This is a genomic window from Orenia metallireducens, assembly GCF_003001995.1.
GTDB lineage: Bacteria > Bacillota > Halanaerobiia > Halobacteroidales > Halobacteroidaceae > Orenia > Orenia metallireducens_B.
Map to the genome: position 1 here is coordinate 1 of NZ_PVNB01000009.1, position 115,343 is coordinate 115,343.

88 protein-coding genes and 1 pseudogene (1 of these 89 running past the window's edge) are annotated in these 115,343 nt (G+C 32.9%); 76 read left to right on the forward strand and 13 right to left on the reverse strand.

The window, feature by feature from the left end:
• The first annotated feature begins 233 nt into the window (after nt 1–233).
• The 15 genes and pseudogenes from BX659_RS07890 (at nt 234) to BX659_RS07955 (ending at nt 18,105) form a co-directional block, all read left to right on the forward strand.
• Nucleotides 234–686, forward strand: coding sequence for a type II toxin-antitoxin system RatA family toxin (locus tag BX659_RS07890; protein WP_097017915.1), 453 nt, complete (start codon nt 234–236; stop codon nt 684–686).
• Nucleotides 687–974: 288 nt separating this feature from the next.
• Nucleotides 975–1,286 (forward strand): hypothetical protein, encoded by a 312-nt coding sequence (locus BX659_RS07895; protein ID WP_097017916.1) that lies wholly within the window; start codon nt 975–977, stop codon nt 1,284–1,286.
• Between the two features lie 129 nt (nt 1,287–1,415).
• On the forward strand, nt 1,416–3,773 hold the full coding sequence (locus BX659_RS07900; protein WP_097017917.1) for an ankyrin repeat domain-containing protein: 2,358 nt from the start codon (nt 1,416–1,418) through the stop codon (nt 3,771–3,773).
• A 499-nt stretch (nt 3,774–4,272) separates the two neighbouring features.
• Nucleotides 4,273–5,937 carry a transglutaminase-like domain-containing protein gene (locus tag BX659_RS07905; RefSeq protein WP_097017918.1) on the forward strand — a complete coding sequence of 555 codons (1,665 nt, stop codon included), beginning with the start codon at nt 4,273–4,275 and terminating at the stop codon, nt 5,935–5,937.
• Nucleotides 5,938–6,241: 304 nt separating this feature from the next.
• Nucleotides 6,242–6,409: a hypothetical protein gene (locus tag BX659_RS18985; protein ID WP_181186430.1), complete on the forward strand. Its 168-nt coding sequence runs from the start codon at nt 6,242–6,244 to the stop codon at nt 6,407–6,409.
• Nucleotides 6,410–6,481: 72 nt separating this feature from the next.
• A pseudogene (tnpA, locus tag BX659_RS19670) lies at nt 6,482–6,894 on the forward strand (IS200/IS605 family transposase).
• Nucleotides 6,895–7,101: 207 nt separating this feature from the next.
• Nucleotides 7,102–9,309, forward strand: coding sequence for a peptidase domain-containing ABC transporter (locus BX659_RS07915; RefSeq protein WP_097017919.1), 2,208 nt, complete (start codon nt 7,102–7,104; stop codon nt 9,307–9,309).
• 281 nt (nt 9,310–9,590) lie between these two features.
• Nucleotides 9,591–10,025 (forward strand): hypothetical protein, encoded by a 435-nt coding sequence (locus BX659_RS07920; protein WP_097017920.1) that lies wholly within the window; start codon nt 9,591–9,593, stop codon nt 10,023–10,025.
• Nucleotides 10,026–10,092: 67 nt separating this feature from the next.
• Nucleotides 10,093–11,454 (forward strand): Trk system potassium transporter TrkA, encoded by a 1,362-nt coding sequence (trkA, locus tag BX659_RS07925; protein WP_097017921.1) that lies wholly within the window; start codon nt 10,093–10,095, stop codon nt 11,452–11,454.
• A 106-nt stretch (nt 11,455–11,560) separates the two neighbouring features.
• Nucleotides 11,561–13,000 (forward strand): TrkH family potassium uptake protein, encoded by a 1,440-nt coding sequence (locus BX659_RS07930; protein WP_097017922.1) that lies wholly within the window; start codon nt 11,561–11,563, stop codon nt 12,998–13,000.
• A gap of 140 nt (nt 13,001–13,140) precedes the next feature.
• Nucleotides 13,141–13,620 (forward strand): CBO0543 family protein, encoded by a 480-nt coding sequence (locus BX659_RS07935; RefSeq protein WP_253250728.1) that lies wholly within the window; start codon nt 13,141–13,143, stop codon nt 13,618–13,620.
• Nucleotides 13,621–13,705: 85 nt separating this feature from the next.
• On the forward strand, nt 13,706–14,398 hold the full coding sequence (locus BX659_RS07940; protein WP_097017923.1) for a response regulator transcription factor: 693 nt from the start codon (nt 13,706–13,708) through the stop codon (nt 14,396–14,398).
• Nucleotides 14,376–15,818, forward strand: a complete 1,443-nt coding sequence (locus BX659_RS07945; protein ID WP_097017924.1) for a sensor histidine kinase — start codon at nt 14,376–14,378, stop codon at nt 15,816–15,818. The genes BX659_RS07940 and BX659_RS07945 overlap by 23 nt, the downstream gene beginning before the upstream one ends.
• A 401-nt stretch (nt 15,819–16,219) precedes the next feature.
• Nucleotides 16,220–17,332, forward strand: a complete 1,113-nt coding sequence (locus BX659_RS07950) for a S1C family serine protease (RefSeq protein ID WP_097017925.1) — start codon at nt 16,220–16,222, stop codon at nt 17,330–17,332.
• Nucleotides 17,333–17,433: 101 nt separating this feature from the next.
• Complete coding sequence (locus BX659_RS07955) at nt 17,434–18,105, forward strand: glycosyltransferase family 2 protein (protein WP_097017926.1); 672 nt, start codon at nt 17,434–17,436, stop codon at nt 18,103–18,105.
• A 24-nt stretch (nt 18,106–18,129) separates the two neighbouring features.
• Here BX659_RS07955 and murB read toward each other — a convergent pair whose 3' ends face one another.
• Entirely contained in the window at nt 18,130–19,047 is a 918-nt protein-coding gene (murB, locus tag BX659_RS07960; RefSeq protein WP_097017927.1) for a UDP-N-acetylmuramate dehydrogenase, read from the reverse strand.
• Nucleotides 19,048–19,772: 725 nt separating this feature from the next.
• Here murB and BX659_RS07965 point away from each other — a divergent pair.
• From BX659_RS07965 to pgsA, 8 genes are all read left to right on the forward strand, one after another.
• Entirely contained in the window at nt 19,773–20,672 is a 900-nt protein-coding gene (locus BX659_RS07965; RefSeq protein ID WP_097017928.1) for a cation diffusion facilitator family transporter, read from the forward strand.
• 139 nt (nt 20,673–20,811) lie between these two features.
• Nucleotides 20,812–22,389, forward strand: a complete 1,578-nt coding sequence (locus tag BX659_RS07970; RefSeq protein WP_097017929.1) for a YncE family protein — start codon at nt 20,812–20,814, stop codon at nt 22,387–22,389.
• Nucleotides 22,390–22,708: 319 nt separating this feature from the next.
• Nucleotides 22,709–22,927, forward strand: coding sequence for a hypothetical protein (locus BX659_RS07975; protein ID WP_097017930.1), 219 nt, complete (start codon nt 22,709–22,711; stop codon nt 22,925–22,927).
• Nucleotides 22,928–23,458, forward strand: a complete 531-nt coding sequence (locus BX659_RS07980; RefSeq protein WP_097017931.1) for a Holliday junction resolvase RecU — start codon at nt 22,928–22,930, stop codon at nt 23,456–23,458.
• A 159-nt stretch (nt 23,459–23,617) separates the two neighbouring features.
• Nucleotides 23,618–23,980, forward strand: a complete 363-nt coding sequence (locus tag BX659_RS07985) for a response regulator (protein ID WP_068717113.1) — start codon at nt 23,618–23,620, stop codon at nt 23,978–23,980.
• 973 nt (nt 23,981–24,953) lie between these two features.
• Nucleotides 24,954–25,241, forward strand: coding sequence for an acylphosphatase (locus tag BX659_RS07990; RefSeq protein ID WP_097017932.1), 288 nt, complete (start codon nt 24,954–24,956; stop codon nt 25,239–25,241).
• Between the two features lie 18 nt (nt 25,242–25,259).
• Entirely contained in the window at nt 25,260–25,571 is a 312-nt protein-coding gene (locus BX659_RS07995) for a hypothetical protein (protein WP_097017933.1), read from the forward strand.
• Nucleotides 25,572–26,034: 463 nt separating this feature from the next.
• Nucleotides 26,035–26,562: a CDP-diacylglycerol--glycerol-3-phosphate 3-phosphatidyltransferase gene (pgsA, locus tag BX659_RS08000; protein WP_097017934.1), complete on the forward strand. Its 528-nt coding sequence runs from the start codon at nt 26,035–26,037 to the stop codon at nt 26,560–26,562.
• Nucleotides 26,563–26,672: 110 nt separating this feature from the next.
• On the opposite strand, the gene BX659_RS08005 is transcribed toward pgsA, so the two are convergent.
• On the reverse strand, nt 26,673–27,095 hold the full coding sequence (locus BX659_RS08005; protein ID WP_097017935.1) for a cell wall hydrolase: 423 nt from the start codon (nt 27,093–27,095) through the stop codon (nt 26,673–26,675).
• Between the two features lie 218 nt (nt 27,096–27,313).
• Here BX659_RS08005 and BX659_RS08010 point away from each other — a divergent pair, with 218 nt between their 5' ends.
• The 8 genes from BX659_RS08010 to BX659_RS08045 all read left to right on the forward strand — a co-directional run bounded on the left by BX659_RS08010 (nt 27,314) and on the right by BX659_RS08045 (nt 34,589).
• Nucleotides 27,314–27,697: a CoA-binding protein gene (locus BX659_RS08010; RefSeq protein WP_172431893.1), complete on the forward strand. Its 384-nt coding sequence runs from the start codon at nt 27,314–27,316 to the stop codon at nt 27,695–27,697.
• Nucleotides 27,698–27,801: 104 nt separating this feature from the next.
• Nucleotides 27,802–28,140 (forward strand): hypothetical protein, encoded by a 339-nt coding sequence (locus BX659_RS08015; protein WP_097017937.1) that lies wholly within the window; start codon nt 27,802–27,804, stop codon nt 28,138–28,140.
• A 188-nt stretch (nt 28,141–28,328) separates the two neighbouring features.
• Nucleotides 28,329–29,153, forward strand: coding sequence for a YveK family protein (locus BX659_RS08020; RefSeq protein ID WP_097017938.1), 825 nt, complete (start codon nt 28,329–28,331; stop codon nt 29,151–29,153).
• 79 nt (nt 29,154–29,232) lie between these two features.
• A complete protein-coding gene (locus BX659_RS08025) occupies nt 29,233–31,629 on the forward strand; it encodes an ATP-dependent DNA helicase RecQ (RefSeq protein WP_172431894.1) in 2,397 nt (798 codons plus the stop codon).
• Between the two features lie 210 nt (nt 31,630–31,839).
• Complete coding sequence (locus tag BX659_RS08030; protein ID WP_097017940.1) at nt 31,840–32,112, forward strand: YqhV family protein; 273 nt, start codon at nt 31,840–31,842, stop codon at nt 32,110–32,112.
• A 50-nt stretch (nt 32,113–32,162) separates the two neighbouring features.
• Entirely contained in the window at nt 32,163–33,002 is an 840-nt protein-coding gene (locus tag BX659_RS08035) for a phosphosulfolactate synthase (RefSeq protein ID WP_097017941.1), read from the forward strand.
• 233 nt (nt 33,003–33,235) lie between these two features.
• Nucleotides 33,236–33,943 carry a 2-phosphosulfolactate phosphatase gene (locus BX659_RS08040; protein WP_097017942.1) on the forward strand — a complete coding sequence of 236 codons (708 nt, stop codon included), beginning with the start codon at nt 33,236–33,238 and terminating at the stop codon, nt 33,941–33,943.
• Nucleotides 33,944–34,130: 187 nt separating this feature from the next.
• The gene (locus BX659_RS08045; RefSeq protein ID WP_097017943.1) at nt 34,131–34,589 is read left to right on the forward strand and encodes a DUF441 domain-containing protein; all 459 of its coding nucleotides are present in this window, start codon (nt 34,131–34,133) and stop codon (nt 34,587–34,589) included.
• 178 nt (nt 34,590–34,767) lie between these two features.
• Here BX659_RS08045 and BX659_RS08050 read toward each other — a convergent pair whose 3' ends face one another.
• A complete protein-coding gene (locus tag BX659_RS08050; protein WP_097017944.1) occupies nt 34,768–35,982 on the reverse strand; it encodes an MFS transporter in 1,215 nt (404 codons plus the stop codon).
• A gap of 494 nt (nt 35,983–36,476) precedes the next feature.
• Here BX659_RS08050 and BX659_RS08055 point away from each other — a divergent pair, with 494 nt between their 5' ends.
• From BX659_RS08055 to BX659_RS08080, 6 genes are all read left to right on the forward strand, one after another.
• Nucleotides 36,477–37,007, forward strand: a complete 531-nt coding sequence (locus BX659_RS08055) for a DUF4178 domain-containing protein (protein WP_172431895.1) — start codon at nt 36,477–36,479, stop codon at nt 37,005–37,007.
• A 61-nt stretch (nt 37,008–37,068) separates the two neighbouring features.
• Nucleotides 37,069–37,761 carry a PspA/IM30 family protein gene (locus tag BX659_RS08060; RefSeq protein ID WP_097017946.1) on the forward strand — a complete coding sequence of 231 codons (693 nt, stop codon included), beginning with the start codon at nt 37,069–37,071 and terminating at the stop codon, nt 37,759–37,761.
• Nucleotides 37,762–37,952: 191 nt separating this feature from the next.
• Complete coding sequence (locus tag BX659_RS08065; RefSeq protein WP_097017947.1) at nt 37,953–38,381, forward strand: DUF4247 domain-containing protein; 429 nt, start codon at nt 37,953–37,955, stop codon at nt 38,379–38,381.
• 42 nt (nt 38,382–38,423) lie between these two features.
• Entirely contained in the window at nt 38,424–39,959 is a 1,536-nt protein-coding gene (locus tag BX659_RS08070) for a polyamine aminopropyltransferase (RefSeq protein WP_097017948.1), read from the forward strand.
• Between the two features lie 18 nt (nt 39,960–39,977).
• A complete protein-coding gene (locus tag BX659_RS08075; RefSeq protein WP_097017949.1) occupies nt 39,978–40,994 on the forward strand; it encodes a potassium channel family protein in 1,017 nt (338 codons plus the stop codon).
• A gap of 338 nt (nt 40,995–41,332) precedes the next feature.
• Complete coding sequence (locus BX659_RS08080) at nt 41,333–43,720, forward strand: Lon protease family protein (RefSeq protein WP_097017950.1); 2,388 nt, start codon at nt 41,333–41,335, stop codon at nt 43,718–43,720.
• 336 nt (nt 43,721–44,056) lie between these two features.
• On the opposite strand, the gene BX659_RS08085 is transcribed toward BX659_RS08080, so the two are convergent.
• The 4 genes from BX659_RS08085 to BX659_RS08100 form a co-directional block, all read right to left on the reverse strand.
• Complete coding sequence (locus BX659_RS08085) at nt 44,057–44,503, reverse strand: threonine/serine exporter family protein (protein ID WP_097017951.1); 447 nt, start codon at nt 44,501–44,503, stop codon at nt 44,057–44,059.
• Nucleotides 44,503–45,258: a threonine/serine exporter family protein gene (locus BX659_RS08090; RefSeq protein ID WP_097017952.1), complete on the reverse strand. Its 756-nt coding sequence runs from the start codon at nt 45,256–45,258 to the stop codon at nt 44,503–44,505. The genes BX659_RS08085 and BX659_RS08090 overlap by 1 nt, the downstream gene beginning before the upstream one ends.
• A 279-nt stretch (nt 45,259–45,537) precedes the next feature.
• A complete protein-coding gene (locus BX659_RS08095) occupies nt 45,538–45,780 on the reverse strand; it encodes a YkuS family protein (RefSeq protein ID WP_097017953.1) in 243 nt (80 codons plus the stop codon).
• Between the two features lie 140 nt (nt 45,781–45,920).
• Nucleotides 45,921–46,172 carry a YkuS family protein gene (locus BX659_RS08100; RefSeq protein WP_097017954.1) on the reverse strand — a complete coding sequence of 84 codons (252 nt, stop codon included), beginning with the start codon at nt 46,170–46,172 and terminating at the stop codon, nt 45,921–45,923.
• 250 nt (nt 46,173–46,422) lie between these two features.
• On the opposite strand from BX659_RS08100, the gene BX659_RS08105 reads away from it, so the two are divergent.
• The 4 genes from BX659_RS08105 to BX659_RS08120 all read left to right on the forward strand — a co-directional run bounded on the left by BX659_RS08105 (nt 46,423) and on the right by BX659_RS08120 (nt 52,779).
• On the forward strand, nt 46,423–48,351 hold the full coding sequence (locus BX659_RS08105; protein ID WP_097017955.1) for a PrkA family serine protein kinase: 1,929 nt from the start codon (nt 46,423–46,425) through the stop codon (nt 48,349–48,351).
• 11 nt (nt 48,352–48,362) lie between these two features.
• On the forward strand, nt 48,363–49,523 hold the full coding sequence (yhbH, locus tag BX659_RS08110; protein ID WP_097017956.1) for a sporulation protein YhbH: 1,161 nt from the start codon (nt 48,363–48,365) through the stop codon (nt 49,521–49,523).
• 9 nt (nt 49,524–49,532) lie between these two features.
• Entirely contained in the window at nt 49,533–50,915 is a 1,383-nt protein-coding gene (locus tag BX659_RS08115) for a SpoVR family protein (RefSeq protein ID WP_097017957.1), read from the forward strand.
• 436 nt (nt 50,916–51,351) lie between these two features.
• The gene (locus BX659_RS08120; protein WP_097017958.1) at nt 51,352–52,779 is read left to right on the forward strand and encodes a sensor domain-containing diguanylate cyclase/phosphohydrolase; all 1,428 of its coding nucleotides are present in this window, start codon (nt 51,352–51,354) and stop codon (nt 52,777–52,779) included.
• 77 nt (nt 52,780–52,856) lie between these two features.
• On the opposite strand, the gene BX659_RS08125 is transcribed toward BX659_RS08120, so the two are convergent.
• Nucleotides 52,857–54,158, reverse strand: coding sequence for an ATP-binding protein (locus BX659_RS08125; protein WP_097017959.1), 1,302 nt, complete (start codon nt 54,156–54,158; stop codon nt 52,857–52,859).
• A gap of 390 nt (nt 54,159–54,548) precedes the next feature.
• Between BX659_RS08125 and BX659_RS08130 the strand changes: the two genes are divergently transcribed.
• The 3 genes from BX659_RS08130 to BX659_RS08140 are packed head-to-tail and all read left to right on the forward strand — an operon-like array spanning nt 54,549 to nt 56,662.
• Nucleotides 54,549–54,998, forward strand: coding sequence for a MarR family winged helix-turn-helix transcriptional regulator (locus tag BX659_RS08130; RefSeq protein ID WP_172431896.1), 450 nt, complete (start codon nt 54,549–54,551; stop codon nt 54,996–54,998).
• A 17-nt stretch (nt 54,999–55,015) separates the two neighbouring features.
• Nucleotides 55,016–56,413, forward strand: a complete 1,398-nt coding sequence (locus BX659_RS08135) for an MATE family efflux transporter (RefSeq protein WP_097017961.1) — start codon at nt 55,016–55,018, stop codon at nt 56,411–56,413.
• A 33-nt stretch (nt 56,414–56,446) separates the two neighbouring features.
• Entirely contained in the window at nt 56,447–56,662 is a 216-nt protein-coding gene (locus BX659_RS08140) for a hypothetical protein (protein ID WP_097017962.1), read from the forward strand.
• A 411-nt stretch (nt 56,663–57,073) separates the two neighbouring features.
• Here BX659_RS08140 and BX659_RS08145 read toward each other — a convergent pair whose 3' ends face one another.
• The gene (locus BX659_RS08145; protein WP_097017963.1) at nt 57,074–58,315 is read right to left on the reverse strand and encodes a DUF2225 domain-containing protein; all 1,242 of its coding nucleotides are present in this window, start codon (nt 58,313–58,315) and stop codon (nt 57,074–57,076) included.
• Between the two features lie 674 nt (nt 58,316–58,989).
• Here BX659_RS08145 and BX659_RS08150 point away from each other — a divergent pair.
• The 10 genes from BX659_RS08150 to BX659_RS08195 all read left to right on the forward strand — a co-directional run bounded on the left by BX659_RS08150 (nt 58,990) and on the right by BX659_RS08195 (nt 80,569).
• Nucleotides 58,990–59,286: a DUF503 domain-containing protein gene (locus BX659_RS08150; RefSeq protein ID WP_219884427.1), complete on the forward strand. Its 297-nt coding sequence runs from the start codon at nt 58,990–58,992 to the stop codon at nt 59,284–59,286.
• Between the two features lie 104 nt (nt 59,287–59,390).
• Entirely contained in the window at nt 59,391–60,131 is a 741-nt protein-coding gene (locus BX659_RS08155) for an MBL fold metallo-hydrolase (RefSeq protein WP_097017965.1), read from the forward strand.
• A 260-nt stretch (nt 60,132–60,391) separates the two neighbouring features.
• Nucleotides 60,392–60,937, forward strand: a complete 546-nt coding sequence (locus BX659_RS08160) for a LysM peptidoglycan-binding domain-containing protein (protein WP_172431897.1) — start codon at nt 60,392–60,394, stop codon at nt 60,935–60,937.
• Nucleotides 60,938–61,248: 311 nt separating this feature from the next.
• Entirely contained in the window at nt 61,249–65,751 is a 4,503-nt protein-coding gene (gltB, locus tag BX659_RS08165; RefSeq protein WP_097017966.1) for a glutamate synthase large subunit, read from the forward strand.
• Nucleotides 65,751–67,202, forward strand: coding sequence for a glutamate synthase subunit beta (locus BX659_RS08170; protein ID WP_097017967.1), 1,452 nt, complete (start codon nt 65,751–65,753; stop codon nt 67,200–67,202). Before gltB ends, BX659_RS08170 begins: the two co-directional genes overlap by 1 nt.
• 320 nt (nt 67,203–67,522) lie before the next feature.
• Nucleotides 67,523–68,728, forward strand: a complete 1,206-nt coding sequence (locus BX659_RS08175) for a hypothetical protein (protein WP_097017968.1) — start codon at nt 67,523–67,525, stop codon at nt 68,726–68,728.
• Nucleotides 68,729–69,081: 353 nt separating this feature from the next.
• Complete coding sequence (gene adhE, locus BX659_RS08180; protein WP_097018002.1) at nt 69,082–71,667, forward strand: bifunctional acetaldehyde-CoA/alcohol dehydrogenase; 2,586 nt, start codon at nt 69,082–69,084, stop codon at nt 71,665–71,667.
• Between the two features lie 761 nt (nt 71,668–72,428).
• Complete coding sequence (gene adhE / locus BX659_RS08185; RefSeq protein WP_172431901.1) at nt 72,429–75,086, forward strand: bifunctional acetaldehyde-CoA/alcohol dehydrogenase; 2,658 nt, start codon at nt 72,429–72,431, stop codon at nt 75,084–75,086.
• Between the two features lie 259 nt (nt 75,087–75,345).
• Complete coding sequence (locus tag BX659_RS08190) at nt 75,346–77,913, forward strand: diguanylate cyclase (protein ID WP_097017970.1); 2,568 nt, start codon at nt 75,346–75,348, stop codon at nt 77,911–77,913.
• 220 nt (nt 77,914–78,133) lie between these two features.
• Nucleotides 78,134–80,569 (forward strand): PAS domain-containing sensor histidine kinase, encoded by a 2,436-nt coding sequence (locus tag BX659_RS08195; protein ID WP_097017971.1) that lies wholly within the window; start codon nt 78,134–78,136, stop codon nt 80,567–80,569.
• Nucleotides 80,570–80,661: 92 nt separating this feature from the next.
• On the opposite strand, the gene BX659_RS08200 is transcribed toward BX659_RS08195, so the two are convergent.
• Entirely contained in the window at nt 80,662–81,009 is a 348-nt protein-coding gene (locus BX659_RS08200; RefSeq protein WP_097017972.1) for a class II SORL domain-containing protein, read from the reverse strand.
• 360 nt (nt 81,010–81,369) lie between these two features.
• On the opposite strand from BX659_RS08200, the gene BX659_RS08205 reads away from it, so the two are divergent.
• The 4 genes from BX659_RS08205 to BX659_RS08220 all read left to right on the forward strand — a co-directional run bounded on the left by BX659_RS08205 (nt 81,370) and on the right by BX659_RS08220 (nt 85,350).
• Complete coding sequence (locus BX659_RS08205; RefSeq protein ID WP_097017973.1) at nt 81,370–81,729, forward strand: encapsulin-associated ferritin-like protein; 360 nt, start codon at nt 81,370–81,372, stop codon at nt 81,727–81,729.
• A 21-nt stretch (nt 81,730–81,750) separates the two neighbouring features.
• Nucleotides 81,751–82,545 carry a family 1 encapsulin nanocompartment shell protein gene (locus BX659_RS08210; RefSeq protein ID WP_097017974.1) on the forward strand — a complete coding sequence of 265 codons (795 nt, stop codon included), beginning with the start codon at nt 81,751–81,753 and terminating at the stop codon, nt 82,543–82,545.
• Nucleotides 82,546–82,771: 226 nt separating this feature from the next.
• On the forward strand, nt 82,772–84,493 hold the full coding sequence (locus BX659_RS08215) for a 2-oxoacid:acceptor oxidoreductase subunit alpha (RefSeq protein WP_097017975.1): 1,722 nt from the start codon (nt 82,772–82,774) through the stop codon (nt 84,491–84,493).
• Nucleotides 84,493–85,350, forward strand: a complete 858-nt coding sequence (locus tag BX659_RS08220; RefSeq protein ID WP_097017976.1) for a thiamine pyrophosphate-dependent enzyme — start codon at nt 84,493–84,495, stop codon at nt 85,348–85,350. Before BX659_RS08215 ends, BX659_RS08220 begins: the two co-directional genes overlap by 1 nt.
• Before the next feature lie 45 nt (nt 85,351–85,395).
• Here BX659_RS08220 and BX659_RS08225 read toward each other — a convergent pair whose 3' ends face one another.
• Entirely contained in the window at nt 85,396–85,968 is a 573-nt protein-coding gene (locus BX659_RS08225; protein ID WP_172431902.1) for a biotin transporter BioY, read from the reverse strand.
• A 26-nt stretch (nt 85,969–85,994) separates the two neighbouring features.
• Nucleotides 85,995–86,564 (reverse strand): biotin transporter BioY, encoded by a 570-nt coding sequence (locus tag BX659_RS08230; RefSeq protein ID WP_097017977.1) that lies wholly within the window; start codon nt 86,562–86,564, stop codon nt 85,995–85,997.
• A gap of 586 nt (nt 86,565–87,150) precedes the next feature.
• Here BX659_RS08230 and BX659_RS08235 point away from each other — a divergent pair.
• From BX659_RS08235 to BX659_RS08295, 13 genes are all read left to right on the forward strand, one after another.
• On the forward strand, nt 87,151–87,312 hold the full coding sequence (locus BX659_RS08235; RefSeq protein WP_097017978.1) for a rubredoxin: 162 nt from the start codon (nt 87,151–87,153) through the stop codon (nt 87,310–87,312).
• On the forward strand, nt 87,313–88,473 hold the full coding sequence (locus tag BX659_RS08240) for an FprA family A-type flavoprotein (RefSeq protein ID WP_097017979.1): 1,161 nt from the start codon (nt 87,313–87,315) through the stop codon (nt 88,471–88,473). It abuts the gene before it with no gap.
• A 1-nt stretch (nt 88,474) separates the two neighbouring features.
• Nucleotides 88,475–88,855 (forward strand): desulfoferrodoxin, encoded by a 381-nt coding sequence (locus BX659_RS08245; RefSeq protein WP_097017980.1) that lies wholly within the window; start codon nt 88,475–88,477, stop codon nt 88,853–88,855.
• A gap of 113 nt (nt 88,856–88,968) precedes the next feature.
• A complete protein-coding gene (rbr, locus tag BX659_RS08250; protein WP_097018004.1) occupies nt 88,969–89,547 on the forward strand; it encodes a rubrerythrin in 579 nt (192 codons plus the stop codon).
• 233 nt (nt 89,548–89,780) lie between these two features.
• Nucleotides 89,781–91,340 (forward strand): BglG family transcription antiterminator, encoded by a 1,560-nt coding sequence (locus tag BX659_RS08255; protein ID WP_172431899.1) that lies wholly within the window; start codon nt 89,781–89,783, stop codon nt 91,338–91,340.
• Between the two features lie 211 nt (nt 91,341–91,551).
• Entirely contained in the window at nt 91,552–93,117 is a 1,566-nt protein-coding gene (locus BX659_RS08260; protein WP_143786668.1) for a BglG family transcription antiterminator, read from the forward strand.
• Nucleotides 93,118–93,886: 769 nt separating this feature from the next.
• Nucleotides 93,887–94,093, forward strand: a complete 207-nt coding sequence (locus BX659_RS08265; RefSeq protein WP_097017983.1) for a starch-binding protein — start codon at nt 93,887–93,889, stop codon at nt 94,091–94,093.
• A 411-nt stretch (nt 94,094–94,504) separates the two neighbouring features.
• Entirely contained in the window at nt 94,505–97,558 is a 3,054-nt protein-coding gene (locus BX659_RS08270) for a carbohydrate binding domain-containing protein (protein ID WP_097017984.1), read from the forward strand.
• A gap of 238 nt (nt 97,559–97,796) precedes the next feature.
• A complete protein-coding gene (locus BX659_RS08275; protein ID WP_097017985.1) occupies nt 97,797–100,292 on the forward strand; it encodes a carbohydrate binding domain-containing protein in 2,496 nt (831 codons plus the stop codon).
• Nucleotides 100,293–100,650: 358 nt separating this feature from the next.
• Nucleotides 100,651–102,720 (forward strand): alpha-amylase family glycosyl hydrolase, encoded by a 2,070-nt coding sequence (locus tag BX659_RS08280; protein ID WP_172431900.1) that lies wholly within the window; start codon nt 100,651–100,653, stop codon nt 102,718–102,720.
• Nucleotides 102,721–103,039: 319 nt separating this feature from the next.
• Nucleotides 103,040–103,870, forward strand: a complete 831-nt coding sequence (locus BX659_RS08285; protein WP_097017987.1) for a sigma-70 family RNA polymerase sigma factor — start codon at nt 103,040–103,042, stop codon at nt 103,868–103,870.
• A 593-nt stretch (nt 103,871–104,463) separates the two neighbouring features.
• Nucleotides 104,464–105,138 (forward strand): (d)CMP kinase, encoded by a 675-nt coding sequence (gene cmk, locus BX659_RS08290; protein ID WP_097017988.1) that lies wholly within the window; start codon nt 104,464–104,466, stop codon nt 105,136–105,138.
• 1 nt (nt 105,139) lies between these two features.
• Nucleotides 105,140–105,730, forward strand: coding sequence for a lysophospholipid acyltransferase family protein (locus tag BX659_RS08295; protein WP_097017989.1), 591 nt, complete (start codon nt 105,140–105,142; stop codon nt 105,728–105,730).
• A gap of 90 nt (nt 105,731–105,820) precedes the next feature.
• Here BX659_RS08295 and BX659_RS08300 read toward each other — a convergent pair whose 3' ends face one another.
• The gene (locus tag BX659_RS08300) at nt 105,821–106,171 is read right to left on the reverse strand and encodes a four-helix bundle copper-binding protein (protein ID WP_097017990.1); all 351 of its coding nucleotides are present in this window, start codon (nt 106,169–106,171) and stop codon (nt 105,821–105,823) included.
• A 367-nt stretch (nt 106,172–106,538) separates the two neighbouring features.
• Between BX659_RS08300 and BX659_RS08305 the strand changes: the two genes are divergently transcribed.
• The 5 genes from BX659_RS08305 to BX659_RS08325 form a co-directional block, all read left to right on the forward strand.
• Nucleotides 106,539–108,299, forward strand: a complete 1,761-nt coding sequence (locus tag BX659_RS08305) for an ABC transporter ATP-binding protein (RefSeq protein WP_097017991.1) — start codon at nt 106,539–106,541, stop codon at nt 108,297–108,299.
• Nucleotides 108,299–110,074: an ABC transporter ATP-binding protein gene (locus BX659_RS08310; protein ID WP_097017992.1), complete on the forward strand. Its 1,776-nt coding sequence runs from the start codon at nt 108,299–108,301 to the stop codon at nt 110,072–110,074. Before BX659_RS08305 ends, BX659_RS08310 begins: the two co-directional genes overlap by 1 nt.
• A gap of 1,214 nt (nt 110,075–111,288) precedes the next feature.
• Nucleotides 111,289–112,803 carry an arabinosylfuranosidase ArfA gene (gene arfA, locus BX659_RS08315; RefSeq protein WP_097017993.1) on the forward strand — a complete coding sequence of 505 codons (1,515 nt, stop codon included), beginning with the start codon at nt 111,289–111,291 and terminating at the stop codon, nt 112,801–112,803.
• A 505-nt stretch (nt 112,804–113,308) separates the two neighbouring features.
• A complete protein-coding gene (gene arfA / locus BX659_RS08320; protein ID WP_097017994.1) occupies nt 113,309–114,817 on the forward strand; it encodes an arabinosylfuranosidase ArfA in 1,509 nt (502 codons plus the stop codon).
• A 488-nt stretch (nt 114,818–115,305) separates the two neighbouring features.
• Nucleotides 115,306–115,343, forward strand: the 5' end (the start) of a protein-coding gene (locus BX659_RS08325; protein WP_097017995.1) for an ABC transporter substrate-binding protein. Its footprint extends 1,303 nt past the window's final position; the window shows 38 of its 1,341 coding nt (coding positions 1–38); it begins with the start codon at nt 115,306–115,308; the stop codon falls past the right edge of the window.

The following is a 115,343-nucleotide window of genomic DNA, read 5'->3' on the forward strand; positions in this document are numbered from 1 at the left end:
AAGCAAGTGAAAGACTTTTGTAGAGGCTTATTGCCTAGTAACTCGCTATCCATCTTGCTTGCTTAACTTTATTATAACAAACTTTTAGGTAAGAGTAACTCGGAAAAAAGCTGATAAGCTTTTCCGAAAAAGGTTTTAATAATTTTGCTTACTTTTAAAGTAAAAAAGTGTTGCAATAATTCCATTAAACGATATTTTATCAAAATTTAATAAAAACAGGAGATGAGTTAAAGGTGCCATATGTAGAAGAGAATATTATGATAGAGAGTACAAGGGATAAAATCTATGAATTGGTTAAGGACATGGAGTCCTATCCTAAATTTATGCCCGATGTACTTAAGGTAGAGGTAGTAGAGAGGAATAATCACACAACTGTTACAAGATGGGTAACTGATATTGAAGGAAGAAAGCTATGCTGGACAGAAAGAGATTACTTTAATGATGATGAGTATCAGATTATCTATAAACAGTTAAGTGGAGATTTAAAGAAGTTTGAAGGTGAGTGGAGATTAGAAGCTACTAATCAAGGAACAGAGGTTACCTTAACGGTAGACTTTGAATTTGGGATTCCGATGTTAGCTCCCTTGCTAAATCCAATTCTAAAGAAGAAGGTCAGTCAAAATACTATCAATATGTTGACTGCTATTAAGGAGAAAGTAGAGGATGGAGTGGAGAAAATAAGCTGATATAGAAGTAAATACTATATTATTAAGAGAACTTCCTTGGCTAGTTATATTGCTATGGGGGTTCTTTTTTTATTATTAATTAATGGTCACTTAAAACTATACTATCGTATAACTTTTGAGATAAAACTTCATAAAGTTTATACTATAGTATAGTCATAAGTGAAAATAGAGCAAAAATTTGTACTATCGTACAGTATACAAATAGAAACAATTATGGTAATATATGATTAGTGCTTCTCGAGGAGTAAAATGTTAATTATATAATTTAAAAGAAAAGGGTGAAAAACTGTGAGAAAATTAAAGTATGTGGAATTAGAAAATGATGAGTCTATGATGATTAATGGTGGTAATAATGAACTTCATCTAACTTACGAAAGAGAAGATATGGAAGATATGGGTGGCGAGAAAAACGAGAAGGCTGGTGTTACATTCACACACGAGAATGAGGATGGTAGTAAAGTGGGTATAGGAGTTGAACACAGGAGTGATGAAAATGATAGGATTAAGGCGACATATTCCAAAGGAGGGTTTAAGGCTGAAGCAGCAGCAGATGAAGATGGTAATTGGGCTACAAGAATTATGCATACGATATCTTTTTAGTTTGTATTTAGAGTAAGCGGGAAGATATATTCATATATTTCATACAAATTATCAACAAGTAGGATGAAATCATCCTACTTGTTGGCTTTGAGTATATAATTAAAAATTATAAAAGAGAGGAACTTTAACATGAGAAAAAATTATAAGCAATTAGTAATCATATTATTATTTTTATTATTAACAGGTTGCCAATCAGCCAAGGAGGAAATGCTTGAAACTGCTCATCCTAACTGGAGCAAAAGTGAAATTAAAAGGGCTATCTTGATGTATGAAAATCACCCTGACTGGTCTGAAAAGAAGATAGAGTTGCTGGTTAAGCATCCCAATGCCTTCACTGATTTTGTGAATTTTTGCCAAGAAGCAAGCTTTGAAGAGATAAAGATAGCAGTGAATAATGGAGCAGATGTAAATGCAAAAAGGGATGATGGTGGAACTGCATTAATGATAGCATCTAATGAAGGAAATTTAGAAGTAGCAAAATTTTTAATAAAACAAGGAGCTAAAGTTAATGCTACAACAAATAAAGGTCATACAGCATTGATGTTAGCCGCTCAAGAAGGAAGTCTAGAAATAGCACAATCATTAATAGAAGCAGGAGCGGATGTTAATGCTAGCAATGATGACAGTCTAACAGCATTAATGGCAGCAACTCAGAGAGGAAATTTAGAAGTAGCCAAATTATTAGTAGAAGCAGGAGCAGATGTAAATGCAAAAAGTGCTGCTGATGGTGGAACTGCTTTAATGTTAGCAGCATATAAAGAAAATATAAAAGTAGCAGAATTTTTAGTAAAAGAAGGAGCAGATGTTAATGTTAGCGAGAAGGATGGTCTAACTGCTTTAATGGTAGCAGCACATAAAGGAAATATAGAATTAGCAAAATTTTTAGTAAAAGAAGGAGCTAAGGTTAATGTTAGAAAAAATGATGGTAAAACGGCATTAATAGCAGCAGCTTATAAGGGGAACTTAGAAGTATCTAAATTATTAATAAAAGCAGGAGCAGATGTAAATGCTACAGATAAAGAGGGATGGACAGCATTAATGTCAGCAGCTCAGGGCGGAAGTTTAGAAGTAGCCAAATTATTGATAGAAGCAGCAACAGATGTTAATGTTAGTGAGAAGGATGGTCTAACTGCATTAATGGAAGCAGTTGATAAAGGAAATATAGAAGTAGCTAAATTATTGATAGAAATGGGAGCAAATATTAATGCAAAAAAAGACAGTGGCGATACAGCATTAATGTTAGCCGCTCAAGAAGGGAGTTTAGAAATAGCAGAATTATTAATAGAAGCAGGAGCAGATGTAAATGCTAGAACAAATGATGGTATAACGGCATTAATGCTAGCATCTAATAAGGGAAATTTAAAAATAGTAAAATTATTAATAGAAGCAGGAGCAGATATAAATGCTACAGATGGAGAGGGCTGGACAGCATTAATGTCAGCAGTTGATCAAGAAAATATAGAAGTAGCTAAATTATTGATAGAAATGGGAGCAGATGTTAATGTAAAAAGAGCTGATGGTGGAACTGCTTTAATGTTAGCAGCTAAAGAGGGGAACTTAGAAGTAGTCAAATTAATGGTAAAAGCAGGAGTAGATGTTAATGCTAGAACAAATGATGGTATAACGGCATTAATGCAAGCATCTAATAAGGGAAATTTAAAAATAGTAAAATTATTAGTAGAAGCAGGAGCAGATATAAATGCTACAATGAAAGATGGATGGACAGCATTAATGGAAGCAAGCAAAGAGGGGAACTTAGAAGTAGCCAAATTTTTGGTAAAAGCAGGAGCAGATATAAATGCTATAATGAAAAATGGACGGACAGCACTAATAGAAGTAGCTGATAAGGGGAATTTAGAAATAGTAAAGTTTTTAGTGGCAGAGGGAGCAGATGTTAATGCTATAATGAAAAATGGATGGACAGCATTAATGGAAGCATCTCATGGAGGTAATTTAGAAATAGCTAAGTTACTAGTAAAATCAGGAGCAGATGTTAATGCCAAAAGAGATGATGGTGTAACTGCATTAATGTTAGCAGCTTATAGCCGAAATATAGAAGTATCCAAATTATTAGTAAACAAAGGAGCAGATGTTAATGTTGCAGATAAAGATGGCTGGACAGCATTAATGTCGGCAACACAGGGAGGAAGCTTAGAAATAGTAAAGCTTATGATAGAAGCAGGAGCAGATGTTAATGGTAGTGAAAAGGATGGTATAACTGCTTTAATGGGGGCAGCATATGATGGAAATTTAGAAGTAGCTAAATTTTTAGTGGAAAAAGGAGCAGATGTCAATGCTAAAAATAATGAAGGTGGAACAGCTATAATGGCAGCAGCATATAATGGGAAGCCAGAGTTGCTAGAATTTTTAATAAAAGCAGGGGCAGATGTAAATGCCACTAAAGATGATGGCACTACTGCTCTAGATTTAGCAGAGAAGATGAAAAACTCTGAGGCTATCAAAATATTAAAGCAATATATTGAGTGATTGAGCTAGATAATGTAAAAATTATCACAATAGATAGATATTGTGATAATTTTTACATTAGTATACAGTTAACAGTTGACGGTAGTTTACATGAATTTAGACACGTAGGGACAGTTAAGGTCTGTAAAACCTAAGAAAATTTTTATTTGAACAAAGCAAAAATTGAGCTGAAACTTAGAGCTTTATTAAATTTCAAATAAAGAATCTTATTAATGACAATAGTTAGTACTCCGATTGCTAGGTGAGTGGGCTCTGCCACGAAGAGTCTGTTCTTTAGACTCCTAGGTATATTTTCTTTTTGATTAGATTTATCACGAAGGGTTCCCTACAGGTTTTTTAATAAAAAACCTTCCGTAATAAATTTAAGAATGAACCCTTAGGTTTGGTTACTTTTTCATCAAGGACGCCCCATGGGAAGTAGTCTTGGGCTGAAAATGTAACTCGCCATTTAGGCTAAACTATATTTTTCCATTATTTTTTATAATGAGGAGAATTGATTATGTATAAAAACACAAAGATAGTTCTATTAATATTAGTGATTCTAATTTTTTTATCTATACATATCGAAGCTAAGAAAAATAATGAATTTAAATTAAACTATCTACTTAAAATAGGTAAACAAACATATGGATTTCAGAGATTCGAGATGAATTGTATAATTAATAAGGATGATGAAATAGAATGGATTGTTAGCGGGGAAGAGATATATTTTCTAAGACAGAAAATGTCAGGGGGAGATTATGTTATAACAGAATACAAAACTAAAATTAAAGCAAGGTTAGCTTCTGATTTTACTCTGCTTGACTATCGGTCAAATACCTTAGAAAATGATAAGTTATCTGAGTGCATTCATATGTATTTTAATCAAAATAGTTATATGATCAATATTGTAAATAGAAAAAAAGATAAGAAAAAAGAGCAGGTAATTAAGGTAGATAAACCATGTTACTTATATAAGACTTGGATCATTGATAGTTTAGTTCAAAATAACTTGTTAAAAGAAGATAAAGAACTTAAATTTATCAGAGAAAATTCTATAAATAAATATCTACTTAATTCATTTTATTTAAAAAGATTAACAGTTAAAGATAAGACTAATTTAATATTTCTGGTTAGTGGACAAGGAGATAAGATTTTTATTGATAATATTCATAACAGATTAGCAAAAATGTTCTTTAAAGAAAGCAAAGTAACTGTAACTTCAGGAAATATCCATAAAGACAAGATTAAAGCATTAGATGTAACTAAATTTTCTATAATTCCAAGTAATGTTTTATTTTTGTATAAGAATAAGTTATCTAGATTAAATTTAAAAGTTAAAATGCCCTTTGAGGTTGATGATAATAATTACCTTAATTCAACAAGACAATCTTTTAAGGGAAGAGCAGATGAAAAAGGATTTTATGGAGAATTAATTATAAATGCTAAAGAGTATATTTCAAGCAAAAATATACCTTTTCCATTAAATAAAGTTTGGCAAGGGAATCTTAAACAATATCTTAATTCTACTCCTAATATCGAAGTTAATTCTTTAGAAATTAGAAATAAGGCTAAAGAAATAACTGAAGAAATTACAACTACTTGGAATGCATCTAAAGCAATTGCTAAATGGGTATATAAAAATATTAAATACAAAGATACTCAAGAATTAACAGCTTTAGAAACCTTAAGGAAAGGGTATGGTTTATGTGCTGAAAAAGCATTATTAGTAGTTGCTTTATGTCGTGCAGTTAATATACCAGCTCGTGTTATACGTGGATTTTCGTATGATCTAAAATATAATGCATTTGTATCCCATGCTTGGATTGAAGTTTATCTTGGTAAAGATGGTTGGATACCTTTAGACCCTACTCAAGGGCAGTTCGAGTTTGTAGATGCATCTCATATCGCTTATTTGTTCAATACTGGTAATGGATATATATATAATTTTGATAAAGTTCCCGAAATAAAGGTGTTAAATTACTCTCCTGCAAGTGCAGTAGTAGTAAATAGAAAGATAAATTTTTCTGTAGTAGGTGATTTTAATAAAACTAGAAGTTATATTGTAAAGCAAGATAGTCAAGAAATTGGCAGTTATAAGTCAAAGTTAATTAGAAAGAATAATAAGCCTATATTATTAGAAGAATTTAATAATAATGAAAAAAATCCTATAAAACTAAATTAGTTTTTAACCAGGCTGGTTATGCTGAGGGTTATACTAAAATTTATCAATTTAAAAGGAAAGATTATCTTTTTAATATTAATTATGGAAAAGAAATTAAACTTAAATATAGTGTAGGAAATAATCATGGAAGTAAAGAATTTACTTCAATTGGTGAAGGTATTATTCAGATTGATAAAGATTGGTACTCTCAATTGAGTTTGTTATTAGCAAGTATTATAAAAAAATTATCAAATGAAAGTACAAAAGTAAGTACAGTTTTTTTGTTGAGCTAAATAATGTTGGTGGTAACTTTAATTTTACAAATATGAAATTTGAATTAGTTCCTTCTAAAATAGAATTTGAGAATAAATTTGTAGCAGGGTGGATTTGTTATTTTGATAATAGAAATGTAAAAGTATATATTACAGACAATGGTTTAATGACTAAGTTTCAAATTGTTAGCAGTAATTTAGTAGTAGAACTACAAAAATAGAATGATTTATATATTTTAAAATTTTAAAATATTGTAATAAATCACATGCTATTTATCAAAGAGATGATTAGTATGGTTGACTATAAGAAAAAAAGTCATGCGATATATGATATAAAGTATAATTTAGCATGGTAACAAAATATAGATACAAGGTTCTTAGTAAAAATATATCAATGAGATTAAGACAATTAATAAGACAAAGTTGTGAAGGTAGAAATATTAAAGTAGTTCGAGAAAGCATAGGAAGAGACCATACATTAATATCATGTCTTCCAAGTAAAATAGTTTAATATTTAAAGGGAAGGTCATCAAGATTGATACAGGAAGAATTTCCATATTTAAAAAAGAAATATTAGGGACAGCATTTTTGAGCAAGAGAATATTTTTGTGTAACAGTAGGAAGTGTAACTGAAGAAACTATAAAGAATTATATTGAAAATCAAGGATTAGAGAATATAGATGATATATTCAAAATAGAAGAATGAGTATAGTCATTAGTTTATAGATAGCTTTATTTATAGTCCATTAGCGAGATTTGGGCTAAATGCGATTTTTAGGCGGTAGCCGTTAAATTTATCCATGGATTAATACCAATAAAAGCTTAAAAATGAACTAAATAATAACTTTAAAATTTATAATCACCAAATATGCTGTCGGACTAAATTAATTATTAAATTAATGGGTGATGAACAATGAGATTATATAAAAATATTGTTAGAAAATTTAAAAAGTACATATGCATCAAACAACATGATACAACTGATTGTGGAGCAGCTTGTTTAGCCATGATTGCAAAATATTATGGCTTAAAGATTCCTATTACTAAAATCAGAGAAGCAGCTTGTACAGACAAACAAGGAACTAATATTTTAGGAATGATTAAGGCTGCAGATGAACTAGGTTTTAAGGCTAAAGGAGTTAGGGTTGAGCCTAAAGCATTGAAAAATGAATTTACTCTTCCTGCAGTAGCTCATGTAATAATAGATAGCCTACTGCATTATGTAGTAATTTATGAAATAACTGAAGAGGATGTAGTAATAGCCGATCCAGCTAAAGGAATAGAAGTTTATAGTTTAGAAGATTTTTATGAAATTTGGTCAGGAGTATTAATTTTAATAACACCGGATCAACGCTTTAAAAAAGGTGATGAAACTATAGGATTATTTGAACGTTTTTCACCTATTTTATTCGCCCATAAAAAGTTAATAATAGAGATATTTTTAGCTTGTATGCTCTATACAGGATTAAGTTTAGCAGGGACTTTTTACTTTAAATTTTTAATTGACGACATTTTAGGGAATGGTTTAAAGAATACATTAAATATTTTTACATTAGGAGTATTATCATTAAAAATATTTAATATTTTCCTCAATGCATTTCGAAGTCATTTGTTACTTTATTTAAGTAATAAAATGAATATCTCTTTGATTATGAATTATTATAAGCATGTGCTAAATTTACCACTTTCTTTTTTTGATTCCAGAAAGGTAGGAGAGATACTATCAAGATTGACTGATGCTGGAATGATTCGTTCAGCCATTTCTAATGCTACTTTTACAGTTTTGATTGATAGTCTTTTAGTTATCTTTGGAGGTATTATTTTATACCTTCAAAATGGAAAACTTTTTCTATTAACTCTGCTCCATCTGCCTATTTATGTTACTCTTATCTTTATTTTTAGTAAATACTTCCGTAAGATTCATAGAAGAAGAATGGAAGAGAGTGCAGAATTAAATTCTTATTTAGTGGAATCGATCTCTGGTGCTGCTACCATTAAAGCATTTAATGCGGAGTTTAATGCTAATTTAGAAACAGAAAAAAGATTTATTAAGAGGGTTAAGACTGGGTTTAAGGCTAGTATAGCTAGCAATATACAAGGTGTTTTACATGGTATTTTAGGTACTTGTAGTAGTTTATTAATTTTATGGGTTGGGTCTTCAGAAGTGATAAAAGGAAATTTGAGTATTGGGCAGTTAATGACGTTTAATGCTTTAGTGGGCAATTTTTTAGGACCACTTAAAAGTTTAATCGGCTTACAACCAATGTTACAAAAAGCTATTGTAGCTGGAGATAGACTTGGAGAAATTTTAGATTTAGAGAGTGAGATAGATGATGAAAATAGGAAATTGATTAAAGATAAATTTCAAGGAAATATTAAAATAAAAAAACTTGATTTTAAGTATGGAACTAGGGAAAAAGTATTAAAGAATATCAATTTAGATATAAAATCTGGAGAAAAAATAGCTTTAGTAGGAGAGAGCGGTTCTGGGAAGACAACCCTTGCCAAATTATTATTAAAATACTATTTACCAGAAAAAGGGGATATATTTATTGACGATTACAATATAAAGGATATAAGTTTAGATAGTTTAAGAGGAAGGATTGGTTATATACCTCAAGATGTATTCTTATTTAGTGGTACAGTAAGGGAGAATATAGCTTTTGGATTAAAAGATGTCAGTATGGAAGATATAGTAGATGCTGCCCAAAAAGCACAAGCTCATCAGTTTATAAATAAGTTGCCTTTAAGATATGAAACTAAGATAGGAGAAAGAGGATCAGATTTATCAGGAGGACAAAGGCAGAGGATTGCTATTGCTAGAGCTATTTTAAGAAATCCTGATATTTTAATTCTTGATGAAGCAACGAGTAATTTGGACACTACAACTGAAAGGGCAATACATAAGACTATTAATGAAGTAAGTAGAGGAATTACTACAATAATTATAGCACATCGTTTAAGTACTATAAAAAGTTGTGATAAGATTGTTGTTTTAGAAGATGGTAAGGTGCTAGAACAAGGTAATCATTATGATTTAATCAAAGAAAGAGGTAAATATTATAAATTATGGGAAGGGCAAACTCTAGAAGGAACTGAATCAGTTGAGGCTGTATCATGAGTTTAAAGATGATTAATTCTTAGGGAATGTAAATATTAGAGATAGAAGCTGATTTTTAAAGCAATTTATAAAAAGCAGACAATTGGATAAAAAATAATGTACATTTAATAGATGGTTTCTGAATTCTATAGAGCCATCTTTTTTTATTTTTACTAATACAATTTGTTATTATGATTATCTACATATCAGAATGAACAAATCAATAAATGTAAAAAATATCAATATAATTATCTTTAGCCAATCATAACTATAAATATAACAGGATATTAGGGAGTGGTATTGTGAATTTAGAAGAGAAAATTAGATTTCTTGAATTTGCTTATGCAGGTGCTCTAGTTGACTCTCTACTTCGTTTTAGTAGGGAAGGAATTTTAGAAGAGGTAACTGATAAGAGAAGAAAGGAGCAGATTTTATTTGGAGCTCAGAAGGCAAAAAATTTTGGAGCAAAGAGTCCTAAAGAGGTCTTTACTAAAATTTCAGAGCTATTTAATTATACTCTCTGGGAAATCAAAGAAGATGAGAAAGGATTTTTGGCAGAGGCTAACAGTTGTAAGTTAGCTGCTATGGCTAAGAAGGTAGGAGCACAGCCGCCCTGTAATATTTATTGCTTAGACCCAATAGAAGGGATGTTAATTGCTTTAAATCATGAACATCAAATAGAGGTAGAAGAGACTTTGTGGGAAGGTAAGAGTTGTAGAGTAAAGGTCAGCGAGTAATTGGTTATTTTCTCTCTTTATCTAGCATAAATTGATAGTAGTAATAACTTAGAAGGGATAGATTATTATGAAAGAGGTAGTAACTAAGCTTAAGAGAGCAACTACTGGCCTTGCTAATTCTAATAAACAGATAATTATTATTGGAGGAAATGAAGTTAGTGTACAGCTTGCCGAACCCTTGATTAAAACAGGGGGGGATATAGTGGTGATTGAAGAGGATGACCATTATTTAAAGCAGATTCAAGAGAGGGTGGATGTCTTAGCTTTGAAGGGAAAAGGGACAGATGTATCACTGTTAAAGGAGGTTATTACAGATAAGACTAACCTCTTGATTGCGATTACTGATAATGATTATGAGAATTTATTGGCAGGAATTTATGCTAAGAGTTTGGGGATTGCCAAGGTAGTTGTGCAAGTTAAAGAACTAAGAAACTTAGATTATAAGATACAGCATCAAGATTTTAAATTAGATTTGGTGGTCAATCCTTTTGCAAAAGTGATTAAAAGAATTAAAGGTTTAATCAGACCAGGAATGGAGCTAGAGATTGATAACTTTATGGATAAGCGAGTACAGATATCGAAATTCAATATCTCCCACCAAAGTAGCTTTGCTTATAATAATCTAGAGAATCTGAAACTACCTGAGGACTCATTGATATTGGCTATTTTGAGAAAAGGAAGGGTGATTATCCCTAAGGGAAGGGATAAGATTTATCCTGGAGATACAGTCTTTATTATCTGTCAGAAGGGTTTTAAGGGTAAACTAGCACAACTTGTTAGCTATCATTCTAATGATAAAGAGAAGATAGTATTAGTTGGAGGTGGAGAGATAAATTATCAGTTGGCAGAGCACTTTTCAAAAAATTCTGTAGTGACTATCGTTGAAGAGGATAGAAGAAGATGTGAAGAGCTGGCTGAAAACTTGGTTGATACATTGATATTGGAGGGGAGAGGGACTGATATAGATTTATTAAAGGAGGAGGGTGTAGCTAAATCAGATGCTTTTATAGCAGCAGGAGAGAGTGACGAGGCCAATATGTTAATGGCTAATCTGGCTAAGAAGTTAGGAGTGAAGAATTCGATTGCAGTGGTAAAGGATATTAACTATACATATTTAACAGATCTCTCAGATATAGATCATATTATCAGCCCTTCAGCCAGTGTAGTAGATACCATTCTAGATTATTTCTATCAGGGACAAGTTGGAAATAATACAATCTTTGAAGGGCAAGTGAATATATCAGAGATCACAGTTAAGAAATCTACCAAGCTTGCTAATTTAGAGTTACCCTCTGACTTAATTGTAGCTTTAATCAAAAGGGATAAGAGTGCAATTATCCCTAGAGGAGAGAGTAGACTAGAGCGTGGTGATAAGCTGGTGGTATTGTCTTTGGCTGCTAAAGGTGATATTAAGGAGTATTTTAAATAATGTTTTATTGCTTAGTAACAATTTACAGGTAATGAATAACTAGTAGAATTTTTTCTTGTTACTGGTCACTCGTTACTTGTTACTTTTTTTATTGGGGGGTGATTAAATGAGATTAAAGATTGTTTTTAATATGCTAGGAACTCTGTTAATATTTATTGGAGTTAGTATGTTGGTACCTATCTTAGTGGCTTTATATTATAAAGAGGTCGATGGAGTAGCCTTTATTGTGACTATGGGCTTTACAATCAGTGTTGGGCGAATTTTAAGCAGAGCAACAGAGAGTGATGAAGAGATTAGGCATCGAGAGGGATTTGCAGTTGTTACTTTAGGCTGGATAGCTATCTCTATCTTTGGCGCAATCCCATTTATGTTAGCAGGAGTCTTTGATAACTTTGTCGATGCTTTTTTTGAGAGTGTTAGTGGTTTTACTACTACAGGGGCAACGGTGATTATGTCCTTAGAGAGTTTATCCCATACAATTCTATTTTGGAGAAGCTGGATGCATTGGTTAGGTGGGATGGGGATAATTGTGATGTCTATTGCTATCTTACCAGAGTTGGCTGGTTCGATGCAATTATTTAAAGCAGAGGCTCCTGGACCAGTGCATGATAGGCTAAAACCTAGAATCAGAGAGACAGCCAAGACCTTATGGGTAGTATATCTAGTGATTACTACTGTACAGACTATCTTATTGGTAATGAATGACATGCCCTTTTTTGATGCGATAATTCACTCCTTTGGGACTATTTCCAGTGGTGGCTTCTCTTCTAGAACTTTGAGTGTTAAGGCTTATAATAGTACAGTAATAGAATGGATTATGGCTGTATTCATGTTCTTAGCAGGGGTCAATCTGACCTTGCATTATCAATTCTTAACTGGTAACTTTAAGTCCATATTTAAAGATAAGGAGTTGAGGTTTTATACCTGTATAGTAGTATCTGCTATTATCTTAATTACTATCAATTTGAGGTTTCAGGTCTATCGTTCATTGGCTGAATCCTTAAATTATGCTGCTTTTCAGGTTACTTCAATTATCAGTACTGCAGGATTTGCTACAGTAGATTATGATATTTGGCCACCCTTCTCTAGGGGGATATTGCTTATCCTGATGTTTATCGGTGGTTGTGCTGGCTCAACGGCTGGTGGGATTAAGGTAATTAGAATCTATGCTCTGATGAAGAAAGGCTTTCAAGAGTTATATAAGCTAATTCATCCTCGAGCAGTTACTTCCTTGAAGATAGGAAATCGGGCTGTATCTGAAGAGGTATCTACCAGTATTTTAGGTTTCTTTTTTTTATATGTGATTGTATTTGTTATTTCAACGGTGATTTTGACCTCCTTTGGAATAGATTTAATCAGTTCAATTTCAGCAGTGGCGGCAACCTTGGGCAATATTGGGCCAGGTTTAGGATTGATTGGACCCTTGAATACCTATGTTCCTCTACCGATAGTCTGTAAATTATTATTAAGCTTTTGTATGATTTTAGGAAGATTAGAGATATATACTGTTTTGGTATTCTTACTATCAGGATTTTGGAGAAAATAACCTTATTTTTATTAGATGCTAAGTATAATTTGTGTACTTATAGGGAACGTTCTGTAGTTCCCTTTTTAACATCTCATAATAAAATTAAGTAATTGGTATAGAATAAATCTTAGAACCTTATTATAAAAGGATGATAAACTATGACTATTGTAGAAGGATTAATTCAATATGGTTCAATCTCATTGGCAATTATAGCTTTAATCTGGAAGAGAGATGGGATGAAGAAGTATGTCCCTGTTGGCTTGTTTGCTAGTTTTTATGCTGATATTTGGTGTTATATTGCTATTTACTTTAATTTATGGGGATATCATCATAAGATCTTACCTTTAATAAGGGATATCTCTGTACCTGTAAATGTGATTGTGGTACCAATAATGGCGATGTTTTGGGTTAGATATTGTCCACTAAAGTTTAAAGAGAAGTTGCTATGGGCATTTACTTGGACAAGCGTGCTAACTGTAGTAGAGGTTTTGATAGAGAGAAGGACAAGTATATTAGCTTATCATGGTTCATACCACTGGTATCACTCCTATATATTATGGTTTTTTACTTGGTTTATCTGGTTAGGTTTTCATTTATGGCTAAATGATTGGAAGAGGGAGTTTGATAGTATCTTTTAAAAAGTCCTTTTGCCAAAAAGCTATGCCTTGTATATAATAAACTTAAATATAATAAATGGAAACCATGTAGTATAGGGGGATACATATGCAAAATAAGATTTTAGTAGTTGATGATGATAAAAATTTATGTAGATTGATGGAGATTTATTTAAAGAAAGAAGAGTACAAGGTGATTATAGCCAATGATGGGCAAGAGGCTATTAATAAATTTTATGAGGAGAATCCTCAGTTACTCATTCTAGATATAATGTTACCTAAGATGAATGGCTGGGAGGTATGTAATGAGATTAGAAAGGAATCTAATGTTCCTATTTTAATGTTAACGGCAAAAGGGGAGAAGGATGATAAGTTAAAGGGGCTAGAGATAGGTGCTGATGATTATGTAACTAAGCCCTTTGATCCTGATGAGTTGGTAGCAAGGGTAAAAGCAATCTTAAGAAGGGTTGGAGATATAAGTAAAGGTAAAGAGCTAATAGCCTATCCTAACTTAAAGATTGATAATAAGAGGCATTTAGTTACCCTGAAGGGAGAAGTGTTAGAGCTGGCTCCAAAGGAGTATGATCTACTCTATTTTTTAGCCAAGCATGAGAAGCAGGTCTTTAGTAGAGAGCAGTTGCTAGATAGAGTATGGGGATTTGACTTTATCGGTGATATTAGGACTGTAGATACCCACATCAAAAGATTAAGAAAGAAGGTTGATGAACAGCTAGAAGATTATAAGTATTTTCATACAGTATGGGGGGTAGGCTACAAATTTGAAACTGTTAAGGAGCATTGATACCATATCTGGAAAGTTAATGATTAGATTTACTATAATTATTTTGGTAACACTATTTATTTTAGCGATATCACTATCCTATCTCTTTCAAAACTATTATTATGGGAGTACTGAAAAGAAGTTTATAGATCAAGGTAATAAGATAGCTGCGTTATTACAGCGCTCCCTTTATGAAGGAAATTATGATGAGACTCTCTTTTTTTTGAGGGATTCACAGCGTTTTTTTGAAGGAAATGTCTGGATAGTTGACTCTAAAGGGCTTATTTTAGTAACCACACAACAGAAGGAATTACAGGGTGTTAGATTAAATAAGAATGAGGTTAAACAGGTATTTCAAGGGAAGATAGTTAAGAAGAGAGGCTTTTCTTATTATTTTGGAGAGCCTGTATTATTTGTGGCAGTACCTATTAATTTTGCCAATAAGGTGGTCGGGGCGGTCTTTGTCTACTCCCCCTTAGCAGGAATCGGTTCCACTTTAAATGATTTGAGAAGGCTAGTATTATATGCTGCTTTGATAGCTATTATTTTGACTTTGATTTTGAGTTTTACCTTATCTAAGAGCTTTTCACGACCATTAAAAAGGATGCAAAAGATTTCTCTTAATATGGCTCATGGTGATTTTGATGAGAGGGTAGTAATTGAGTCTGAGGATGAAGTTGGTCAATTGGCCCAATCTTTTAATTATCTAGCCGATAAATTACAGGAGACTATAGCTTCACTTCAGGAAAAAGAAGAGCAGCAGCGGAGGTTTGTAGCTGATGTTTCTCATGAATTAAGGACCCCTTTAACCTCGATACAGGGGTTTGTCAAGGCATTAAGAGATGGAGTATATGAAAGTGAGCAGGACAAGGAGGAGTATTACCAGATTATTCTATCAGAGGTAAAGCGGTTGATTAGACTAGTAAATGATCTATTGGATTTATCCCAAATAGAGTTAGGGCAGATTAAGATGGAGATGGAGATTTTAGATTTAAAGGGGATAATCAAGAACTCAATTAGAAATTTAATGCCTAAGATTAAAGATAAGGAGTTAAGAATAGTGATTGAGCTAGCAGATGATCTGCCTTTGGTTTTTGCAGATAGGGATAGAATTGAGCAGGTCTTGATTAATCTGATCAGTAATGCTATCGATTTTACTCCACAGGGTGAGACGATAAAGGTAATCTCTAAAAGAGAAGATGATGAGGTTCTTGTGATGATTAAGGATACGGGACCAGGAATTCCAGTAGAAGAGCTAAATAATATTTGGAATAGATTTCACAAGGTTGATAAGGCTAGGACTAGAGATAGAGGTGGGACTGGTTTAGGATTATCTATTGTTAGAGAGATTATTCGCCATCATCAAGGTGAGGTCTGGGTAGAAAGTGAGCTTGGCAAAGGATCTACTTTTATCTTTAGCTTACTAGTAGCAGATAAATAAAGTTTCATTTTTTTGAGAAACTTTATTATCACGGAGAGTTTCTTGAAACTCGAAGGGGGAAATTTTCGAAATTTAGCCTATTAATTTTTGTTATATTCTTAATTTAGGTATGTTAGGAATAAATAAAGTTTCATTTTTTGAGAAACTTTATTATCACGGAGAGTTTCTTGAAACTCGAAGGGGGAAATTTTCGAAATTTAGCCTATTAATTTTTGTTATATTCTTAATTTAGGTATGTTAGGAATAAATAAAGTTTCATTTTTTGAGAAACTTTATTATCACGGAGAGTTTCTTGAAACTCGAAGGGGGAAATTTTCGAAATTTAACTTTTTTTACCTTATGTCATAATTTCGTAAAAACTTGCCTTTATAATATAATCAAAAGGTAAGGAGGGAATTAAGATGAAACAGACTAAAAAGAGTATATTGTTTTATACTGGGTTATTTTTAATTGGTATTTTAATAGGAAGTGTAGTACTTAATGATTCTACAGCAAGTGCTTTTTGGAATGATAACAAGCAGGAAGATAATTCTCAAAAAGCTACTATAAATAAGATTGTTGTTCCTCAAGAAGAGGCTGTTAAGAGGGCAGTTAAGCAGGTAGGTCCTGCTGTAGTCAGTATTGTGACCAGAGATGTTGAAATTGTACGGGACTTCTTTTACAATCCAGTTCCTCAAGAGAAGGAGGGACTTGGTTCTGGTGTAATTATCGATAAAGAAGGGTATATCCTAACAAATAATCATGTGATTGATGGTGCTGATAAGATTAAGGTCTTACTCTCTGATGGTCGTAAATTCTCAGCAGAGGTGGTAGGTGCAGACCCTAGAAATGACTTAGCTGTAGTTAAGATTGAGGGTGAAGATTTACCAGTAGCCCATTTGGGAGATTCTGATAAGCTAGTAGCAGGGCAGTTGACTATTGCTATTGGTAGCCCTTATGGTATAGAGTTTAGTAATACAGTCACAACTGGTGTAGTCAGTGCTTTAGGTAGAGAGATTAGAGCAGGAAAGCATGGGATTTTAGAGAATTTAATCCAGACAGATGCTTCAATCAATCCTGGCAATAGTGGAGGGCCTTTATTGGATAGTCAAGGTAAGGTAGTAGGAATCAATACAGCAATCATTGGTGATGCCCAAGGTATTGGTTTTGCTATTCCTATCAATCAAGCCAAAGAGATTATCGATGATTTAATCAAATATGGTAAGGTTAAAAGACCATGGCTTGGTATCTATGGTACTAAATTGACTGATGAGATTATCAATTATTATAGTTTACCAGTAGCGCAAGGGGTCTTAATTGCTAGGGTAATTATGGATAGTCCTGCTGATAAAGCTGGTTTATCCCATAATGATATCATTGTTGAAGCAGATCACCAGAAGATTGGTGATATGAGTGACTTAAAAGAGATAATCAATAAAAAGGGAATAGGTGCTAAATTGGAGTTATTGATTATGGATAATGATAAGAACTTAAAACCTGTTACCGTTACTTTAGAAGAGTTGAAGACGGAATAATAATTTTATTGGAGATAAGTTTAAACTTAATTGAAGAGGTTCCTTCTACTTAAGAAGGGGCTTCTTTTATTTTTATAAAGCTTTATAAGGGGTGAGTTATTTTGGATGAAGATATAGCATTAATTATACCAGCTTATAATGAGGTAGAGACGATTGGAGAAGTGATAGAAGTAGCACAGAAGAGTAATTTATTTAATGAGATAGTTGTAGTCAGTGATGGTTCAGAGGATGGTACTGCTAAAAAGGCATTAGAGTATGATGTTAAGACTATCGCTTTACCAAAAAACTTAGGAAAGGGAGCAGCTATGACTATTGGGATGAAGAATACACTTTCAGAAATAATACTATTTTTAGATGCTGATCTTGTTAGCTTAAGAGAAGAGCATATTAAAAATTTACTTACACCGCTTATAGAAGGAAGGGCTGATATGAGCTGTGGTCTATTCTCAGGAGGGAGAGAGAATACCGATTTTGCTCAAAGATTGACTCCATATCTGACAGGACAGAGAGCTTTGAGAAGAGGTTTGGTCAATTCTTATGAAGAATTAAGGGACTCTAAATTTGGGGCTGAACTGTATTTAACCAAATTGGCTATAGAACAAGAGCTAAAGGTAGAAAAGGTCTTTTTAGAAGGGTTAACCCATAGAATGAAGGAGGAGAAGAGAGGCTTTATTAAGGGGATAATCTCCCGTTTAAAGATGTATTGGGAGGTCTTTGAATATTTTAAGAGAAATAATTTAAGTTATCATAGTCTGAGCTCTACTATAAAATAAATGGGGAGGCTAAAGCCTCCCCATTTATTTTATAAACTCTCCAATAAATCTTGGTTCTACCTCTAATTTGACACCATTTTTCTGATAGATTTCATCTTGAACTAATTTGATTAAATTCTTAACATCTTCTGCACTAGCATTACCAAGATTTACAATAAAGCCTGCATGCTTTTTAGAGACTTCGGCTTCACCAACTCTAGTTCCTTTGAGTCCAGCCTCATCAATTAATGCACTAGCATAGTAGTTTTCTGGTCTTTTAAAGATACTACCTGCACTGGGCATCTCCATGGGCTGTTTGGTCCAGCGCTTATCGGTCAAATCATCTATTTTGGCTTTAATCTCTTTTTTATTTCCGTAGTCTAGAGAGATTCTTGCTTCAACAGCAATCAATGGTTCATCCTGTAAGATACTATGGCGATAAGATAGTTTTAGCTCTTCTTTAGATAGGGTGAGCTCTTCTCCCTGATAACTTAAACATCTTACCTCTGTGATCACATCTTCAATCATGCCACCATAAGCACCAGCATTCATATAAATTGCTCCACCTAAGCTACCTGGGATACCACTAGCAAACTCTAAACCTGTTAGACCTACTTCTAAAGCCTTATCAGATACATCTGCTAGAAGTATCCCTGTTTCTGAAATTATCTCTTTTCCTTCTACTTTAATATGGTTTAGCTTTTCAGTATTAATAACTATCCCTCTAAATCCTCTATCACCAACTATGACATTACTACCCTTTCCTAGGATAAAGAAAGGGATATCTATATCCTGGATAGTGATAAGTACCTCTTTTAACTCTTTAATACTATTAGGTATTACCAGTATATCGGCAGGTCCACCTATTTTAAAGGTAGTATACTCTTTTAGTGGTTCATCAAATTTCACATTAAAGCCACAAATATCTTTAAGTTTATCCTTAAGCTTTTCATTTATAAACATAGGAATAAAAACCTCCTTCAAAAGTTAATCAAGAGATAGTCATCCAACTTTAAAAAGAAATTTAGATTAATGTTAGGTTGGATGACAGTAACGAGTAACGAGTAACAAGTCAAAAGATTAAAATATTATAAGTTTCAATTGGACATTTATAATCAACTAAATTGAGAATCAATTGAGCTTTAAAACAATACATCTATTTTATCATATTTCTTTTCTATAACCAAATATTCCAAAAAGAATAGTATTATTAATAGAGATGCTCTAGGATATCTGTTTATGTTTAAAATGATAGATTATGTGAGTTGAATTTTAATTAAGATTAAGTTTAAGTAAACCAGAAAGTATAGCTCTGATGTTATACTTAGGCTTAATCTTAAAGCGTTGGAATTTATTTGGGTTTATATATATTATCTCGCTAAGGTAGTGTAGGTATTCTAGTACTTTTAGTTTAAAATCTGGTTTATTGATAATCTTGAATTTATTCTTATAAAATCAGTTAATACAAATAATGTTCGATAAAAGTTATTAAGATATTGATAAAAAAATTTAAATATGATATCTTAAAGGTTAAACAGGAGATTTATAGCCACTCTTCTAATTTTTTAGATATCTTCTGTTAAATATTCTTTTAGTATAAAATCTCAGATGAATGAACAAGATATATTTGATTTTGCAAATATGATTTCATAAATTTTAACTGTAATTTCATTCAATGGGGTGAGAAGATGAAAGCTGAAAATAGATATAACTTAAGTAAAAGGGTCAGTGTTGTTGGACTGATAGTAAATATTGCCTTAGCAATTGCTAAAATTATAGTGGGATTTCTATTTAGAAGTAAGGCTTTAGTTGCTGATGGTTTTCATTCAGTATCTGACATTGCTTCTACACTGGTAGTGATGTTTAGCATGAAGATTTCTGAGCTTCCTCCAGATAAAGAGCATCCCTATGGTCATGGGAAGGCTGAGTCTATTGGGACAAAAATATTGGGTATTATTTTAATCTTAACAGGTTTTGGCTTAGCCAAGGGGGCACTAGAAAACATTTTTTCAGCAGAGATTGCTATACCAGGTAAGTTGGTTCTATGGGTAGCTATACTTTCAATAATATCCAAGGAATTGCTGTATAGATATACTATAAAGGTAGGAAGGATGATTGATAGTAAAGCTATCATGGCTGATGCCCACCACCACAGATCAGATGCTTTCTCTTCTATAGCTGCTTTAATTGGGGCAGGTGGGGCTCTTTTGGGTTATCCAGTTCTAGATCCTTTAGCTGGATTGGTAGTAGCATTATTTATTATCAAGTTAGGCTTTGAAGTATTGCTTGATGCTATTGATGAATTGATGGATGCTGTTCCTAGTCAGGATAAGATGGAAGAGATAAAGGATCAAATTGAGAGCTTGGACAATATTATTGATATTGGTGATATTAAATTAAGGTCTTATGGTCCGCGTTTTTTTGTAGATTTAGAGGTGGTAGTAGCAGATGATTTGACCGTTGTAGAAGGACATAAGGTGGCTGTTAAAGTCAGGGATAAGATTAAAGAGTTGCATCCTAGTGTTGAAGAGGTACTTGTACATATTGACCCTGAAAGTGTTTATAAAGGTAGCAATAACTCTGGATAATAATAGATATAAGATTTAAAATAACTTATTATCTTAGCATTAAAACTGATATAATATACTCATTAACCGAATACCATCCACATTAAGCAAAGTAAGTTATTAAAAGAACTAAAATTATTGATAGGAGTAGGTAAAATTAATGGAATTGATAAGTAGAGATAAACTTATACTTTTATTAATTACAATTATGCTAGTTTTAGCTGGATGTAAGGATTCTTTAGTTATAGAAGATTTTCTAATTGGCTCTGAATTCTATAATAAGGCTGGCTATTTTATAGGAAATACCAAAGTAGATTTTACTGTCAAGTTGGCTGAAGATCTGTTGGTTGAAGGTTTTGAACAGGATGTGGTCTATCAATGGTCTTGTAATGGGGGAGAGATAATATCTAAAGATAAAAATACGATTACTTATCTGACCCCACAGATACCAGGTGATTATTATATTAATGTCAGGGTAATTAATAATAGGGATAAGGACGAAGAAATTAACTATAAATTTCCCTTTGCTGTTAGAGGAAATTATCCTGATAAGGTCTTTTTAAAAGAGGTGGAAAATAAGTCTGTAGAATCAGGTGTTCAAATTAGCTGGTCGCCTTATCCTAAGGATGACTTTTATGCTTATAAAATTCTGCGAAGTAATAATCTTTATATAGATAATAAGTTAGAGGTTATTGCAGAAATAGAGAACCCCAGGTCAACCTCCTATGTTGATTATGAAGTTGCAAGTGATCAACATTATACCTATCAAATTATGGTAATCAATCGATTGGGTTATTTCTCTTTAAGTAATGAAAGAATAATTAAAACTTGGTCAACAGGGACTAAAGAGATTTCAATTGAAGAGAATTTGGTAGATATCATCAAGGATCCTATTAGATCTAGATTTTATATCAGCAATAAGAGTCAAGAGCAGTTATTGGTTTTAGATAGTCAAAGAGAAGAGATAATCAAAAGAGTACAATTGGATATTATCCCTAATAAGTTGCTGTTGAGTAGAGATAATAATTCTATCTTCTCTTTCTCTCCAGAGAGTAAAGAGCTAGTAGAGATTGACCTACTTACTTGGCAGATTCATAAATATAATTTTGATGAGAAGATAATGGACATAGCTATAAATGAAGACTACCTTTATTTAAGCCTTAAGGGAGAGTATAATCTCTTAAAGTTTAATATCAAAGAGAAGAAGATTGAAAATAAAATTAAGTTAAGTAGGAAAGGGAGATTGCTCTCTGGAGAGAGGATAGCCTTTATCAGGGATAAATATCTATTAATAGATGATAGTTTTGGTGATGTTTTAATTTATTCTTTAGACAATTTATCTCAGCCTATTAGTAATTTGGGTATTTTGTCTATTAAGAAATTTATTTTAGCTAAGCTATCAGAAGAAGAGTTGCTTTATATAATCGGTGAATATCCCGATTATGTCAAGGTTATTGGGATAGATGAGGATTTTAATCAAAATTTCAAAGAAGTCCTTAGTACAGCTTCATATCCTAGAGATTTTGTATTAGATAATCAGAATGGTTTGTTATTTATAGTCTGTGATGATAAGAGTATCTGTACCTTCTCTACTAAAGATAATACCCTTGTAGATAAAATATCATTAAAGAATTATATATATCGGATAGATTTAGATATTGAGAATAAGCAGATTTACTTACTTACATCATCAAGTGAATTAACAAAAAATAACATAGTTGTCATTGATTATGAATAACATAAGACTAGGATAATTAACTATTGCTTACCCCTTACCCAATTGTCAATGTTGTTCAATTTTAGAGTGAAATTTAAATGTGTCGTTATATAGAGTGCGATAATTTGAGTCTAAGTATAAGACTAAGTTTGAGTAAAACATATAGCCTTAATGCTTTTCTTAGACTTATACTTAATCTTAAAATGTCACAATATCTCATTGGGTTTCATTTTAGAGTTATTTATCTTATTAGCTGTTAGTTATAATTTATTAAATACATGTATACTTTGTAGCAAGGAAATAACTATTATTTATAGAATTAAGGTTAAGAGGTGAAATAATGGACGAAGAATTAGTTAAACTATTAATTGGAATAGCTGTTATAATTATCAGTATAATTGTCTTGTATATTCGCAGTGGTAGTAAAAAATCTTTATATGAGTTTGTACTGTCTTCTTTAATGAAGTTTTGGGATAGGCTAGTTAAGTTATTAGTGGTAGTAGCAGTTATTTGGTTTGGTGTTAGAGTAGTAGCTCATTTATTAAGGAGGATATTATAGGTGTATTATGGTAGTCGTGGACAATTATTAGAGGAGATGATTGAAGAATCTAATCAACAATATTCACTACAACAGATGGGAGTAATTCAGAAGATACCTACTCCAGTTAAAGTCTTAAATATTGATTCAAGGACGGGAAAGATTAAGAATGGTTTTTACGAGAAGAAATCTACAGTTGATTATATTGGTGTATTTAAAGGAGTTCCAATCGCTTTTGATGCTAAAGAGACAAATGTTGATACTAGGTTAGATTTAAGTAATGTTAAAGAACATCAATATTATTTTTTGAAGAATTGGGTTGAGAATGGCGGTGTAGGATTTTTGATTATCCATTTTGCAAATTTAAATGAGAGTTATTATCTTCCTTTTGAGTTATTAGATGAATACTGGACTAAGATGTTAGCTGGAGGGCGTAAGAGTATTCCTTATAAGAAAATTGTGCAAGAAAGTTATCAGATAGGGAGTAGAGGATTGATTTTTTTAGATTATTTAAGGGCTGTAGAAGAGTATCTAACTGCTAAAGAGGGTTAGAATAGAAGGATTATTGATTAAATCTATTTATAATCTTGATTTTTTCAATTAGGTGTAATAAAATATATATGGTTGTCCAAAAATAATTAAGTAAAATAACTTGTACAATTTAGAATATAATAACTATATTATGTGTAGAGGATTTTAGGAGGGATAAAGATGGGAAAGAAAATATTAATTACTGATGATGCGAACTTTATGAGAACGATGCTTGCTAAGATAGTTGAGGAGAATGGTTATGAAGTAGTAGGAACTGCAGAGAATGGAGAGGTGGCAATTCAAAAATATAAAGAATTAAAGCCTGATTTGGTAACTATGGATATCACTATGCCTGGCATGGATGGTATTGAAGCTACTAAGGGTATTATGGCAGTAGATCCAAATGCTAAGATTGTAGTATGTAGTGCTATGGGGCAAAAACCTATGGTGTTAGAAGCTATTGAAGCTGGAGCAAAGGACTTTATAGTAAAGCCTATTAAGCCAGAAAAAGTTAAAGAGACTTTGGCTAAATTAATAGGTTAATCAATCTCATTTTCTTCGATTTTTCCAATTAATAAAGGATTTATTCTAAAGTTATATTCTTAAAAAGATATAAATTTATTTAATTGAGAACATGGGTTACTAAACCCTATTTGTGTAAAATATTCAGGTTATCGTAATACCAATGTATTCCCAGAATAGCATACCTACAGGTCTATCAACCTTTCGTGCAAGACCAGATGCTATGAGGGATAATGGGTTTGTGGACAGCCCCTAGTGAATAAGGTAATCTACACTTGTAGAGGAAACTTAAACTACAAACTTCACTAAAAAGCTACTAGTAATATACTTTTTTTGAGTATATAAAGTATAGCGAAGCTCCATCTAAATTTTTAATTTAGGTGGTGAGGTTCACGAGATATCTCTAGATATAATCTTATTAGAAAAACCAGTTAATCTTTAAAGGTTAACTGGTTTTTATGTCTGTATTGTAAATTTTAAAGATAGTAAGTAACAGACTTAATATATTCAGATTAATCGTGTTCTATAATTAAATAAGTGGAATATAGTTGTTAAATTTTAATTTAAATGCATAAATTAACCGAGATAACTTAATCATAATAATGAACTTTCTTTGATAAGCACTTTGAAAATAATACTCTAAAGACTGAGTTAATTCTCTTATTATATATTTGCAATTAATAGTATTAGTAGCATTAGTTTTCACTTTACCTTTAATATATTTAGTATAAAGATTAAATTAAGTGGATAATGTATAGTTAGATTAATTAATTTTTAAAGATGATATGTAATTTGTTTTCATTAATGTCTTTATTAAAGTTACTATTTTATATCTTTTAATTATATGTGATATAAAATTTTTTGATGATAAAAAGGGATATATACTTATTTATCGAAAGTCATAATTAAGGAGGGGAATCTTTAGCTTTATCTAATATAAGTTACGACTTTGTCAAAAATAATTAATTTTTAATAGTAGGGGGAATTTTAATTTATGCCTAATAGTGATTTAAAAGCAATCAAGGTAGTTGTTAAGGGAAGGATTCAAGGGGTAGGTTATAGAGCTAACACTCATAAGAAAGCTACTCAGTTAGGTATTACTGGATACATACGCAGCGTTCAGGGTAGAGAAATAGAACTTGTTGCAGAAGGAAAGGAAGAGGCTTTAGAAGAATTGATAGAATTCTTAGAGGAAGGACCTTCTGGTGCGGAGATTGAAGCATGTGAAGTTGAATGGATAGAAGCAACCGATGAATTTATCAGGTTCTCTATTAAGTATTAAGAGATAGAGGTGATAATAATGGGGCTTTTTTCAAAGATAAAGAAGCTTTTTTTATTTAATGATACTGGAACTAGTAAAGATTTAATTGATATACATGTAAGGTGTAACAAATGTGGAGAGCAGATTGATTCTTATTTCAGAAAAAATTATGATTTGCAGAGTAATTATGGAGCAGGAGACTGGGCTTACTTAATTGATAAAAATTTGGTCTGTCCAGGGTGCTATCAGAGTATTACTATGAGAGTAGAGTTTGATAAGCGGCTTAATAGTATTAATAGTGAATTAGCTGGTGGAGAATTTATTATTGATGAGGATAGTTCTCAAAATTAATATTGCTAAGCTTTAAATTTTCAATTATATCGCAGAACAAGCCCTTATATCAGGGAGTTAGTGATTGGCTATTGCTGATAGGTAGTAGTTGATGAAGCTCTCTGATATAATGAATTTTTTGTACATAATTTACTTAAAAATGGTTTATTCATAGTTGCTTTTGCTTTAAAAATTAGTATATGGGACTTACTAAATGAATAATATCTACTAAGCTGTTTTAATTTTAATAACAGTGACAAGTAACAAGTTAAGGTCAAAAGATTAAAATATTATAAGTTTCAATTTAGGATAATTTTATATAAAACTTTGTACAATTTTTATTAATTTAATAAAAGCATTAACTATCAAGAGGTTATATCTAGTTTAATAAGACTATCATAATAATGTATTATATCTTAAAAAATTATAAGGTTATCGAAATAAATTTTAATCTTGTTGGAAAATGATTTTGGGAGGATACAATATGAATGTGGCTAATCTTTTAACACTCAGTCGAATTATACTACTGCCTTTTTTTATCATCTTCTTTTTCAGCAGCTATGAAAATAATTTTATGATTGCGGGAGTAATCTTTACAATCTCTGGATTGACAGATTTATTTGATGGCTATGTGGCTAGAAAGTATAATCAAGTCTCCCATTTAGGAAGGTTATTAGATCCTTTAGCAGATAAATTAACTATGATCTCTGTATTTATTGTTCTGGCGATTAATAATTCTATTCATATATGGGTTATATTAGTTATTTTAATTAGAGAAATTATTATATTAATTGGCTCATTTATAGTATATTTTAATAGTGATGATATCATCAGTCCAAGTAAGTTGGGTAAATCAGCTACTTTCTTATTGTATATAACGGCTGCTGCTTACATCTTAGATTTAGCTTTATTCAAGTTTGCTCTATTTATAGCCCTTCCCTTGACAATTATATCTGGGGTCAGTTATTGTCGTGAAGCCTATAAATTCTTATTTAAAGGTAAGAAGGTCTAATTATTTAGTTTAGTACATAAGTCTTAATTTGAATGTTTTGAATCAAAGGAAATAATTATAATAGTTTTTTTATATTTTTCCCTTGATTCAACTTGTTATGATTTTTTAATTTATTGGGCAAAGATATGATTGCCTATTTGGTTGACCACTGGTCTATTATAGATCCAAGGAGAGGTAGTTTTAAGAGGATTATAATAGAACAGAGCCCCATTGCTAGGATCAATCCCATTGATAGCTGAGAGGGCTGCTTTAGAGGCTTCAGCGTTGGGTTCTAATTGGAACTGACCATCGTTAATAGCAGTAAAAGCCAAAGGTTGATAGATGACTTCTGAAATGGTATTGGGAAAATCCTTACTTTTAACCCTGTTAAGAACTACAGCTCCTACAGCAACCTTTCCAGCAAAGGGTTCTCCTCTAGCTTCAGCATGGATTATTTTGGCTAGTAGATAAATTTCATCTGGGCTTATAGAGTGTCTTATAGAATTTTGAGCTAAAACTGGACTAATAAAGATGACTAAAATTAAGGGGATAATAGATACTGTTTTTCATCTCATTGTTTATCACCTCGAATAGAGTTTTAGCTATATTTTATTATTAATTATTATAATATTTATGAAGGTAAAGTATACTAAGAATAAATTAAATTAATAATTAAATTTACTTGTTATGACAAATTTCAGCTAGAATGAATCTCTATGATTTTAGAAACTTTCAAGTCCATCTACTAAACTCTTTGAAGGGAGAGTCTGATATGAATGAGTTACAATCTGCTTTAGAGCAGGAGGTCTATGCAGTAGTAGGTGCATCCAATAATAAAGACAAATATGGCTATAAGGTATTTAAATTTTTAGAGAATCATAATATTAAAGTTTATCCAATTAACCCTAATGCTTCACAGATAGAAGGGACAAACTGTTATGGTAAGTTATCAGAACTACCAGAAAAGATTGATGTGGTTGTTACAGTTGTACCACCTCAAATTAGCAAAAAGATAGCAGAAGAGGCTGGTGCTTTAGAAATAGAGTACCTTTGGATGCAACCAGGTTCAGAATTTGAAAATGCAGAGCTATATTGTGAAAAATTAGGGTTAAAGTGTATTGTCAATGAATGTATTATGGTAGAGATGAGAGGTTAAAAACTATCTTTCTAGCATCTGTTAGTCTATATTTGTTAAGTTTGCTTACTCATATTAAATTTTAAATACAGAATCAATCAAATATTTAAAGGGAGGTTTTTTTAATGAAAACTAAGACTTGGCAGCCATTTAGTGAGATTAATACTTTACGCAATAAGATTAATTTATTTGCCGATGAAAGTAGAATTGAATATAGTAAAATGGCAGACCCTACAGTAGATATCTATGAAGAAGGAAAGAGTTTAATTGCTAGAATTAGCCTTGGAAATGTTGATATAGATACTGTCGAAATTTCAATAAGTGCAGAAAGTATAATTATTAATTCTACAGATAGAGATACTGTAATTAAAAGCCTTTCTTTGCCAGTTAAAGTTGATAATAATCAGGCTGACATTAGACTAGAGGAGGGAATGGCTAAGATATCCATTCCTATAGTTCAATGATAAGTTTAAAATAGAATATTTAATCAATTTAGTCAAGTATACTCGTATGCTTGACTCTTTTTGTTAAATTTACTATAAATCGGTTCTTGGATAATTTTTTCACTTTCAAGGTATATAAAATGGCAGTAGATATAAAATAATTAAAAAACTGTGCCATCTTTTAAGTCAATGATATAGGAGGCAACTTAATGGAAAATAACAACGACCAAGTAGATTTTGAGGAGATTGATTTAAGAGAATATATCGGAATAATATTAAAAAGAAGGAGTCTGATTATAGGACTGCTTATTTTGGCAATGCTAGTAGGGGTTATATTAAATTTATTGATAGAACTTGTTTATCAATCTGAGACCATAGTTAAATTAAGCAACTCAAGTGGAAAATATTCTAATATGAATTATGCTAAGCAGAAGATTAAGAATGTAAATTATATAAAAGAGATAACTAAGGAGCTTAATTTATCATATAACTTAGACAAGCTTAATAAGCTTAGAGAGAATAATTTGGAAGTTGATAAGTTGGAAGATGATGTATTAGCTATATCCTTTAAGAGTAATGACCCTCAAAAAGCAAAGCAGATACTTAGTGGTATAATAGATTTTTTTAAGCAAGAGAGCCTTAGAAATTTTGAAAGATTAAAAGAAGAGAAACTAGACTATTTAGAAGCTATTAATGAAGAAATTTCCAAGTTAGAAGAAGATTTAAAAGAGAGTAATAAAGCGGTTACAGAACTTAAAAATTTAGAGATGTCTGTAGGAGATAAGGCTATTATCAGTAATAATCTAAAGGATAGATGGAGTAATATGCAGGAGATAAAGATATCTTTAATTAACAAAAAGCAAGAGGTTATTGCTCAAATTAATAATATGGAAGGTTTAGAGGTGATTAATGCACCTATCGTCTCTAAAAATCCAATCAGACCAAATAAATTATTAAATTTAGCAATCAGTATACTATTAGGATTACTTATAGGAACTTTTATGGCTTTCTTTTTAGAATTTTTAGAGAGATAATTTTAATTATAAAATCAATTATTGCTAGAAAATGAGATTAAATATAAACAGTATAGTACTTAATAAAAGGAGAGTAATCATGTCTTTTTTACCTAACATTCTTTATCAGAACTTGAAGAGATATTTTGGATATAATGATTTTAGACCTAGGCAGAAAGAGGTATTGAGATATTTATTTGCTGGTAATGATTTAGTAGCTATCTTACCAACAGGAAGTGGTAAATCTCTCTGTTATCAGCTGCCTGCAACTTGCTTATCAGGTCTAGTGGTAGTCGTTTCTCCTCTGATCTCTTTAATGAAGGATCAGGTAGATAGTTTGAGATCTAGAGGTATTGGAGCAACTTATATTAATAGCTCGCTAAATTGGTCTAAGCAGCAAAAGAGGTTAAAAGGGATTGTACAAGGGGCTTATAATATTATCTATATTGCCCCAGAACGCTTCGAATCTGATTTATTTTTAGAGAAGCTAAGCAAGGTTGAAGTTGCGTTATTTGCTGTTGATGAGGCCCATTGTATCTCGGAGTGGGGGCATGACTTTAGACCAAGTTATCTAAAGTTAGCAGAAGTAAGAAAGAAGTTAGGTAATCCTAGATTGATTGCTTTAACAGCTACTGCTACCCCTGAGGTTAGAGAGGATATCATTAAGGGGTTGGATTTGAAGGATTTTAAGCTATTGATCAAGGGTTTTGAGCGGAGAAACCTCTATTTGGAAGTAAAGATGGTAGAGAATGAACTTAGAAAAAAGGAAGAGCTCTTGCAGATATTGACTTATAATTCACTTCCTGCAATTGTCTATGTGGGAACTAGAAGTAGAGTTGAAGAGATAATAGCTTTTTTAGAAGATAAATTTTCAGTAATAGGGTATCATGGAGGGATGAATCCCTATGAAAGAAGGAAAGCTCAAGATTCTTTTATGGCGGGAAACTATGATATCGTTATAGCCACAAATGCTTTTGGGATGGGAGTTGATAAGTCGGATATCAGGTTAGTAGTCCATTATGAACTGCCTGGTACTTTAGAGGCTTACTATCAAGAGATTGGTAGGGCAGGTAGGGATGGCTTTGCTAGTAAGTGTATCCTTCTTTATCAACGGGAAGATAGTGATTTAAGGGAGTTTTTTATTGATAGTGACTATCCTCCAAAGGATATAGTAGAAGAGGTCTATTCTTTCTTGCTATCTAAAGACCAAGATGAAGTAGAGCTTGACTTGAATCAACTTTATCTTCAATTAAGAAGTTTACCTAGTAGATTAACCCTTGAAGCTTCCTTAAGATTATTAAGAAAAGAAGGTTATTTAAAGAGGATTTCTAGTAAGAGCCAGGAGGCAACTTATCAGATTTTGAAGCGGGTAGAGCCTAGAGAGCTAGAGATAGATTATCTCAAGCTAGAATCTCTTAAAGAGAATAAGTACCAAAAATTAGTTGAGTTAAAGGGATATATAGGTACAAAAGAGTGTCGCCACCAATATGTACTCAATTATTTTGGTGATGAAGAGCTCTTAAACTACTGTCCAGGCTGTGATAATTGTGATGAGCTTAATCAAACTAGAGTTATAACTAAGGAGTTAGGCGTTTTAGTGCAGAAAATCTTAAGTTGTGTGATTAAGCTTGGCGGTAGATTTGGAGTTACTACTGTAGCCAAGGTATTAATAGGCTCTAAATCTAAAAAACTATTAGGACGGGGCTTAGATAAGGTATCTACCTATGGAATCGTTGATAATTTTAGTTATGAAGAGATTATTAAGATAACTGAAGAGCTAGTTGAGGCTAAATACCTTAAGAAGAATAAAGGAAGATACCCTACAGTTCAAATTACTAAAGCAGGTTATAAGATTCTACACCAACCCTATAACTTAGATTGGAACTTAGTTAGAGAGGATCAAGAGATAAATAATCTAACTAATCAAGCTAGAATCAAGTTATTAAAAAGATTGAAGGATTTAAGAGCTACTCTTTCTAAAGAATTTAATCAAGCACCTTTTATTATTGCCCATGATAAGACTTTAGAGGAGTTAGTAAAGAGGATACCTAGCAATCGAGCAGAGATGTTAAAGGTTAAAGGTTTTGGGGAGGTTACTTATAGAAGGTATGGTGAGCCTTTCTTAAGAGTTATTAAAGAATTCTTAGAAGCTGAACCGAAGTTAGAGAGGATAGAGACTCCTATTTATTTAGATGGTACCTATGAGCAGACTTTTAATCTATATCAAGCTGGATTATCCTTAGAAGAGATTGCAGAAGAGAGAGGGTTAGCAGTTGGTACAGTTATAGATCATCTATCAAAATTAATAGAGTCGGGAGCAGAGATTGATATTAAAAGATTTATCTCTGCTATTCAGCTAGAAGAGATAAGAGCAGCTATTGCTAAAGTTGGGTATAGTTCTTTAAAGGTGGTTAAAGAAGCAGTTGATGAAGAGATTGACTATAATAAGATTAGGCTAGTGGTTGCTAGCTACAAGAAGGAGTTTATGAGCAATTAGATTGTAATCCTTATAATTAAATTTAATTAAAGTAATAAGCCAGTTACTCTTTGGAGTAGCTGGCTTTTGTGTATGATTAATAAGATATTTTAACAACCTCTAAAGCTAATCTAACTGGTCTCTCTTAGCAATTACCATTATTTAAGCTCATATTTCTCTTTGACCTAGAGTATACATATACTAATCAAATAAGAGATATGGGTGATTACTATGTTTTTTATAAAGGATAGGATTGTCCTGGGTATGTCGATGATTAGATTTATTTCAGGGATGATTGAGTTTACAGCAGCACTATTGATGTTTAAATTCAATTCAAGGGAGACTGCCTTTCAAATCAACTCTTTTTTAGCGTTGGTAGGTCCTACAGTAATGATTTTAGTTACTAGTTTAGGGCTAATAGGGCTAGCAGGTAAATTTTCCTTGTTACAGATGGGAGTTATTATTGTGGGAGTTACATTGATATTTATAGGAATGAAATTGTAGATTATAGTTAAATAATTAACCAATAAAATAATGTGTAAAGGTGTGATAGAATGGATAAAAATTTTAATAATGGGTGGAATTTAGATATAGAGTTTCCCTTGGTTGGCAGAGAAGAAAAGCCAAGAAGAAATGGCTTGACCATGGTATTAGACAAAGGGTTAGGTCTATATGAGAGCGAGGATTTATTAGAGATTGCATCAGAATATATAGATTTTTTAAAATTGAGTTTTGGTACTTCGGCATTATATCCTAAGGATTTATTGAAGAAAAAGATAGAATTAGTTAAAGATTATGGAGTTGAGATATATCCAGGAGGTACCTTTTTAGAGGTAGCAATTATCCAGAATAAATGGGAAGAGTACTTATATAAAGCTAAAGAGTTAGGTTTTAATGCAATTGAGGTATCTGATGGGACTATTGATTTGCCTTTTGATTTAAGGAGTAGCATTATTAAAAAAGCTAGAAAGCTTGAATTTACGGTCTTTGCTGAAATTGGAAAGAAGGATAAAGATGAAGAGTTTGAGGTCAGTCAGATGATTAAGCAATTAAAGATGGATATAGCTGATGGAGCTGATAAGGTGATCGTTGAAGCTAGAGAATCTGGTAAAGGGGTATCTATCTATAATGAAAGTGGAGAGGCTGATGAGTTTAAATTGCAGAGGTTATTATTAGATAGTCCCCATCCTACTGATATTATTTGGGAAGCACCTTTAAAGAAGCAGCAGGTATACTTTATTAATGTCTTAGGGAATAATGTTAATCTGGGAAATATTGATACTCGTGATATCTTGGCTTTAGAGTCTCTGCGTACAGGTTTACGGGGAGATACCTTTAAGAAGACTTTAAATTTAGATAGCCCTGATAAAACGGTTATAGAGATTGATGTCTGATAACTTTACTAGATTGACTTCTTGTGATAGTATAAAAGTTAATATAATATACAGAGAGATTGCGTAATTTGTTCTTTGGTGGTTTGGTAGTTAGGGGTTAGATCGTTAGGCGTAACCCCACCCACCAGACTACCTACCCAGCTCCTATGAGTTGGAAAAGATAACTCTACGTGTAAACCATACCGGAACTGTCGCATATACTACTTAGTATAGGAAAAATGGAGGGTTAATCGATGAAAATAGATGTGATATTCTCTGCAGATAGGATTAAAGAAGCTGATGTGAGGGGAAAAACAGCAGTAGTCATTGATACCTTACGGGCAACAAGTACTATTGTAACTTCTTTGGCTAATGGTGCTAAGGAGGTTATTCCAGTAGTTAGTATTGAAGAAGCTAAGAGATTGAAAAGAAGTTTAGGAGAAGAAACTCTAGTTGCTGGTGAGCGGGGAGGGGTTAAGATTGAAGAGTTTGATTTAGGTAACTCTCCAAGGGCGTATAGCCAAGAGGTAGTGCTGAATAAAACTGTTATCTTAACCACTACTAATGGGACCAAATGCTTTGCTAGATTAGAAGGTGCTCAAGAGGTATTGGTTCTTTCGTTGCTAAATTTAGAAGCTGTTAATGATTATCTACAGGAGAAAGAAGATATTGTATTCTGCTGTGCAGGAACTCATGGAGAGTTTGCTTTAGATGATTTTGCTACTGCTGGTAAGATCATTGTTAGGTTGTTTGCGAATAAAGAGGTTAAGTTAAGTGATAGAGCCTTGGTAGCTTATCAGTTATATTTGCAGAATAAAGAAAATTTCTTGAGTTTGATTAAAGGCTCTAAAAGTGGACAGAATTTAATTTCTTTGGGTAAAGAGGATGATATTGATTATATAGTAGAAGATCAGGAGTTTGAAGTAGTACCTACTTATTGTGAAGGAAAGATAAGAGTTTAATAGATTACTAAAAAGATGGCTTAAGCCATCTTTTTACAATTTATGAGTAATATATTTTATAGATATTATTATACTTAATCTTAAACTGCTTTGCTCTAATTTAAAATCGTATAAGATTGGATGCTATTCTATTTCTCCTTTAACCTACATAAAATTTTATTAAGTAGGAGTTAAGGGAGTTGATTGGGTGAACACAAGTTATATCTTTCTTCTGATAATCTTTAGTATAGGTCTGCTATCTAAATCTGATCTATTGGTATTAGCAAGTATAGTGTTGTTTATTTTGAAGCTGATTAGATTTGATAATTTTTTAGTTATCTTAGATAATTTCGGGATAAAGATAGGTTTATTGTTCTTATTACTGTCAGTAATGGTTCCTTTAGTCGATGGTAGTATATCTTTAGTGGAGATAATAAAGAGTTATAAATCTATTATAGCAGTATTTGCTTTAGTCAGTGGCTTATTAGCAACCAAAGTTGTTGGAATGGGGATTATTCTCTTAGAACGGGAGCCTGAGTTGATAGTAGGGATGTTATTAGGTTCGATAATTGGGATAGTCTTTTTTAATGGTGTTCCAACAGGACCATTATTAGCAGCAGGCTTAACTGCTATCTTTTATCAGTTATATTCTTTATTATTTAATTAAAGGAGAGGTGAGGATAAATGGGTTGGATATTTCTTATTTTATTGCTTATCTTCTTATGGCTAATAAAGAAACATCCTAGTAGTTCAAATTTTAAGATTTTTGATAACTATAGTTATTATATAAGTAAGTATTTAGATGTGAATAAGAGAGATAATGACAAGAAAAAAGACCAAGATAATTAATTATCTTGGTCTTTTGCTAATAATATCTCTTCTTTAAGAAAGATATAAGTTAGAATTGATACTACTAGGGCTATTGCTGAGGCTGTTAGAAACATCACTGTTTTGCTGATTTCATAGAGCAAGCTAAAAACTGGAGGACCAGCAGCTACACCTAAAAAACGGACACTACCATAAATTGAGGTGACGCCTCCTCTTTGTCCACTTCCAGCAGCACTAGTAACTAGGGTATTTAAAGCAGGTAATACTATTCCGTTTCCTACTCCTAATAAAGCCAGTAAGACCAAGTAAAGGGTTAAACCATCTAAAAAGGGTAAGATGGCCAATGAGATACAATCTATTAATAGTCCCAGTGACATTACCTTCTTAAATCCTTTGCCTTTCTTTTTAAGGTAAGCTCCTGAGAGATAAGAGCTAGTAGACATTAGTAGGATAGGAAGGGAGATTAGAAGTCCTTTCTTTAATCCTTTGATATGGTATTTTGTTTCAAGTACATCAGAGATATGGGATAATACTCCAAAAAGTAGAAAAAGTACTGTTACCCCAGCTAATAAGCTAAAGAATAAAGAAGCCCCTTTTTCACTAAAAATCTTTTTAATATCATTTACATAATCCTTTAATTTCTGTTCTTTAGTATTAGTTTCTGGTTCTTTAATGATAAAGAAGAAGGCAATGGTAATAGGAACAGCTAATAAAGCATAGGAGAAGAAGATAGCATACCAGGAGATTAAGGCTACTGCTGCTCCTAATAAAGGGCTCATAACCTTTCCTAGCCCATTTGCTGCTTCAACGGTTCCTAAAGCCGAACTACGTTCATTTGATTGGAATACATCTCCAACTAATGCTATTACGATAGGATAAGTACCAGCAGCTCCTATTCCTTGTATGATTCTTCCTACCAGAACTAGATAATATCCCTTTTCCTTTAACATGATAGCAGCTACCCCTGAAATTACACCACCAATTCCATAGGTAATTAGAGAGGGAATAATAATTTTTTTACGCCCATATCTATCTGAAAGATATCCTAATAAAGGGATAGCCAGACCAGCTGAGGCTGAAAAGAGAGTAATCATAAGTCCAACTTGAAATTGATTGATATTTAATGCAGACTTTATCTTAGGAAATTCAGGGATAAGCATAGAGTTTCCTAAGACCATTAAGAAGGGGACTGTAGCAAAGACAGCAATCATTATTTTAGAATCTTTCTTCATTTAACTTTATTCCTCCCAATTGTTATTTTTATCTAATGAGAAGATAATTGATTGATACTCTTCTTAGTCTGAACAGTTAGAGAAGTTTTTATGTTAAGATAAAGTAGATAAAATAATTGGAAATATACTTAGAGTTATCCTTAATCTTAAACTGTCATAATATCTCTATTAACTTCTATGCCGAACTCATATATCAATAGCCAGAATAAAATAAATCTATAATATGGGAATATATTAAAAATAAAGAGGATTATTAGATAATAAATAGAAATATAATAAATGATTTAATGGATCTTTAATTTCTAATTTATTTTAAATTACCTTTTATTCACATACTAAATTTAACATAATATATACTAGCAGCACAGTGATTAATAAGAGTAAAAACTATAGAGATTATCTTAAAGCTGAAAATTTATGATTAAATCTATTCAAGCTATCAAGCAAATTGTTTATAAAATAGCGAAGATAGTTTCATGGAAGGGAGGCAGATGATGGGATTTTTTGATTTTTTAAAATCTAAGCCAAAGAATAATAATAAGGTTGTAGCTAGAAATCCATTGAATTTGCAGGTAGGGGATATTGTAGAATATGATTTAGCAGAGTATAAGGTTATAGGTAAGTTGATTTATGAGGAGGGAGGATATTTATGGTATGATTATCACCTCTTTGATGGTCAGAAGCACCTGTGGTTAGGTGCTGAAGATGATGATGAGTTAGAGATAGGACTGTATAAGAAGTTGGATGTAAATCATCAGCTCTATGTTCAGCTACAGAATGAGACTCCTAAAAAGTTGACTTATGAAGGTAAAGAGTATACTTTAATTGAAGGTGGTAAGGCCAATATTAGAGCAGAAGGAAGAGTAGGAGCTAAGACTGGTCAAAGAGTTCAATATTGGGACTATGAAGCCAGTGATGGTAGTGAAATATCTGTGGAGAGATGGGGCAATGAATTAGAGATTAGTATAGGACAAGAGGTTAAAGAGAGTTTATTAGAGTATTATCCAGGGGTAAGTAATGAGTAAAGTATTAGCATAAGTATAAGTCTAATTTAAACTGATACAAAAATACAGGAGGGATTGAATAATGGGTATCTTTGATCGTATTAAAACTGTAATGAGTGGTAAGGCCAATGAAGCTATCGATAAGTGGGAAGATAAGAATATTGAAGTTGTTGTTAAAGAGGAGATTCGCAAGATGAAAGATGAGTATCGTCAAGCCAAAGTAGCTGTTAATAAATCGATCACTTTGGTAAAAGAGGTAGAGGCTAAAAGGGATGAAGCCAAAGAGGAGATGGAGCACTGGAATGAGCGAGCTAAACAGGCCTTAGAAGGCAATAAGGAGGATTTGGCACGTAAGGCTTTAGAGAAGAAGCAAGCAGCTGAAAAGAATTATAATAAGTATAAAGAGCAAGCAGAAGCTAGAAGAAAGACTGCTAATTTACATAAGAGAAAGCTTGACGAATTGAAAAAGAAGGTTGAAGAGGCAGAGGATAAGCAGGATGAATTGATTGCTGAAGCTGAGAATGCAAAGTCTACTACAGAAATCAATGAGACTTTAAGTGGACTTGGCAAGTACTCTGCTGCGGATGATTTAGACAGATTATCATCCAAGGTTGATAAGATGAAAGCTAGGGCAGAGGCAAGTAATGAGTTATATGATGAGCTAGAAAAGGATGATTTAGAAGCAGAGTTTGAAAAATTAAATGATAATGATTCAGTAGATGATGAATTAGCGAAGTTAAAAGCTGAAATGGGTAAGGAAGATAGCAATAAGTAGATTAAAAATATAGATTTATGATAAAATAAGGCCTCTTAAATGGGGCTTTATTTTATCATAGCTTTTTACTTTGGTATTTAGGTAGTTTGGGGGAGAGGTAGTTAGTAAAAAATTCTAACCATCCAACCACCCATCCACCCACTTAACTTCGAAACTGTTGTGAGTACTGATTATTTGAAGGGAGATATAATATGTTTAATGAATCCTTTACTATTGGAATTATTATGTTGATCGTTATGGTTATAATTGGGGTTGCCCTTTTTCCTAGTGCATCAATTGCTAAAAAAATTGATGAGAAGTTTAAATTAAAGGGTAGGGAGAATGATGTGTTAATCTATCAATCACCTCATAATTTAGCAAGTACTTCTAGCAAGATCAGTAACTTGAAAAGACCTCGAGATATTAAGGGTTCTGACAATAATAGATTTCTATTATATGAGAATTATATTGTTGTATTAAAGCCTAGGGGATTGAATAATACCGATATTGAGGTAATGAGACATAGTAGAGCCTATAATCGCTATCGAGGTCCAATAGTAAATTATTGGGGTGGTACTATTCGTAATGGTAGTATTGGACGTTCTTCCTCAAGAGGTGGAGGTTTTGGCTTTGGGAAATAAAAAATTAATATAAACTGTAAACTTATTGGCAGGGGTGTAGTTATGGCTAGAGAAAAGAATTTAGAAGAGATTAAGATAATAGCTCCATTAATGTTCTGTGCTTTTTTTGTATCAATTTCTGGAATTACTTATCAATTAATTATTGGGGGTATATCATCCTACTTACTAGGTAATAGTGTCTATCAATTTTCGATAACTATTGGATTGTTTATGACAGCTTTAGGAATCGGTTCATTATTTTCAAAGTATATCGAGAAGGATTTAATGAGTAAATTTATGTTAGTAGAGACCTTATTAGGTTTGGTTGGTGGAATTACTGGTGTGATATTATTCTATAGTTATGCTATTTCGGAGCTGTATATAGTGATAATGTTCTTATTGATTATTGCTATTGGTTCATTAACTGGTTTAGAGCTACCAATATTGACTAGAATTATAGAGGACTATGAGGATTTGAAGATTACTTTGGCTAATGTTTTATCGGCTGATTATATCGGTGGATTGATTGGGTCTTTGTTATTTCCTATTATTCTCTTGCCAAACTTTGGTTTTATTGAGACTAGCTATATTATGGGGATCTTAAATTTAGTCGTGGCTGGGATAGTTTATCTTAAATATAGAAAACGGATGAGGCTTGATAAATTTATTGGAGTATTTTTAGTCTTAATATTGATTCTTTTAACTATTGGAATCAGTACCGTTAAGAGCACTGAAGATTATATAGAACAGAAGTTATATCAAGATAAGGTGGTCTATTCTAAGCAGAGTAAATACCAGAAGATTGTAATAACTAAAGATAAAAATGATGTTAGATTATTTTTAAATGGTAATATACAGTTCTCTTCTAGGGATGAATATCGCTATCATGAGTCCTTAGTTCATCCTGCGATGAGTCTTTTAAAGAAAAGAAGCAGAATTTTGATTTTGGGTGGTGGAGATGGCTTAGCAGTTAGGGAGCTGTTGAAGTATCCAGAGATTAAAGAGATTGATCTAGTAGATTTAGATAAGAGTATGACTGACTTAGGAGAAAATTCTAAATATCTATTGAAGCTCAACCACGGCTCTTTAGCCGATAAGAGGGTTAAAATTTATAATCAAGATGCTTATCAGTACTTAGAGGAGACTAATAAGAGTTATAATCTAGTAATAGTTGATCTACCAGATCCCAATGACGAGAGTTTGAACAAGCTTTATACAGTCAACTTCTATCGGATGATATATGCTCATTTGAACAATCAAGGGATAGTTGTTGTCCAGTCTACCTCACCTTACTTTGCTAGCAGGGCTTTTTGGATGATTCATCATAGTATTAACAAAGCAGGCTTTTACACTAAACCTTATCATGCTTACTTAGCTTCCTTTGGAGAGTGGGGCTTTAATTTAGGGACTAAGGGCTTTGAATTCGAAGTGGAAGACTTAAAAGTAGATGTAGATACAAGGTTTTTAACTACAGAGATGTTAGTAAGTCTATTCTATTTTGGAGAGGATATATTAAAGGTTAAAGAAGAGGTAGGGGCCAATACTTTGACTAGACCATCATTGATTCGAGAGTATAATCGAGCTTGGGAGGATTATTGATAAGGAGGATATTTTAGGATGTTTAATGTTTTGGTTAAGTATTTTGAAAAATTTAAATTTAAATTAGATCGTCATACCTTTCATTGGCTGATATTTATTGCGATACTTATTTTAGTATCAAGTGCTCTGTTGATTATGCTAGTAGAGCCTGATGAACAGTTTAGTAATTTTATAGATGCTTTATGGTGGGCGATTGTAACCGCTACTACTGTAGGCTATGGTGATAAATATGCGGTTACTTTATTGGGGCGGATTATATCTATTATAGTGATGTTGTTAGGGATAGGAATTGTTGGAGGGATTACAGCAAAATTGGCTGATATCTTTATTGAATTTAAGAGAAGAAGGGAGTTAGGTGAAGTGGAGGCTGAATATACTGGACATATAGTAATCTGTGGTTGGAGTAGCAAGGCTAAGGAGATAATCAATCAGATTTTAAATGAAGATCTTGAGAGAAAGCAGATAGTCTTAGTTGCTGATATTGAGCGAGACCCTTTTTTAGATAATGATCTGATACACTTTGTCCGTGGAGATATTACAAGAGAAGAGGTTCTTAAAAGGGCAGGTGTACAAAGGGCTAAAAGTGCAATTGTTTTAAATGCTGATGAAAACGATGCTACTACTGTGCTGACAGTACTGACTATTGAAACGCTCAATCCTGATATTTATACCATAGCAGAGATTAGTAGTAGTGAGAACAAGATTCATTTAAAAAACGCCAATGTTGATGAGATAATAGTCAACAATCAGATTAATAGTCAATTAATGGTACGGTCAGCTTTATATCAAGGAACCTCTCAAGTTATCAGTGAATTATTATCAAATGAGAGTGGTAATGAAATTTATATCTTTACAGCTGATAATAAGGATATAGGAAATAATTTCTTAGATGTATTTACTAAATATAAACGAGAAGATGATATAATCCTATTGGGGATTAAACGAGAAGATCAGATTATCACCAATCCAGCTAATGATGAAAAGATACAAGCAGGTGATAAGTACTTTTATATTGCTAAGACTAAAGCCAAATAGGATTTATCAAAGAAGCCTGAGGGCTTCTTTTTCTTTTGATGGGATATTTTATTATGTTATTTTAGAATAGAGTTTAATGGGGATATTGCGACAGTTTCGGTATTAGGTAGGCAGGTGGTTTGGTGGATAGGTTAAACCTAACTACCTAATTACCCAACTACCAAAACGCAAAGTGTCCCATTATCATTCTTTAACCTCACAATTAACTTTTACTCTAAAGTTGGAGTTTTGTATCGAATTATATCCTTATTTTTATATTTATATTCAATTAATTTCAAATATGATTATCAAAATTGGCATTGCTAAAATATACTATTAGCAGAAAGGAGGGAAAGAGGATGGATGAATATAGATTAGATATTGAAAGTTTGAAGAATAGATGTACTTTAGAGGGGATTGACTTTGAAACAACAGCAGATGTTGAAGCAGCTAAAGAGATTATTGGACAAAAGGAAGCTGTTAAGGCGATAAATTTTGGTCTAGATATCAATCATCCTGGATATAATATCTTTGTTGTTAACTTTTCAGGTTGTAAGGAGTTAGAATATATTAAAGCACTTGTTACTAAGAAGGCTCAACAGGAAGAGGGTTCCGCAGATTGGTGTTATGTCTATAACTTCTCTAATCCAAGTAAACCTAAATATTTAAAGTTATCAGCAGGATTAGGAAGAGAGTTTAAAAGGGATGTGGAAGAGTTTATAGATAATATAGAGGTTGATATTGGAGAGTTATTTGCTGGAGAAGAGTATATTAAGCAGAAAAGAGAGATAAAGAGTAAATATCAAGAGGTAAGTACTGCTTTATTTAATACAGTTAAAGAGAAGGTAAAGGAGGCTGGTTATCTTTTAGAGAGGGAGCAAGAGGGTTTTGCCATTATTCCTATTAAAGATGATGGAGATCCGATGAAAGAAGAAGAGTATAAGAATTTATCAAAAGAAGAGCAGAGTGAAATAGAAGAGGATACAAGAAGGATTCAAGAGTTATTAGATCAAGCCTTTACTAAAATTGATAAATGGAATGAAGAGTTTAGTGAAGAGCTTGAGAAGTTAGATTATCAACTGGCCAAGAAGGTTATAGATATATATTTAGATGAGTTGATCAAAAATTATTCTGACTTTGATAAAGTAGTAGATTATTTAGATAAAGTAAGAGAGGATATACTACATAATTTAGATGATTTTAAAGCAAATGAGGAACCAAGTAATTCATTATTATTTCTTGCAGAGGATAATAGTAAAGACTACACTACCAAGTATGAGGTCAACCTTTTAGTAGATAACAGTGAAATCGAGGGAAGTCCAGTGATTGTAGAGAGTAACCCCACTTATTATAATTTAAATGGTAGAGTTGAGTATAGTAACAAGTCTGGAGAATTGGCTACAGACTTTACCCATATTAGACCAGGTTCTTTGCAGCAAGCTAATGGTGGATATCTGATTTTGGAGGCCAAAGATCTCTTAACTAACTTTAAGTCATGGCAGTTAATTAAGAGGGTTTTAAAGTCTAGAAGGTTGAAGATGGAGAATATAGGTGAAGAGTTTGATAAGATTCCCTTGGCAACTCTAGAGCCTCAGCCAATTCCTATCGATGTTAAAATTGTTATTATTGGAGATATAGAGCTATATTATCTACTTTATCAATATGATGAAGAGTTTAAAGAGCTATTTAAGGTAAAGGCTGACTTTAAAAGGGAGATGGAGCTAAGTAGAGAGAGTACCTATCAGATAGTCCAATTTATTAGTCGTGAGTGCCAAGAGAATGATTTTTTACACCTTAATCGCCAGGCTGTAGCTAAGATAATCGAGTATCTCTCCCGGAGAGTAGATAGTCAGAAGAAGGTCACTACTAAATTTACAATTGTAACTGATCTATTATGTGAGGCAGATGAATGGGCTAAGCTAAAGGGAAAAGATATAATTGATAAAGAGGAAATAGAGCAGAGTATAGTAGAACGAATTAAGCGTTGCTCTAATTATGAAGAGCGGGTACAAGAATTGTATCGTAAGCATAAGTTGTTAATTGAAAGTGAAGGCTGGAAGGTAGGTCAGATCAACGGTTTATCGGTATTGGATTTAGGAGAATACTCCTTTGGCAAGCCTGTTAAGATTACAGCATCGGTCTATAAAGGTAATCGTGGAGTAGTTAATATTGAAAGAGAGACGAAGATGAGTGGTAAGATTCATAATAAAGGATTATTAATTTTAACTGCTTATCTAGGTGAGAAGTTTGCTCAAGAGGTACCTCTATCCCTATCAGCTAGTCTCTGCTTTGAACAGCTTTATTCTGGAATAGATGGTGATAGTGCCTCAAGTACTGAATTATATGTCCTATTATCAGCTCTTGCAGAGGTCCCAATCAATCAGGGAATAGCTGTGACTGGTTCTATTAATCAAAAAGGGGGGATTCAACCAATTGGTGGTGTTAATGAGAAGATAGAAGGGTTCTTTAAGCTATGTGAAAGTAGGGGGTTAACGGGTCAACAAGGTGTAATGATTCCAATCCAGAATGTTGAAGATTTAATGCTTTCTGATGAGGTGATAGCGGCAGTAGAAAAAGAGGAGTTTCATATCTATGCAATCAGTCATGTAGAAGAGGGAATTGAGATTCTAACGGGTAAAGAGTCAGGTTCCCTTCAGGAGAATGGAAGATATCCTAAAGGAAGTATCAATTATTTAGTTCAAGATAAGATCAATAAATGGTCAGAGCAGAATAATCAAGAAGAATAATTTAAAGAAATTATGGTTATTTAAAGATTGTGGATAATTCATAATAACTAAAAATAAAAAAGAAAAGCTTTATTAGCCACGAATTAACACAGATGAAATACGAATTAAAAGATTATAAACAAAATGTTTTTGAATTTATTCGTGTGGATTCAGTCCAAGATTATTTTCTCGTGGAAACTCACTACTTTGGACGTGGGGGATTCGTGGCAAAAAACTCTTTTAAATTATTTTTTAAGACTCTGTTTATAGAAGAGTGGCTGAACTTGTACCAAAGGTTTGGCTATTTAAACCTGTAGACAGGACAACCTATTTTCATTATTCTTTTTAGCCATTAAGTTAAGAGTTTATCTTTTTTTGAAATTCTTTATGATATCTAGCTCCTGCCCCTACAATAGCTATAGCAAAGGCGATAGCACCAGCTATCATCAAGGTATTAATTCCCTTCTCTAAACCTTTGATATATTCACCTTGAAGAATAAAAAGCATGGTATTATAGGCAGGTACTCCAGGTACTAGAGGAATAATTCCAGCGATAACAAAGATAGTAACAGGCATTTTCATAATCCTAGCAAATAGCTCACTACAAATTCCCACAATAACAGATGATATAAAGGAAGCAATAATGACATTATAAGAGGTTAGCTGTTCAAGGATGATAAAGCTACCCCAACAGATAGTGCCAGTTAAGCCTAATAGCCATAAGCTCTTTTTTGGTGCTTGGAAGATAGAGCCAAAGGTTATTACTATGATAAAAGCAGCTAATAATTCTAATAAAATATTCACTAATAAAGCACCCCCAAGGAGATAGCTGCTCCTACAGCTAAGCTGATAGCAATTAAGGTTGCCTCAATCCCTCTACTAGTAGCTGAAATAAGGTCTCCACTGATTGCATCACGGATAGAGTTGGTCAAAGCAACTCCTGGAACAAAAGGCAAGATTGCACTGACTGTGATTATGCCAAGATTATCGCCTAAGCCATGTTTATAACAGAATAATGAGATAAATCCTCCAATAAATCCTGCCACTATTTCTGGAATGAAGTTGATATCCCCTAAAAAGCCCATCTTCTTAATTACAATTTGGGCACCTAAGCTAGCTAGGATTGTAGGAATTATATTGATATAGTTTGCTCTCATTAGGATAACATTCATAGAGACCCCAAAAGAGATAAATAGTAGTCCAAACTTTAATTTTGTTTTAGGCTTTCCTTCATTAATAGCTCTTAATTCAGCCATTGCTGCTTGATAGCTTAGAACTTTTTTCTGTAAATTTCTTGAGAAGTTATTGACTTGACTGATTTTAGTTAAATTTATTCTTCTTTTATGTATTCTTTTAACTATTGTCTCTGAACTACCATCACCATCATCAATTGAGATAAAGATACCAGTTGGTGTTACTAGACTATCTACATATTTTATCCCATAGGCATAACAGATACGATTCATGGTATCTTCAGTCCTATAGATCTCTCCACCATTACTGAGAATGATATCTCCTGCATAAGCAGCGATATTTAATATCTGCTTTGGTGTAATCATTTTAACACCCCTCTTAATTAAAATAAGCCTTCTCTATTGTAACATAAGTTGAGGTGAAATTTAAAGTTAAGTTTTGATTTTGGTTTTTGTATTTGATATGTATGAGTTGGTTTTAGAGAATATTATGTATTGATAGAGAGTATCTTAATTGGGTATATTAAGATACTTAAATTTGAGTTTAAGTAAAGCATTAAAACAATGTTTTTATACTTTACTCAATCTTAAGTATAATCTTAGACTTAAAATGTTATAATAAAAAAATCGCCAAAGGGCGATTTTTTAAACCAATCTATTCTTGAGTTCATTTTTGACTTCTTCTGCTGAAAGTCCTTTAGCGTTGATAATTTGGGCTTTGCTTTGGATATCAGACATATTCATCATATTATTGTCTGCTCCTGTAACTATAATTGCATCAACATTCTTCATAGTATTGTTATTTAAATCAGCTACTTCAAACCCATCTTTCATTAATGATTCTCTGATATTTGATAAAGAACCTTCTACTGCAATTTTACCTTTCATATAAGTTCACCCCTATAATTGATGTTTTTTATTGTTTCTTAAAATTTGTTCCTTTAATATTTTGGCTTTAAGTTATTAATAAAATACCTTGATTTTTATAATAATTATTACTAAAAAACCGCCTGATCAGGCGGTTTTTTCTACATCAATCCAGATAATCCATTTTCAATCATATTCTTTATCTCTTCAGCAGAATGGCCTTGACCATTGATTATTGGAGTAGCAATCTCTCTTGCCTCCATTAAATTAGAATCTTCTCCATTGGTAATCACTGCTGAAACTTCTCCCAGATTATTGGCATTCAAGTCATCAATCTCATAACCATATAGGTGAAGGTGTTTTTTTAGATTGGATAAGCTCCCATCTACTGCAATTCTACGATTGATATCCATTATTTAATTACCGCCTTTCTTGTTAAGAGTTTTGTTATAGATTCTTTTATTATTTTGGCTTTAACTCCAATATAAAATACATGAATTTTTGGTATTTATTTTATTTAGGATATCATGTTAACTTGAAGTGAGGTTTGAGATAAAAATTATAAAGTAGGAATATTTTATCTATATCAACTAATATAATAGTATAAGCATTTATATATTGAGGTATAGGTTTGAACTGAAGTACCCTAAGGAGGGAGTAAAGATGAATCAATCAGTTGATTTTAAGAGTTTGATTCAAAGAAGTAAAGAAGGGAAGAGAAGAGAAAGATTCAAAGGGAGTTTCTTAGATTATTTAGAAGTACTTCATCAGAACCCACAAATTGTCAAATTATCCCATAAAAGAATCTATGATATGGTCATGTCTAAAGGGGTTGAAGTGATTAAGACTGACGAAGATCCTGTACTTCGTAGAATATATGGACATGATACAATAAAAAAATATAAGTTTTTTAAAGATTTTTATGGTATAGAGAAGGTTATTATGAAGATAGTACGTTATTTAAAGTCTGCAGCAATGCAAGGGGAGGAATCTAGACAAGTTTTATATTTTGTTGGGCCAGTAGGGTCAGGGAAATCCTCTATAGTCGAGCTATTAAAGAGAAGATTAGAGGAGTTAGCACCAATCTATGTTCTTGAAGACTGTCCTATGCGTGAAGAACCTCTTCATTTAATTCCTAAAAATCTACGCTCTGAGTTTGAAGAGCTATTAGGGGTAGAGATAGAGGGAGAGTTATGTCCCCATTGTCAGTATAGATTAGAAAATGAGTTTGATGGTGATTTTGAGAAGTTTCCAGTGCTAACAGAAGAGTTTTCTATTCTGTCTAGAAAAGGGGTTGGGGTAGTTCCGCCAGTAGATCCAAATAACCAAGATACTTCAGTTTTGATTGGCTCTGTAGATATTTCTAAATTGGATTTATATGCAGAGGATGATCCAAGGGTATTCTCCTTAAATGGTGCTTTTAATGTAGGAAATAGAGGGTTAGTAGAGTTTATTGAGGTCTTTAAGAATGATGTTGAATATCTACATTCGATGATTACTGCTACTCAAGAAAAGGCTATCCCTTCTCCAGGAAAAGGTGCTATGATCTATTTTGATGGTTTAATCATTGCCCATTCCAATGAAGCAGAATGGAATAAGTTTAAATCTGATCATACCAATGAAGCTATTTTAGATAGGATTGTTAGAGTTAAAATACCCTATTGCTTGAAACTAAGTGAAGAAGAGAAGATCTACCAAAAGCTTTTAAATTCAAGTAAATTCGATGCCCATATGGCACCACATACTATTAAAGTGGCAGCTATGTTTGCTATTTTAAGTAGATTAGGTCCTTCAAATAAGGTTGATCCGATTACTAAGTTAAAGCTTTATAATGGTGAGGAGATAGTAGAGCAAGGAAGTACTAAGAAAGTAGATGTTATGGAGTTAAAAGAGGAAGCTTCAGGAGAGGGTATGGAAGGAATGTCACCTCGTTTTATTAGCAAATGTTTAGATGATTGTTTATCTGAGGCTGAGGATAATTGTATTAGTCCATTATCAGTTTTAGAGGCCTTAATTAAAGCTGTTAAGGAATTAACAATCAGTGAAGATGATAAAAAGAGATATCTAGAGTTTTTACATGATGATATCAAAAAAGAGTACAACAAACTTTTAGAAAAAGAGGTTACCAAAGCCTTTATTGTGGGGTATAAAGAGCAGGCTGAACAGTTATTTAATAATTATCTAGATCATGCTGAGGCCTTTGTGAATAAGACGAAGATCAAGGATCTTAATACTGGAGAAGAGTTGGAAGCAGATGAAGAGTTTTTGAAGTCAATTGAAGAACAGATTGGAATCTCTGGTACTTCTGCTAAAGGATTTAGACAAGATGTGACAGCATATATGTTTGCTTTGATGAGAAAAGGCGCCAAGATAGACTATGATAGTTATGAGCCATTAAAAGAGGCCATAGAGAAGAAATTAATTGCTTCTGTTAAAGAATTATCTAGAATCATAACTCAGGCTAAAGTAAGGGATAAAGAGCAAAGAGAGAAATATGATGCTATGGTAGAAGAGATGAAGAGAAATGGTTATTGTGATCATTGTTGTAATGTGATCTTAAAGTATGCTGCCAATAACCTCTGGAAAGATTAAGGAGGGCTATAATGGCTATATTTAGAGAGTACAGAAATACTGGTAAAGACCGCTCTGCTGAGGATCGTAGGCGACACCGTGAATTAGTAGAAGAGAGCATCAAAAAAAATATTGGTGATATTATTGCCGAAGAGAGTATTATTGGTAAGAGTAAAGATAAGAAGATAAAGATACCCATTAAGGGGTTAAAAGAATACCGGTTTATGCATGGCAAGAATCAATCAGGGGTTGCTACAGGAACAGGTGAGGAAAAAAGAGGGGATAAGATTCCTAAGCCAAAGCAAGGTCAACAGGGTAGAGGAAATGGAGATAAGGCTGGAAATCAAGAAGGAGAAGATATCTATGAGACTGAGATTACCATAGAAGATTTAGTCCAGTATCTTTTTGAAGATTTAGATTTACCTTATATGGAGAGAAAGAAGTTATCTCAGATAGAGACAGAAAGTAGCTTTAAGAAGAAAGGGTATAAAAAGAAAGGTATTCAGCCCAGGTTGGCTAAAAAAAGGACTATGATTGAAAGGATTAAGAGAAAGAAGGCCTATATTAGAGCTAAAGGTGAGATTGATGAAGATGAGAGGTTTCCTTTTCATAATGAAGATATCCGCTATTATCGAATTAAAGAAGAGCCACGTGAAGAGTCTAATGCAGTTGTTATCTGTATCATGGATACTTCTGGTTCGATGAATCAAACTAAAAAATATTTAGCAAGGAGCTTTTATTTCTTACTCTATCAATTTATTCAAATGAAGTATCAAAATGTTGAAGTTGTCTTTGTAGCCCATACTATGACAGCAAAAGAGGTAAGTGAGGATGACTTCTTCCATAAAGGAGAGTCAGGCGGAACTTTTATCAGTAGTGGTTATGAGAAGGCTTTGGAGATTATTGAACAACGTTATGATTCATCTCACTGGAATATCTACTCTTTTCACTGTAGTGATGGAGACAATTGGAGTGAAGATAATCAAAGGGCTTTAGAGTATGCACAACAGCTTTGTGATATATGTAATCTCTTTGGTTATGGCGAGATAAAGCCCAATTCGACTAGAAGTATAATCAAATCTCTTTACTCTAACAATATTGAAAATGAAAATATGGCTTTAGTTACAATTTCTAAAAAGGAAGATATCTGGCCTTCTTTTAAAGAGATGCTAGAAAGTGATAAAGAAGGGTAGGTAATAAGAATGGACTATAGTATTAATGAGCTGATTGAGTGGAATAAAAAGATAGAAGAGGTGGTTAAGAAGGTAGGATTGGATTATTATCCTCAAGAATTTGAAATCTGCTCCTTTGAAGATATGATTGCTTATGAAGCTTATAGTGGTATGCCTGCACATTATCCTCATTGGAGCTATGGTAAGGCTTATGAGAAGACTAGAACCTTTTATAAGTACAATCTAACGGGGTTACCCTATGAGATGGTAATTAATTCTAATCCTTGTTTGGCTTATCTAATGAAAGATAACTCTCTTTTGTTACAGATTTTGACTATGGCTCATGTTTATGGTCATAATGATTTTTTTAAGAATAATCGACTATTTAAAGAGGGGACTAATGCAGATTATACATTGGCGATGTTTAAAAATCATGCCAATCGAATTAGGGAGTATATCTCAAATCCAGGAATTGGTTATAAGAAGGTTGAAAGAATCTTAGATACAGCCCATGCCTTAAAACTACAGACCTCTAGGGTGATTAATGAGAAGAAATTAAGTAGAGCAGAGCAGATTGAGCGTATCAAAGAAGAATATCAGCAGCCAAAATTAAAGGAGTTTCAATTATTAGAAGAAGATAAGTCTAAGCAATTACCTGATTTAACCAAGATTCCTTTAGAGCCTGAGGAGGATCTATTAACTTTCTTCATTGAATATAGTGATTTAGAAGGCTGGGAGAAGGATGTCTTACAGATAGTAGTTGATGAAACAAATTATTTTATTCCTCAAATTGAAACTAAAATTATGAATGAAGGTTGGGCTAGCTTCTGGCATTATCAGATTTTGCAGAGCTTAGATATTCCTCAGGGGTTACATTTAGAATTTATTAAGAGGCATAATCAAGTGATTTCTCCTGCCAAGGGGGGAATTAACCCCTACCATGTTGGTTATAAAATCTTTAATGATATTAAGAAAAAGTATCCTGATCAACCAGAAAAAATCTTTGAAGCTAGAGAGTTAGAAAGGGATGAATCCTTTATTAGAAAGTATCTCAGCTTTGATTTAATTCAAGAGCTTAATCTACTAAAATATGATGAAAAAGGAGATTATTACGTTATTTCAGAAGTAGCTGATGAAGATGGTTGGAAAGAGATTAGAAATAATCTAGCTAGTTCAGTTGGCATGAATAAAATCCCAGTAATCAAAGTAGTTGAAGCATCTAAAAAGGAACATACTTTACATTTAAAGCATGAATATTTGGGAGATGAGCTAGAGATGAATTATGCTAAAGAGACTTTGAAGTATATAGCAAATATCTGGGAAGGTCCAGTTTATTTGGATACTGTGATTAAAGATAAGCCTAAGAGGATAATTTGTAATGAAGACAAAGAGGTAGAGTTAGAAGACATCTAAGATAAGGTTATCTGTTTTGAAAAGAAGAATCCTTGAATAATTCAAGGATTCTTCTTTTTTTATCTTAAAATTCAGAAATTAAAGATTAATACTTTTAAGTTCTATTTAATATAATATAGATAAGGCTTTAACCTTTTGAACATTAAGGATGAGCTTATTATTTTAGTTTCTTTATAATTGATATATTTGCTATGATTTTATTAAAAATTACAATCTAATCAAGATATAGAGGCGTAAATTTAAAATAAAACTTTAGATAGATAATACGACATTTTTCTTACTTTGGTAGTTAGGAAAAACCTAACCATTCAACCACCTAATTCCCAAACTGTCAATGTATCAATTGAGTTTTATTTTAAATAAGTATAATAAAGCACTTATTGTTTAACTCATTTTTTCAATGGCAGTGTCTTAAATGTAGAGGAGGGAATCCCTTGTGAGTATTTCGCATAAAGCATTAAAAACAGAGATAACAAGTGATTTAAATATAAGCACTAATATTTATCAAGTATTGTTTGAAAGGACTGCCACTGCTATGTTAATCAGTGATGAGAATAATCGTATATTCTTAGTAAATAGAGAGTTAGAAAATTTGACGGGTTATACCCAAGCTGAATTAGAAGAAAAGATAGGGCTACAAGACTTTCTTGATAAAGAAGACCTAGAAAGAATTAACTACTACTATAAACAGCGTAGAAAAGGTGATGATATCCCTAATAGCTATGAGGTTAAAATCATTGATAAATTGGGGATAGAAAGAACTGCTTTATTGCAAATTAACTTAATTAGTGGTGGTAAAAGGAGTATAATCTCATTGGTAGATATTACAGAGCGTAAGAAGTTAGAGGAGAGAATGATCTATTTAGGGTATCATGATGATTTAACAGGGCTTTACAATCGCTATTATTATGAAGAGATGATTATAAAGTTAGATAGAAAAGATAAGTTCCCTTTGAGTATAATCATTGCCGATAGTAACTGTTTAAAGATGGTCAATGATACCTTTGGGCATGAGGAGGGAGATAGAGTTATACAGATTATAGCTGATATTTTACAGGATAATACTAGAGAAGGTGATGTTGTAGCCCGTTGGGGTGGTGATGAATTTGGTATCTTATTACCAAACACTTCTTTTAAAAGTGCCAATAAAATTGTTGAGAGAATCAGATTATCATGTAGAGAGTGGAACAAAGGGTTAATAACTCCTAGTATTGCTTTAGGGGTAGCTACCAAGACAGATTCTAATCAATGCCTCAAAAAAATAATTAATATAGCTGAAAATAGAATGTATAATGATAAGTTAAAGAATAAAAGGAGTATAGATAACTCATTGATACTCTCTTTAGAGAGGTCTTTGTTAAGTAGAAATCATGAAATCCGCAGGCATATTAGTAGAGTAAGAGTTTTAGCTTTAAAGTTTGGCAAGGTTTTAAAGCTATCGCTAGAAGAGCAGAAGAGGCTTTCTCTATTGGCTCGTTTACATGATATTGGCAAATTAGGGTTGCCAGAGAGGGTAGTTAAGCTAGGTAATACTTTGGCTGTTGAAGAGCTAAAGGAGCTTAAAAGGCATTGTGAGATTGGTTATCGAGCTGTTAAGAACTTTCAAGAGTTATTACCTATTGCTAACTCTATTTTATTCCACCATGAACGTTGGGATGGGAGAGGATATCCTCAGGGTTTGCAGGGAAAAGAGATACCTCTTTTAGCAAGGATTATCAGTATAATAGATTTCTATGAGATGATGACTAGAGATTATCAGAAGGGATTATCTCAGCAAGAAGCTTTAGAAGAGCTAAAGAAGGAGAGAGGAAAGTGCTTTGATCCAGAGTTGGTAGATGAATTTATTAATAGTGACATATTTTAAGAGAGCAACCTTGCTATTTATAAGTTGCTCTCTCTTAGTTAAGCTATTTATTTGAACTAAATTAAATAACTTAAGCTTTAAAGCTCCCCTAACAGGTAATCAATAAACTGTTGGGCTGTTCTACCTGAGCGTCCATTATTCCACATTTCCCACTGAATTGCTCTTTCTTTTAGCTCTTCTACAGGTAAAGTAATGTTATTCTGCTTAGCTAGTTCCTTAACTATCCTTAGATAACCCTTCTGTTGTGGTGATTCATAGGAGATGGTGATGCCAAAACGACTAGCTAGAGATATCTTCTCTTGAATTGCATCAGAGAGATGAATCTCCCCACTCTCTTGGTCGCGATCACTCCATTTCTCTTTAATTAAGTGTCTGCGGTTTGAAGTTGCATAAAATAAGACATTATTTGGTTTTACTTCTACTCCACCTTCAATGATTGCTTTCATATATTTATAATCTGTTTCAAAATCCTCAAAGGAGAGGTCATCCATAAAGATAATAAAGTATAGCCCTCGATCTTTAAGTACCTCTAATATCTTTGGTAGTTCCTTCATCTGATATTTGGCAAGTTCAATCAAACGTAATCCTTCTGTAGCATATCGATTCAGTAGAGCTTTAATTGATGAAGATTTACCAGTACCACTGTCTCCATAGAGAAGTACATTATTAGCAGGTTTATTCTTTAAAAAGGCTTCGGTATTTTTAATCAGCTTCTCCTTTTGATTCTCATAACCTATTAATTCTGCAAAGGTAATTGGATCACTATTTTTAATACCTATCAAAGAGCTCTCCTCCCATCTAAAAGCTTTATAGTAAGCTAATTTACCAGCCCCAAAGTCACGATAATAGCTGCTAAGCTTCTTTAGTAGATTCTCTACAGAGCTAACATTGTTAAAATCCTGCTTTAACTCTGCTAGTCTCTTCTGATAATGATTTTGATATTCTTCATTAGAGTTTGAAGGGGAGAAGGCAGTAATAAAGCTCTCCTCTTCAACCTTTAGAAGTCGACCAAGATGGTTGAGATTGAAGCTATGTATTTCTGTTAGAATCTGTAGGTCATTAAGAGCCAATTGATAGATACTTCCCTGTAAATTCTTGTCCCGTTCACAAGCAAGGCTAAAAGAATTCTTATCTTTAATGATTAAATTCAAGAGATAGTTCTGCCAAAGACCATTCTGATAGCCTTCTCTCTCTCCAATTTCAATTAATTCAGCTAAGATATCATAGTAATCTCTCTGTAGTGCTTCTATAGTAGCTTCTTTTTTGAGCTTTGAAATTAAATTTCTTACCTTTTGAAGTAGCTTGTCTGCTAAAATTCCTCGATAAATCAGCAGCTTATTTAACTTTGAAAAAGAATCAATTATTGCTAGACTATCCATCTGCTTATCCCTCCATGAATGATTTTCTAGTTGCTAATTATTTCGACATCAAGTTCAATAGACCTTTAAATCTATTCTATCAATTATTATAGTCAGATTTCTGCTAATATAGAAATTAATATAATAGAAAGATATTGTGACACTTTTTAATAGCCACTAGCTACTGGCTACTAGCCTCTAGCTTTATAAGTTCTTAGCTAATAGCAGATTTATCACGGAGGGTTTATGATTTTCAAACCCGTAGGAGAGGCTAGAAGCTAGTAGCTAAAGTGTCGCAATATCCCCCATTAAGGGATAGAATAATATTAATTTGCTAAAAATAAATTTATCAGATATAATATTTAGTAAGTCGAAATATTATAATATAGAAATAAAATGGGGTGTACAGTAATGGAGATATTAGAGCAAACTAAGGATTTGGATCATCTTTTTAAAAATATCAGTAAATTTATTATATTATTTACTAAAAAGGAAGCCATTGAATTAGGGTTGACTGTACCACGCTTTAAGGTATTATGGCTAATTGATAAATTAGCCCCTGTAAATATGACAAGGTTAAAGGAAGATGCTTATATGGCTAATAGTACCTTGACAGTAATAGTTGATGCTTTGGTAGCAGATGACCTAGTGAAAAGACATAGAGATAGTGCTGATAGAAGGGTAGTTTTACTAGAAGTAACTAAGCAAGGTAAAGAGAAATTAAGTCAGATATTGGAGCTTAGACAGAAGTTCTTACAAGAATGCCTAAATAAGCTTAAGCTTGATGAGCAGCATAAATTGATTGCTTTGTTGACTCCAGTTTTAGGTTATATGGAGGATTATTTTGAATCCTATGATTAAATAGAAGGGTGGATATTATGGTTGATTTAGCAGAGAATAAGACGCCAAGGGAGATTAGAAGAAGTATCTTTAATTTAGCTTGGCCAGCAGTATTAAGAATGTTTTTACAGAGTATAGTAGGTGTAATAGATGTTATTATGATAGGTAGCTTAGGTGCTACAGCTATTGCAGCTGTAGATATGAGTAATAGATTGATTATGGTGATTATAGGGGCGATGACAGCCTTGACTATAGGAGCTACTGCCTTAGTAGCACAGTCTATTGGGGCTAAAGATAAGAAAAAAGCCAATAAGATAATGGCCAATTCATTGGTCACTGGGGTATTTTTAGCGATAATTCTAGCTATCTTAGGTGTAGTATTCTCCAGTGACTTCTTAAAAGCAATGATGGTATTGATGGAGGAAGTTGATAATAATGTCTTAACTCAAGGTAGTATCTATTTGAAGATTGTCTTTGCTTCAATGGTCTTTGGCCTACCGATGATGATTATCAATGCTGTTTTACAAGGTATTGGTGATATGAAGACACCCCTTTATATTATGTTGATTACTAATGTTTGCAATACAGTCTTTAACTATCTATTAATCTTTGGAATAGGGGTTTTTCCTGAATTAGGAGTAGCAGGTGCTGCTTTAGGAACGGCATTTTCTAGGGTAGTTGGAACGATTATTGGCTTTAGTATTCTAGTTAAGGGTAAGACAGATATGAAGTTAAGTTTGGATAAAGCTACTTTAAAACTAGAAAGAGATATAATCAAGGATATCTTTGGGATTGGAGTTCCTGCTGCTATAGAGCAATTAGTTAGACAGAGTAGTCAGATTGTCTATACTCTTTTAGTAGCTGGTTTAGGAACTATCACTATTGCAGCTAATGCGATAGTGATGAATGCACAGATGGTTCCAATCATGATTGGTTTTGGTTTCTCTACTGCAGCTACCACTTTAGTTGGTCAGAGCTTAGGGGCAGATAAGAAGGATTTGGCCAAAAAGTATGGAAGAGAAACGGCTTATTTATCAATGTTATTGATGATTGTGATTTCAATTCCAATGTTTATCTGGGTAGATGCAATTATTGGCTTATTTACTAGTAATCCTGAGGTAATTACTCTAGTTAAGCCAGTCTTAAAAATAATGATATTTATCCAACCAATATTCAGTATAATGATGGTGTTGACAGGTGCTTTAAGGGGAGCTGGTGATACTAAATGGACGATGTATATTGCTGTAATAGGTAATTGGATGACAAGGTTAGCTTTAAGTCTAGTATTGGGCTATTCACTAGGTTATGGGTTATTAGGATTTTGGCTGGCAATGGGAATAGATGTCTTAGTAAGAACAGGGTTGATTATCTGGAGATATAGTTCAGATAGATGGCAGGATTTGCAGAGAGTCAAAGCTAATAGGAAGGTAGCTTGATTAAAATATTATTTAAAAGAAGGTGCTAATGAGATGTCTTTAATTCTAGTGATATCAATTATTCTACTCTTAGCTTTATCTAATCATAATCTAAAAGATAGAGAAGAGCCAAAAGATAACCAAGATTATATTATAATGGAAAGCAGTAACTTTGCCTATAAGGCTTATTCTTCTGATGACTATATTGAAGATGATGATTGGGATTTAGTCAATTCAATAGCTATAGAGTATGAAGAGGTCAAAAACTGAGCTAATTATATATTTATCTTCAAATATTTTTCTAGAAAAAGAAGGAAAAAATCGTAATTTGTAGAATTATAAATAAATAATTGCTATACTCAGTTGATAGGTGAAATGTGTATTTAATAAGCAATCAGTATAATTGGTTAGTAATTGATATAACTCTACACTATATACTTTCAACTACAAACTTATATTTTGGGGTGATGAGGGTGAGTGAAGAAGTTAAAGAGGAAGAATATAATTTTGAAGAGGATGTAGAGATGGCTGTTAATGAGATTATGGGGATCTTATTTCCAGAGGATAAGGAAGAGCGTTAGAGTTTATAGTCTAGTTTTGTAATTAGAGAGTTCTTAGCGAACTCTCTTTTTTATGGTTAATGAAAAATATATTCTGTATAAGTTGGAGCGAACTACAATTTTAAACTTGATTTTCTTCCTTCGCTCTTCTTTTCTCCTCTCTAATCTCTATAAACTTATCTCTAGCCATTTCCTTGTAGCTTCGTTTGATTTGATGGTTACGAATTAGGGTATCCAATAAAGGTAAGGCCTCATCTTTTAAGCCATGCTTATAAAATAAGAAGGATAATAAAAGTGTTATTTTATTATTTTTACTATTTGACAGCTTGCTGTGATGTTCTTTAAAATAAAATTCACGTAAATTCTCCATTGCTTTAAACGAGGCCTTTTTAGCCAACTCTTCTTCATCTACATCTTCATAGAGCCAACTTAATTTTAACCATAAATAAGCAAATTTCTCTTTGCTTGAACCCATCAAATTATAGGACTCAATAGCTAGATAATAAGCATCAAAGACTTCATTTAGCTTTCTGGGGTTACTATAAGTAGGTTGATAGTTATCTCCTAAGATGCTCTGTACTTTAGCTTTAAACTCTTCTTTGATCTTTCTCTTTCGACTAGTGGTGAGGTCAAAAAAGTCGTCCTTGCTAGCTGTATAAAAGCATTTAGGGCATATCCAAATTTTATACCAGTCTGGTCTAAAGTGCTTATAAATTGGTCTTAAATCATCTCTTGTCTCCTTAAGGCGCAAACGAGAATTACGTATTTCTTTAACTTCTATCCTTGTAGAGCAGATTGGACAGTTGACGCTCTTATCATAAAGATAATACTCAAAATCCTCTCCAGCAACCTCTAAATATTTACAATGGCCATCAAGATAGAAGTTAGAAAAGCTGTCTATCTCTTCTTTTACTATTTTTTCATCTGTAGTATCTTGACTATTGCTTTCTTCCTTAGAAGAACTAATTAGGTCTGTAAATTCAATTATTGGTCTCTGTAAGAGGTCAATTTTAGAACAAAGAGAAGTAATGATCTTTTCATTTAAAATAGTCTGTTTACTGAGTAATTGCCTAAAGTTTTCTGAAGAAAATTCAATTAAGATACTATCCTCATAGGCAGTTGCTCTAGAAGAATACTCTTTTGCCCCTAACAATGCCAATTCACCTAAAATATCTTCACTACTAAGGCGAGCAACCTCTTTTTCTTTCTTATGTTGATCTTGTATAAAAACTCTAATTAGCCCTTTAATGATTAGATAAACCTTAGCTGCACTGTCACCATAGCTAAAAATATCTTCACCAGCAGTTTTTTGTTGATAATCTCCATATTTAGATAATAAAGTATATAGTGAACAATTATTCATAAAGCCATCTATCCCTTCTAAATTTTAATAATAATTTCATAACTGTATTTTTAATTAATAAATTTTTCTCTTGTTTTAATTTTCTTATCAACTATATTGACAAGGAGAGCTGAGAAATCCAATATAATAATATCATAGAACTTTGTGATATACTAGAGTTGCTAGTTATTAAGTTAAATGACAGTAACAAACGATGAGTGAAGAGCAATGAGAAAAAATAAAAACACAAGATTATTATAGAGTTCGCTTTAGCCTTGGAAAGCTATATTACTTTTCTATTTTAATTAAGGAAATATAAGGTCATTTATTTTGACAATTGATCTTATCTATAGTAATCTAGATAGGTGATTCGAAATTTGCTTAAATTTATAGCTCCTTAATTATAAACTCAAATTTAATGGGATATGTTATACTTTGGTTATTAGACTGGTAATCGGTGGTCTTATATTTAAAATACTAAATAATTTAATGTTATAGAGATTATGCTAAGTTTTAGGAAGGAGATTAAAGTTATAATCAATAACATTACTAAGGAGATAAGATTAGAGATAATTGGTCCCAAGTAGATAGGATTGAGGAAATAAATACATAAAGATATTGGGAATTTAGATGGTAGAATTTCAGATTAAGTAGAGGAACTTAAGGGTGGCGGCTAGAATAATTATGTAGATGAGGTGATAGTTACTATGGTAGTGGGATTATGTACAATAGAGTTAAGAATCCCGATGAGCCATTCTCTCAAGAATAAACGGGGAGTACTGAAGAGTTTGATTAATCGAATTAAAAACCGATTCAATGTATCTATTGCAGAAGTTGCTCATCATGATGATTGGAAATTAGCAACTGTGGGAATAGTAACAATAAGTAATAATACTATCTATGTACAGCAACTATTAAATAAAGTAATAGAATATATAGAGGATAACTATTTAGATGTTCAACTATTTAATTATACTATAGAGTTTCTCTAAGGGATCTATTGGTAAACATTAAGAAGTCTGGGTAGAAGTATATCTCTATCCTAATGCTTTTAATATAGGAGTTATTAATAAGTTTTTATAAGGAGGAAATAATTATGGCTAAAGAAGCTACAATTTATCATCTGTATCATAGTGGGGTGGCAATTAAGACGGCAGATCACTTTCTAATCTTTGATTATTATAATGATACTCCTAATAAGGGGAACAGAAATATCGTAAATGGTGTAATAACTAATGATATTCTTAAACGGGAGGATAATATTATCGTCTTTGTAACTCATAATCACCATGATCACTTTAATCCAATTATTTTTGACTGGGAGAAGTTAAATTCTGATATTACCTATATCCTAAGTGATGATGTTGAAGCTGAAGAAGAGGATAATCGCTATACTATGACTAAGTATCAAGAGATTAACTGGGAGAATGACATTTATATTAAGGCCTATGGTAGTACTGACCAAGGATTATCTTATTATGTAGAGGTAGATGGACTTAAGATCTTTCACGCAGGTGATCTAAGCTGGTGGGACTGGAAGAGATTCACTGAAGAAGAGAGAAAGACAGAAGAGGAAGATTATAAAGAAGAGATTGAAAAGTTAACAGAAAAAGAGGTCGATTTGGCCTTTGTACCTGTTGACCCTCGATTAGAGGAGAGTTATTATTTAGGTGGGAGATACTTTGCTGAAACAATTAAACCACAGATGATAGTACCTATTCATTTTACTCACAAGTATGATATTACTAAGAAGTTTGCCCAAGAGCTTAAAGACTTACAAGTAGATGGGGCGATCATTGAACGGCGTGGTGAGAAGATTAAATTTAGAAAGTATTAAAAAGAAGCTAACATATAATGTTATAATTTTTAAACCAGACAGAATTCTGTCTGGTTTTTTGTTTTAATTAGAAGAAGTTAATTACAGTTTGACGCCAGTATAAAATTAAATATATCTAAAGTTTATTTCAAATTATCTATATTAAAGTTCTGTTTTAATTAATATTATAGTTACCTTGTAATAATTCCCATTGATAAATCACACCTTAACTAACTATAAATATAATATTATATATTATTTTTTAATAAAGAGGTGATATTGTGGGAGAATATGATAAAGATAAGAGTAAGCTGCAGCAGGTTCCACCAAATACAAAGGCTTATCAAATCAGAAAAGGTGATACACTCTATTCATTGGCACAGCGTTTTAATACGACAGTAGCTGCAATTATCTCTGCTAACCCTAAGATAGACTCCGATAATTTACAAGTGGGAGATAAAATATTTATACCATTACAAAGAGATTATCCATCTTGCCCAGAAGGAAACTACTATACTATTAAGGCAGGAGACAGCTTTTATACTATAGCAGATAGATTTAATATAGCAGTAGTTGATTTGCAGGAAGCCAATCCCTATGTTGAAGCTAATAATCTCAAAGTTGGTGAAGTAATCTGCATTCCTCTAGCTACTCCACCGGTAAAATGTCCTCAAGGCTCAATTCTTTATATAGTAAAAAAGGGAGATACTCTTTACTCTATATCTAAAAAGTATAAGATCTCAGTAGCCAAATTAAAAGATGCTAATCCAAAAATTAATCCTGAACAATTATTGATTGGTCAGAAGATATGTATCCCAGCTAATTAAGGTTAGAAAGCTAAATTAAATTTAAGGTGAATTCTTGCCAGTCTAAGGGGCTGGCTTTTTATATGAGAAGTTTATTAAAAACACGTACATTTATACTTGATTTTATTATTTTTATTAGTTTATTTTCTAAGATGATAGTGTTTCTTTTATGATTTACGTATCTTAGTCGAATTTTGTTTGATTTTTCCCTTGATATCAAGTATAATAATAGAACAAGATTTTTTATTATGAAATTATTTTTCATATTGTGAAAACTTAGAGTCGTAAATAATGTAAAATTATTAATAATAGGTAGTAGAGGAGGAGTAGAGATGATTACAAGAAGAAATATGCCTTCACCAGAGGGATTATATTATCCTGAGTTTGAGAGGGATAATTGTGGTGTTGGATTTATTACCAAAATAGATGGTGAAAAGAGCCATAAGGTAGTAGAGAAGGGACTAGAGATTTTAGAGAGATTAGAGCACAGAGGAGCAGTAGGAGCAGACCCAGCGACTGGAGACGGTGCTGGTATTTTAATGCAATTACCTGATGAATTTTTAAGAGCAAAGGCAGCAGAAGAAGGATTTGAACTACCAATAGTAGGTGACTATGGGGTAGGGATGATCTTTTTACCACGTAAATTAGATGAGAGTTTATTGGCTGAAGGAATTATTGAGAGTATTATTCAAGAGGAAGGACAAGAGGTATTAGGGTGGCGTGATGTACCAGTTGTGGCTGATGCAATCGGTGAAACAGCGGCTAGTACTTTACCGGTGATTAAGCAGGTATTTGTTAAAAAGGCTGAAAACTTGGATAATTTTGAATTGAAATTATATATTATTAGAAAGAGAATTGAAAAGGCTATCGAAGAGAGTGAGATTAAGAACGCTGAACTATTCAGTATTCCTAGTTTTTCTAGTAGAGTTTTAGTATATAAGGGACTAATCTTACCAGAACAGATGAAAAAGTTTTACTTAGATTTAGAGGACAAGAGTCTAAAATCGGCTATTGCTTTAGTACATCAACGTTTCAGTACTAATACATTCCCATCTTGGGATTTGGCACAACCTTTTAGATATCTAGCACATAATGGTGAGATCAATACTTTGACAGGAAACCATAACTGGATGATTGCTAGAGAGCCGGATTTAGCTTGTGATGCGATAGGGGATGACATAAGTAAGCTATTCCCAATCACTGATTTAAGAGATAGTGACTCGGCTAACTTAGACCATGCTTTTGAATTATTAGTAGCTTCTGGAATGAGTTTAATTGAGGCTATGACTATGCTAGTTCCTGAGCCATGGGAGAAGAATCAATTTTTAAAAGAAGAGGTTAGAGATTATTATGAATATAATGCTGGCTTAATGGAACCATGGGATGGTCCAGCAGCTATTGCCTTTACTGATGGGGTACAGATGGGTGCTACCTTGGATCGTAATGGTTTAAGACCAGCTAGATATACAGTTACTAAAGATGGGTATGTGATCTTGGCTTCAGAGGTAGGAACATTAGAGATTGACCCTGCTAATATTGCAGAAAGCCGTAGATTACAGCCAGGTAAGATGCTGTTAATTGATACAGAAGAGGGTAAAATCTACTCTGACGAAGAGATTAAAGAGAAGGTTAGTACAGCTAAACCTTATGGAGAGTGGTTAAAGAATAATAAGAAGTTTTTAAAGGACTTAACTGGAAGTGTGGAGTGTCACAGTGAAGATTTTGGTACTTTAATTACTAGGTTAAAGAGCTTTGGTTATAGTCGAGAAGATTTAAGTGTAATCATTGGACCTATGGCTGAGAATAAGAAAGAAGCAATTGGTTCTATGGGTAATGATGAGCCGTTAGCTGTTCTATCTAATCGTGCTAAGTCATTATTTGATTACTTTAAACAGTTATTTGCACAGGTAACAAATCCACCAATTGATCCGATTCGTGAAGAGATAGTTATGTCTTTAAAGACTAATATTGGAGTTAAAGGTAATGTTTTAGAAAAGACTGAAGATAAAGCTAAAACTATTGAATTAGAATCTCCAATCTTAAGTAATGTAGATTTAGATAAGATTACTCATTTAAATGATGAAGACTTTAGATCTAAGGTTATTCCTATGGTCTTTGATCCTCAAGCAGAGAATGGTTTGGAGAAAGGATTAAATCGATTATTTAAGTATGCTAAAGAGAGTATTGAAGCTGGAAATAATATCTTAGTGTTAAGTGATCGTAAGGTTGATGACTTTAATGCCCCAATCCCAGCTTTATTAGCAACTTCTGCTTTACACAATTATCTAATCAAAGAAGGTAAGAGAAATGGTGTAGATATTATTGTAGAGACTGGAGAGGCTAGAGAAGTAATGCATTTTGCCTTATTAATTGGTTATGGTGCTTTAGCAGTTAATCCGTATTTAGCTCTAGAGAGTATCTCTTATATGAATGATAAAGAGCTTTATTTATCTTCTGGAGATGAAGAAATTAAAGCAGAACGTAAGAAGGCTTATGTAAAAGCTATTAATAAAGGTTTATTAAAGATTATGTCTAAGATGGGTATCTCTACAATTCAAAGTTATCGTGGGGCACAGATCTTTGAGGCTGTTGGCTTAAGTCAAGAGTTTATTGATAGATTCTTCCCAGGAACTACTTCTAGAATTGAAGGTATTGGACTTGAGGTTTTAGAGCAAGAGGTTCTTAGTAATCACAAGAAAGCCTTTAAAGATATTAGAAGTAATAATGATGAGTTGTTAGAGAATGAAGGTAAATATAAGTGGCGCCCTAAAGGTGAAAAACATCTATTCAGTCCAGAGGCTATCGCTACGTTACAGCATGCTGCTAAAGTAAATGACTATGATATCTATAAAGAGTATGCTGAAATGATCAATAATCAAGCTAATAACTTATCTACAATTAGAGGTCTCTTTAAGTTCAAAAATCAGAACCCAATTCCAATTGAAGAGGTAGAGAGTGTTGAAGAGATTAGAAAACGTTTTGTAACAGGGGCTATGTCCTATGGTTCTATTTCTAAAGAAGCCCATGAAACTATCGCTAAAGCTATGAATGCTATTGGTGGTATGTCCAACTCTGGAGAGGGTGGAGAAGATCCAGAGAGATTCAAAGATGATAGAAGAAGTGCAATCAAGCAGGTTGCTTCAGGTCGTTTTGGAGTAACTACTGAATATTTAGTAAATGCTGACGAGTTACAGATTAAGATGGCTCAAGGTGCTAAGCCAGGAGAAGGTGGACATTTACCAGGTCGTAAGGTAAGTGAAGAGATTGCAAGAGTTCGTCATACTTCACCAGGTATTGATTTGATTTCGCCACCACCTCACCATGATATCTATTCAATTGAGGATTTAGCACAGTTGATCTTTGATCTTAAAAATGTTAATCCTGAAGCAAGAGTGAGTGTTAAGCTAGTATCTAGAATCGGTATCGGTACAATTGCAGCTGGTGTATCTAAGGCTCATGCTGATATGATCTTGGTATCTGGTTATGATGGTGGAACAGGAGCAGCACCACTTACTTCCATTAAGCATACAGGATTACCTTGGGAGTTAGGATTATCTGAGACTCATCAAGTATTGGTTAAGAATAACTTAAGAGGTAGGGTAAGAGTACAGGCAGATGGTCAGATGAAGACTGGTAGAGATATCGCAATTGCTGCTTTATTAGGGGCAGAAGAGTATGGATTTTCTACAAGCTCACTAGTTGTACTTGGATGTATTATGATGAGAGCTTGCCATAGTAATACTTGTCCTGTAGGTGTAGCTACTCAGAATCCAGAGTTACGTAAGAGATTTAATGGAAAGGTAGAAGACTTAATCAACTTCTTTACTTTCATTGCTCAAGAGATGAGAGAGATTATGGCAGAATTAGGCTTTAGAACAGTTGATGAAATGATTGGTAGAGTAGATAAGCTAGAGATGAATGATGCTATTAAGCATTGGAAATCTCAAGGAATTGATTTAACTAAGATTTTACATCAACCAACATTGCCTAAGAAGATTGCTAATCGATGTGTAGAAGCTCAGGATCATGGTATCGATGATATCCTTGATCGTAAGTTGATTAAACTTGCTCAACCTGCTTTAGAAAATGGCGAGAAAGTAGATTTAAACCTTGATATCTATAATGTTAATCGTACTGCAGGAACTATGTTAAGTGGTGAGATTGCTAAGCGTTATGGTGCTAAAGGATTAGCTGATGATACAATTAATATCAACTTTAAAGGTTATGCAGGACAGAGCTTTGGTACCTTTGGTATGCAAGGGTTGACTTTAAACTTAGAAGGTCAAGCAAATGACTATATTGGTAAAGGTTTATTTGGTGCTAAGATTATCATCAAGAAACCTCAAGACTCTGATTTTAAAGCCCATGAAAATATTATTGGTGGTAACACGATCCTTTATGGAGCAATTCGTGGACAACTATACATGAATGGTATTGCTGGAGAGAGATTTGCTGTAAGAAACTCTGGAGCTTTTGCAGTAGTTGAAGGTGTAGGAGACCATTGCTGTGAGTATATGACTGGTGGTAGAGTAGTGGTTTTAGGAGAGACAGGTCGTAACTTTGGTGCTGGTATGAGTGGTGGTATCGCTTATGTATATGATGTCGATGGTGGGTTTGCAGATAGATTGAATACAGGTATGGTAAATATAGATGAACTAGATGGTCATGATATAGCAGAGCTTAAGGATTTGATTGAAAATCATGCTAACTATACTGGTAGTGAACGTGCTCAAGAGATTTTAGCAGATTGGGATAATAGCTTAGGTAAGTTTGTTAAGGTAGTTTCTCCAGCTTACAAGCAATTGTTAGCTAAGAGTAGGAAGGAGGCAGAATAATGGGGAAATTAGGAGGATTTTTAGAGTATAATCGTGAACCAAGAAAGAAGCGTAGTGTAGAAGAGAGGGTTAAAGATTATAAACAAGTATATGAGCCTATCGAAGAGGATTATATTACTAGACAAAGTGCTAGATGTATGGACTGTGGTGTTCCTTTCTGTAGCTTCTCCTGTCCAGTAAATAACTTATGTCCAGAGTGGAATGACCTTGTTCATAAGGGTGAATGGGAGCAAGCATTAGAGAACTTACACAGTACAAATAACTTCCCAGACTTTACAGGGCGAGTCTGCCCTGCCCCTTGTGAGGGAGGATGTGTTTTAGGAATCAATGATGACCCAGTATCTATTAAGAATATCGAATTCTCTATTTCTGAAAAAGGATGGAAAGAAGGCCTAATTAAGCCTCAACCACCTAAGGTTAGAACTGGAAAGAAGGTTGCGGTAGTTGGATCTGGAGTAGCAGGTTTAGCAGCTGCTCAACAGTTAAATCGTATGGGACATTCAGTAACTGTCTTTGAACGTGATGATAAGGCAGGAGGAATGTTGGTTTATGGAATTCCAGACTTCAAGATTGAGAAATGGGTTGTAGAACGTAGAGTAAATCAGATTAAAGAAGAGGGAGTAGAATTTGTCTTTAATACTGAAATTGGCACAGATTATCCTGCTGAAAGGTTAGAAGCAGAATTTGATGCTGTAGTCCTAACTGGTGGAGCTAGAGAAGCAAGAGACCTACCAGTTCAAGGGCGTAATTTAAGTGGTATCCACTATGCTATGGACTTTTTAACTCAACAAAATAGTATCAATGCTGGTAAAGAAGTATCTTCAGAAGATAGAATAAATGCTAAAGGTAAAAAAGTACTTGTCATTGGTGGTGGAGATACAGGTGCAGACTGTGTAGGAACTTCTACTAGACAAGGTGCGGAAGCTGTTTATCAAATTGAATTATTAGATAAACCTGCAGAAGAGAGAACTACAGACAATCCTTGGCCACAGTATCCTCAAATTCTAAGAACATCTACCTCTCATCAAGAGGCTGAATCCTTTGCTAAGGATGAAAAATTTGGTGTACGAGAATGGTCTATCGCAACTAAAGGCTTTGAAGGTGATGCAGCGGGTAATGTTAATAAATTTAAAGCTGTCAAGGTTGAATGGGTTGAAGATGAGAATGGCAAGAAGACTATGAAGGAGATTGCAGGTAGCGAATTTACTTTAGATGTAGATTTGGTATTATTAGCTATTGGTTTCGTTCATCCTGAGCACAAAGGAATGTTAGAGCAGTTAGATATAGAGTTTGATGGGCGTGGAAATGTACAGACAGATGGTAGTTATCAAACAACTAAAGCTAAAGTATTTGCTGCAGGAGATATGAGAAGAGGTGCTTCTTTGATTGTTTGGGCAATTAGAGAAGGACGTGATGTAGCTGAAGCGGTGGATGGTTATTTAATGAATTAAATAACTATCATGAAGGATTTGGTGTTTAAACCCGCAGGTAGACCCGAAGGGATAAATTAAATAAGTAAGAGATAAAAGAGGGCATTTAGCCCTCTTTTATTATTTTATGATGAATTAGCTAATTTATCTATAATGAAAGGGTTTATCGATTCTCTAAACTCAAGCATAGTTATAAATAATAATTAAACTGCACTCTAAAATTTAGATAAAAATTATATATAAATTTTTAACAAAAATTAATCAAAAAGAATGAAAAATGTTATTGGTTGAAGAATATAAATAATAGTTATTTCTAAAATAGTTAGGGGTGAGGGGAAGCTATGGATCAAGAATTGGCTGAAATGAATATTCAAGATAATTTAGATGATGAGCAGTTTAATCAGGTTTCTACTGTAGAAGAGAAGGAGTATATGGTTATTCAAGGTAAGCTAGCTTATGGTGGTCGTAATGAGACCTATGGGTTACTTAATGCAATTATTAATAGAGATAATGGAGAGTTAATTAATTTAAATGTTGCCTTTAGTAATAAGGATGAAGTAGTTTATCTTGAACCTAATAGCAAGGCTTTTGATAGAATTTTTTCCAAACTATCTGATAAGGAGAGGCTGGATGGAAGAAGGTTAAAGACTTATTTATTAAACAATATAACTAAAGATGATATTCTTCTATTTAATGATCTAGTAGTTCAAAACAATTTGGAGCAGATTAAGGATATTTTAAGGTCAAAATTGGAAGATTTTACAAGGGAAGCAGTAGATTTGAATATATACTCAGAGTTTCAAAGTGAAGAAGAGATAAGATATAGTCATCCTAACTTACTTATTAATGAAGATGATGGGCTAGACAATATTGAAGAAGAGATTATCGAGTTAGATGTAGCCCCTGTTATAGCTCCTATTAATGGTAAGAGGATTAGTCAATTTAAAAAGAATGATGGAATTTTAGTTCAAATTAAAGAAGAGAGTTATAATGAATATCAGGATATAATCGACCACTTTATTGTAGATGCTAACAAGAGATATATTAAAGGGATTATTGATTATATCATCTTTAATGGTCCGATTAAATCTTATGATATTATTATTAAATTTTCCTCTAATATCTATAGTCAACTGCTAATAGAGACAGAGGGTGAGCTGAAATTAGCAATTCCTCCTAAGAAAGAGGTAGATGATGCAATAGAATATGAACTGATAAAAGAAGAGGTTAGAAAAGAGCTTGAAGTTGAGCTTAGAAGTGAAATTGAGCAAAGGTTGCGAGTGGAGCTAGAAGCAGAGATAAGAGAGAAGTTAGAAGAAGAGCTAACTAATAGAATAGAGCAGGAGCTACGGATAGAATTAGAAAGGGAGATAAGAGAGAGGATAGCAAAAGAGGATAAAGGAGATAAGCTTAGAAAAGAGGATAGTTTGTTTAAGAATAGGCCTACAGTGGTTGCAAATAAATTAATAATCAATATATTTATCTTAGTGAGCTTATTTATTTTAATTTTATTAGGGCTTATTTACTATTATAAAAATCCTCTATAGATTTTTAGATAGTCGATGTCTGATTAGAATATTTTAAAGTTAGGGGGGAATTTTGCCTCCTCTTAACTATTTTGTGATGTAATATTTTCTATTATAGAAAGGCTATATAAGATTATAGATATAATGGTATTTGCCTTTGAATTTTATCTTCTTATTTGGGTAGGTAGTTGTCTATTTGAGTAATAACAAAAGGAATAAGTTATAATATTTAAGTAAATGAAAATGATTTTTCATGTATGAATTCTATCTCTTTTGTAAAATATAGAAATGATACTTATTAACGTATTTCAACTAAGCTCATATTAATTAATAGTCTAATCTTTATTTTGACGGGAGGTAGAAGAATGGAAATAATGAAGGTCACTAACCAAGAAGAGTTAGAACAGTTAATACAACGGGTTAAATCTGCTCAAAGAGAGTATGCTACATATCCCCAAGAACAAGTAGATGAGATTTTTAGAAAAGCAGCTATTGCGGCCAATGACAACCGCATTACCTTGGCTAAGTTAGCTGTTGAAGATACTGGAATGGGAATAGTAGAAGACAAGGTGATTAAGAATCATTTTTCAGCAGAGTTTATTTATAATAAATATAAGGATGAGAAGACCTGTGGAATTGTAGAGTATGATGCTTCCTTTGGCTTGAAGAAGATAGCAGAGCCAGTAGGAGTATTGGCAGGAATTGTGCCAGTAACCAACCCAACTTCCACCACTATCTTTAAATCATTAATTGCATTAAAGACAAGAAATGCTATTATCTTCTCACCCCATCCTGGAGCTAAAAGATGTACTATAGAAGCAGCTAAAATTGTTTTGGAGGCAGCTGTAGAAGCAGGAGCTCCAGAAGGGATTATTGGATGGATTGATGAGCCATCAATTGAAATGTCCCAAACTTTAATGCGCCATAAGAATATCAGTATGATTTTAGCTACTGGTGGACCAGGAATGGTTAAAGCAGCTTATTCCTCAGGTAAGCCAGCCATTGGTGTAGGCTCAGGAAACACACCAGTTGTGATCGATGAAACATGCCACCTTAAGATGGCAGTCAGCTCAATTTTGATGAGTAAGACCTTTGATAATGGTGTTATCTGTGCTTCTGAACAGTCTGTAGTCGTTGTTGATGAAGTATATGAGGATGTCAAGAAGGAGTTTGCTGAGAGAGGGGCTTATATTCTCTCACCAGAACAGAAAGCACAGGTAGGAGATGTAGTTATAGTCGATGGTCATGTCAATCCACAGATTGTCGGTAAGCCAGCTTATCAGATAGCAGAGTTGGCAGGTCTAGAAGTTCCTGAAAGTACTAAGGTATTAATTGCAGAAGTTGAAGATATCGGTGAAGCAGAACCCTTCTCATATGAGAAGTTATCACCAACCTTAGCTATGTATAAGGCTCATAAATTCGCTGATGCTGTTGATATTGCTGTTGAGCTAGTACGTTTTGGTGGGATTGGTCATACCTCGGTACTTTATACAGAACTGATTAACCAAGGTAGAATAGATTATTTTGGTTCTAAGATGAAGACTGGAAGGTGCTTAATCAATATGCCTGCTTCTCAAGGAGCGATAGGTGATATCTATAACTTTAAATTAGATCCTTCTCTAACTTTAGGTTGTGGATCTTGGGGAGGAAATTCAGTAAGTGAGAATGTGGGGGTTAGACACTTGCTTAATATTAAGACTATTGCTGAAAGAAAAGAGAATATGTTATGGTTTAGAGTCCCAGAGAAGATTTACTTCAAATATGGTTCCTTACCTACTGCAATGAGTGAGCTAGAGAATAAAAAGAGGGCATTTATCGTTACTGATAAACCATTATATGATATGGGATATGCTGATAAGATTATCAATGAGCTAGATGAAATGGGAATTGACCATAAGGTCTTCTCTGATGTGGAGCCCGACCCTTCAATCTCTACAGTAGAAAAAGCAGTTAAGCAGATGAGAAGCTTTGACCCTGATATTATCATAGCTCTTGGTGGAGGTTCTCCCATGGATGCTGCTAAAATCATGTGGTTAAAGTATGAACATCCAGAAGCAGAGTTTAAAGAATTATCGATGACCTTTATGGATATCAGAAAGAGGATTTATCAATTCCCTGAGTTAGGAAAGAAGGCCTACTTTGTAGCTATTCCTACAACCTCAGGAACTGGTTCAGAGGTAACACCTTTTGCTGTAGTTACCGATGATAAAACAGGAATTAAATATCCAATTGCAGATTATGAGTTGACACCAGATATGGCAATTGTGGATCCTGATTTAGTCTTATCGATGCCACCAAAATTAACAGCATACTCTGGTTTTGATGCCTTAGTTCATGCTATAGAAGCCTATGTGTCAGTACTTTCTAGTGAATATACCAAAGGACTTGCATTAGAGGCAATTAGGTTGGTTTTTAAGTATTTACCAGACTCTTATCGAAATGGTTCAGAGGATAGAAAAGCCAAAGAGAAGATGCATTATGCAGCAACAACTGCAGGCATGGCCTTTGCTAATGCATTTTTAGGAATTGGTCATGCTATGGCCCATAAACTAGGATCTACCTTTGATTTGCCCCATGGTCTAGCTAATGGGTTATTAATCACTCAGGTTATTAAATATAATGCTACTGATGTTCCAATTAAGCAGACAGCATTTCCACAATATAAATATCCACTGTCTAAGCGTAGATATGCCAAAATTGCAGAGCATTTACAGCTTGGTGGAAATACTGATGATGAAAAAGTCGATTTATTAATTGAAGAAATTAATAAACTTAGAAGAGAGATTGATATGCCAATGACTATTGAAGAAGCAGGTGTAACTGAGGTTAACTTCTATAAGAAATTAGATAAGATGGCAGAGCTTGCCTTTGATGATCAATGTACAGGTGCAAATCCGAGATATCCATTAATTGATGAGATTAAAGAGCTATATATCAAAGGGTTTAAGGGTGAGATATAAGAAAAATCCTAGCTAGAAATAAAAGCTACCCCATAGTGTAGAGAGGAAAAAAATCTACTCTATGGGGTTTTTATATATGGTGGTTAGTATATTTAATTCAGAAGAGGTCACTTAATGCAAGTTGATATTGTTATTATAATGACAGATCATTTTTGTAAGAAGTACCTCAATTGCTGCTCGCTTTAGAAGTATTTGTTTATAATAATTCAATCTTTAAAAAGTAAAATGATAATAAAGTCTAGAAGCAGTGTCAACTTTAATATGATATAGATGAGTTGATAGAGATTAAAAATATATTTAGATATTGTGCCAATTAAGAATGATAAAAAAATAACATAATATCTTTTTTTAAAAATAATAATTATCATTTTCAATATTTTTGAAAATTAAAAATAGAGTTATTAAAATAACAAATCTACTATATTTAGTATATATTGTCGAAAATAAATACTATATGTAGAGAGAAAAGTCAAATTTATAGTATATAAAATAGATATGAAGTCAATTGTAGTTAATCATCATAGCTAATGTTAGTTATATAGATAATTGAATAGATAATTAGCTTTAATCGACATTTATAGCCTATTTTAGCTTGAAAGCAAGGTTGAAAAGTAGAGTTAAATTTGATATTCTTTTATCAAGTTGAAGAGAAGGCATAATGCTATAAGATGGTTTGTGTATAAGTTCACAAGGAAGTATTAATGTTTTTACGGGTGTTGTGTTTTCTTTGAAAAAAAAGGGGGACTGTAAAAATGGGAATTATGAAAGTCACTAATGCTAAAGAATTTGAAGCATTGATGCAGAAGGTAAAGGAAGCTCAAGCAGAGTACGCTACATATTCGCAAGAACAAGTTGATGAAATCTTTAGAAGAGCAGCTATTGCAGCTAATGATAAAAGAATTCAATTAGCTAAGATGGCTGTTGCAGATACTGGAATGGGAATAGTTGAAGATAAAGTAATTAAGAATCACTTTTCATCAGAATTTATCTACAATAAATATAGAGATGAAAAGACTTGTGGAGTACTTGAAGATGATCTTGCTTTTGGTATAAAGAAGATAGCAGAACCAGTTGGTATTGTAGCAGGAATTGTACCAACAACAAATCCTACTTCTACTACAATTTTTAAGTCTTTACTTGCTTTAAAGACTAGAAATGCAATTGTCTTTTCACCACATCCAAGAGCTAAGAATTGTACAATTGAAGCAGCTAAAACTGTTTTAGAAGCAGCAGTTGAAGCAGGAGCTCCAGATTATATTGTTGGATGGATTGATGAGCCATCAATTGAATTATCTCAATTATTAATGAAGCATCAAGATATTAGCTTGATTTTAGCTACTGGAGGACCAGGAATGGTTAAAGCAGCTTATTCTTCTGGAACACCTGCTATTGGAGTAGGTGCAGGAAATACTCCAGCAGTTATTGATGAGACTGCACATATTAAGATGGCAGTAAGTTCAATCTTAATGAGTAAGACTTTTGATAATGGTGTTATCTGTGCTTCTGAACAATCAGTAAGTATTGTAGCTGATGTTTATGAGGAAGTAAAACAAGAATTTATCGACCGTGGTGCATATGTATTATCTCCAGCTGAAAGAGAGAAGGTTGCAGAGGTAATCATTGTTGATGGTCATGTTAATGCCCAAATCGTTGGTCAACCAGCTTACAAGATTGCTGAGTTAGCAGGAGTAACTGTTCCAAAAGAGACTAAAGTGTTAATTGCAGAGGTAGAAGAAATTGGCGCAAATGAGCCATTCTCTTATGAAAAGTTATCACCAACTTTAGCTATGTACAAAGTTAAAGACTTTGAAGAAGGTGTTGATAACGCTGTAGAATTGGTTAAATTTGGTGGGTATGGACATACATCTTCTCTTTATACTGACCCAGCTAATGCAGATAGAAAAGATTACTTTGGTGCTAAGATGAAGACAGGAAGAATTATTGTTAATATGCCTGCTTCTCAAGGTGCTATTGGTGATATCTATAACTTCAAATTGAGCCCTTCTTTAACTTTAGGTTGCGGATCTTGGGGAGGTAACTCAGTAAGTGAAAATGTGGAGGTTAAACATCTTATGAATGTAAAAACAATTGCTGAGAGAAAAGAGAATATGTTATGGTTTAGAGTACCAGAAAAGATTTACTTTAAGTATGGTGCACTACCAATTGCATTAAAAGAGTTAGAAGGTAAGAAGAGAGCATTTATCGTAACTGATAAGCCATTATATGATCTTGGTTATACTGAAAGAATTACTAGCGTACTAGATACAGTTGGTGTAGACTACAGAATATTCTCAGATGTAGAACCAGATCCAACTTTAGCTACAGTTGAAAAAGCAGTTAAATTAATGGATTCTTTCCAACCAGATGTAATCATCGCTCTTGGTGGAGGTTCTCCAATGGATGCTGCTAAGATTATGTGGTTAATGTATGAGCACCCAGAAGCAGAATTTAAAGAGTTATCTATGACATTTATGGATATTAGAAAGAGAATTTATAAGTTCCCTGAGCTTGGTGAAAAAGCTTACTTTGTAGCTGTACCAACGACTTCAGGAACTGGTTCAGAAGTAACACCATTTGCTGTTGTTACTGATCAAAATACTGGTATTAAGTATCCAATTGCTGATTATGAATTGACTCCAGATATGGCAATTGTTGATCCAGATCTAGTATTATCTATGCCAGCTAGATTAACAGCTTACTCTGGTATCGATGCTTTAGTACATGCGATTGAAGCTTATGTATCTGTATTGTCAAGTGAATATACTAAGGGACTAGCTTTAGAAGCTATTAGATTGGTATTTAAGTATCTACCTAGATCTTATAGAGGTGGAGCAGAAGATAGAAAAGCTAAAGAGAAGATGCATTATGCAGCTACTACTGCAGGTATGGCCTTTGCCAATGCATTCTTAGGAATTTGCCACTCTATGGCACATAAATTAGGTTCTACTTTCCATATCCCACATGGTTTAGCAAATGCATTATTAATCAATGAAGTAATTGAATATAATGCTAGTGATGTACCAGTTAAGCAGACTGCATTCCCACAATATAAGTATCCATTAGCTAAGAGTAATTATGCTAAGATTGCTGATCATTTAGGATTAGGTGGAAATACTGAAGATGAGAAAGTACAATTATTAATTGATGCTATCAATGAACTTAAAGCAGAGATTGATATTCCAAATACTATTGAAGAAGCAGGAGTTACTGAAAAGAACTTCTATGCGCAATTAGATGAAATGTCAGAGTTAGCTTTTGATGACCAATGTACAGGAGCTAACCCAAGATACCCATTAATTAGTGAAATTAAAGAATTATATATCAATGCTTTTGAGGGAAAGAAAATTGTAGAAGAGACTGTTGAAGAGGTAGCCGATGCTGAAGCTGAAGTTGCAGCTACAGCTGAAGATGCAGAATAAATTATTTGACCTTAAAAGAGACCAGCCATGATGGCTGGTCTTTTTTTTAATTAATTTTAAATCTGAATAATATATATTCTTCCATATACTTTTAAAAAGATAAGAAAATGTTTACAAAGAAATCTATTTATTATAAGCTTTTATTTAAAAGAGAAAGGATAGCCATATGATTATTTTAATTTTTAGAGGAATTAGTCGATAAAAGTTGAAGTTTGTATTATAGATAAGATGAAGTAATAGGAGGTGTAGTAGATTTATTATGAGAATAAAATTTTACAAGAATAGATTTATTTTAATTACTATGTTGATTTTATCAATTTTACTATTTAATCCAGCAAACTCTCAAGCTAATGAAGATGAAGATATGAAGAATATATTGATTATCCATTCCTATTATCCTGAGTTTGGTTGGACAGCAAATATCGATAAAGGTATCAGAAGTATCTTAGGTGCTGATGCTGAAAATATAAATCTACATACTGAATACTTAGATACCAAACGAATAATTGATAAAGAGCATATAAATAATATCTATAGACTCTTTAAACATAAGTTTAAGGATGCTAAATTTGATTTAATAATTTCCTCTGATGATGATGCTTTAAAATTTTTATTAGAATATCAAGATGATTTATTTCCTGATACACCAGTAGTATTTTGTGGAATAAGTGATTTGAACAATTATTCCTTTGAAGATAGGGAGAACTTCAGTGGGATAGAAGAAGAGTTGGACATGGAAAGCACAATTAAAGCTGCTCTGAAGCTACATCCTAAGATCAATAAAATAGTAGCAATTACTGATGGAACTACTACAGGAATAACAAACTTAGAGATGTTAAAGGATGCTATGGCTAATATTCCTGCTTCTATCAGTTTAGTTAGTTATAAATTATCTTATCTTACTCAAGCAAAGGAGATAGCAAGAAAGATAGATAACAATAGTATTATAATCTGGCTTGCCAGTATAAAGTATGAATCAGGAAATCTAATCTCTTTAACAGAGGCTACAGAGCTGATCTCTAAATATACAGCTAGACCCATTTATAGCTTTTGGGATGTGTTTCCTGGACATGGTGTCTTAGGTGGAAAGATTAGTAGTGGTTATCAGCAAGGAAGAATTTCTGCAGATATAGCATTAAGTATACTAAAAGGGGAAGAATCAGCTATTGAAGAGGGAGCTAATAAGTTTATGTTCGATTATTATGAATTAAAGAGGTTTAATATAGATTCTGCTAGATTACCTGAAGGTAGTGTCATTGTGAATAGACCTTACTCATTCTATAATGAAAATAAAAGAAAGGTTCTAGCAACTTTAGCTTTCATCATCTTTTTAACTATGATTATTTGCTTTCTTTTAATAAATATATTTAGACGACAACTAGCAGAAAAAGAGCTTAAGGAGAGTAGAAATAAATATAGAACTTTATTCCAAGCTACTGGTACTGCTAGCTGTATATTAGAGAAGGATACAACCATCTCTTTAGTAAATAATAAGATGGAAGAGATTTTGGGTTATTCTAAAGAAGAGATGGAAGGTAAGATGAAACTATTAGAATTAATTATGGATCATAAATCTTTAACTAGGATTTTAAACTATCATTGCCAACGTAGGCAGGATGAGGATAATACTCCAGAGAGATATGAGCTTGATATTATAGATAACTATGGTATGCAAAGGACTGTGATTATTCAGGCTAAATTGATATCTGGTAGTAAAAAGAGTATAGTTTCACTAATAGATATCACTGAGCGTAAGAAAGCAGAAGAGAAGATTAAGTATATGAGTTATCATGATAGTTTAACAGGACTTTATAATAGAAAGTTCTATGAAGAAGAACTAAAGAGATTAGATGTAGAGCGGAAATTACCTTTAAGTATAATTGTAGGAGATGCCAATGGTTTGAAATTGACTAATGATGTCTTTGGTCATGAAGCTGGAGATGAGTTATTAAAAGAGATAGCTGATATTTTAAGAAATGCCACCCGTGAGGAGGATATTATTGCTCGGTGGGGTGGTGATGAGTTTGGTATTATCTTAGCAGAGACTGGAGAAGAAGTTGCTCAAAGTATAATCAAGCGGATTAAGAAGGGTTGTGAATCCTCCGATTTTGAGCCAATTATTCCTCAGATTGCTTTAGGGTCTGCAACTAAAGTAGTGCAGAAAGAAGCTATAGAAGAGGTATATAGAAAAGCAGAGAATAGAATGTATGATGATAAAGCTGAAAATAAGAGTAGTGGTAACAGCGCACTATTAAAATCCTTGACAGAGAAGTTGGAAAATAACAGTTATGAAACTGTAGGTCATACCTCCAGAATGATAAGTATGAGCAGAAAAATGGGTCAAATGTTAGGCTTTTCAGAGAGGGATATAGAGAAGTTGGTCAAGTTAGCTAAATATCATGATATTGGCAAATTGGCAATTAGAAAAGAAATACTTAATAAAGAGAGACTATTGGATGAAGAAGAATGGGAAGAGTTTAAAAAGCATCCAGAGCATGGTTATAATATAGCTAAGAGCTTTCAGGATTTAAGAAGTATTGCTAATGATATACTTTATCATCATGAAAATTGGGATGGGACAGGTTATCCAGAAGGATTAGAAGAAGAGGATATACCACTTTTATCTAGAGTTGTGCATATAGTTGATGCCTATGATGCATTACTTAATCGACCCTATAATTCAATTAATAATGATGAAGGATATCAAGGACCTATGTCTAAAGTTGAGGCTATTAAGGAGATAAAAGATAAATCTAAAAGCTTATTTGATCCTGAATTAGTTGATGTTTTCTTAAAATTAATAGAAGATAAAGAGGATAATAGTTAGCATTAATGCTAGCTATTATTTTATTAAGGAGAAATTTATAGAAAAGATTGAAATTTTAATTGCAATCGACCACCCACTAGAAAATTATTTATTAAATATTAATTTTTAGCAGGATATTATTGGTTATTATAGAATGTTAATCTTTAAGAGAATATGTATTATAGAGTTGATTTTAATATAATGGTTAGATTTATATTAGGTGTATTGGTGGTGGATTGAGATGAAATTAAAAAGAGCAAGTCTGAGTGAATCCCAAAGATCTAATAGCAAGGAGAAGCTATTAGAAGAGTTTTCAAAAGAGCAAGAGATATTAAAGGCCGTCTTAGACTCTACAGCTGATGGTATCTTGGTTACCGATAATAATGAAAACGTTATCTATTACAATAAGCTTTTTTTAAAAATATGGGATATTTCTAGTTCATTAGTGGAAAGAACAGTTGGTAAGGAGCTTACTAATATAGTCAGTGATAAGTTAGAATCTCCTGATGAGTTTATAGCTGATTTAGAGAAAATAGCAGAAAAAAAGGAAGAAAATTTAGATTTTATCGAATTCAAAGATGGAAAAGTCTTAGAGAGATTCTTTAGACCTCTTATAATAAAGGATGAAATTTGTGGAAGAGTATGGAGTTTTAGAGATATAACAGAAGCTAAAAAGATAAGAGAAGAATTAGAGATTAAAGAGCAGGTAATAGATAACTCATTAAATGGAATTATATACACAGATATTGAAGGCGAGGTGATTTATGCTAATGATAGCTTTTTAAAGATGTGGGGCTATGATGAGTTAAATCAGATTTTTGGTCAGGATATCTTTGAATTAGGAATTTTGAATAATCAGGAAACTATTATAGAAAAGCTTGACTCTATCTATAATAAAGGTTATTGGATGGGTGAAACTACAGCTTGGCGCAGAGACGGTGAAGAGTTTGAGGCATTGTTATTTGCTAACGCAATTAAGGATAATCTAAACAATATAATCGGTTGTTCAGTTTCAGTAATAGATATTTCAGAGATGAAGAATGCCCAAAGGGAATTAAAAAAGAGTCAAGAAAAATATCAAAAGCTAATAGAGTTATTACCAGAGGGTATATCTATTTCTGACAAGAAAAAGTTTCTATTTGTTAATAAGGCTTGGTTGAATTTGTCAGGTTTTGAGAATGTCAAAGATGTGATAGGCAAAGATTTATCTGATTTTTCTAGTATTTTTCCAAAAAATCATGAAATAATAAAAAAGAGACAGAAAGCTGTTATAGAAGAAGGAAAGGTGGTACCTTTTTTAGAGCATAAGATGATTAGAAAATCTGATAATAAGGTATTGAATGTAGAGGTTGCAGGAATTCCTATCCTTTATGACAATAAGATAGCGATGATGTCTGTTCTTAGAGATATATCTGAAAGAAAGAAGTTTGAGAAGGAATTGAAGAAGAGCAAAGAGCTATATCAACTGTTAATGAAATTATTACCAGATGCAGTTTTGGTATATAAAAAGGAGAAATTAATTTTTGTTAATGAAAAGGTTTTAGAGCTAACTGATTATGGTAATGTTGAAGATGTTATAGGAACTAAATTTGGTGATTTAATCAATATTCATCCTGATGACCAAAACTTTGTTCAAAAAAAAGAAAAAAAGTTCCTAGCTAAAGAGAATGGTATAGGTTTTATAGAATATAGGTATGTCCGTAATGATGGAAGTATAATTGATATAGAAGTTGGTGCAGTATCCTTTAGACATGATGGTGAAAGGTATATTATTACTCTTGCTAGAGATATTAGAGAGAGGAAGAAGACCGAAAGGTATAAACAGACTATTATAGAGAAGCAGATGAAATTAAAAAAAATTGAAGAACATAACAAATTAAAGACAAACTTTTTTGCAAATATATCCCATGAGTTAAAGACTCCATTAAATATTATACTCTGTGCATTACAATTATTAGATGGAGTATATGATCAGCAAAATTTAATTGATGCTGACTCAACTCTAAAATATAGAAGAATGATGAAACAGAACTGTTATAGATTGTTGAGGATATTAAATAACTTAATAGATATAACAAAGTTAGATGCAGAGTTTTTAAAGATGAGCTTTGCTAATTATAATATTATAAATGTTGTTGAAGAGATGACTTTATCAGTAGCTCAATATGCTAAGACTAAAGATATTGACTTGATTTTTGATACTGAAGTTGAAGAGAAGATAATTGCTTGTGATTTGGATAAGATGGAAAGGGTTCTGCTAAACCTCCTCTCCAATGCAATCAAATTTACTGATGCTGGTGGATTTATATATGTTAATATCTATGATAGAGTAGACCATATACTTATCTCTATTAAGGATACAGGAATAGGTATTCCTGAAGATAAGCTAGATGAAATTTTCATGCGGTTTAAGCAGGTAGATGAATCTTTGAGTAGAAATCAAGAAGGAAGTGGGATTGGACTATCTTTGGTTAAGGAGTTGGTAGAGAGGCATCAAGGTAGTATATCTGTAAAGAGTGAATATGGAAGAGGGGCAGAATTTATCATAAAGTTACCAGTTAGGTTAATCAAAGAGCATGATAGTTCATTAAAAAAGGATAGTCATAGTTTAAAACCCAGTATCGTTGAGCGGATAAATATTGAGTTTTCTGATATATATTCTATTGATTTGAATTGAAGAGCATTTATTAATTATTATTAGAACTGCATTATAATCTAGTTTGAGATATAATCACATTAAAAAAGCTAGGATATCCTAGCTTTTTTAACTTATTCTACAGTGATCTCTTTATTTCCCTGCCATTGACCATGTAAATTACATAGTTCATAACCTCTAATAGTACAAGACTCCTTTAGTTTTACCTTAAAAGTAACCTCTGGTTTCATTTCAGGTGTAAAGTTTGCTCTCCCTAGATGATAATAGTTAGCATAAAGATCAACATATTGGATAAAATGACCTGGCTCTACTGGATGGTCTATTTCTCCCATCTTGATAGTAATATCGAAGTATTCATCCTTCTTTACCTTATCAGGTGCTTGGATTACTGGTATATGCTTTTTCTCTAACTCAGTTTTGTTATTTGGATCATCGGCTTGTTTGACTTCATAATATTGCATTATTATCTCCTCCTTTAATTAAACTATATTTACCATAATCCCCATCTCCTTTGTGTGATTAATAGATGGTGAATGTATTATTAACAACACTTATCTATTATAATAACCAGAAGAATAGTTTTTATTTAAGTTATTTATGAATTATATATTAACTAAGTTAATATATATATGATGGAGCAGATCAATATTGATCTGCTCCATTAGTTAGGTGGGTAGATGGTTAGGCTTTTTCTAACTACCTACCCTCAAATTATCCAACCACCTATATTTAGGGATATTGTTTTTTCTTGACAAAAAAAGCTTATTCTATTATAATAATAATAAGAATGATTACTATTATTTCTAGAGGAGGCGAAGAATATGGCAAGTGAAGGATTTCATGAAGATAACTTACCTCAGGAAGCAAAAGAGTATCATCGAATGATTCAAAGTGTAATTGAAGAGATGGAGGCTGTAGATTGGTATAATCAGCGTGCAGCTGTTACACAAGATCCACAGTTAAAGGCGATAGTAGAACATAATCGTGATGAAGAGATAGAACATGCATGTATGGGATTAGAATGGCTAAGGCGTAATTATCCTAAGTGGGATGAGTTCTTAAGAGAGTTCTTGTTTACAGAAGGTGATATTACCGCTTTAGAAGAGGGTGAAGAAGAAGAGTCTGATGATGATTTGGATAGCTCTAATGATGAATCTCTTGGTATACATAATTTAAGATAATCTTAAAAAGGAGGAGATACTATGAGTAATTTAAAGCGTTCATTAGCTCCAATTACTGAAGAAGCTTGGAATTTTATAGATCAGGAAGCAAAAGAAAGGTTACAGGTAAAGTTAAAGGGTCGTAAATTTGTTGATTTTGTAGGACCTAAGGGAATTGAATTTGCTGCTGTTAATACAGGAAGAAGGGTGGCTTTAGATAATGATGCCAAAGAAGGTGTATCATATTCTAAACGCCATGTCTTACCTTTAATTGAGTTAGAGGTTCCTTTTACAATGAAGATAGATGAAATAGAATCTCTAGTGAGAGGTGCTGAGGATGTTGACACTGATTCTTTAGCAGAAGCTGTGAAGAAGCTGTCCCAAGCAGAGAACAATGCAATCTTTTATGGGTTGGCAGAAGGAGAAATTGCTGGTATTTTAGATAAATCTCCTTATGATTTGATTAATATTGGAGAAGAAGGTCTGGTTTCAGCAGTAGCTGAGGGAGTCCAAAACTTGATTAAAGAGGATGTAGAGGGTCCTTATGCTTTATTATTAGGTCCAGAGCTATATTCCTTATTATATAAATTAGATGATAAAGGTTATCCTATTAAGAAGAGATTAGAAGAAGTTTTAGGTGGAGAAGTTGTTCCAGTTCCTGAACTTGCTAATAAAGGATTATTGATTTCTAAGCGAGGGGAAGACTTTAAATTAATTGTTGGTCAAGACATCTCTATTGGTTTTAAAGAGCAAAAGGGTGATGAGATAGAGTTTTTCTTGACTGAATCCTTTACTTTTAGAGTCGATGCTCCAGAAGCTGCTATTGTTTTAGAATAAATTTTCTATACTTAGCAATTCACATTTAAATAATGTGGATTGCTTTTTTATTACATTTTAATATCTTGGTATAAAGAATTTAGCCTTTTATAATACTAAGGTATATAATAGACCTATAATTGATGTTATAGCAACGATAATAGTTCCTTATATTATGTTATATTTTTTAGAATAATGAGTAAAATAACAGAGATATTGCTATTATTAACTACAAGGGGGGAAGCAAATGGATTTTAATTTAGTTATTGCTGGAGAAGCAGGGCAAGGATTGAATACATTAAACTTTGTATTAAGTAAGATTTTATTTAAGAGTGGATTCCATGTTTATTCAACTAAGGACTATGAATCCCGTGTCCGTGGTGGGCATAACTTTATGAAAATCAGGTTTGGAGATACTAAGATAACTGCTCCTAAAGATGAACAGGATATACTATTAGCTCTAAATAAAGCTGCTGTAGAGATTCACCAAGACTTTGTTAAAGAGGATGGGATTATGATCTATAATGGTGAATCCTATGAGGGAGAGCTAAGAGAGGAGAATCAGGATAAAGAGATATTCTCTTTAGAAGCAGCTTTAATAGCTGATGATATAGGAAATGGTAGAGTAGCAAACACAGTTTTTGTAGGAGTATTACTTAAATTATTAGGACTAGATTTAAAGGTTGCCGAAGAGGTATTAGGTGAATACTTTAGACGTGCTGAAGATATTAAAGGAATGAATATAGATGCATTGCGTAAAGGATATGAGAAAGCAGAGGTAGCTAAAAGAAGATTTGAAATGCCTGAGGTTACTCCTAGAGATAATCAAATCCTAATCAATGGAAATCAAGCTATTGGGATGGGAGCAGCGGTGGCAGGAGTACAATTTTATTCTGCCTATCCAATGACTCCAGCCACAGGAGTAATGAACTATTTAGCTAAAAGGCAGAATGATTTGGGAATAGTAGTAGAGCAGGCAGAGGATGAGATTGCTGCAATTATGATGGCCTTAGGTGGTTCCTATAGTGGAATTCGTTCAATGACAGGAAGCTCTGGTGGAGGTTTCTCCTTGATGGTAGAGGCTTTAGGCTTTGCAGGGATAGCGGAAATACCTCTGACTATTGTTAATGTACAACGCCCTGGACCAGCTACTGGATTGCCAACTAGAACAGAGCAAGCTGATTTACTATTTGCTATCAATGCCTCACAGGGAGATTTTCCGTTGATGGTGATTGGTGTTAAGGATGCTGAAGATGCTTTTTACCAAACTTATCGGGCAGTAAATTTAGCTGAAAAGTATCAAATGCCAGTTATTATCTTAAGTGATCAGTTTTTAGCAGACACTGAGATTAATTTAGAAGCCTTTGAGCTAGATACCTTACAAAGGTACAATGGGTTTATCAGTGATGAACAAGCAGAAGGTATTAGTGATTACAAGCGCTATGAGTTTACTGAAGATGGTATTTCTCCACTTGCCTATCCAGGGCAGATGACTGAGAGTGTAGTCTTGATAGATAGTGATGAGCATGATGAGCATGGACATATCATTGAAGATGCTGAAACCAGAGTAGCTATGGTAGATAAGAGGCATGATAAGATAGAGAAGCTGATTTTAGAGGATTTAGAAGAACCAGAATATATTGGACCAGAAGAAACAGACTATCTATTGATTGGATGGGGTTCTACTTATGGACCATTACAGGAGGCTAGAGAGTTACTAGAAGAGGATGGATATAATGTAGGGTTATTGACCTTCAGTGATGTCTGGCCACTACCCATTGAAGAATTAGAGGATAGAATCGATAATACAGTATCGATTATGGTTGAGAATAATGCTACTGCTCAATTCTCCCGTTTAATCAGTAGTGAGACTGGAATTATGGTAAATCATGAGATTGTTAAATATGATGGACGACCATATACAGCTGAAGAGATTTATGATGCCATTAAGGAAGAGGTGATTGACTAATGGTAAATCCAGAGATATATGAAGCAAATCGTGAGACAGCCTGGTGTCCAGGTTGTGGTGATATTCCTTTACGCCAATGTTTAGCAGAAGCTTTAGCAGAGATGGATCTTAAACCATCGCAAGTGACTATGTTTACTGGAATTGGTCAGGCAGCAAAGATGCCCCATTATATTAAGGTTAATGGATTTAATGGGTTACATGGTAGAGCTTTACCACCAGCTATAGGAATGAGAATTGCCAATCCTGAGATGAAGGTAATAGTAGAGTCTGGAGAGGGTGATACCTATGGAGAGGGTGGTAACCATATCCTCCATAATATCAGAAGAAACCCAGATATTGCTCATTTTGTTCATGACAATCAAATTTATGGACTAACCAAAGGGCAAGCCTCACCGACTACTGGTGAAGAGATGACTACATCAACTCAACCAAATGGTATTACTGCTAGACCTTTTAATCCAATTAAATTTGCAGTTGCGATGGGAGCGACTTTTGTAGCTAGAAGCTTTGTTGGTAAGAAGGAGCATTTAAAAGCAATGATGAAGGCAGCAATCAAACATAAAGGTTATGCGTTGATAGATATCTTACAGCCTTGTGTCTCTTTTAATAAGGTTAATACCTATCAGTGGTATATGAAGCGAGTTTATGAGTTGGGGGATGATTATGACCCTACTGATTATGACACTGCTATCAAGAAAGCAGATGAATGGGGAGATAATATTCCAATTGGTATTATCTATAAGGCAGAAGGAGTTCCTATCTTTAGAGACAAACATCCTCAAATTGGGGATAGAGCTTTAGTAAAAGAGAAGAAAGAGCCGACAGAATTTCAAGCATTAATCGATGAAATGAAATAGATTTGAATAAAAGTAAAGGGTGAGGATTATCCTCACCCTTTACTTTTATCTATTTTCAATACTCATAACAGGTAATGCTTCTCTTACTTGACTAATAACATTTTTGGATATGAGAGCCGCAATTATACAGAGTAATAAGTCACCAGAGATTGGAAGTAAGAATCCAATCTTAATGGCTTTAGATAGACTAATAGCAGTTGCTGCAATATAGTTTAAATTAAAATAAAGATAAACTACTCCAAATAAATAAACTACAGCTAAGCCACTTAAATTGGCTAATAAGAAATTGATAAAAGTTTTATCTCTTAAATTTTCGATTATTTTACCGATCACATAAGCACCAATTGCAAATCCTATTAAGTAGCCAAAGGTAGGCTGTAAGATATAACTAGGTCCTCCCCCATGAGTAAAGATAGGGATACCAATCAACCCTATCCCTAAATAAACTAGTTGACTAATTAATGCCAATCTACTACCTAATAAGCTTCCTGCAAAAAAGACGAATAAGACCTGTAAAGTAAAAGGTACATAAGGAATAGGGACTCTAATAAAGGCGCCTACTGCTGTTAAAGCAGCAAATAATGCAGCTAAGACAAGGTCTTTAGTTTTAATTTTTATCACCACCTGATTAAGTATAATAAACTTTAATGTTTTAAGCTTGCAATAGGAAGAGCATTCTCTACTCGTTTAATAACCTCTTTAGATATCAGTGCAGAAATGATAGCCTTGATAATATCAAAGGGTAAGAAGATTAAAAATCCACCAATTAAGGCACTGTTAATTGGATATGCTTTACCAAGATAAAAGTTCATGATCAGATAAAGGTGAGTTACACCAAAAAAATAGAAGACAAGCAGTCCTGCCAGATTAGCTAAAATAAAGTTTTTGAAATTCTTCTTCTTATTTTCGATTATTTTACCAATGACATAAGCACCAATTGCAAAACCTACTAAGTAGCCAAAGGTAGGGTTTAATACATAAGCTGGACCTCCACCACTAGTAAAGATAGGGATACCAATTAAGCCGATAAAGATATATATCAATTGACTCATTAATCCTAATCGGGCACCTAAGAGATTAGCGGCAAATATTACAAATAGAGGTTGCATACTAAAAGGTACTCCAAAGGGTGTTGGGATTTTAATAAAAGCACCAATCGCAGTCAAAGCTGCAAAAAGAGCAACCAATATCATCTCTCTAGTCTTAATATTCATCATAAGTCCTCCTTAAAATATAGTTTGAAAGCAAGTTAACCTTATTATTTAAAGGTTAACGATGGATTTATTATAACAAAGTCTTATAATATTTGTCAATAAAATCGCTTCATATTTGAAGTAATTATGTTGAATTTACTAGAGTATGGTTTCTATAGGTATTAGGGCAGTAACAAGTGGATAGGAAAAATCCAATTGGGAATTTTTTCATTACGAAGGGTTCAAAGAACCCGAAGGATGAGTAATTAGTAACGAGAGAGGTTTTTACTCGTTACCTGTCACTTGTCACTGATTACTAAAGTGTCGTACTATCCCCATATTAGATCAATCAATTTAATGACTTAGTATCTTTAATAGCTATAGAAGAATATAAAGAAAATGATATTCATTATCAAAAATTCCAAAAAATTAATATTTTTTTAGAATTAAGCAGGAATTATTATTAATAATCTCTAATAATATTAAAAGGGCAAGAATATCCCCCGAATAAAAGAAACTAATTTACTAATAATATTAATAAGATAGATTATATTAAGAAAGCACAATTCTAAATTCAAATCAGATTCAGAAGCGGGAGGTAATAATTATGAATAAATATAAATGTATAATCTGTGGTTATACCTATGACCCTAAACGAGGTGACAAAACTCAAAAGATAGAAGCAGAAACTCCTTTTGAAGAGTTACCTGAGCGTTGGCGATGTCCAACCTGTAGGGCACAGAAGATGGACTTTAAGGAGGTCAAGTAAATGAAAGCAGTTCAAATTAAAGAGAATATTTATTGGGTAGGGGGTATCGATTGGGATTTAAGGGATTTTCATGGTTATTTAACACAACGGGGATCTACTTATAATGCTTATCTAATTATTGATGAGAAGGTAACTTTGATTGATACTGTCAAGCATTATCTTTATGATGAGATGATAGCTAGAATCTCTGATATCATAGATCCAGCTGAGATTGATTACATAATTTCTAACCATGTAGAGATGGATCATTCTGGTGGTTTACCTAAATTGATGGAAGTAGCGACAAATGCTAAATTGATTACTTCTCCAAAGGGAAAAGCAGGTTTGATGGCTCATTATAAGAAGGATTGGGATTTTCAAATTGCTAAGCCAGGAGAAGCTCTTAACATAGGGGAGAGAACCTTGAATTTTGTCTTAACACCAATGGTTCATTGGCCAGATAATATGGTTACATACTTGCCAGAGGATAAAATATTATTCTCTAATGATGCGTTAGGTCAGCATTATGCATCTTCTGAGCGATTTGATGATGAAACTGATTTTGATATTGTAATGGAAGAGGCTAAGAAGTACTATGCTAATATAGTAATGCCTTATGGTAGACAGGTACAGGGAGTTTTAAAGGTTGTAGAGGGCTTAGATATTGAAATTATTGCCCCTTCTCATGGAGTAATTTGGAGAAAATTCATTCCCGAAATTATAGAGAAGTATAAAAAATGGTCAGCTAATGAATATGATGAAAAGGCATTGGTTATATATGATACTATGTGGGATTCTACTAAAAAGGTTGCTTATGCAATTCAGAGTGCTTTTGAAGAGAAGGGTATCAGTACACGGATGTTAAACTTAGATGTAAATCACCGTTCAGATATCATTACTGAAGTGTTAACAGCCAAGTATATCTGTGTAGGTTCTCCAACCTTAAATAATAATATGCTACCATCTGTAGCTGCATTTTTAACCTATTTAAAGGGCTTAGCTCCTAAGAATAGAATAGGTCTTGCTTTTGGTTCTTATGGTTGGGGTGGACAGAGTATTGGTCAAGTAGAAGATGTATTAAAGGAATGTAAGTTTGATATCCTTGATTCAATCAAGGTTCAATATATACCTGATGAAAGTCAGTTAGAAGAGATTAAAGGAAAATTAAAGGAGGAGATTTAAGGTGGCAAATGAACTAAGAGAAGTTTACAAATGTGAACATTGTGGTAATGTAGTAGAATTTGTTCAAGTGGGTGGAGCTCCTTTGATGTGCTGTGGAGAAAAGATGGTTAAATTAGAGGCTCAGACAGCAGACTATACTACTGAAAAGCATGTACCAGTAGTAGAAGAGGCTGAAGATGGAGTTAAAGTAACTGTTGGAAGTACTCTACATCCGATGACTGAAGAGCATTTGATTAGATTTATTGAAGTATTAACTGAGGATAAAGTGCTTAGAGCAGAATTAGAAGCTGGTCAAGAACCAGTAGCTGAATTTAAGGTAGCAAAAGATGATATTGTAGCGGTTAGAGAATTTTGTAATATCCATGGACTATGGAAAGCGTAAGGGGCAGTAACAAGTAATGGGTGATGAGTAACGAGTAAAAGATTAAGTAAGAAAGCAATAAATTAAAAAGCTCTAGTAATAAAAAAATTAATGTATAAACTTGGAGGATGATAATAATGGCTAGTTTAAAAGGAACAAAAACTGAACAAAATTTATTAAAGGCATTTGCAGGTGAATCTCAAGCAAGAACACGTTATACATATTTTGCATCTCAAGCTAAAAAGGAAGGTTTCCGTCAGATTTCTGAGATCTTTTTAGAGACTGCTAGAAATGAGAAAGAGCATGCTAAGGTATTCTTTAAATTCTTAGAAGGTGGAGAGGTAGAGATTACTGCTGCATACCCTGCTGGAGTAATAGGAACAACTGAAGAGAACTTGGAGGCTGCTGCTGCTGGAGAGAATGAAGAGCATACTGAGCTATACCCAGAGTTTGCTCGTGTAGCTGATGAGGAAGGATTTCCAAAAATAGCTGTAGCTTTTAGAAAGATTGCCGAAGTAGAGGTAGAGCATGAGAAAAGATATTTAAAGCTATTAAAAAATGTAAGAGAAGAAAAGGTATTTGCTAAAGATGAGGCTGTAAGATGGAAATGTGATAACTGTGGTTATGTACATGAAGGTGATAAAGCACCTAAGAAATGTCCAGCCTGTGCTCATCCACAAGAATTCTTTGAATTAAAAGAGACTAATTATTAAAGATTAAAGCTTATAATTGGCTTCACCTTATTGGCAAGTTGTTATTAGGGTGAAGCTTTTTTATTTATAAGAGAAAGCTCTTTAAAATTTTAATTTTTCCTCAATAGAAGTGGAAATAAATCTCATCAAGTGAAGAAGGTATTTTTAGCAAAGTGTTCAATTATATTTATATCATAATGTTTATTTTATGCAAACGTTTACTTGCTATCTAAAAATTACTAAGGGTGATAATAGTGATTTATTTATCTAAGAGAAGGCATGGTAAAATATTGTATGCTTTATTGAATCATCAAAGGTTGACCATTAATCAATTGGCTAAAAGATGTAAGGTTTCTTCGCGTACAGTTAGAAATGATTTGAAGAAGTTAGAGAAGAAATTAAATGAATTAGGTATTATTCTGCATAAAAAAAGGGGTGTTGGAGTTTGGATAGAGTCTAAAAACGATAAGTTAATGTGGTTAAAAGAATCTATATCAAAGAAAGTTAACTTTAAAAATAATTTTTCACCTTCAGACAGAAGAGAAGAAATAATAAAAATACTATTTCAGAAGAAGAGTTATACTTGTAAGCTATTGGCAGAGAAGTTATATGTCAGTAGGTCTACGATTAATAAGGATTTAATTGAAATTAAGAAATGGCTTAGAAATTACAATTTAATCTTAGAAAATAATCAGCAATCTGGTTTGAAAATAGAAGGGGAAGAGAGATATTTAAGAGGAGCAATAGTAGAACTATTATTTAAACTCATGGATCAAGAAGATTTAGAGGAGATAAGTAGATTACTAAGGGATAATCATAGTATTAATCCCAAAGATTATGATATTTTAAAGGATTTTTCTGCCAAAGTAGATTTAAAGAAGATTAAAGAGATAGTTCAGTCAAAAGAAGTTAAAGAAAAATTTTTATTCACAGAAAATAGCAACTTGGCTCTTATCTTTTATATCAGCGTAAGTATAAAGCGAATTAAGCAAGGAAAGGAAATTAAATTATTAGCAGAGGATACCCTTAGATTAAAGAGGCTGAAACTATTTAAATTAGCTAAAACTATTGGAAAGAAAGCGGAAGAGGAACTTGAAATTCCAATTTCTGAAGATGAGTTATGCTGGGCTTTTATACATTTTTTATGTGCAAATATATATGATGATAAGACCTTAACTACTAAAGAAGAGATTTTAAGAAGTCTAAATAAGACTATTCTACAAATAAGTAGAAGCTTTATTAACTTAGTAGAAGATGAATTGGGGATAAAGTTGGAGAAGGATACAGATTTATTTTTAGATTTAATATTATACATCAGGCATCTCTACAATCACTTTAGATATCAGGTACCTAAGATGATTGTAAATGATTTGGATAATATTATAATAAATAAGATTAAAGAGAATAATCCTAAGATAATTAAGTTATCTAAGATGATTATAGATATATTTAATGAATATCAGATAAAAATTATAAGTCAAAGAGATATTGACTACATAGCTGTGTTGCTATTATCAGCTTTTGAAAAATATACTAAGAAGATAAAGGTTATAATTATTAATAATGAAGCTTTTATAATTAATGAATTAATGGTGAGTAGATTAATAGCAAGTATATCAAACCTAGAGATAGTAGATTATATTTCTAATCAAGAGTTAAATCATAATAAAACAAAGAATGCTGATCTAATTATTACCTCTAATCAACGAGTTACTTTGCCAGAAGCCATAGTAATTAACCCTTTAGTTAAGCAGCAGGATATTCAATTAATTAGAAATAGAATTAGCTTATTATCCAAAGAGAAGGCTTTATAGATTAAGCTATTTGTTTTTAGAGGTTTTTATAATAAAATAATCATAGATTGATTTTTGAATATATCTAAATATTTGATCTTCTAGAATGAGCTTTAATTGAGAATATATATAACAACATAAGATTATAAGTAATATACCTATTTAAAGTTAGATTTGATTACTTTATATTGGGTATTTTTTGTTTATTTTAATACTTATTGGAGGGTTGACTGTGTTAAATTTATCTAAGTGCAGATATAATAAAATCATAGACAGCTTATTGAGAGCCGAAAGGATTGTTACTATTAAGGAATTGGCTAATAGGTGTAATGTCTCTTCTAGAACAATTCGATCTGACTTAAAGGAGTTAGAGCTAGAGTTAGATAAATTTAGTATATCTCTATACAAGAGACCAGGAGTTGGGGTTTGGCTAGAGGCAGCTGATAATGATAGAAAACTTTTAGAAAGTGAATTATCTAGAAAAGAGATAGAATATGTAGTCTTATCTCCACGGGAAAGGATAAATGATATAATTAAGAGATTATTATTAAATCATAAAGACTATACTATTATGGCATTAGCTGAAGAATTATCTGTAAGTAGGTCTACTATTATTAAAGATTTATTAGAGGTTGAGCAATGGTTGAATAAATACCAGTTAATGCTAAGAAGAATAAAAAATTATGGTATCTATATAGAGGGAAGAGAGATACATTTAAGAGAAGCAATGGTTAATATTATCTTTGAGCTGTTAGATAATCAATTAGAAGAGATAAGCCAACTGTTAATGAATAATAAAAGTATTTATCCCCAAAACTATGATGTTTTACGAGAATTTTGCTCCAATATAGACTTAAAGAAGATAAAGAGAATAATCGAAACTAATAAAATAAAGAATAACTACCTATATTCTCGGAGATCTATTTTATATATTACCTTCTATGGAAGCGTTACCTTGAAAAGAATAAAGGAAGGAAAAGAGATTAAATTGACCTCCCATGAACTCAAGGAATTAAATAAATTAAAATTATATAAAATTTTTAAATCTTTCAAAGGTATATTAGAAAAGATAATGGGCTTGAAGATATCTCAAGATGAATTTGGGGGAGGATTTTTACAATGCCTAGCACAGGAGTTCTATTTAGAAAAAAAGGTAGGTGATGGGCAAGAGGTTTTGAATAGGATAGATGAAGAGGTAATAGATATAATGAATAGGTTTATAGCTATAGCAGAGAGAAGGCTGGGAATCAATATAAAGGATGATACTACTGCATATATTAATTTAATGCTATATATAAATCATATTTTAAAGAAGGCTAAATATGGTGTTAGTAGGAGTATATTGTCTGATATAGATAATGGTATAATAGAAGATGTTAAGGAGTTTCATCCTAATATATTTAAGATAGCTGCTGAAATCAAAGAGATCTTTAGGAGGTATTCAATAGCAATAAAGCAATATGATATTTATCATATTGCTTTATTGCTATTGTCGATATTTGAAAAATCTAAAGATAAAATTAAGGCTTTAGTTATATTTCATGAAAACAGGGTTATCAATGATTTGATTAAAACTCGTTTGATAAATAAGATGGCTAATTTTAAGATAGTGAAAACATTATATTATTATCAGCTAGATGAAGAAATCTCTGAAAAGGTAGATGTTATAATCAGTTATAAGCGTTTATCTCAAGTCCCCGAGGCAATAGTGATAAGTCCCTTAGTTGATGATAATGATATTGAAATAATCAATAATAAGGTTAAATTAGCTAAAGATAATTGGAAGATTGGCAACTAAAATATTATCTAATTTGAGATTTATATATTGATAAGATCTTATATTGATCTAAGCTTCTTTGAGTATAATGATTTAAATTACTAGGGTTTATAAATTACTTATGTTAATAATAGAGAGGGGCTTGGAGATATATTTTCTTTAGACATTTAATTAATTTCAAAAATTAACAATAAAATCAAGTGATTTAATAAAAAAAGTTTATAATTAAAGGTGATTTTATTTACTCTAGATTAATGATCTAGAGTTTTTTTGATATATAAATAACAATTTTAAATTTCCGCAATAAAAGTGGAAATTTATATATATTGTAAAGAAAAGGTAATTAATTTTAAGTGTAGAAATATACCCATACAATATTCCATAATCTTAATATACTATAATTGATAAAGTATTTATATGGCATTATTATAATCTAAGAATAGATATTTCATCTTGAGAGGAGGTGCTGTGAAAGATAGTATTTTTAAAGTTAGATGAGTTATAGGAGTATAATTCTACAGTACAATAGGATTATAAGTGGAGATTATTTGCTTTTAAATATAAGAATAATAAGTAAATCAGTTTAATTTAAATATAAGTAGATAAGATTGCTAGTCAGTAGTTAGATAAGTTATAACGTACTGAGAAGATAGGGAGTATTTTTTATTTTAATTCTGTGGTTATATATGTTAATTTAACTAAATATTATCATCAGTTGTAATTAAATAATTAAAGGAGGTGAAATTTAAATAATGAGAGGATTTAAAGATAAAAGATTAGTCTTTATGGAATGCCAAATATCTATACTTGGACAGATACAGAAGAGCCATCGGGTAGTTGGCCAGGTTCAGCGATGGAGTCAGAGGGTAATAGCTGGTATGTATCAAGTTTTAAAGGCTATACAGCTTTGAATCTGATCTTCATTTCAAGCAGTGGAAGTCAGACTGCTGATCTATCTCGCAGTGAAGGTGAATGGTGGTATCTAAATAGAGGTTGATGTGATCAGAATCCAGAAGGGCCAAGTATCCCTGAAATCTCAATTAACGCAGGACCAGAAAATTACATAGGTGAAACGGGAGTTGTTTTCAATGGATATATTGAATTTACGGTTGAAAATGGTATTATTTTAATTGAAGCAAAATAATTTATAGTATATTAATTATTTAGAAAGTTGAAGAAATCTTAACTACTGAATAGCATTATATTAATATTTATATCATAAAATTTAATTGATTGGATTTGTTTAGTCAGCGAAGCTTTACTATAAAAATAGCAGAGAGGTGAATTAATTAGAGAATATATTATTATCCAAGTATTAAAAAGAGATAAGTTAGGATAAGGATGGGAAAGGGCGCTTAGTTTATAATTGTGCGGATCAAAATAAACTTATTTGAAAGTGAGGGAGATTATGAATTTAATTTGTGATAAGAGGAAATTTCTTTTAGTACTATCACTTATGATGCTTTTAACAACATTGCTGGTTTATACAGATAATGTATCTGCAGCAAATACAGCTACAATCTATTATAAGAGAGGATATGCAACACCATATATTCACTATCGTCCAGTAGGAGGAACTTGGACTACAGCACCAGGTGTAGCTATGTCAGACTCTGAATATGATGGCTATAGCGTTTATGCAATCGATTTATCAAGTGCAACTCAAGTAGAGGTCTGCTTCAACGATGGAAATGGTAATTGGGATAGCAATGGAGGTTCTAATTATTTCTTTAGGACAGGAGAATCCACTTTTGATAATGGAGTAATTACTGAAGGAGCACCACAGGTTACAAATAATCAAGCCACAATCTATTATAAGAGAGGATATACAACACCATATATTCACTATCGTCCAGTAGGAGGAACTTGGACTACAGCACCAGGTGTAGCTATGTCAGACTCTGAATATGATGGCTATAGCGTTTATGCAATCGATTTAGTAAGTGCAACTCAAGTAGAGGTCTGCTTTAATGATGGAAATGGTAATTGGGATAGTAATGGAGGTTCTAACTATTTCTTTGATCAGGGAATTTCAACCTTTGATAGTGGTATAATTACTACTGGTAGACCAGTAGTAGATACAATTGCTCCAACTGCTCCAAGCAGCCTAACTGTTGATTCAGCGACTAGTTCTACAGTATCTTTAAGCTGGACAGAAGCAACAGATAATATAGGAGTTACAGGGTATGAAGTATATAGAGATGGAGTAAAGATAGGAACTTCAACTACTACTAGTTATACAGATAGTGGATTAACACCCCAAACAGCTTATAGCTATACAGGCACTGCCTATGATGCTGCAGGAAATATATCAGAATTTAGTACTGCTGTAAGTGGAACTACGACTGAACAAGGTGATATAACTCCTCCAACAATAACACCAAGTTTAGAGGCAAAAAGGTATACTGATCCTATTTCAATAACCTTTACAATTAGTGATGATGAAGATCCAGCCCCAATATTATACTATACTACTGATGGTACTCAGCCTCAACAGCTAGATAGTCAGCGATATTATGGAGAGACGATAGATATCAATGAGAGTATGACAATCAATACTTTAGCAGTTGATGTTTCTGGAAATACCAGTGAAGTTAGATTTAGATACTATATTGGTGAAGGTGTAGATACAGCCGACTTTAGAGAAGAGACTATTTACTTTGTAATGACGACTCGCTTCTATGATGGTGACCCAAGTAATAATGAATATTGTTGGGCTGGTGAAAGTGCAGGAAATGTTGCCAATAATGATCCAGCATGGCGAGGAGACTTTAAAGGTTTAGCAGAGAAATTAGATTATATTAAGGCCCTTGGTTTTAGTGCAGTTTGGATTACACCAGTTGTAAAGAATGCTAGTGGTTATGATTATCATGGTTACCATGCAGTAGATCTTACAGAGGTAGATCCACGTTATGAATCTGATAATTTTAATTATCAAGATTTAATCGATGCAGTTCATGCTAAGGGTATGAAGATAATTCAAGATGTAGTATTTAACCATTCTAGTAACTTTGGAGAAGAGAATCTATATCCATTGTTCCAAAAGGATGCTAATGGAGATTATATCGGTCTTGATGATCCAGATACATTAGTAGCTAACTCAACATTAGATAGTGCTGCTCAGGCTTACCAAGGTGGAGATTATAGTAGCATAACTCCAAATCAGCAATATGGAGCAAGAATAGCAGCGATGAAAGAAGATGATCAAGATACTGAACATATCTATCACCATGAAAAGAGCTTGCAGTGGGAAGGATATACAGTACAGACTGGACAGATAGCAGGAGATTGTGTTGATTTAAATACAGAGAACCCTAATGTAGCTAACTATTTAATAGATGCTTATGACCGTTATATTGATATGGGAGTAGATGGATTCCGTATCGATACCGTTAAGCATATCAGTAGATTAACCTTTAACAAATATTTCAATCCAGCCTTTAAAGCAAGAGGTGGAGATGATTTCTTTATGTTTGGTGAAGTAGCAGCTCGTTATCGTCAAATTTGGAATAGTGGTATTCCAGCTATCTCAGTTCCTTTCTATACATGGAAAGAATCAAAAGACTATCCATGGGGAGATAGATTGACTAATAAATCTTCTGTAGAACAGCATTGGGCAGATAATAGCTCTGTTAATAATGAGCCAACTTCAGATAATGCTTTCTTAAATGCTAACCAATATCATAAGCCAGATTGGTCTATGAGGTCAGGTTTAGATCAGATTGACTTCCCAATGCATTGGAACTTTAATAATGCTTATGATGCCTTTGGTGTGGCTTTAAGTGGAGATCAGTATTATAATGATGCGACTTGGAATGTAACTTATGTAGATTCCCATGACTATGCTCCTGATGGTGCTCCAGAGAATCAAAGATTTGCTGGAAGTCAAGAGACTTGGGCAGAGAACTTATCTTTAATTTTTACCTTCCGTGGAATCCCAACTATCTATTATGGAAGTGAAGTAGAGTTCCAAAAAGGTATGCCAATTGATGTAGGACCGAATGCTCCATTAGCTGAAACAGGAAGAGCTTATTTTGGAAACCGCATTGAGGGTACTGTAAATGTAAGTGATTTTGGAGAATATTCCAATGCTACAGGAACGATAGCTGCTACCTTAAATTATCCGTTAGCTCAGCATATCAGAAGCTTGAATCTAATTAGAAGAGCTGTACCAGCATTACAAAAAGGTCAGTACTCAACAGCAGATGTATCTGGTAATTATCTAGCCTTTAAGAGAAGATATACTGATGAGAATGTTGATAGCTTTGCCTTAGTAACAGTTTCAGGGACAGCTACATTCTATAATATTCCTAATGGAATTTATGTAGATGCAGTAACAGGAAGTACTATAAATGTAACAAATAATACTTTAACTGCTGATTGTTCTGGTAAAGGTAACTTAAGAGTATATGTCTTAAATGGATTAGGAAAGATTGCAGATTATGGTAGTTATTTAAACTGAGAGTTTTAAATAGTCAAATTTCAATATCTTCAAGGTTGATATCTTGATATTGACCTTGGAGATATTTATTAACTTCAACAAAAATTTATTGCTTTGATAAATTAGATGTGATATTAAAGTCTCTTGTATAGAAGTAAAGACATATTATAGTATTTTCTTAGTATCTATATTGATATGATAAGAAACTCTGTCTGAGGCTTATCGAAGAATACTATTTATTTGGAAGTGGGGGAATATTATGAATTTAATTTGGAGTAAGAGGAAATTTGTTTTAGTATTATCACTTATGATCTTTCTAACAACTCTGATGATATATACAGATAATGTATCGGCAGCAAATACAGTAACAATCTATTATAAAAGAGGATATGCAACACCATATATTCACTATAGACCAGAGGGTGGGTCTTGGAGTACAGTACCAGGTATGGGGATGCAGGATTCGGAATATCCAGGATATAGTGTAGCTACTCTTAATTTAGGAAGTGCAACTAGAGCGGAAGTATGCTTCAATGATGGTAATGGGAATTGGGATAGTAATGGGGGATCAAACTACTTCTTTGATCAAGGTGTATCGACTTATGATGCAGGGACAATTACTATTGGAGCACCAGTAGCAGATTATCAAGCACCAAGTACACCAACTAATTTAGTAGTTAGTTCAACAACTTCTTCTTCAGCATCATTAAGCTGGGTAGCATCAACAGATAATATAGGTGTTGTAGGATACGAAGTATATAGAAACGGTATTAAGGTAGGTACATCAGCTAATACTACCTATACAGATAGTGGATTGACACCAGAAACAACTTATAGTTATACAGTAAAGGCATATGATGGGGCAATGAATGTGTCATATTCAAGTGACAGTGTAGATGCTATAACTCAAGCTGGAAGTACTGTAGTTAAAAGCCATCCAATGAAATTAGGAGCAGTATATTCTCCAACTGAAACTGATTTTAGAATCTGGTCACCAGACTCTAGTAATGTAAAGGTTCTAGTAGATGGAATAGAGTATACATGTCAAAGGATTCCAGATTTTGATGGATATACAGGTATTTATGGAGTGACTGTTTCAGGAGATCTACATTTAAAAGAGTATCAGTTTAAGATTAATGGGATTGATGTAAGAGATCCTTATGGAGTAATGGTAGTACCAGGTACAAATACTAATGTTGTTATAGATTTGGCTCAGACTGAACCAGATGGAGGATGGGCAGCAAGACCTACTCTTGTTAATAGAGAAGATGCAGTAATCTATGAAGTTCATGTAAGAGACTTTACAATAGATGCTACTTCAGGGGTATCTGCAGAGAAGAAAGGTAAGTTTATGGGAATGGTAGAGTCTGGAACCAGTTATCAAGGTGTGGCGACTGGTATAGACCACTTAAAAGAGTTAGGTGTGACTCATGTTCAGATAATGCCATTTTATGATTTTGCAACTGGAATGTATAATTGGGGCTATGATCCTGTAAATTATAATGTTCCAGAAGAGCAGTATGCTATGGATTCATATGATTATGTTGGTAGAATTAAAGAGCTTAAGGCAATGATTAATGAGTTCCATAAAGCTGGAATTAGAGTAATAATGGATGTTGTGTATAATCATACTTATAGTAATGAGATGTTTGAGAATATTGCTAATCAGTATTATACAGGCAATAATGATTCTGGCTGTGGAAATGCTATAAATACAGGAGTTCCTATGGTAAGTAGGATGATTCAGGATTCTTTAGAGTATTGGGCTAGAGAGTATAATATAGATGGATTTAGATTTGACCTTGTAGGAATTTTTCATTATGAAGAGTATGGAAAATGGGGAGACCACTTGAATAATCAAGTATTTCCAGAAAGAAATATCTTAATGTATGGAGAGCCATGGAATGGTTATTGGGCTGACCCAGAGGAATATTTAAAGGTTAGAATGGGTAAAATGCCAGCAGTCGCTTATGGTCATGTTGGAGTATTTAATGGTAAATACAGAGAGAATATCAAAGGTGATAATGATGGAACTGGCACAGGATATATGTTCAATAATCTTCCATCTTGGAGAGATGCTATAGCTGTTGGTGCAAGAGGCTCTATTATGGCAGTGAAATCTACTAATCCACTTCCAGATAATTGGGATGCTATGTTCGCCTATGACCCAGAGCAATCTATTAACTATATCTCTGCTCATGATAACTATGATTTATGGGATAAAATCTTACATGTTGGTATTCAGGATATGGAATATGCTAAGAGAATTGATAAATTTGGAATGGGAATTGTATTGACTTCTCAAGGTATTCCATTTATTCATGGTGGGGATGAGATGCTAAGAACCAAAGTAGCCGATGGAGACTGGACATATGCTCATAATAGCTATAATGCACCAGATAAATATAATTCTTATAAGTGGAATTGTAAGGCGGAGAATACAGATATATTCAATTACTATAAAAACTTAATTCAGTTAAGAAAGGTTCATCCAGGATTGAGGCTTACTACTTGGGATGAAATCAATAATAGAGTTGATACTTATACTTGGGATAATGGAGCTGTAGTATCATATATTGATGACGATAATAATTTATCTAATGGAAAAGAATTGATAGTTGTATTCAACCCTGCAAATAATATTATAATTTCTGAAGCTCAAGGCTGGAGAAAAGTCTTTGATATAACTGGTGCTAACCCAATTGACCAAAGTAATATTGCAGAAGGAACAGCAGTAACTGTCTTTGTCAAGTAATTGATGAAAAGAAGTAGAATAAAGAGTTATTGTGAATCAGTTTTTTATGTAATTGTACTATTTTTCCGCTTTCAATATTTTAGCCAAGGTAGTCTAAGTAATAATTTTTATAAGGAGGTGAGAATAAAATAGATGTTTTATTTTAATATAAGAGAGAGGTGATTGATAAGAACATAACCCTATATAATTTTAATTTGAAAGGTTGATTTTACTATTGAATCTGAAGAAAATAGAGTGATTTTTGAGGTTGTTTAGTTTAGTTAAATTGTTAGCCTGGGTTATTAGCTAGATACATAAAATTAACCTAGAAGACAATCTTAATTGGTTGCAAATAATTAATAAGAGGGTGATTTAGATGATGAGTGAATTTAAGAGTAAAAGAGTAGTTTTATTAGCAACACTTGCTTTACTTATGTTAGTTTTTGGTGCTCTACCTATAGAAGCAGCAGATTTTAATGGCGTAAAAGTGCATTACAAAGATATGAATGGAACACCAAATATCTATACCTGGACAGATACAGCAAGTCCATCAGGTGCATGGCCAGGTTCAGCAATGGAATCAGAGGGAGATAGTTGGTATGTAGCAAGTTTTGAAGGATACACTTCTTTAAATATAATCTTTCTTCCAAGTGCTGGAGGTCAGAGTGCTAATCTATCCCGTAGTCAAGGAGAATGGTGGTATAAAGATGGAGTCTGGTATGCTAGTGATCCAGAAGGATCATCTACAGGAGAAAGTATAACAGTCCATTACAAGGATACGAATGGAGCACCAAATATCTATACCTGGATTGATACAGTAAAACCAGCAGGTGCATGGCCAGGTTCAGCAATGGCATCAGAGGGTGATAGTTGGTATGTATCAAGCTTTGATGGATACAATTCTTTAAATATTATCTTTATTTCAAGTACTGGAGGTCAAAGTGCAGACCTATCCCGTACTGCAGGTGAATGGTGGTATAAAGATGGAGTCTGGTATGACACTAAGCCAGGTGGTTCAAATAATGTAGCAAGTGCTGATGTCGATAATTTGAGAATCTATCAAGTAATGGTAGAGTCCTTCCAAGATGGAGATAGTAGCCGAAATTATGGTGCTGGATATGGACCAAGTTTCCATAATGGAGACTTAAAAGGTATTACTAATTCTCTAGAGTATATTAAGAGCTTAGGAGCAAATGCAATTTGGATGACTCCTCTATTTAATTCTGTTACTGGTGATGTTAGAGGTCAAGCAACAGGATACTTTGCTGATGATTATTATAATGTTGATCCTAATTTTGGAACAAATCAAGATTTAAGAGATTTAATTAACAAGGCTCATAGCTTAGGTATGTATGTCTTCTTAGATGGTGTTTTTGGTCATCATGGTGCCAATCCAATAAGTGGAGTAGTAGATGGGGCTGCCCAATGGTATGGCTCAGAGATAGTTTATCCAAGCAGTTTAGAATACTTTAAAAATGTAGCAACCTACTGGATAGAAGAGTATGGAATCGATGGATGGAGATTAGACCAAGCTTATCAATTGTATCAAAATGGACACAATTATTGGCATGAAATCAAGGCAGTAGTAGAAAGCGCAGCTCAAGCACGTAAAGACCGTGGAGAAGAATGGGGAACTTTAGGTTATATGGTAGGAGAGATTTGGAAAGGACAAAATGAAATCAATCAAGAGGGATACAGTCAAGATGGTCTAGAATCCTGTTTTGATTTCCCAATGCGTTATAGCTTAGTTCAAGTATTAGCTACTCAAGAGCATACAGATCAGAGTGGTGCTTATGGTCAGCCAGCTTCAGTATTGAATCAAGGTCTTGCAAGCCATGATATCTATCCAAGTTATGCACATCCAAACTTAATGTTAACTAACCATGATTTAGTTAGATTTGGTGACTTGATTCAAAGAGCTCCAAACTTAGGATATGGTAAAGAGAATAGCGATTACTGGAAACGATACAAAGCAGCTTATAGCTTTATGGCAGCTTACACAGGACCAATTACAATTTATTATGGTGATGAGATTGGTCGTGAGGTTGAAGGATTTATCTATGAAGGAGATCTTGGTTATTATGATGATCATGTTTCTAGAGATAATGGTAAGATTTCAGGACTTACAACTGAGGAAAATGACTTAAAAGACTATATTGCCCAACTAATGAATATGAGAGCAGAGCATCCTGCTTTATGGAATGGGGATAGAACCAATCTAATAGCTAATCAGACTCAGTATGCTGATCTTAAGATTGATTTAGAGACTGGTGAGAAGATAGTTTATGTTTTAAATACAGGAACTCAATCAACAACTATCTCTATCTCTTCTAGTCAAATTGGAGGAAATAAGCTAGTAGATTTATTATCTGGTGATCAGATTAATAACTCTGGAACCTATTATATAAATGTAGATGGATTATCAGGAAGATTTTTACTTATTCAATAATTTGATATTATATTAGGGATACCTTTGTGGTATCCTTTTTTTATTTTAGTCTAAGTTTCTAATATTTATTATATTGGTATTGGTGTTTTTAGAACTATTAATTAAATCACATAAAAAGTATAAAAATAAAGGGGAAAATTTTTTTGTTTAGAAATAGTTATTATAAGGAAAGTTTCTAAGTAATTAAGAATAGATATAAATCATAACCTTTTATAAACATTATTATTAACTTACTTATATATTAATTTAAATCCTAATTAGATATATTCTCAAAAATCACATCCTAAAATAAAAGGTTTTATTGAAGGAGGGGGAGGATTTGGAATCACTATTATATGATGGAATTAAATTATATTTAAAACAGTCAGCCCACGATCTGCTATCAGCAGAGGAGGAGCAGATGGTTGCTAAAAGGATATCTGAGGGTGATGAGGAAGCTAAAAAGATTTTAATTAAAGCTAATTTGAGATTAGTAGTTAGTATTGCCAAAAAATATTTGGGTCAAGGTCTTGATTTCTTGGATTTGATTCAAGAAGGTAATCTAGGTTTAATGCAAGCTATTAAGAAATTTGAATACCAAAAAGGATATCGGTTCAGTACTTATGCTACTTGGTGGATTAGACAGAGAATCAATCGAGCTTTAGCTGATAAAGGTAGAACTATTAGAATTCCTGCCCATATTTGGGAAGTGATGAACAGTTATTTGAAAACAGTAAATCTACTGTCAAGAGAGTTAGAAAGAGATCCTAGTGTAGAAGAGGTTGCTAAGGAGATGAATATATCTAAAGAGAAGGTTAGATTGATTAAAGAGTTATTACAAGAGCCTGCTTCCTTAGATAGCCCTGTGGGAGAGGAAGATGATTTTTATTTAGGAGACGTAATTGAAGATCCAACGATGCCTAGTCCAGATAAGATTACTTATGATATGTTATTAAGAGAAGAACTTGATGAAATGTTAGATACAATTCCTAAAAGGGAGAAGAGAATTTTAGAGTTGAGATTTGGTTTGTTAGATGGAAGGACTAGAACCTTAAATGAGATTGGTCAAGATTATAACCTATCTCGGGAAAGAATTAGACAGATAGAAAAGAGAGCTTTACAAAGGATGAGACACCCTACTAGAAGTAAAAAGTTAAGAGATTTTTTATAGAATAAAGTGGCTTAAGCCACTTTATTCTTAATTAAGGGAGGGCATTTTTGTAACTATTATCTAGAGTAGTGTTACTTTATGGGTATATTGCGACAGTTTTTGAGTTTAAGTATAAGATTAAGTATAAGTCTAAGGATAGTTTAAGCAGTGTTTTTATGATTTACTCAAACTTAATCTTAGCCTTATACTTAGTTGCAAAGTGTCGCATTATCTCTATATTGTCTCAATTTCATCATTATACTATAACATGCTTATAATTAAGATAGCCTTATTTTAGCTGTTTATGCTCTAATAGAATTGGATAATATAAGAAGTGGTATTATCTATTTATCTTTCAACTAACTATTGGCTTGATGACTTCTTTTAGATTTCTATAAAGTCACTAAAAACACTGAGGTGATTTTGCTTTTGCTTTTAGTTTTAAATTTTAGTATAATAAAAATAGTGTTTTTAATTGTAATAAAAGTACGATTAGGCTATAATTGCTTATAGATAAAGGGAAGCGATAGTAATTATTAAAGGATAAATATTATCTTTCTCAAATAGAGTTAGCTAAAGTTAGAAATTAAGAGTTGGAAAGGGAATGATAGTTTATGAATTTAGAAAAAGATTTAGTTATAGCAATTGATGGACCAGCAGGAGCAGGTAAGAGTACAGTGGCTAAGATTATAGCAGAAAGATTAGGCTATATCTATATTGATACAGGTGCTATGTATCGAGCTTTAACTTTAAAAGTATTAAATCAAGCTTATGATCTAGAAGATGAGAAGAAGCTAGGAACTTTGGCTGAGAATACTGATATTAAGCTGGTTAAGGCGGGAGAAGATAATTTAGTACTCCTTGATGGAGAAGATGTGACAGCAGAGATTAGAGATAATAAGGTCAGTAACAATGTCTCTGTAGTTGCTAAGGTAGCAAAGGTAAGGGAAGAGATGGTAAAGTTACAGCGGCAGATGGCTCAATCTGGTGGGGTAGTAATGGATGGAAGGGATATCGGTACAGTGGTATTACCTGATGCCGATATTAAGATATTCTTAACTGCTTCTGTTGAAGAGAGGGCTCAAAGGCGTTATGATGAGTTGATAGATAAGGGTGAGGACGTTGATTTAGAACAGATTAAGGGTGAGATTATTCGCCGTGATGATATAGATAAGAATCGAGAAGTAGCTCCTTTGACTGAAGCAGAAGATGCTATTTATGTCGATACAACGAAATTAGATATTGGACAAGTAGTTGAGGAGATATTGAATATCTGTCAGGAGGTATAAGATGGGCTTTACATATAAAGCAACTTGTGTAGCTTTAAGAGGATTATTTGGCTATGGAGCAGGTTGGAAGATTGAGGGGTTAGAGAATATTCCCAAAGACGGTGGATTAATAGTGGTAGCAAACCATCAAAGTAACTTTGACCCACCAATCTTAGGCTGCTCTTTAAATAGGCATGTACATTTTATGGCTAAAGAGGAGCTTTTTGATGGATTTATTAAGAATGCATATATGAGAGCTGTGGGCTCCTTTCCTGTTAAAAGAGGGGCTGCAGATATGGGAGCGATTAAGACAGCTCTAAAGTTATTAAAAGATGGTCAAGTATTAGGTTTATTTCCTGAAGGGACTAGAAGTAAGACTGGTAAACTAAGAAAAGCAAAGCTAGGAGCAGTGATGCTAGCAGTTAAGTCTAAAGCACCGATTGTGCCTGTAGGGTTAAAAGGAACTCAACATCCCTTTAAAGAAGATTTAGAGATTAATATAGGTAAGCCCTTTACCTTAGATGAATTCTATGGACGAAAGCTAGAGAAGTCAGAGATGAGAGCTGCTGGAGAAGTAATTATGGGTAAGATAGGTGAGCTGTTAGAGCAGTGAAGAGTGACAGGTAATGAGTAAAGACATTTAAATTTAAGAGAAGGTAGATTAGAAAAAGATATAGAGGGATATCCCTCTATATCTTTTTCTTTATGCAGTTGCCATAGCACGACATTCTGCTGCACATTGGCGACAGATATCTGCACAAGTTTGGCAGTGATTGTCTTTGAATTTATCACATTCATCAGCACAAGCATCACAGATTTCTGCACATAATCCACAGACTTGGCTAGCAAATCTACTATTACCTGCCATGTACTTAGCAGACATAGCACAAATTCCGATACAATCTAATAACAGGCTCATACACTCAACTCTAGCATCTACATCTGGTTCATGCATACAAGCATCTAAGCAGAACTCACATTCAGTCATACATTTGTTACAGATGTCGATACACTTTTGATATCTGTCCATATGTGTTTGCATTGCTGTAGTCATAGTATTTACTCCTTTTTTTCTAATTTTTACTTTACAGTAACTATTATTAGAAATATAGAGTAGAATTATACATACTGAATCTTAAGATTAAGATACTTGCTTATCTTATAATCGAATCAATCTATAGATGTGTAAATTTAATGGTTATATTGCGATACTTTAGCTACTAGTTTCTGGCCTCTCCTACGAGTTTAAAAATCATAAACCCTCCGTGATAAATCTACTATTAGCTAAGAACTTATGAAGCTAGAGGCTAGTAGCCAGTAGCGGATTTATCACAAAGGGCTTGTTTTTAGCCCTGAAGGAGTGGTTATTAAAAAGTGTCGCATTATCTCTATATTAATTTATAATTATGGGAGGGGAAAGAATGGATATCTTAAAGAAGTTGTGGATTTATATTAGAAGATATAAGTTTATGTTTTATGGTGGATTTTTATTTATTGTCTTAAATGTTCTAACCTCAATGATCCCTGGTTATTTAAATCGAAGGGTAATAGATGATGTGATTAGAGACAATAAGACTGAGTTGTTATTAGGATTTTTGTTATCATATATGTTAGCGGCTGTATTGCGTTCAATATTTATTCTAATCCAAAGATATCTGATAGAGGGTTTATCCCAAAACTTACTTAGAGATTTAAAGCAATCAGTTTATGATCATCTCCAGAAGATGTCCTTTAATTTCTTTAATCAGAATCGGACTGGAGAGTTGATGTCTAGAATGACAGGGGATATGGAAGCAATTAGAGTTTTATTTGCTGAAGGAATGATTCAATTTACTAGGGCCATCTTTTATCTTATCTTTGTGGGGATAGTCTTGATTAGAGAAGATGTTCAATTAACTTTAATCTCTTTAGCAGTCAGTCCTTTGATTGCTTTTTTTGCCTATCGGCTCTCTACAAGGATTAGGCCTATTTTCAGTAAGATTAGAGATCAGTATTCAGATTTGAACTCTACTGTACAGGAGAATATTTCAGGGATTAGGATAGTAAAGGCCTTTCATCAGCAATGCTATGAGATGGAGAAGTTTGATGAAGAGAATAACGAATACTTTATCAGAAATTATAAAGCAGCCAAAACTTGGTCAAAATATTTTCCGATAATTGAATTTTTGGGAGGGGTCAGTACTGTCCTTTTATTGTATTTTGGAGGGCGCCTTGTGATTTCAAAAGAGATTACTTTGGGAGTTTGGATGCAATTTAATAGTTATCTCTGGATGATAATCATGCCAATGAGGATGATCGGTCATCTAGTTAATATGTTTAATAGAGCTGTGGCTTCTGGTGAAAGAATCTTTAAAGTTCTTGAGACGGAAGCAGAAATAACCAATAATGAAAAAGCAGTTACTCTAGATAGGGTAAAGGGTGAAGTAGAGTTTAGGAGAGTATCTCTAAAGTATGATGATCAGTATATTTTAAAGGAGATTGATTTTCAGGCTAAGGCTGGTAGTACAGTTGCTATAATGGGGGCAACTGGAAGTGGAAAGACTTCCTTAATAAATTTGATAGCTCGTTATTATGATACAACTAAGGGAGAGATCTATCTAGATGGGATCAATATTAAGGACTTTGATCTAAAGTGTTTACGCAAACAGATAAGTGTAGTTATGCAGGATGTATTCTTATTCTCTGAGACAATTAAGAGTAATATAGCTTATGGTAGTCCTGAAGCCACTTTAGAGCAGATTAAGAAGGCGGCAGATATTGCTGATGCTAGTAAGTTTATCGAAGAGATGGATGATAAATATGAGACAGTTATTGGAGAAAGGGGTATGGGTTTATCAGGAGGGCAAAAACAGCGTGTCTCTTTAGCTAGAGCTATTTTAGAAAGAAGTCCGATTTTAATACTTGATGATGCAACCTCGGCAGTTGATATGGAGACAGAACATAAGATTCAACAGGCATTAGAATCGATGGAACATAAGAGCACAATCTTTATTATAGCTCATAGAATATCATCAGTTAGAAATGCTGACCAAATATTGATTTTAAAGGATGGTCAAATTATAGAGAGGGGTAGACATGAAGACCTTATCAAAAAGAAGGGTGAGTATTTTAAGATGTTTAAGGAACAGTATAAGGAGCTTCTTGAAGATAAACATTTCAAAGAAAAGTTGGTGGTCTCCTAATGGCACGAAATAGATACTTTGAAGATGAAAAGATTGATTCCTTCAATCCCCATAATATTAGAAGGATTTTAAGATATCTAAAACCGTTTAAAAAGCAGGTCTTGATAGCACTTTTATTAATGGCAATGGCTGCCTTTGCAGATTTGATGGGACCCTATCTGACTAAGATAGCTATAGATAGGTATATTGGAGAAGGTAATCTTCAGGGGTTGTTGTGGATTAGTATTCTCTATATTGTTCTCTTAGCTGTCAATGGAATCTGCATCCGTTTTAGAGTATTGATTATGAGCAAGACTGGGCATAAAGTAATTAAAAGAATAAGAAAAGATCTATTTCAACATATTCAAAAACTATCATTCAGTTATTTTGATTCACGACCTGCTGGCAAGATAATTGTTAGAGTGATGAATAATGTTAATTCCTTGCAGCATCTATTAGAGAATGGCTTGATTGATATTATAACTGATTTAAGTAGGTTCTTAGTTATACTTATTTTGATGTTTAATTTACATTTTAAATTGACAATCTATGCTATTGCTGTGATGCCAATCTTGACCTTGCTAGTTTTTTTGATGAAGAAGAGGATAAGAATTGGTTGGCGTGATGTACAGAAGAAGAATTCAAATTTGAATGCTTATATCCATGAAAGTCTAACAGGGATGAAGATAACTCAATCCTTTGTCCGTGAAGATAAGAATAGCAATATCTTTAAAGATCTATTAGCAAGCAATCGCAAGGTTTGGATGCATACAGTAATGTTAACCCACAGTATTTGGCCAATTGTTCTAATCATAAATACTATCAGTGTTATTTTAATGTATTTAGCAGGCATAAGTTATTTAGACAAAGGGTTAGTTAGTATAGGTGCCTTAGTTGCTCTATTACAATATATTTGGAGGCTATGGCAGCCAATTATTAATATAAGTAATTTTTATAATCAGATTTTAGTTGCTAATTCAGCAGCTGAAAGGATCTTTGATGTATTAGATACAGAACCTGATATTATAGATATTCCTAATGCTATTGAGCTTCCTCCAATTGAAGGAAGGGTAGAGTTTAAAGATGTTACCTTTGGTTATGAAGAAGAGGTAGATATATTAAAGAATCTCAACTTTAAAGTTGAGATTGGAGAGACTATAGCTTTTGTAGGGGCTACAGGTGCTGGAAAGAGTACTATTATTAATTTATTGACTCGTTTCTATGATATCGACCAAGGTAGTGTGTTAATAGATGGTATAGATATTAAGGATGTAACCCTTGAATCCTTAAGAAAACAGATTGGAGTAATGATGCAGGATACCTTTATCTTTTCTGGATCGATTGCTGATAATATCAAGTATGGCAACCTAGATGCATCTGAAGAGGAGGTTAAAGAGGCTGCTAAGATAGTTTATGCCCATGAGTTTATAAAGAAGATGGAAGATGGGTATAATACTCAAGTCAATGAGAGAGGTTCTAGACTATCGGCAGGTCAAAGGCAGTTGATCTCTTTTGCTAGGACATTACTATCTGACCCAGCTATTTTAATACTTGATGAGGCAACCTCAAGTATTGATACTAAGACAGAAATATTAGTACAGAAAGCTACTGATGCTGTGTTAGAAGGAAGAACAGCATTTGTAATAGCCCATAGACTATCAACGATTAGAAATGCTGATAGGATTATGGTAATTGATAATGGTGAAATTGTTGAAGTGGGTAGCCATGATGAGTTAATTGAGCAAAAAGGTTTTTATTATGAGTTGTATAAGGCTCAATATAGCCGAGTGATTTGAAGAGGATAAAATATCAGGCCTTAACAAAAATATACTCTTCTGTTTAGGCATATACTATTTTTATGATAAAAAATCAAAAAAATAGTTGCATTTTTTTTGATAATGTGTATAATGTAACTATAATCTCTATAAGAATACAAGACTATAAGAAAGGGTGATGTAAAGATGTTAGAAACTATGGTTAAGCTTTTTAGAAAAGTTAATGATGAAGGCATGAGAATCGAGGACAATTTAAGAAAAGCTAAAGAATCATATGACAGAGAAAATCGCATTTTCTTTAATTAATTCCTCTACAAGACTATAAGATCATAACAGAAAATAAGATTATAATTAAATTGATTACAAATATATTAAGAGCATCTATTTTATAGATGTTCTTTTTTTTTATCACTAAGGAACTATGATTTTTAGGTGTGTCTTTTTATATCATCTTGGTATGAGTTGTCGTTAAACTTAATTAGCTCTACTATAAGGTAGTTATTTAACTTTAAATAAATATAATCGCTATATAGGACAATAACAATGTATTGACATTAGCTATTAAGAGGTATATAATTGAATTAATAAAAAATAATATTTTTTATTTACCCATTTTCTAAACGGTTAGAAATAATAATTTATCGCTTGAAGTCGATAAATGTCGGTGGAGGAGAAGTAGATAAAGCTCATTTTTATATTTTTCTGTATGCTCCAGTATAAGTTAATAAGTTAAAGAGCTTGGAGTATATTAAGAGGTGTTTTGAGTTTTATTTAAGAGGGTTATTAAAAAGAGAGTAGTTTGACTATCAAAATCTATTTGGCCTATATAACAATTATATCATGTAAACCATCATAATCATGGTCAAATAAGATTGTTGAAGTATTAATGGGTATCTCTTTAGGACTAGAGATTAATTTTCAAAATTATTGAAAGCTTTAGTTATAAGAATAGTTCTGAGTTATTCAAGAAAATATCTATAGAGTAATTGACCTTGAATATATACCTTATAGCTATGTCTTAGGTTTAAGAGTTACTAATGTATGCTATACAATTCGGAGCTGTATAATGCTTTAATAAGACTATTGCTTTAGCTAATTTATGATGGAGTATTTGAAGATGGTTGAGAGAAAGTTAACATGATTAAAAATCTAAATTATTATAGCTTAAGATTGCTTCAATTTATTATTAGACTTTAGTGTAATTGTGTATTATTTAAAGGGAGGTAGGAATTTTAATGGCTGAAAAGAAAGCAAGTGTAAAATTGAATAAAGATTTTAAAGTTGCTGATATTGATGATAGAATTTATGGTTCCTTTATTGAACATTTAGGTAGAGCGGTTTATACAGGTATTTATGAGCCAGACCATCCTACAGCTGATGAAGATGGCTTTAGAGAAGATGTAATGGAATTGATAAAAGAGTTAGATGTACCTATTGTTCGTTATCCTGGAGGAAATTTTGTTTCTGGGTATAACTGGGAGGATGGAGTAGGACCTGTAGAAGATAGACCAAATAGACTTGAGTTGGCTTGGAGGACTATCGAGACAAATGAGATTGGTACCAATGAATTTATGAAATGGGCTGAAAAAGCTGGTACTGATGTTATGATGGCTGTTAACTTAGGGACTAGAGGGATAGATGCAGCTCGTAACTTAATTGAATATTGTAATCACCCTGGAGGTAGTTACTATAGTGATTTAAGAAAAGAGCATGGTTATGAAAAACCATACAATATTAAAACATGGTGCTTAGGAAATGAAATGGATGGACCATGGCAGCTAGGTCATAAGACTGCTGAAGAATATGGTCGTCTTGCTTGTGAAACTGCTAAGGTGATGAAGCAAGTTGATCCTGATATTGAATTTGTAGTTTGCGGAAGCTCCCATAGAAATATGCCAACTTTTGGAGAATGGGAAGCAACTGTTTTAGAGCATACTTATGAGCATGTAGATTATATCTCTTTACATCAATATTTTGGACATAGAACAGAAAATCTTCCAAAGTATTTGGCTAAATCTGTACAGATGGATGATTTTATCGATAGTGTCATTGCTATTTGTGATTATGTAAAGGCTAAAAAGAAGAGTGACAAAGAGATCTATCTATCCTTTGATGAGTGGAATGTATGGTTTCATTCTAATCAAGCTGATCAAGAGATGGAGCCTTGGGCGATTGCTCCTCCACAATTAGAGGACATCTATACTTTTGAAGATGCATTAGTAGTGGGTATGATGATGATGAGTTTATTAAAGCGTGCTGATAGAGTAAAGATGGCTTGTTTAGCACAATTAGTTAATGTAATTGCTCCGATTATGACTAAAGAGGGTGGAGATGCATGGAAGCAGACTATCTTCTATCCATATTACCATGGCTGTAAATATGGAAGAGGTACAGTATTAGAACCAGTTATCTCTTGTCCAACCTATGATACTGAAGATTTCAAAGAGGTACCTTTAGTTGATACTGTAACTGTTATGAATGAACAAAAAGATGAGTTAACTATCTTTGCAGTAAATAGAGACTTAGAAGATTCTTTAGTTTTTGAAGTAGAATTAAATGGTTTCGAAGATTATAGTGTGCTAGAGCATATTGTAATGGAAAGTGAAGATGTTAAAGCTAGAAATACAGCTGATAATCCTGATAATGTAACACCTCATACTGGAGGAAATGCAACAATTACAGGTGTTAAGATTGTAGCTGACCTACCTAAGCTTTCTTGGAATGTAATTAGATTAAAGAAGAATAATTAATTTAATAAAAATTGAAGGGGAGGGGATTTCTATTATGTTATCCCCTTTTCTTTAAAACATATAAATATTAATAAATTTTATAGATACTATAAATATTTTTGGGATTAATAAGTAGTCTGATATAAGGTTATAATAATTTACACTTGAATATTTATAGTCTCTAAAAAGTCTATTATTTTATAAAAATAAATTTTATTTTGATTAAATTTATTCAATAGTTATCTAGTATAGCTTAAATCTAGCTAACTTTAATATAGATTGATTGTATAGTTGAGGGTTTAGTTTTCCCCCTTAGCCCTCAATTTAACTAATTTAGATATCAGTCTGTTTTTGAATGATTTTAGGTAAAATTGCTTCCTTGACCATTATAAAATTATAAGTTACTATATAAATATATCGAGCTTTGATAGATATAGGTTAAATTTTTATTTATTAGAGTTAATTCATAATTGGACTAATTTGAATAATAAAAAAATTAAAATGATTATATAGGGGGACAGTAAGAATGGAAAAGAAAGCAAAGATGTATTTGGATAAAGAATTTATAATTGATAAAGTTGATGATAGAATTTATGGTTCTTTTATTGAACATTTGGGGCGTGCTATTTATACAGGTATTTATGAGCCGGATCATCCAACAGCAGATGAACTTGGTTTTAGAGAAGATGTAATTGAACTTGTAAAGGAATTAAATGTACCAATTGTTCGTTATCCTGGTGGTAACTTTGTTTCTGCATATAATTGGGAAGATGGCGTGGGTCCAAAAGAGAACAGACCTAAGAGGCTTGAAATAGCTTGGAGAACTCTAGAAACCAATGAAGTTGGAACCAATGAATTTGTTCAATGGGCAAATAAAGTTGGTGCTGAAACCATGATGGCTGTTAATTTAGGAACAAGAGGGATAGATGCTGCACGTAATTTAATAGAATATTGTAATTATCCTAGTGGCACCTATTATAGTGACCTAAGAAGAGAGCATGGCTATGAGCAACCCCATAATATCAAGACCTGGTGTTTAGGTAATGAAATGGATGGATATTGGCAGATGGGGCATAAGACTGCTCAAGAATATGGTCGTCTTGCCTGTGAGACTGCTAAGGTGATGAAACAGGTTGATCGTGATATCGAATTGATTGTCTGTGGGAGCTCTCATAGAGATATGCCTACTTTTGGAGACTGGGAGGCAACGGTTTTAGAGCATACCTATGAACATATAGATTATATCTCTCTTCATCAGTATTTTGGAAATAGAGAAAAGGATTTAGGGTATTATTTAGCCCAAAGCGTTGAAATGGATGATTTTATTGAATCTTTAGTAGCTATATGTGACTATGTAAAAGCAAAGAAGAGAAGTGATAAAAGGATAAACTTATCCTTTGATGAATGGAATGTCTGGTTTCATACTGGTAGACCAGATGAAAATTTTCAACCATGGTCTATTGCAGGCCATTTACTAGAAGACATCTATACCTTTGAAGATGCTTTAGTGGTTGGCTTAATTTTGATTACATTATTGAAGCATGCTGATAGAGTAAAGATAGCTTGTTTAGCTCAATTGGTCAATGTGATTGCTCCGATTATGACAGAGAAAGGTGGAGAAGTGTGGAAGCAGACTATCTATTATCCCTACCTTCATGCCACTAAATATGGAAGGGGTACTGTATTAAAATCTGTTATTTCTTCTCCTACTTATGATAGCTTCAAGGTGAAGGAAGTACCTTTGCTTGATGCTGTTGCAGTAATGAATGATGAAGAGGAGTTGACGATCTTTGCGGTAAATCGTGATCAAAAGGATTCTTTACCTCTATCCTGTGAATTGAGAGGCTTTGCTACTTATCAAGTAGTTGAGCATATTGTAATGGAACATGAAGATGTTAAGGCTAAAAATACAGCAGATAATCCTAATAATGTATTACCTCATACAAAGGGAGACGCAAAGGTTGAAGGGGCTAGAGTTGTAGCCAATTTGTCCAAGCTCTCTTGGAATGTGATTAGATTAAAAAAGAATAGTTAATTCTAGTTAAAAGAGGTTAAATAAATGCTATAGAGCTTTGCTCTTATATTTTTATTTGAAATAGCCAACTTGATAGTTGGCTATTTCCTTGACATTAATTACAATGGATGTTATAATTTATATAAATCTAAACGATTAGAAAATGGGTTTTTATTTTTAGTGCTAATCTAAACGGTTAGAAATATAACTTAATATCTGATTATAAATTTTTAATATGAGAATCCCCTAAATTCTTCTTATTACATTTTAGAGATATGTTTCTGATCGTTTAGTTCTTTATTACTGTTATAAGTTACTTAGATTAATTAAATACATAGAAGTCTTTCTTGGTTTTAAATTAGAGATATAAGTATAATAACTTTTATAAGATATAGAAGCAAATTTAATCAAAAGAGGAGGTGCAAGGGAAAACTTTAAGACTATAAGTCTAATAAGTCTAATAAGGTCTTGATCTTCAACAATAACTTCCAATAAAGGAGAGGTGTTCAATGAAGAGAAAGCTATTGATATTATGTCTAATCTGTAC

What these genes read in the sequence shown, in the direction of transcription:
- BX659_RS08075 (WP_097017949.1), top strand. Translation starts at nt 39,978, where the DNA reads ATGTTTAATGTTTTGGTTAAGTATTTTGAAAAATTTAAATTTAAATTA.
- BX659_RS08280 (WP_172431900.1), top strand. Translation starts at nt 100,651, where the DNA reads ATGAGTGAATTTAAGAGTAAAAGAGTAGTTTTATTAGCAACACTTGCT.
- BX659_RS08310 (WP_097017992.1), top strand. Translation starts at nt 108,299, where the DNA reads ATGGCACGAAATAGATACTTTGAAGATGAAAAGATTGATTCCTTCAAT.
- BX659_RS08275 (WP_097017985.1), top strand. Translation starts at nt 97,797, where the DNA reads ATGAATTTAATTTGGAGTAAGAGGAAATTTGTTTTAGTATTATCACTT.
- BX659_RS18985 (WP_181186430.1), top strand. Translation starts at nt 6,242, where the DNA reads ATGAAATTTGAATTAGTTCCTTCTAAAATAGAATTTGAGAATAAATTT.
- BX659_RS08155 (WP_097017965.1), top strand. Translation starts at nt 59,391, where the DNA reads ATGGCTAAAGAAGCTACAATTTATCATCTGTATCATAGTGGGGTGGCA.
- BX659_RS07915 (WP_097017919.1), top strand. Translation starts at nt 7,102, where the DNA reads ATGAGATTATATAAAAATATTGTTAGAAAATTTAAAAAGTACATATGC.
- BX659_RS08080 (WP_097017950.1), top strand. Translation starts at nt 41,333, where the DNA reads ATGGATGAATATAGATTAGATATTGAAAGTTTGAAGAATAGATGTACT.
- BX659_RS08195 (WP_097017971.1), top strand. Translation starts at nt 78,134, where the DNA reads ATGAAATTAAAAAGAGCAAGTCTGAGTGAATCCCAAAGATCTAATAGC.
- yhbH (WP_097017956.1), top strand. Translation starts at nt 48,363, where the DNA reads ATGGCTATATTTAGAGAGTACAGAAATACTGGTAAAGACCGCTCTGCT.
- BX659_RS08140 (WP_097017962.1), top strand. Translation starts at nt 56,447, where the DNA reads ATGTCTTTAATTCTAGTGATATCAATTATTCTACTCTTAGCTTTATCT.
- BX659_RS08040 (WP_097017942.1), top strand. Translation starts at nt 33,236, where the DNA reads ATGAAAATAGATGTGATATTCTCTGCAGATAGGATTAAAGAAGCTGAT.
- pgsA (WP_097017934.1), top strand. Translation starts at nt 26,035, where the DNA reads ATGAATGTGGCTAATCTTTTAACACTCAGTCGAATTATACTACTGCCT.
- BX659_RS08190 (WP_097017970.1), top strand. Translation starts at nt 75,346, where the DNA reads ATGAGAATAAAATTTTACAAGAATAGATTTATTTTAATTACTATGTTG.
- BX659_RS08125 (WP_097017959.1), bottom strand. Translation starts at nt 54,158, where the DNA reads ATGGATAGTCTAGCAATAATTGATTCTTTTTCAAAGTTAAATAAGCTG.
- BX659_RS08035 (WP_097017941.1), top strand. Translation starts at nt 32,163, where the DNA reads ATGGATAAAAATTTTAATAATGGGTGGAATTTAGATATAGAGTTTCCC.
- BX659_RS08265 (WP_097017983.1), top strand. Translation starts at nt 93,887, where the DNA reads ATGCCAAATATCTATACTTGGACAGATACAGAAGAGCCATCGGGTAGT.
- BX659_RS07985 (WP_068717113.1), top strand. Translation starts at nt 23,618, where the DNA reads ATGGGAAAGAAAATATTAATTACTGATGATGCGAACTTTATGAGAACG.
- BX659_RS08030 (WP_097017940.1), top strand. Translation starts at nt 31,840, where the DNA reads ATGTTTTTTATAAAGGATAGGATTGTCCTGGGTATGTCGATGATTAGA.
- BX659_RS08145 (WP_097017963.1), bottom strand. Translation starts at nt 58,315, where the DNA reads ATGAATAATTGTTCACTATATACTTTATTATCTAAATATGGAGATTAT.
- BX659_RS08305 (WP_097017991.1), top strand. Translation starts at nt 106,539, where the DNA reads ATGGATATCTTAAAGAAGTTGTGGATTTATATTAGAAGATATAAGTTT.
- BX659_RS08115 (WP_097017957.1), top strand. Translation starts at nt 49,533, where the DNA reads ATGGACTATAGTATTAATGAGCTGATTGAGTGGAATAAAAAGATAGAA.
- BX659_RS08300 (WP_097017990.1), bottom strand. Translation starts at nt 106,171, where the DNA reads ATGACTACAGCAATGCAAACACATATGGACAGATATCAAAAGTGTATC.
- BX659_RS08065 (WP_097017947.1), top strand. Translation starts at nt 37,953, where the DNA reads ATGTTTAATGAATCCTTTACTATTGGAATTATTATGTTGATCGTTATG.
- BX659_RS07965 (WP_097017928.1), top strand. Translation starts at nt 19,773, where the DNA reads ATGAAAGCTGAAAATAGATATAACTTAAGTAAAAGGGTCAGTGTTGTT.
- BX659_RS08240 (WP_097017979.1), top strand. Translation starts at nt 87,313, where the DNA reads ATGAAAGCAGTTCAAATTAAAGAGAATATTTATTGGGTAGGGGGTATC.
- BX659_RS08020 (WP_097017938.1), top strand. Translation starts at nt 28,329, where the DNA reads ATGGAAAATAACAACGACCAAGTAGATTTTGAGGAGATTGATTTAAGA.
- BX659_RS07995 (WP_097017933.1), top strand. Translation starts at nt 25,260, where the DNA reads ATGGGGCTTTTTTCAAAGATAAAGAAGCTTTTTTTATTTAATGATACT.
- trkA (WP_097017921.1), top strand. Translation starts at nt 10,093, where the DNA reads ATGAAAGAGGTAGTAACTAAGCTTAAGAGAGCAACTACTGGCCTTGCT.
- BX659_RS07975 (WP_097017930.1), top strand. Translation starts at nt 22,709, where the DNA reads ATGGACGAAGAATTAGTTAAACTATTAATTGGAATAGCTGTTATAATT.
- BX659_RS08295 (WP_097017989.1), top strand. Translation starts at nt 105,140, where the DNA reads ATGGGCTTTACATATAAAGCAACTTGTGTAGCTTTAAGAGGATTATTT.
- BX659_RS08200 (WP_097017972.1), bottom strand. Translation starts at nt 81,009, where the DNA reads ATGCAATATTATGAAGTCAAACAAGCCGATGATCCAAATAACAAAACT.
- BX659_RS08105 (WP_097017955.1), top strand. Translation starts at nt 46,423, where the DNA reads ATGAATCAATCAGTTGATTTTAAGAGTTTGATTCAAAGAAGTAAAGAA.
- BX659_RS07950 (WP_097017925.1), top strand. Translation starts at nt 16,220, where the DNA reads ATGAAACAGACTAAAAAGAGTATATTGTTTTATACTGGGTTATTTTTA.
- adhE (WP_172431901.1), top strand. Translation starts at nt 72,429, where the DNA reads ATGAAAGTCACTAATGCTAAAGAATTTGAAGCATTGATGCAGAAGGTA.
- arfA (WP_097017993.1), top strand. Translation starts at nt 111,289, where the DNA reads ATGGCTGAAAAGAAAGCAAGTGTAAAATTGAATAAAGATTTTAAAGTT.
- BX659_RS08025 (WP_172431894.1), top strand. Translation starts at nt 29,233, where the DNA reads ATGTCTTTTTTACCTAACATTCTTTATCAGAACTTGAAGAGATATTTT.
- BX659_RS07905 (WP_097017918.1), top strand. Translation starts at nt 4,273, where the DNA reads ATGTATAAAAACACAAAGATAGTTCTATTAATATTAGTGATTCTAATT.
- BX659_RS07990 (WP_097017932.1), top strand. Translation starts at nt 24,954, where the DNA reads ATGCCTAATAGTGATTTAAAAGCAATCAAGGTAGTTGTTAAGGGAAGG.
- gltB (WP_097017966.1), top strand. Translation starts at nt 61,249, where the DNA reads ATGATTACAAGAAGAAATATGCCTTCACCAGAGGGATTATATTATCCT.
- murB (WP_097017927.1), bottom strand. Translation starts at nt 19,047, where the DNA reads ATGTTTATAAATGAAAAGCTTAAGGATAAACTTAAAGATATTTGTGGC.
- BX659_RS07970 (WP_097017929.1), top strand. Translation starts at nt 20,812, where the DNA reads ATGGAATTGATAAGTAGAGATAAACTTATACTTTTATTAATTACAATT.
- adhE (WP_097018002.1), top strand. Translation starts at nt 69,082, where the DNA reads ATGAAGGTCACTAACCAAGAAGAGTTAGAACAGTTAATACAACGGGTT.
- BX659_RS07940 (WP_097017923.1), top strand. Translation starts at nt 13,706, where the DNA reads ATGCAAAATAAGATTTTAGTAGTTGATGATGATAAAAATTTATGTAGA.
- BX659_RS07935 (WP_253250728.1), top strand. Translation starts at nt 13,141, where the DNA reads ATGACTATTGTAGAAGGATTAATTCAATATGGTTCAATCTCATTGGCA.
- BX659_RS07900 (WP_097017917.1), top strand. Translation starts at nt 1,416, where the DNA reads ATGAGAAAAAATTATAAGCAATTAGTAATCATATTATTATTTTTATTA.
- cmk (WP_097017988.1), top strand. Translation starts at nt 104,464, where the DNA reads ATGAATTTAGAAAAAGATTTAGTTATAGCAATTGATGGACCAGCAGGA.
- BX659_RS08060 (WP_097017946.1), top strand. Translation starts at nt 37,069, where the DNA reads ATGGGTATCTTTGATCGTATTAAAACTGTAATGAGTGGTAAGGCCAAT.
- BX659_RS08095 (WP_097017953.1), bottom strand. Translation starts at nt 45,780, where the DNA reads ATGAAAGGTAAAATTGCAGTAGAAGGTTCTTTATCAAATATCAGAGAA.
- BX659_RS08230 (WP_097017977.1), bottom strand. Translation starts at nt 86,564, where the DNA reads ATGAATATTAAGACTAGAGAGATGATATTGGTTGCTCTTTTTGCAGCT.
- BX659_RS08205 (WP_097017973.1), top strand. Translation starts at nt 81,370, where the DNA reads ATGGCAAGTGAAGGATTTCATGAAGATAACTTACCTCAGGAAGCAAAA.
- BX659_RS08090 (WP_097017952.1), bottom strand. Translation starts at nt 45,258, where the DNA reads ATGATTACACCAAAGCAGATATTAAATATCGCTGCTTATGCAGGAGAT.
- BX659_RS08055 (WP_172431895.1), top strand. Translation starts at nt 36,477, where the DNA reads ATGGGATTTTTTGATTTTTTAAAATCTAAGCCAAAGAATAATAATAAG.
- BX659_RS07930 (WP_097017922.1), top strand. Translation starts at nt 11,561, where the DNA reads ATGAGATTAAAGATTGTTTTTAATATGCTAGGAACTCTGTTAATATTT.
- BX659_RS08130 (WP_172431896.1), top strand. Translation starts at nt 54,549, where the DNA reads ATGGAGATATTAGAGCAAACTAAGGATTTGGATCATCTTTTTAAAAAT.
- arfA (WP_097017994.1), top strand. Translation starts at nt 113,309, where the DNA reads ATGGAAAAGAAAGCAAAGATGTATTTGGATAAAGAATTTATAATTGAT.
- BX659_RS08220 (WP_097017976.1), top strand. Translation starts at nt 84,493, where the DNA reads ATGGTAAATCCAGAGATATATGAAGCAAATCGTGAGACAGCCTGGTGT.
- BX659_RS08170 (WP_097017967.1), top strand. Translation starts at nt 65,751, where the DNA reads ATGGGGAAATTAGGAGGATTTTTAGAGTATAATCGTGAACCAAGAAAG.
- BX659_RS08135 (WP_097017961.1), top strand. Translation starts at nt 55,016, where the DNA reads ATGGTTGATTTAGCAGAGAATAAGACGCCAAGGGAGATTAGAAGAAGT.
- BX659_RS08050 (WP_097017944.1), bottom strand. Translation starts at nt 35,982, where the DNA reads ATGAAGAAAGATTCTAAAATAATGATTGCTGTCTTTGCTACAGTCCCC.
- BX659_RS08175 (WP_097017968.1), top strand. Translation starts at nt 67,523, where the DNA reads ATGGATCAAGAATTGGCTGAAATGAATATTCAAGATAATTTAGATGAT.
- BX659_RS08070 (WP_097017948.1), top strand. Translation starts at nt 38,424, where the DNA reads ATGGCTAGAGAAAAGAATTTAGAAGAGATTAAGATAATAGCTCCATTA.
- BX659_RS08215 (WP_097017975.1), top strand. Translation starts at nt 82,772, where the DNA reads ATGGATTTTAATTTAGTTATTGCTGGAGAAGCAGGGCAAGGATTGAAT.
- BX659_RS08210 (WP_097017974.1), top strand. Translation starts at nt 81,751, where the DNA reads ATGAGTAATTTAAAGCGTTCATTAGCTCCAATTACTGAAGAAGCTTGG.
- BX659_RS08270 (WP_097017984.1), top strand. Translation starts at nt 94,505, where the DNA reads ATGAATTTAATTTGTGATAAGAGGAAATTTCTTTTAGTACTATCACTT.
- BX659_RS08010 (WP_172431893.1), top strand. Translation starts at nt 27,314, where the DNA reads ATGAATGAGTTACAATCTGCTTTAGAGCAGGAGGTCTATGCAGTAGTA.
- BX659_RS08015 (WP_097017937.1), top strand. Translation starts at nt 27,802, where the DNA reads ATGAAAACTAAGACTTGGCAGCCATTTAGTGAGATTAATACTTTACGC.
- BX659_RS08235 (WP_097017978.1), top strand. Translation starts at nt 87,151, where the DNA reads ATGAATAAATATAAATGTATAATCTGTGGTTATACCTATGACCCTAAA.
- BX659_RS08100 (WP_097017954.1), bottom strand. Translation starts at nt 46,172, where the DNA reads ATGGATATCAATCGTAGAATTGCAGTAGATGGGAGCTTATCCAATCTA.